Below are 110,117 nucleotides of genomic sequence, written 5' to 3'. Positions count from 1 at the left end.
TCCCCTGCCCGCCAAGCTGCTGGAGCACCGCAGCCTCTCCAAGCTCAAGGGCACCTACACCGACAAGCTCGCCCAGCTGGCCGACCCGCGCACCGGCCGCGTGCACACGCACTACGCCCAGGCCGTGGCCGTGACCGGGCGCCTGTCGAGCAACGACCCCAACCTGCAGAACATCCCCATCCGCACGCCCGAGGGCCGGCGCGTGCGCGAGGCCTTCGTCGCCCCGCCGGGCCGCGTGATCGCGAGCTGCGACTACAGCCAGATCGAGCTGCGCATCATGGCCCACATCAGCGGCGACGAGGCCCTGCTGCGCGCCTTCCACGAGGGACTGGACGTGCACCGCGCCACGGCGGCCGAGGTGTTCGGCGTGGCGCTCGGCCAGGTCACGAGCGAGCAGCGCCGCTACGCCAAGGTCATCAACTTCGGCCTGATCTACGGCATGAGCAGCTACGGCCTGGCGAAGAACCTCGGCATCGACAACACGGCCGCCAAGAACTACATCGACCGCTACTTCCAGCGCTACCCCGGGGTGTGGCAGTACATGCAGGACACCAAGGCACAGGCCAAGGCGCGCGGCTACGTCGAGACCGTGTTCGGCCGGCGTCTGTACCTGCCCGAGATCAACTCCCCCAACGGCCCGCGCCGCAGCGCGGCCGAGCGCGCCGCCATCAACGCGCCCATGCAGGGCACGGCGGCCGACCTGATCAAGAAGGCCATGGTCCAGGTGCAGGACGCGCTGGATGCAGCCAAGCCCGAAGTGCTCATGATCATGCAGGTGCACGACGAACTCGTCTTCGAGCTGCCCGAGGGCGACGTGAACTGGCTGCGCGCCGAGGTGCCGCGCATCATGGCGGGCGTGGCCGAGCTCAAGGTGCCGCTGCTGGCCGAGGTGGGCGTGGGGCCGGACTGGGACAAGGCGCATTGAGGGCCGCCGACTGCCCTCAAGACGGCGGAAGAATCCAGCCCGGATGCTTGTTCATCAGCCCCTGCGTGGTGGCCTTGACCTCTTCCATCGCCGCCAGGGCCACGGAGGTCGGCGCGCCCACCCTGCGCGTCACGATGCCCACGGAGCGCACGGGCCCGTCGGCGATCTCCGATAGCCGCAGCCCGCGCAGGCTGAGCATGGGCATCATGCCCAGGTAGGGTAGCACGGCGATGCCCAGCCCTTTCTTCACGAAGCCCGCGATCGTGCCCACTTGGTCGAACTGCATCTTGGGGCGGAACTCCACGCCGCGCTGCAGGTAGGCGGCGCTGATGTAGCGCATGGCCGTGCTGGCGTCGGTCATGCTGATGAGGGGCAGGTCCACCAGGTCGTCCAGGTGCATCGTCGGCTTCAGGCGCTGCCGCCAGGGGCCGCACGACAGCAGCACGAAGCGGTCGCGCAGCACTTCCTCGTATTTCAGGTCGGGGTGCGACGGCGCAACGGACGCCAGCGCGAAGTCTGCCTGGTAGTTCAGCAGGCGCTGGATGCACGCATCGTTGGAGCAGTCGTGCACGGTGATCTGGGGCAGGTGGTAGCGCCGCTCCAGCGCCGCGCACACCTGCGGCAGGATCACGTGGGCCAGCGAGGGCAGCGAGGCGATGCCGATGTGGCGCGCCTCGCGCTCGGCGGACGACAGCATGCGCTGCAGGCCAGCGTCGTACTCGCCCACCACCGCGCGCGCGATGGCGGCAAGCCGGCTGCCGCTGGCCGTGAGCTGCACGCTGCGCGTGGTGCGCTCGAACAGCGGCAGGCCCAGGGCTTCCTCCAGGTCGCGGATCGCCTTGCTCAGGGAGGGCTGGGTCATGAACAGCTGCTCCGCCGTCTTGCTGAAGTTCAGGGACTCCGCCAGCGCAAGGAACATGCGGAGTTGCCGGGGCGCGATATTCATTCCTTGATTTTATAAATGGATAGATAGAAAGAATTTCAAAAATATATGACCGCTGCCTAGCATTCGCACCGTCGTGATGACCGATGAGGAGGCGGATGTGCTGGATCTGACGGGAAAGGTGGCCCTGGTGATGGGCTGCGGGGCGGTGGCCGACGGCTGGGGCAATGGGCGGGCCACGGCGGTGCTGCTCGCGCGGCAGGGTGCGCGGGTGTTCGGCACCGATCTGGCGCTGCCGCACGCGCAGGAGACGGCGCGCCTGGTCCGCAGCGAGGGCGGCACGTGCGAGGTGATGGCATGCGACGCCACGCGATCCGATCAGGTGGCCGACGCCGTGGCGCAGTGCGTCGAGCGTTTCGGCCGCATCGACATCCTGGTGAACAACGTGGGCGTGTCGCAGCCCGGCGGCCCGGTGGATATGGACGAGGACGTGTGGGACGCGCAGATCCAGGTCAACCTCAAGAGCGCGTACCTCTCGTGCAAGCACGTCATTGCGCACATGCGCAGCCAGGGCGGCGGGGCGATCGTGAACGTGGCCTCGGTGGCCGGGCTGCGCTACATCGGCAAGCCGCAGGTGGCCTACGCGGCGGCCAAGGCGGGGCTGCTGCACTTCACGCACACCACGGCGGTGATCCACGCGGCCGAGGGCATCCGCCTGAACTGCGTGGTGCCCGGCCTGATGCACACGCCGCTGATCGAGGGGCTGGCCGCGAAGTACGCCAAGGGCGACACGCAGGGCTTCATCGACCACCGCAACAACCAGGTGCCCATGAAGCGCATGGGCACGGGCTGGGATACCGCCCACGCCGTGCTGTTCCTCGTGGCGGACGAGAGCCGCTACGTGACGGGCACGGAGATCGTGGTGGACGGCGGCCTCATCGCCGCCACGCGCTAGTTTTCAAAAGAACCATGAAAGGAGACAACACCATGATCCATCGCCGTATCTGGCTGGCCTGCGCTGGCGCGGCCCTTGCCTGCAGCGTGCTGCCCTCTGCCTGGGCGCAGGGGTATCCGAGCCAGTCCATCCGCCTGATCGTTCCGTTCGCGCCCGGCGGCGCGGTGGACCAGACGGCGCGCATCATCGGCAACCGGCTGGGCGAGGCGCTCGGGCAGCCCATCGTGATCGACAACAAGCCCGGCGCCAGCGGATCGGTGGGCGCGGGCGAACTGCACCGCGCCAGGCCCGACGGCTACACGCTGATGCTGGCGCTGGACTCGCAGGCGGTGAACCACCACATCGTCAAGAACCTGCCGTTCGACACCTTCAAGAGCTTCGACTACCTGAGCCTGCTGGTCACCACGCCGCAGATCCTGGTCACGCGCAACGACGTGCCGGCGAAGAACTTCGGCGAACTGGTGGCGTACCTCCAGGCTCACCCCAAGAGCTCCTACGGCTCGGCGGGCACGGCCTCGGCGGGCCATGTGAACAGTGCGCAGCTGTCCCTCGCCAAGGGCCTCAAGACCGAGCATGTGCCCTACAAGGGCGCCGCGCCGCTGCTCACCGACCTGCTGGGCGGGCACATCGACTACGCCTTCGCGGGCCTGTCGGTCATGCTGCCGCACATCAAGTCCGGCAAGATCCGTGCGATCGCGGTGAGCTCGCCCAGGCGCTCGGCGCAACTGCCCGACGTGCCGGCGGTCAATGAGTTCATCCCCGGCTTCGAGTTTCCCACCTGGATCGGCCTGGTGGCGCCGCCCGGCATGCCCGCGGATGTGCGCGGCAAGATCATCAAGGCCGTGCACGACGTGATGCATGATCCGCAGGTCGCCAGGCGCTTCGGCGACAGCGCGTTCGACATCGTGAATGGCAGCCCCGAGGACTTTGCCGCGCGCGTGCGCAAGGATTCGGACGTGATGGCGGATCTGGTGGCACGAAAAATCGTCACCGCCGACTGATTTCCAACCAAGGAGCACCATGGCCCGTATTCCCTACGCCGACTGCACCAGCGCCGCCGTGCGTCCGCTGGCCGACCGCATCGTCGCCGAGCGCGGCAGCATCCTGCACCTCTACCAGATGCTGCTGCACAGCGCGCCGGTGGCCGAGGGCTGGCTCAACTACCTTACGGCCATCCGGCAGAAGTCCAGCCTGCCGGGCGACGTGCGTGAGCTGGTCATCATGCGCGTGGCGCTGCTCAACCATGCGCCCTACGAAGCGGACCAGCACGCGCCCATCGCGCTGCGCGAGGGCGTGTCGCAGGACAAGCTGGACGCTCTTAAGGAGTGGCAGGGCTGTCCCCTGTTCGACGCGCGCGAGCGCGCCGTGCTGGCCTACACCGACGCGATGACGCGGCAGGTGCAGGTGAGCGACGAGGTCTTCGCCTCTGTCGCCGCGCACTTCGAGCCGCCGCGCCTGGTGGAGCTGACGGCCACGGTGGCGGCCTACAACATGGTCTCGCGCTTCCTGGAGGCGCTGCAGATCCACTCGCACGACGCGCGCTGACCCTGTTTCAGCCCGATGGCGCGACGCGGCCGTCGCCTTGCGACAGGGCCGCAATCACCGTGGACCGCGGCCAGCGCTGGCTGGACGAGAGCGAGACGATGGTGGCGAGCAGTTGCTCGTGCACCTTGGTCGCCGCGATCGACATGGGCAGGGTGGCCGAGCGGCAGGCATAGATGGAGCGGGACATCGCCGGGCGGCCGACGGGCAACGCCAGCAGCTGCCGGGCGGCCAGCATGTCGTGGACGGCGGCGAACGACAGGATCGTCGAGCCGATGCCCGCGGCCACCAGGGCCAGAATTTCGTGGATGGTGTTCACCTCCACCACGATGCGGGGCGCGACGCCGGCCTTGGCCATGTAGGCGTCGAGCACGCGGCGCAGGCTTTGCGTCGTGGTGGGCAGCACCATCGGAAACCGCGCCGCGTCGTGCAGGGTCATGTGGGTCGCGTCGCCGTCCGGGCCGCCGCGGTGCCGCGCCAGCTGCTGCGCCGTGGTGACGAACGCCAGCTCCTCCTGCAGCACATGCATGAAGCGCATGCGCGCGTCGTCTTCCGTGCCGAAGGTCATGCCGATGTCGACCAGGCCGTGCAGCAGCTGCTGCGGGATGTAGCCCGAGCTCATTTCCACCATTTGCAGGTGGATCTGGGGCCACTGGCGCACCACGGCCTGGACCAGCGGCACCGTCACGAACTTGGCCACCGACTGCGGCAGCGCGATGGCGACCCGGCCGCTGGGCTGATCGACCGCCTGGCGCACGTCGTCGTAGGCCACGTCCACCCGCCGCAGGATTTCCACCGCATGGCCCAGCAGGCGCTCGCCGACGGCCGTCAGCACCACGCCGCGCGGATGGCGGTCGAACAGCGCCGCGCCCAGCTGCTCTTCCAGTTGCTTGATCTGCACGCTCAGCGCGGGCTGGGCGATGTGCAGGCTGTGCGCCGCCGACGAAATCGATCCGGCCGACGCGACCGCGACAAAGCTGCGCAGGGCGCGAAGGTCAAGTCGCATGGCTGTCGGGAAAGAGCGTGCTACCCATATTTTTTCATTATGCGCGGGATACGAAACTGGTCTTTGTCAAATACCTGCCGGCATCACAGACTGCCGCCATCGCGATTCGCGAGATATTTTTCAAGGAGATGGCTATGCATCAGTTGACGCGCAGGGCTTGGGTGGCCGCAGTCCTGGCCGCAACCCTGCCTTTGCAGGCGGCAGCGCAATCGGGCGCAGGAAAAACAGCGACGCTGGTCGTGCCTTTTGCCGCAGGCGGGCCGTCGGACTTCATTGCCCGCCTGCTGGCCCGGCCGCTGGGGCGCGAGATGGGCGCGCAGGTCATCATCGACAACCGCCCGGGCGCCAGCGGCAATATCGGCGCCAAGCAGGTCATGGCGTCCAAGCCCGACGGCCTGACGCTGGTGCATACGACGATCGCCATGCAGGCCGTCAACCCGCTGATGTACCCGGACCAGGATTTCAACCCCTCGCGCGACCTGGTGCCGGTGGGCATCACGGGGGCGCTGCCCAACGTGCTGGTCGTCCACCCGTCGTCGGGCATCAAGACCATTGCTGAACTCGTCGCCAAGGGCAGGCAGAAGAACGTGCAGTTGAATTTCGCGACCTTCGGGCCGGGCAGCTCGCCGCATTTCTACGGCATGCTGTTCGAGAAGACGACCCAGGTCGCAGCCGAGCCCATTGCCTATAAGGGCAGCGGCGACGCGGCCAAGGACATGCTGGCCGGGCGCATTGATTTCATGTTCGACAGCATGACGACCGCGATCGCGAACGTGAAGGCCGGCAAGCTGGTGGCGCTGGCGATCACCTCGCCCCAGCGCTCGGCGCTGCTGCCCGACGTGCCCACGCTCAAGGAGCTCGGCCATGGCGGGGTGGACGTGAACTTCTGGCTGGCGCTGCAGGTTCCGGCCAGGACGCCGCCCGAGATCGTCTCCGCGCTGCGCCAGGCGATATCCAGGGCGGTGCAGGACCCCGAATACAAACAAGGCGTGGCGGCGCGCGGCGTGGAGAACCTGCACGTCGCGCCCGAGCAGCTCGATGCCTTTTTTGCCAGCGAGACCAAGAGGTGGCGCGATGCCGCGCTGTCCATCGGCATCAAGGCGGAATGATCCAGGCGCGCAGTGCAGGAGAAACACATGCAGCCGCTGCAGGGGATGAAGGTGGTCGATCTGACCAAGGTGCTGGCCGGGCCGCTGTGCGGCCAGTACCTGGGCGAGTACGGTGCCGATGTGGTCAAGGTGGAGACCGTGGGCGGCGACGACACGCGCCGCTGGCTGCCGCAGGCGCAGGGGCAGTCGGCGGTCTTCGTCGCCGTCAACCACAACAAGCGCAGCATCGCGGTGGACCTGAAGTCGCAGGAGGGCCGGGAAATCGTCCACCGCCTGGTCGAGGGCGCCGACATCGTGCTGCAGGGCTTTGGCGGCGGCACGGCGAAAAAGCTGGGGGTGGACCATGAGACCCTGTCCGCCCTGAACGACCGGCTGATCTACTGCGAAATATCGGGCTACGGGCGCAACGGCCCCCTGGGCAACGCCCCCGGCTACGACGTGATGCTGCAGGCCTTCAGCGGCATGCTCAGCACCATGGGCCAGCCCGGGGGGGAGTATGCGCGCGCGAGTTTTTCGCCCGTGGACATCGGCACGGCGATGAACGCGCTCAGCGGGGTGCTGGCGGCGGTGGTCGAGCGCGGCCGCACGGGCAAGGGCGTGTACCTGGAGGTGTCGCTGCTCGACACCGCCCTGGGCTTCATGACCTATATGGCGCAAAGCTATTGGCAGACCGGCGCCAACCCCAGGCCCATGGGCACGGCCCACCCCTCGATGGTGCCCTATCAGGCGTTCGACGCAGCGGATGGCGCCATCATGCTGGGCGCGGGCAACGACGCGCAGTGGCGGCGCTTTTGCGCCGTGGCGGGGCTGCAGGACTGGGTCGATCATCCGGATTTCGCGACCAACGCCCTGCGCGTGGCCAACCACGGGAAGGTGGTTGCGCTGCTCGAACCCGTGATGAAGCGCAGGACGGTGGCGCAGTGGCTGGTCTGCCTGGAGCAGGCCAGCGTCCCCTGCTCGCCCATCCATACGCTGGGCCAGGCCCTGGCCCACCCGCAGGTGCAGGCCCGCGCCATCATGGCCGAGACGGAGCATCCCGTGCTCGGGCGGGTGCGAAACATCGGCCATCCGGCACAGTTCCGGCACCAGCCGCGCACCGCCTCGCGCCCGGCGCCCCTGCTGGGCGAGCACACGCGAGAGATCCTGCGCGAGCTCGGCTATGACGCGCAGCGGATTGCACGGCTGCAGCAGCAGGGCGCGGTCGCGGCCGTGTCCCATTGATATGACGAAATGGAGGAAGTGAAATGTCTTTGTTCAGCTACGAAGTGAATGACCGGGTTGCGGAAATCCTGTTCAACAACCCGCCGGTCAATGCCTTGACGCAAGCCCTGCTGGGCGATTTCCTGGAGGCGTTGGAGCGCGCGTCGCATGATCCCGAGGTGCGTGCCGTCATCATCGGCAGCCAGGTGCCGGGCCGCTTCTCGGCGGGCCTGGACCTGACCGCCGTGCACACCGGCGCGCACCAGAAGGTGCGCGCGCTGCTCGACCTGCTGTACGTGCGCATGACCGAGGTGCAGTTCCGGATGGGCAAGCCCACGATCGCTGCCGTGGGGGGCACCGCGCGCGGCGGCGGCATGACGATTGCCATTTCCTGCGATATGGTCGTCGCGTCGTCGGACGCGACTTTCGGCTACCCCGAGATCGATGCCGGCGTGCTGCCTTCCATCCACTTCACCCATCTGCCGCGCATCGTCGGCAGGCACCGCGCGTTCGAGCTGCTGTTCACCGGGCGCGCGTTCGACGCGCAGGAGGCGCAGTCGCTGGGCCTGATCTCGCGCCTCACCGAGCCCGGCAAGGCGCTCGAAGGCGCGCGCGCGCTGGCACAGACGCTGTGCGGCAAGTCGCCCGATGTGGTGCGCTTCGGCCGCAACGCCTTCATGCTGGCCAATGACAACGGCTATCGCCAGGCGGTGGCGGCCGCGGCCGACAGCTTTTGCAACGTGGCGCTGACCGACGCCGCCAGGGAGGGCATCGCGGCCTTCGTCGAGAAGCGCAAGCCCATGTGGTGAGAGGCGGCAGCCCGCGCCCCGGGGCATGCGGCGCGGGAAGGAACACTACACTTGCCGGCCCCAACCCCGTTACAGGAGCACTTCCATGCTGCATGGCGACCTCCGGCAAGACTTCGACGCCCTCGTGCCTGTCCAGGGCGCCAGCCGGCGTTCCGCCCTGCAACTGATGCTGGGCGCAGGCTACGCCGCAGCCGCCGCGCCCGTGATGGCGCAGCAGGCGATCGCCACGCCCGCCGACGGGCTCTCGGCGGGGGCGGTGAGTTTCACCGTCGATGGCGCCCGGGTGCATGCCTACCGGGCCGCGCCGCAGGGCAGGTCGGGCCTGCCCGTGGTGCTGGTGGTCTCTGAGATCTTCGGGGTGCACGCGTACATCGCCGACATCTGCCGGCGCCTGGCGCACGCGGGCTATCTGGCGATTGCGCCCGAGCTGTTTGCGCGCCAGGGCGACCCCGGGGCCTACGGCGAGGTGGCCAAGCTCATGAGCGAGATCATCGCCAAGGTGCCCGACGCCCAGGTCATAGCCGACCTGGACGGCGCTGTGCAATGGGCGGGGGCCCATGGCGGCGACCTGCGGAAGATCGCCATCACCGGCTTCTGCTGGGGCGGGCGCATCACCTGGCTGTACGCGGAGCATGGGCCGGTGAAGGCGGGCGTGGCCTGGTACGGGCGGCTGGTGGGGCAGGCCAGCGCGCTGACCCCGAAGCAGCCGGCGGATGTCGCGCCCATCCTCAAGGCGCCGGTGCTGGGCCTGTATGGTGAAAAAGATGGCGGCATACCGCTTGACACGGTTGATAAGATGAAAGCCGCTCTTGGTGCGGGGTCGCCCGCCGCGAAGGCGTCGGAGTTCGTTGTCTACCCGGACGCGCCGCACGCCTTCCACGCCGACTACCGCCCGAGCTACCGCAAGGAGGCCGCGCAGGATGGCTGGAGCCGCATGCTGGCCTGGTTCAAGCGGCATGGCGTGGCGTGAGCCAGTCGCCGCGGCAGCGCAAGCCCTTCGGGGCTTTTTTTGATGACGTCCGGTTTCTGTTTTTTATGAAAAAAGTGGCGTTTTGGCAGGTTGGATAAGCGCAAGTAGCTATGACATTGATAGCAATCATTCTGGCCACCCTGGCCGCAGGCATCGGCAGTGTGTGGATCGCGGCGGCCTTGCTGCGCGCGGGGCTGGGGGGGCGCTGGCGCGTGGGCCCGCAGCATCTGCTGAGCCTGGCGGCCGGCGCGCTGCTGGCCACGGCCTTCATGCATCTGCTGCCCGAGGCCTTCGAGGGGCCGGCCGATGCCCACGACCTGTTCACCGTCCTGCTGCTGGGGCTGGTGTTCTTCTTCCTGCTGGACAAGGCCGAGCTGTGGCACCACGGCCACGAGCACAGCGCGGCCGAGCGGCACATCCATGGCCCCGCCCATGGCCATGCGGCGCACGACCACCACCACGGCCACCATCACCATGGGCATGGCGGCTGGTCCCTGCTCACGGGCGACAGCGTGCACTGCTTTGGCGACGGGGTGCTGATCGCCTCGGCCTTCGTCGCGGACATGCGCCTGGGCGTGGTGGCCGCGCTGTCGGTGCTGGCGCACGAGGTGCCGCACCACATCGGCGACCTGGTGGTGCTGCGCAACAGCAGCCGCCACCGCAGCGCGGCCCTGCTCAAGGTGTCGCTGGCCGGGGCCGTGACGGCGCTGGGTGGTCTGGTGGGCTACTACCTGGTGGGGCTGTGGGAGGGGGCGCTGCCGTATTTTCTGGCCATTGCCTCCAGCAGCTTCGTCTACGTGGCCCTGGCCGACCTGATTCCGCAGCTGCAAAAGCGCCTCTCGGCCGCGCAGACGCTGGCCCAGATCGCCTGGCTGGCGGCAGGCATCGTGGCCGTGACCCTGGTCAGCGGCCTTGCCCATACGCATTAGCGTGAAACGGCCCTCGCGCGGCGTCGGCTCGCTTGGGGCGCGCCAGTTGCATGTGCCGCGGGCAGGTGCCAAGCGGCGCGAAGGCGGGCTTGATCCGCTTTACCCGGCCAGCGCTTCGCGCACCGCGGCCACCTGGCGGCGCGAGACGGGCAGGGGCTCGGTGAGCCCGTGCAGGCGCACGGCCCAGCCTTCACCCTCGTCCGCGTCGTAATGCCTCTCCAGCGCGCGCATGGCGCGGCGGGCCACGAGCGTGCTGCGATGCACGCGCAGGAAATGCGCGGCGTGGCGGGCCTCCAGCTCCGACAGCGCGTCGTCCACGACGAAGCTGCGCGTGGCGGTGCGCACGGTCACGTACTTTTGCTCGGCGCGCAGGTACAGCACCTCGGCCAGCGGCACGCGCTCGGTGCGGCCGCGCTCCTGGATCAGCAGCGCCTCGCCCTCGGCCGGCTGCACCGCCTGCGCGGGCGCGCCCTGGCCCAGGGTGCGCTGGACCTTCGCCAGCGCCTGCTGCAGGCGCTGCAGGCGCACGGGCTTGGTGAGGTAGTCCACCGCGTCGAGCTCGAAGGCGGACAGCGCGTGGTCCGCATGCGCGGTGACGAACACGATGGCCGGCGGGTGCGGTAGGCCCTGGATCTGGTGCGCCAGGGCCAGGCCGTCCTGGCCCGGCATGTGGATGTCGAGCAGCACCAGGTCCACGGCGCGGCCGCCGCTGATGCCGAGCCGGGCCAGCGCCTCGCCGGCGTGCGCGGCCTCCATCACCTGGTGGCGCGCATCGCAGTCGCCCAGCAGGGTGCGCAGGCGGCTGCGCGCCAGGGCTTCGTCGTCCACGATGAGGATGCGCATGCGTATCGGCGGCTATCTGCGGTGCCTGAGGCCGTGGCGGCCCGGCCCCGCCTGCCTCATTTCAATACTTCCAGCAGGCGGTCCAATCCACCCTGGTTGATGGCCACCTGGGCCTGGGCGCGCACGGCGGGCTTGGCGTGGTAGGCCACGGACAGGCCGGCCGCGCCCATCATGGGCAGGTCGTTGGCGCCGTCGCCCATGGCGATGCACTGCTCGGGCTCTATGCCCAGCAGCGAGGCGACTTCGAGCATGGTGCGGCGCTTTTCAAGGCCGTCGCAGATGTCGCCCCAGGCCTGGTCCACCATGCGGCCCGTGAGCTCGCCGCAGTTGGTGCTGCTGCGCACCTCCAGCACGTTGGCGCGCACGAAGTCGATGCCGAGCTGCTCGCGCACGCGGTGCGCAAAGAAGGTGAAGCCGCCCGAGACCAGCAGGGTCTTGAGCCCCGCCGCCTGGCAGGAGCGCACCAGCTCGGCGGCGCCGGGGTTGATGCGCAGGCGTTCGCTGTAGACGCGTTCCAGGTCGGCCATGGTCACGCCCTTGAGCAGCGCCACGCGTCGGCGCAGGCTTTCCTTGAAATCGGTGATCACGCCCTGCATGGCGGCCTCGGTGATGGCAGCCACCTCGGCCTTGCAGCCGACGAAGTCGGCGATCTCGTCCACGCACTCGATGTTGATCAGCGTGGAGTCCATGTCGAAGGCGATCAACTTGTAGTCGGCCAGGCGGGTGGATGGCAGCGTGCCCTGGACGTTGATGCCGGGTGCAAGGGAGGTGGTCATAAAAGGCGTGTCAGGAAAGGGGTGGGGCGCCAGCGAGGGCCCCGCCGCGTGGGCGGGACGCTATGGGAGTGGTTGCAAAGGGATTCTACGGGCGGGGCCGCGCGGGCCGCGTGCTGCGGGTCATGTGCCGCGCTGCGGTGGCGCGGGCAGGGCGTGGCCCCGCCGAATGGCGCCAGGCCGTATGCGCCGGGCCTCGGCGCCAGGGGGTGGCTCCAAATACAGCATTTTCCAGATGCATGCAAATGCTGCAAATAGCCAGATAAATTATGAAAAAAGCCAACTTTTGCTACGTCGACCGCTAAAATTTTTTTGCGATGCAGCAAATTTGACAAAGGAACTCGATGCTTCAATTCCAGGGTAAGACGATCGATACCGCCATCTTTGACATGGATGGAACCATGTTCGACACCGAACGCCTGCGGTTCCAGACCCTGTCCCAAGCCTCTGAAGAACTGTTTGGCAAGCCTTTCACCGAGCCCGTGCTCCTGGGTTCACTGGGTCTGAGCGCGACCAAGGCCGAAGCGCTTGCCAAACAGCACTACGGGCAGGACTTTCCGTATGCCGCCATCCGTCGCCGGGCCGACGAGCTGGAGCTGGCGCATGTGCGCACGCAGGGCGTGCCCATCAAGCCGGGCCTGCTGCCCGTGCTGGAGCGGCTGCGCAAGTCGGGCCTGAAGATGGCCGTGGCCACGTCCAGCCGCCGCGCCATTGCCGAGGAATACCTGATCAACGCCAACATCTACAAGTACTTCGACCTGTGCGTGTGCGGCGACGAGGTGGTGCAGGGCAAGCCGCACCCCGAGATTTTCGTGCGCGCGGCCGAGGCGCTGAACAGCCAGCCCGCGCAATGCCTGATGTTCGAGGACTCGGAAAACGGCGTGCGCTCGGCCGCCGATGCGGGCGGTGTGGTGATCCTGGTCGAAGACATCCAGATGCCGCCGCCTGCCGTGGCGCGGCGCGCCTTCGGGGTCTACGGCGGCCTGAGCGAGTTTCTGCAGGATCTGGCGGCCTGCACGCCCAAGATGTCCATGCCCGCCGTGACCGAGCCGTTTCCGCAGGCCGTGAACCTGCTCAAGGCCGGCATCCACGGCTTCGGGGCCATGGGCGGCGGGTATCTGGCGCAGGTGTTCTCGCACTGGGACGGCTATACGCGGCCCTGCGAAATCATCGCCTCCACGGGCAATGCGCTGCTGCGCGAGGCCATCGACGCGTTCGGCAAGTTCAGCGTGCGCTACGGCAGCCTGGCGTTCGACCAGACCATCGAGCAGCTGCGCGTGATCGACGCCGCCGACACGGATGCCGTGGCCGGCATGTACCGCGACTGCGAGATCGTCGCGCTGTGCGTGCCAGAGCAGGCCGTGGCCGCGCAGGCGGGCGTGATCGCGCAGGGGCTGGCCGAGCGCTTTGCCGCGCACGGGCGGGAGCTGACGGTGCTGGTCGTGCTCAACAAGGTGGGCGGTGCCGAGTTCGTGCGCGCGCAGGTGGAGGCGGCGCTTTTGCAGCGGGTGGCGTCCAAGGTCTGCCAGCGGATCCTGGAGCGCACGAGTTTCAGCGAGACCGTAGTCACGCGCATCGTCTCCAAGCTGACGGAGGACGCGCTGGTGCGCCAGCTGCGCATCAAGAGCGAGCTGTACAAGAAGAACGTGGTGGCCGTGCGTGAATCGTCGCCCCATGTCGGCGACTGGGCCGAGGCGCTGCCGGGCGACACGGCCGAGGTGGTAGCCCCGCATGTGAGCACGCTGCGCGATGCGGGCGAGCCTGCCAGCGCGCTGGCGCCGCTGCACCTGATCCTGTTCAATAGCGAGACCGACATGCCGCTGTACGTGCAGCAGGGCAGCGACCTGCTGGAGCACCTGCGCCAGATCGACACGGTGGCCGACATCGCGGTCATCCAGCTGCTGAAGAACCGGCTGTGGAATGGCACGCACGCCATCGTGGCCTGGTATGCGGCGCTGCTGGGCTATCCCAGCATCGGCCACGCCATGGGCGATGCGCGCGTGCAGGCGCTGATGGACCAGTTGCTCGACGCGGAGCTGGCACCCGCGCTGGCGGCGCAGTTCCCGGAGCTGCGCACGCGGCTGGCCGAGTTCATCGCCACCTTCCGCAACCGCTGCGCACATGCCTTCAAGGACCCGTGCGAGCGCGTGGGGCGCGACCCGCTGCGCAAGCTGCAGCGCGGCGAGCGCGTGCTGGGCAGCCTGGCCATGGCCGCCGCGCAGGGCGTGGCCGCGCCGGCACTGGCCTTTGGCGCGGCGCTGGCCGTGCACTACGCGCTGCACCACCCGCCGGCGGCCGAGGAGGACGAATGCCGGACGATTCGCGCGCTGTACGCCCGGCGCGAGGCGCTGCAGGATGTGCTGGCCTGGCGCGGTGAATACCATGGCGCGCCGTTCGACGGTCTGGACCCTGTGGCCGACGCCGCGCTGTTGGCCGCCGTGCAGTTGCCTTTCGACGGGCTGCAGGCCGGGGGGCTGGACTACTGCTGGGAGTCGGCCGCCGAGGCCGGCGTGGGCTGAGCGCCATGCGCGGCCCCTGTTTCCCTCGGGCCGCGCTCACTCCATTCGCACCGGTTGGCGAATGCAATTTGCACGGGGAGAGCCTTGAGGCAGAAAGCGCCACTGATATCCCATATGCAGAAATAGCTATAAAAATAGTAGCTTTATACGCTTTGTGGGCGGCGCTTCAAGGCTTTTTGTCATGCAAATACAGCCTGTCCGACCAGGTGGCCAGCCACTCGGGCTTGAAGGCCACGAACACCGCGCACAGCATGCCGGTGACCACGGCGTCGCCCCAGGCCATGAGCCAGCGCGCCACGAGCGACAGCTGCTCGCCCACGCCCGGCAGCGTATGGCCGGCCCATTGCGACAGTGAGCCGGCCACGAACACGCATGCCGCCGTGCCCAGGAAGGCCCGGCCCAGCACGTAGACGAAGGGGCGCACGCCGCCCAGCGCGTGCGTGCCGGCGCCGCGCCGCAGCAGCGCGCCCAGCAGCAGCGCCAGCGTGGCCGGCACCACGCCCTGCCACACGGCCAGGCCCAGGGCGTCGGCCCAGGACAGTCCGGGCGAGACCAGCGCGGCGATCGCCCCCACGGCCAGCAGCACGGGCACGGCCAGGGGCCAGCCCAGCATGAGCAGCACCAGGCAGGCGCCCGACCATTGCAGTTGCAGCGGCATGCGGTGCAGCGTGGGCAGCGCCCAGGCCCAGGGCAGGATGGCCAGGGTGGCCAGCAGCGGCGTCCACAGCGCGGAGGGCGCGCCGTGCGCCTCGTGCGCCAGCGGCTTGCGGCTGGCCAGCAGGCGCCAGGGCCGCGCGGCCATGGCGGCGGCGAGGGCCAGCAGGGCGAGGGCGGCTTCGAGGAGCATGGCGCGTCAGGCCGGCACGGTTGCCGTTTCGGCCAGCGGCTGGCCCAGGCTGCGCAGCACGTCGCGCACCATCTGCGCGCGCGCCGCCGGATCGGGCAGCGCGCGTTCTATGCGCAGTTTTTCGTTGCCCGCGAGCTTGATGTGCTTGTTCTTCTGGATGAGCCCGATGATGGCCATCGGGTCCACGGGGGGCCGGGGCTTGAAGGTGATGTTGATGATGCCCGGGGCCGCATCCACCTTGATCACGCCGTAGGGCGCGGAGAGCACGCGCAGGCGGTGCACGTCGATGAGGGTCTGCGCCTGGGGCGGCAGCTTGCCGAAGCGGTCCACGATCTCTTCGAGCAGCGTGTCGATCTGGTCGCTGGTGCGCGCTGTGGCCAGCTTCTTGTAGAACGACAGGCGCAGGTGCACGTCGCCGCAGTAGTCGTCGGGCAGCAGCGCGGGCGCATGCAGGTTGATGTCGGTGGCGGCCTGCATGGGCGCGAGCAGGTCGGGCTCCTTGCCGGCCTTGAGGCAGCGCACGGCCTCGGCCAGCATCTCGTTGTAGAGCTGGAAGCCCACCTCCAGCATGTTGCCGCTCTGGTTCTCGCCCAACACCTCGCCTGCGCCGCGGATCTCCAGGTCGTGCATGGCGAGGTAGAAGCCGCTGCCCAACTCCTCCATCTGCTGGATGGCGTCCAGGCGCTGCTGGGCCTGCTTGGTCAGGCCGTCCAGGTCGGGCACCATCAGGTAGGCGTAGGCTTGGTGGTGGCTGCGGCCCACGCGCCCGCGCAACTGGTGCAGCTGGGCCAGGCCGAACTTGTCGGCGCGGCTGATGAGGATGGTGTTGGCGCTGGGCACGTCGATGCCGGTCTCGATGATGGTCGAGCACAGCAGGATGTTGTAGCGCTGGGCCACGAAGTCGCGCATCACCTTCTCCAGCTCGCGCTCGGGCATCTGGCCGTGGGCCACGGCGATGCGCGCCTCGGGCAGTATTTCCTCCAGCTTCTGCCGGCGGTTCTCTATGGTCTCGACCTCGTTGTGCAGGAAGTAGCACTGGCCGCCGCGCTTCAATTCGCGCAGTACGGCCTCGCGGATCACGCCCGTGCCCTCGCTCCTCACGAAGGTCTTGATGGCCAGGCGGCGCTGCGGCGCGGTGGCGATCACGGACAGGTCGCGCAGGCCCTCCAGCGCCATGCCCATGGTGCGCGGAATGGGCGTGGCCGTGAGCGTGAGCACGTCAACCTCGGCGCGTAGCTGCTTCATGGCCTCCTTGTGGCGCACGCCGAAGCGGTGTTCCTCGTCGATGATGAGCAGGCCCAGGTTCTTGAACTTGGTCGATTCGGAAAGCAGCTTGTGCGTGCCTACGACGATGTCCACCGTGCCGTCGGCGATGCCTTTGACTGCCGCGGTGATCTCCTTGCCCGAGCGGAAGCGTGAGACCTCGGCCACCTTCACGGGCCATTTGGCGAAGCGGTCGCACAGCGTGCGGTAGTGCTGCTCGGCCAGCAGCGTGGTGGGCGCGAGGAAGGCCACCTGCTTGCCGCCCGTCACGGCGACGAAGCAGGCGCGCAGGGCGACCTCGGTCTTGCCGAAGCCCACGTCGCCGCAGACCAGGCGGTCCATGGGGCGCGGGCTGATCATGTCCTGCACCACGGCGTGGATGGCGGCGTTCTGGTCGGCCGTTTCCTCGAAGCCGAAGTCGGCGACGAACTGTTCGTAGTCCTGCGGCGAGTAGCGGAAGGCGTGGCCCTGGCGCGCCGCGCGCCGGGCGTAGATGTTGAGCAGCTCGGCCGCCGCGTCGCGCACCTGCTCGGCGGCCTTGCGCTTGGCCTTCTCCCACTGGCCGCTGCCCAGCTTGTGCAGCGGCGCCTCGTCGGCCGACACGCCCGTGTAGCGGCCGATGAGCTGCAGCTGGCTCACGGGCACGTAGAGCACGGCCTTGTCGGCGTATTCCAGATGCAAAAACTCTTGCAGGGCCGGCGTGCCGTCGGGGTTCTTGCTTCCTAAGTCCATGTGGACCAGGCCGCGGTAGCGGCCTATGCCGTGCTGGTTGTGCACCACGGGATCGCCCACCTTGAGCTCCGACAGGTCCTTGATCAGCGCCTCCACGTCGCTGGCCTGCTCCTGCTTCTTGCGCCGGCGCGTGGTGGGGGCGGCGGCGAAGAGCTCGGTCTCGGTGACGAGGTCCAGGCCTTCCTCGACCCAGGCGAAGCCCGTGGCCAGCGCCGCCGTGGCGATGCCCACGCGCTCCTCGGGCGTGGACTGGAACTCGGCCAGCGAGTCGAACGCGGGCGGGTTCAGCCCCGAGGCGCGCAGGAAATCCAGCAGGCTCTCGCGCCTGCCGTCGCTCTCGGCCAGCAGCAGCACGCGCTGCGGCGTGGCGCGTATGTGGGCCTGGAGCCTGGCGAGCGGGTCGTCGGCGCCGCGCACCACGGACAGGTCGGGCAGCTTCTGGAACTGGGCGTTGTCCTGCACGTCCTCCACGCCCGGGCGCAGCGACAACTGGGCGTGGGGCTTGGCCTGGCCGTAGAACTGGTCGGCCGAGAGGAACAGCGCCTCGGGCGGCAGCACGGGGTGGTCCGGGTCGCCCTGGATCAGGCGGTAGCGCTCGCGCGTGTCCTGCCAGAAGCGCTGGAACACACCCTCCAGGTCGCCGTGCAGCACCACGGTGGCATCGGCGCCGAGGTAGTCGAACACGGTGGCCGTCTCGTCGAAGAACAGCGGCAGGTAGTACTCGATGCCGGCGGTGGCCACGCCGTTGCCCATGTCCTTGTAGATGCGGCTGCGCGTGGGGTCGCCCTCCAGCAGCTCGCGCCAGCGCTGGCGGAACTTGGCGCGCGCCGCCTCGTCCATGGGGAACTCGCGCCCGGGCAGCAGGCGCACCTCGGGCACGGGGTACAGGCTGCGCTGGCTGTCGGGGTCGAAGGTGCGTATCGAGTCGATCTCGTCGTCGAACAGGTCCACCCGGTAGGGCTGCGGCGAGCCCATGGGGAACAGATCGATGAGGCCGCCGCGCACCGCGTACTCGCCATGGCTGACGACCTGCGACACATGCTGGTAGCCCGCGAGCGTGAGCTGGGCGCGCAGCCTGGCCTCGTCGAGCCGCTGCCCGGTCTTGAAGTGGAAGGTGTAGCCCGCCAGGAACGAGGGCGGGGCCAGGCGGTACAGGGCCGTGGTGGCGGGCACCAGCACCACGTCGGCGCCCGTGTCCCTGTCCTTCTGGGAGATGCGCCACAGCGTCGCCAGGCGCTCGCTGATCAGGTCCTGGTGCGGCGAGAAGCTGTCGTAGGGCAGGGTCTCCCAGTCGGGGAACAGGGCGCAGCGCAGATCGGGGGCAAAGAAGGCGATCTCGTCGATGAGCCGCTGCGCGTCGCCGGCATCGGCCGTGACGATGGCCGTGGTGCGGCCCTCGGCCTTCTGCTGCAGCCCCAGGCGGGCCAGCAGCAGTGCGTCGCTGCTGCCCACGGGGCGGGGCAAGGTGAATCGTTTGGCGGGGGAGAGTTTGGGGAGCTGCATGCGGGTGGTGCCGAGAGGCGGGGGCGCGGCGCGCGCGGGCTGCTCGGGCGGTGGTGGGCGATTTTAGAATGCCGCCCCATGAGCGACCTGCCTCCCGCCTTCAACCCCGTTCGCCATGTGCCCGGGCGGTTCTGGGCCCTGGTGCCCTGCGCGGGCACGGGCACGCGCGCCGTGCGCGTGCAGCCGGGCGCCGCGGCCGTCCTGCCCAAGCAGTACCAGGTGGTGGCGGGCCACCCTATGGTGCTGCACACGCTGGCGGCCTTTGCCGGGGTGGCAAGGCTCGCGGGCACGCTGGTGGCCGTGGCGCCGGGCGATGCCTTCTTCGACGGCCATGCGCACCCCGCCTTCTTCGCCGTGCCCTGCGGCGGCGCCACGCGGGCCGATACGGTGCTGGGCGGCATCAAGGCCCTGCAGGCGCGCGGCGCATCGGACGACGACTGGGTGCTGGTGCACGACGCGGCGCGCTGCCTGGTGACCACGGCACAGATCGACGCGCTGATCGACGCCTGCCAGCACGACAGCGTGGGCGGGCTGCTCGCGCACAAGTTGGCCGACACGCTCAAGACCGCCACCGACGGGCCCGGCGGCGTGCGCGTCGCCTCCACCGTGGACCGCAGCGACAAGTGGCTCGCGCAGACGCCGCAGATGTTCCGCATCGGCGCACTGCGCCGCGCGCTGGAGCACGTGGGCGCGGCCGCCACCGACGAGGCCAGCGCCATGGAGGCCATGGGCCTGCGCCCGCGCCTGGTGCCCGGCGGCGCGCAGAACTTCAAGGTCACCTATCCGGACGACTTCGCCCTTGCCGAGGCCGTGCTGGCCCAGCGCATGCACGGCGCCACGCTGGAGCGCTTCGGCGGCGCGCGCGGCGCGGCGGCCAGCGAGCCGGTACAGACTTTTTTCTCATCCACGACACCGCGCCAGCGGTGACGGCAGTGAACGGAACGAACATGGATTTCAGGATTGGCGAGGGTTGGGACGTGCATGCGCTGGTACCCGGGCGGCGCCTGGTCATCGGCGGCGTGGACATTCCCCACACCATGGGACTGCTGGGCCACTCGGATGCCGACGTGCTGCTGCACGCCATCACCGACGCGCTGCTGGGCGCGGCGGCGCTGGGCGACATCGGCAGCCATTTCCCCGACACCGATGCGCGGTTCCGTGGCGCCGATTCCGTGGTGCTGCTCACCGAGGCGGCGCGCCGCGTGCGGGACAAGGGCTACGCGATCGGCAACGTCGACAGCACCGTGGTGGCGCAGGCGCCGCGCCTGGCGGCCCACATACCGGCCATGCGCGAGCGCATTGCCGGCGCTTTAAGCCTGCAGGGCGGCCAGGTGAACGTGAAGGCCAAGACGGCCGAGCGCCTGGGCCCCGTGGGGCAGGGCCTGGCCATCGAGGCGCGCGCCGCCGTGCTGCTATTCAAAGAATAGCTCATAGCGCTTGGTATATGGTGGTTTCAGGTAGATTTGTGTATGAAGCCGCCATCTGGCAAGCGCTGGCAGCTATTGTTTTTGCTGCGGCGCGGGTGCGCCACTGCGGGGCGGCAGGTGGCGCTTGACCTGCGGGCGCTGCAGGCGCTGCTGCGGGTCCTGCCCCTCGGGCAGGTCGGTGGCGCGCTGCAGCTGGATATGGGCGACGAGCCCGCCCGAGGCCGAGTTCGCCAGCGCGAAGATGCCGCCCATGCGCTGCACGGTCTTGTCCACGATGGACAGGCCCAGGCCCGCGCCCGCGGCCGCCGTGCGCGCCGAGTCGCCGCGGAAGAACGGCTTGGTCAGGTTGGCCAGCTGCTCCGGCGGCGCGCCGGGGCCGTGGTCGCGCAGCTTGATCAGCACCCATTTCTCGCGCGCCTTGGCGGCGATGTCCACGGTGGTGATGCCGGTCTCGCGGTTCTTGCCGTAGCGGCGCGCGTTCTCCAGCAGGTTGGAGATCACGCGCGCCAGCTCCACCTCGTCCGCCATCGCCATCAGGTCCTCGGGCACGTTCATGGTGATCTGCAGTTCTCGGTGGTCCTGCACCGCGTACACGCAGGAGGACACCACGCCATGCAGGTTGACGGGGCTGAGCGCCACGGTGTCGGGGCGCGCGTAGTCGAGGAACTTGTCGATGGTGGCGTCGAGCTGCACGATGTCGGCCACCATGTGCTCGCGCGCCACCTCGTCGGTCACGCTCATCTCGGTCTCCAGGCGCAGGCGCGCCAGGGGCGTGCGCAGGTCGTGCGAGATGCCGGCCAGCATCACGGCGCGGTCCTGCTCCAGCTTGGCGAGTTTCTGCGCCATGCGGTTGAAGCCGATGTTCACCTCGCGGATCTCGCTGGTCACGGCCTCCTCGTCGAGCTGGCCGGCGGCGAAGTCGCCGTCGCGCACGCGGTTGGCGGCGTCGCTGAGCTGCTTGAGCGGGCGGTTGATGAGCCGCGCGATGATGGCGGCGCCCGCCAGCGACAGCGCGCCCACGATGGTGAGCCAGATGAGCCAGGTCTTGCCGCCGGCCGCGGACAGGCGCGAGCGGTCCATGAGCAGCCAGTTTGGGTCGCCGTTGATGGTGAAGCCCACCCACAGGCCGTTCTCGCCATTGACGCTGCTGGCCACGATGGTGCCCGGCCCCAGCCGCTGCGTGAGTTCCTCGGTCAGGCGCAGGCCCAGGGCCGAGGGCGGGAGCAGCTCGAACTTGTCCTTGGGCTCGCGCGGCAGGATGCGCACGCCCTCCTGGTCCGCCATGGTCTTGAGCAGGGACACGCGGGCGATGGCGTCGGAGTGCACGAGCGCCGCGCGGCTCAGGTTGACCATGGAGGCAATCTGCTGCGCCGTCTGCAGCGTGCGCGGCTCGAACTCCAGCGCGCGCAGCGTCTGCACCCAGGCCAGGATGCAGCCCACCAGCAGCAGCGCCAGCAGGAAGAAGGTGCGCCAGAACAGGTTCAGCCCCACGCGCGAACGCTGAGGCCGGCGGCTGGCCGAGGCCTCCAGCGGCGCCGGGCTGGTGGCGTCCGTGGGCATGTCTTGGGTGGCGTTCATGGCTTTGCGGCGTGCTCTGGCGCGGCGCCCGCAGGGCGGGCGCGCCCTCTCAGTGTGCGGAGGCCCGCGGGATCAGTTCGTGCCGTCCGGTACGAACACGTAGCCCACGCCCCAGACGGTCTGGATGTAGCGCGGCGCGGCGGCATCCACCTCCACGAGCTTGCGCAGGCGCGAGATCTGCACGTCCAGGCTGCGGTCGAAGGGCTCGAATTCGCGCCCGCGCGCCAGCAGCGCGAGCTTCTCGCGCGACAGCGGCTGGCGCGGGTGGCGCACCAGGGCCTTGAGCATGGCGAACTCGCCCGTGGTCAGCGGCAGCTCCTCGCCGTTCTTCTGCAGCGCGCGCGTGCCCAGGTCGAAGGTGAAGGGGCCGAAGGTCACGACCTCGTTGTCGCCCGAGGGGGCGCCCGGCGCCTCCTGCGGCGGGCGGCGGCGCAGCACGGCGTGTATGCGCGCCAGCAGCTCGCGCGGGTTGAAGGGCTTGCCCAGGTAGTCGTCTGCGCCCACCTCCAGGCCCACGATGCGGTCCACGTCCTCGCCCTTGGCGGTGAGCATGATGATGGGCGTGCGGTCGCTGGCCGCGCGCAGGCGGCGGCAGATCGACAGGCCGTCCTCGCCGGGCATCATCAGGTCGAGCACGATCAGGTCCACGGTCTCGCGCAGCAGGATGCGGTTGAGCGCCTTGCCGTCTTCCGCCACCATGACTTCGAAGCCTTCCTGTGTGAGGTAGCGGCGCAGCAGGTCGCGGATGCGCGCATCGTCGTCCACCACGAGGACCTTGTCGGTGCGATTGGTTGTTGAAGCCATGCTGTCTTTCCCCAGTCCAATTTGTAACAGAGCCGATTTTGACCAGCTTGTGACCGGAAATTCGCGTTTCCCCCTAGGGTCTGACCAACTGTTACAGGTTTTGCGCTGCAGCGCAACGGCGGTGGCCGGTGTTCAATGACGATGCCAGGCAGGGGCGGCCGGCATGTGCCGGCGGCCCCTGCATACCGAGGAAGGAATGAAAGAGGATATGAAGAATGCTTTTAAAGTCATAGCTTCCAGCGCTTTATTGGTGGGCGCTACAGCCGTTTTTGCTCAAAACGGACCGGTAGCGGTGCTGCAGAACGTGTTGCAGCTGTCGGCCTCCGGGACGGTCGAGGTACAGCAGGACCTGCTGGTCCTGACGCTGGCCGCCACGAAGGAAGCGCCGGAGGCGGCCATCGTGCAGGCCCAGCTGCAGCAGGTGCTGGATGCTGCGCTCGCCGAGGCGCGTCGCGCCGCGCAGCCGCAGCAGATGGACGTGCGCACGGGCGCCTTCGGCATGTACCCGCGCCATGGCAAGGACGGCAAGATCGCCGGCTGGCAGGGACGCGCGGAACTGGTGCTGCAGGGGCGCGACTTCGCGCGCATCACGGGCACGGCCGGAAGGATCCAGGGCATGACGATCAGCCAGATCGCCTTCGACCTCTCGCGCGAGGCGCGCGCCAAGGTCGAAGGCGAGGCGCAGGCCAAGGCCATCGAGGCCTTCAAGGCGCGCGCCGCGGAGCTGGCGCGCGGCTTCGGCTTCGCCGGCTACACCCTGCGCGAGGTGGCCGTGCACAGCAACGAGATGGCGCCCGGCCCGCGCCCGCGCATCATGGCCATGGAGGCCAAGGCCGCGTCCCTGGCCGCCGATGCGCCGGTGCCGGTCGAGGCCGGCAAGGCCCAGGTGGCGGTGACCATCTCGGGCTCGGTGCAGTTGCGGTGATATTTGCCTGCAGCGCTTGATTGGCAAGCGCTACCAGCTGCATTAACCGTAGCGTTACTGCGCAGCCCAGCCGCCATCCATGTTCCAGGCCACGCCGCGCACGTTGTTGGCGGCGGGCGAGCAGAAGAATACCGCCAGCTCGCCCAGCTCCTCGGGCGTGGTGAACTGCATGGAGGGCTCCTTCTCGCCCAGCAGCACCTTCTTGGCCTCGTCGTTCGAGATGCCCAGCGCCGCGGCCTTGGCGTCCACCTGCTTTTGCACCAGCGGGGTCAGCACCCAGCCCGGGCAGATGGCGTTGCAGGTCACGCCCGTGGTGGCGTTCTCCAGCGCCGTCACCTTGGTCAGGCCGACGATGCCGTGCTTGGCCGCCACGTAGGCCGACTTCTGCGCCGAGGCCACCAGGCCGTGCACCGAGGCCACGTTGATGATGCGCCCCCAGTCGTTCGCCAGCATGCCCGGCAGGGCCAGGCGCGTGGTGTGGAAGGCGCTCGTGAGGTTGATGGCGATGATGGCGTCCCAACGCTCGGGCGGGAAGTCCTGCACGCTGGCCACGTGCTGGATGCCGGCGTTGTTCACCAGGATGTCCACGCGGCCGAACTGGGTGGCGGCGTACTTGAGCATGTCCTCGATGTCGGCGGGGCGGCTCATGTCCGCGCCGTGGTAGGCCACGCGGGCCCCCGCGGCTTGGCCAGCGGCCAGCACCTCGGCGCGCGGCCCGTCCACGTCGCCGAAGCCGTTGAGCACGATGTTTGCCCCCTGGCGCGCCAGGGCTTTGGCGATCCCAAGGCCGATGCCGCTGGTGGAGCCGGTGACGAGGGCGGTTTTGCCGTTCAGCATGAGAGTCTCTCCGAATGAATTAGGATGCAGCCGAGGCATTATCGAGTGCTGCATGACGGTACCGTTTCCATGATTGAACCTACGCTGAAATACGTACCGTGCCCGGGCCCCGCGGCCGCCGGCGCCACCGCACAGGAAGGCCATCGCATGGCCTACTGGGAGTGGAACGACACGGGCGATCCCCGCCACCCCCACGTGATCGTGTGCGCGCATGGCCTGTCGCGACAGGGGCGCGATTTCGACACGCTGGCGCGCAGGCTGTGCCGCCACGCGCGCGTGGTCTGCCCCGACGTGGCCGGGCGCGGCCGCAGCGACTGGCTGACGGACCCCATGGATTACCAGCTGCCCGTGTATGTGGCCGACATGCTGGCGCTGCTGGCACAGCTGCACCAGCAGGCCCCCATCGTCGCGCTGGACTGGGTGGGCACGAGCATGGGAGGGCTGCTGGGCATGGGCATCTGCGGCGTGCCCGACCTGCCGCTGCCCGCGCCCGTGCGGCGCCTGGTGCTCAACGACGTGGGGCCATGCCTCGAATGGCAGGCGCTGCAGCGCATCGGCCAGTACCTGGGCCAGCCCGCGCATTTCGATTCGCTGCAGCAGGCGGCCGACGCGCTGTGGGTCGTGTCCAGCACCTTCGGGCCGCACACGTCGCAGGAGTGGCTGGAACTGTCGCGCGCCATGGTGCGCCCCGCGCCCCAGGGCGGCTTCGTGCTGCATTACGACCCGGCGATCGCCGTGGCCTTTCGCGCGCTGACGCCGGAGGCCGCGAGCGCGGGCGAGCAGCAGATGTGGCAGCTCTACGACCGGATCGCGGCGCAGGTCCTGCTGCTGCGCGGCACGCAATCGGACCTGCTGTCGCCGCAGACGGCGCAGCAGATGACCGCGCGCGGGCCCCGCGCGCGCCTGGTGGAGTTCGCCGGCGTGGGCCACGCGCCCACGCTGCTCCATGACGACCAGGTCGATGTGGTCGCCCGCTTCCTGCTGGACGGGCAGGGGGAGCCGGCAGCATGAAGAGCAGCTTCATCGGCCAGACGCTGCCCATGGCGCAGGCGGGCGCCGCTGCGGCGCGTCCCGACGGCGTGCCGCAGCTCATCGCGGCCACGTCGCAGGCCGATACGGAGCATGCCGACGCCCTGGTGCGCGCCCGTGCGTTCGCCGAGCCCCTGCTCATCGGCGAAACGCTGGAGACCGGGGAGAACACGCTGGCCCATGCGGACGCGGTGGCCGCCATCCTCAAGAACCTGGGCGGCTCCGAGACCATGCAGGCGGCGGCCTACCTGGTCTACACCTGCGAGCACCTGAACAAGCCCGAGGAGGTGATCGGCAAGGCCTTCGGCAGCAATTTCGCGGCTCTGGCCGTGGAGACCACCAAGCTCATGCGCGTGCAGCTGCAGGCGCGCGAGGCGCAGGTGGCCGGCCTGCAGGTGGACGATGCGGCCACGCAGACCGAGAACGTGCGCAAGATGCTGCTGGCCTTCTCGCGCGACCTGCGCGTGGTCATGCTGCGCCTGGCCTCGCGCCTGCAGACGTTGCGCTACTACGCGGCCGCCAAGCGCCCGGTGTCGCCGGCCATCGCGCGCGAGGCGCTGCAGGTGTTCGCACCCCTGGCCAACCGCCTGGGCATCTGGCAGATGAAATGGGAGCTGGAAGACCTGGCCTTCCGCTTCCTGGAGCCCGACACCTACCGCGAGGTGGCGCGCCTGCTCGACGAGAAGCGCGTGGAGCGCGAGCTGTACATGGAGCAGCTGCGCGGCCGGCTCGAATCCGAGCTGCGCGCGCACAGCATCAGCGCCAGCGTGTCGGGCAGGCCCAAGCACATCTACAGCATCGTCAAGAAGATGCGCGGCAAGTCGCTCGACTTCGACCAGGTGTTCGACATCCGCGCGCTGCGCGTGATCGTGCCCAGCGTCAAGGACTGCTATGCCGCGCTGAGCTGGGTGCACAGCCAGTTCACCTCCATCGAGGCCGAGTTCGACGACTACATCGCCCGCCCCAAGCCCAACGGCTACCAGTCGCTGCACACGGTGGTGCGCGACGAGGCCGGCAGGGCCATCGAGATCCAGATCCGCACCCAGGCCATGCACGACCATGCCGAGCACGGCGTGGCTGCGCACTGGGCCTATAAGGAGGCGGGCACCAAGGGCTATGCCGGCGTGTCGGCCAGCAGCGACTACGACGCCAAGATCGCCGTGCTGCGCCAGCTGCTGGCCTGGGAGCGCGACTTGGTCGGCTCGGCCAGCCGCAGCGGCCTGTTCGAGGACCGCATCTACGTGCTGACGCCCGACGCCGCGGTGGTGGAGCTGCCCCAGGGCGCCACGCCCGTCGACTTCGCCTATGCGGTCCACACCAACGTAGGCCACCGCTGCCGCGGCGCGCGCGTGGACGGTGCCATGGTGCCGCTGAACACGCCGCTGCAGAACGGCCAGACGGTGGAGATCAGCACCGTGAAGGAGGGCCGTCCCTCGCGCGACTGGCTCAACCCCGAGCTGGGCTACCTCATCAGCAGCCGCGCCAAGGCCAAGGTGCGCGCCTGGTTCAATGCCCAGGCAACCCACGCGACGGTCGCGCGCGGGCGCGAACTGGTGGAAAAGCTGCTGCAGCGCGAGGGCAAGACGGCCATCAAGCACGACGACCTGGCCATGCAGCTGGGATTCAAGTCGGCGGACGCGCTGTTCGAGATGGTGGGCAAGGACGAGCTGTCGCTGCGCTCCATAGAAGCCCTGCTGCGCCCGCCCGAGCCGGTGGCGCAGGAGCCCGACCTGCTGGTCAGGAAGGCGCGCACGGCCGATGGCGCGCACAAGGGCGGCGTGCTCGTGGTCGGCGTGGATTCGCTCATGACGCAGCTGGCCAAATGCTGCAAGCCCGCGCCGCCCGACGACATCCGCGGTTTCGTCACGCGCGGCAAGGGCGTGAGCGTGCACCGCTCCGACTGCCGCAACTTCCACGAAATGGCCGCGCGCAACGCCGAGCGCGTGATCGACGTGCAGTGGGGCCGGCCGCGGCGCTCGACGGCGGAGGCGGCCGTCTATCCCGTGGACGTGGCGGTGGAGGCATCGGACCGCCAGGGCCTGCTGCGCGACATCTCCGAGGTGTTCGCGCGCGAGAAGACCAACGTGATCGGCGTGCAGACCCAGTCCGTGAAAGGCACGGCCTGGATGACCTTCACCGTGGAGGTGTCCGACGCCGGGCGGCTGAACAAGGTCCTGGGCATCGTCGCCGGCGTGCAGGGGGTGCGCTCGGCGCGCAGGCGCTGAGCCGCTTTCTTTCTGGGCGGGTTTTTACTGCTATACTTTCGCTTTCTCGAACGATCACAGGCGCGTAGCTCAGCTGGTTAGAGCACCACCTTGACATGGTGGGGGTCGTTGGTTCGAGTCCAATCGCGCCTACCAATGGAATCAACGGGTTGCAGCGGCTTCGCTGTGACCCGTTTTTCTTTCCGGGCCAAAGGGATAGACCTCGAAGAGTCCCGGGCCGGCTCCGTCAACGGGCAATATGCTTTCTTTTGAATAAAAGTTTGCATGTTTCGATTTGCGGTGCATAATGCACCGATGCGCTGCCCACTGCTTGCCTTGGCGGCGCCTGACTGACAGCACTCCCATCGCCTGTTCTGCCGCACTTCCAGCGAAGTCTGTCGGCTGTCATCCTCCTTTCGCGGCGAGCTCATTGCGGATCCCCACATCCTTTTCCGGATCTGCCCGAGCACCTCTGCGCCATGGCGCTGCAGGGATTTTTCTTTCCCCCCTTTGACTCCTGACGGGACGCCCTGCCGGCGAAGATCTCCGTCAGTCCGCAATGCTTGAAAAACAGAACGCAGAGTGCGTCGGCAACTACGTTGTCACGCCGCTCATCAAATCCACCAATGCCGGCGTCGCGGCCTCGGTTTCCATCCGCCGGGGGATGTACGACCGAATCTTCCGGTTCGCCCCCCACTTTGCCTGCGATGCGCAGGCGGTGCAGTACGCCTTGGCCCAGGGCCGCAGCATGGTGCTGCAGGGCCAACTGGGCTGACTTCCATTTCCTCTCCGTGGCTGGCCCCGAGTGGCCGGCCCTTCACTCCGAAAGAAAGACATTTATGAACAATCGACTCTATGTGGGCAACCTGGCCTATTCTGTCCGCGACGAATCGCTGGTCCAGCAGTTCTCCCAATTCGGCGCCGTCACCTCCGCGAAAGTCATGATGGAGCGCGACACGGGCCGCTCCAAGGGCTTCGGCTTCGTCGAGATGGCCAGCGGTGCCGAGGCGCAGGAAGCCATCAATGGCCTGCATGGCAAATCGGTCGATGGCCGCGCCTTGACGGTGAACGTCGCACGGCCCATGGAAGCCCGGCCGAGCTTTGGCGGTGGCGCCGACCGCGGCGGCTATCGCGGCAGCCGCTACTGACATCATTGAGCCGGGCGTAAAGCCCTCGAACGCATCAAGCCGCCCCGGACGGGCGGCTTTTTCGTTGATGCATGTCGTGCAAGGGCGGTGTGGATGGTGCGATCAGGGTATTCCTGCGCGTGGTGCGGACATGGCCTGCCTAGAATCTGTTGCACTGCAATACGAGCCGGACCACGACCGGAGGAGCCACCCGTGCCAGACCAGAACCCCGCACCTGACGCCAAGCCCGCGCAGCGCGTCATCAAGAAGTACCCCAATCGCCGCCTGTACGACACCTCCACCTCCACCTACGTCACGCTGGCCGAGGTCAGGCAGCTGGTGATGAACGGGGAGACGGTCGCCGTGCGCGACGCCAAGAGCGGCGAGGACCTGACGCGCAGCATCCTGCTGCAGATCATCCTGGAGGAGGAGGCCGGCGGCGCGCCCATGTTCAGCGAGGCGGCGCTGGCCAACATCATCCGCTTCTACGGCCACGCCATGCAGGGCTTCATGGGCGCCTACCTCGAGAAGAACGTGCAGATGTTCACCGAGATCCAGGCCAAGCTGGCCGAGCAGTCCCAGGGGCTCACGCCCGAGATGTGGTCGCAGTTCATGAACCTGCAGTCGCCCATGATGAAGGGGCTGATGGGCAACTACGTCGAGCAGTCGCAGAACATGTTCCAGCAGATGCAGGAGCAGATGCAGAAGCAGACCGAGCAGATGCTCGGCGCGTTCGGCCTCAAGAAACGCTAGGGCCCAGGCCCTAGGGCCAAACAGGGACAATACGGGGATGAGCGAAGCACTCTCCCCCACGAAAACCCCGAAGATCGGCTTCGTCAGCCTGGGCTGCCCCAAGAACCTGACGGATTCCGAACTCATCCTCACGCAGCTCTCGGCCGAGGGCTACGAAACCTCCAAGACTTTCCAGGGCGCCGATCTCGTCATCGTCAACACCTGCGGTTTCATCGACGATGCCGTGCGCGAGAGCCTGGACACCATCGGCGAGGCGCTGGCCGACAACGGCAAGGTGATCGTCACCGGCTGCCTGGGCGCGCGCGCGGACGACGGCGGCGGCAACCTCGTCAAGGGCGTGCACCCCAACGTGCTCGCCGTCACCGGCCCGCATGCCGCGCAGGAGGTGATGGAGCACGTGCACCAGCATTTGCCCAAGCCGCACGACCCCTTCCTGGACCTGGTGCCCGGCACGTTCGGCGAGGCCGGCATCAAGCTCACGCCGCGCCATTACGCGTACCTGAAGATCTCGGAGGGCTGCAACCACCGCTGCACCTTCTGCATCATTCCCTCGATGCGCGGCGACCTCGTGTCGCGCCCCATCGGCGACGTGCTCAACGAGGCCAGGGCCTTGTTCGAGGGCGGCGTGAAGGAGCTGCTCGTCGTGAGCCAGGACACCTCGGCCTACGGCGTGGACGTGAAGTACCGCACGGGTTTCTGGGACGGCAAGCCGGTCAGGACGCGACTGCTGGAGCTCGTGCAGACCCTGGGCGCGATCGCCAGACCCTACGGCGCCTGGGTGCGCCTGCACTACGTCTACCCCTATCCGAGCGTGGACGACATCATCCCGCTGATGCAGGAGGGGCTGGTGCTGCCCTACCTGGACGTGCCGTTCCAGCACAGCCACCCCGATGTCTTGAAGCGCATGAAGCGCCCGGCCAGCGGCGAGAAGAACCTGGAGCGCATCCAGCGCTGGCGCGAGATGTGCCCCGAGCTGGTGGTCCGCAGCACCTTCATCGCGGGCTTTCCGGGCGAAACGGAGGAAGAGTTCGAGCACCTGCTGCAGTTCCTGCGCGAGGCGCAGATCGACCGCGCCGGCTGCTTCGCGTACAGCAACGTGCGGGGCGCCGCCGCCAACGACCTGCCGGGCATGCTGCCCATGGAGCTGCGCGAGGAGCGCCGCGCGCGCTTCATGGCCGTGGCCGAGGAAGTCTCCACCGCCCGGCTGCAGCGGCGCGTGGGCCAGACCCTGCAGGTGCTGGTGGACAAGGCCGTGGGCCTGGGCAAGAAGGGCGGCGTGGGCCGCAGCTGGGCCGACGCGCCCGAGATCGACGGCCTGGTCCACCTGCTGCCGCCCGAGAAGATCAGCAAGACCTACAAGGTGGGCGACTTCGTCAAGGCGCGCATCGTGGGCACGCAGGGGCACGACCTGGTGGGCGTGCCGGTCTGATGAAAAAAGGAGCGTGGGTGCACCACGCTCCTTTTTGTGGATGAGGGCAGGGCGCCGTCAGCCGCGCACGGCCAGCAGTTCCACGTCGAACTTGAGCGTGGCGTTGGGCGGGATCACGCCGCCCGCGCCGCGCGCGCCGTAGCCCAGCTCGGCCGGGATGATGAGCGTGCGCTGGCCGCCGATCTGCATGCCCTGCACGCCCTCGTCCCAGCCCTTGATGACCATGCCGGCGCCGAGAGGGAATTCGAAGGGGTCGTTGCGGTCGCGGCTGGAATCGAACTTGGCGCCCTGCTGGCCGTTCTGGTAGAGCCAGCCCGTGTAGTGCACGCGCACCGACTGGCCGCGCGCGGCCTGCGCGCCCGTACCCACGACGGTGTCTTCGTACTGCAGGCCGGAGGCGGTGGTGATGAATGCCATGGTGATTCCTTCGTTTGCTTCAAAAATCAGAGCTATCAGCGCTTGTCCAGCAAGCGCTTGAGCCCAAAAAGACCAAAACCCGCGCGGGGCGGGCCGGTGCGGGGTGTCGTGCGCCTTATTTCTTCACGCGGGCCGCGGCCCAGCGGTTGGCGAAGGCCTGAACGTCGGACACGCGCTTGAGCAGGTCCTGCCCCACGGGGGTGACGACGTAGCCGTCGCTGCCATGGTCCAGGAAGCCGGCCTCGCGCAGTTCCTTGATGCGGGTGTTGAGGGTGTTGGGCGTGATGCCGCCCACGCTGTCCTGCAGCAGGCGGAAGGTCTGCGGATGGCCGTCGCGCAGGGCCCACAGCACGCGCAGCGCATAGCGGCATTCGAGTTTCTCGAACAGCTGAAAGACGGCGGCGTTTTCCTTGGAGCTCATGAACGCTTCTCCTTGCGCTTGGGTTTGGTGATGGACGCCGCACCGCGGACGGCGGGGCGGCGGGGGCTGGAAAAAACGATAGCAATATAGCGCGGAAATGGGGTTGCTACAAGTTTGGTAGCTCAAGGCGTATGTCTGACCTGCGCGAGTGTCAGAAAGTTGCCGGCTCCATTCTTGCATGTTGCCGTGCGCGGCCGGCCAGATGCTGCACCAGCAGCCGGGCCGCGGGCGACAGGCCCGCCTCGCCGCGGTGGCAGATGGCGAAGCGCCGCCGCGCCCAGTCGTCGGCCAGGGGAATCACGCGCACGCCGGTGCTGGCGGCGAACGGCTGCGCCACCTCCTGCGGGATCACGCTGATGGCCAGGTTGGCGCGCACCACGCGCAGCGCGGCGTCGAAGTTGGACACCTGCACGCGGTGCTCCAGCGTCTTGCCCTCCACGGCCGCGGCGCGCACCAGCAGCTGCTGCACGGCGCTGAGCGCGGGCATGCTCACGAACTGGTGCTCCAGCACGTCGGCGAAGCGCACGCTCGCCGCGCGCGCCACCGGGTGCGCGGGGTGAGCCACGATGGCCAGGTGGTCGTGGCGGTAGCTGCGCGTGTGCAGGCCCGAGAGGTCGGCCGCGTCCCAGCAGATGCCCAGCGATGCGCTGCCCTCGCGCACGCCGCGCACCACCTCGGGGCTCACGCGCTCCTCCATGCTCACCTGGATGTCGCGGTGCGCCGGGTCCTGCAGGAAGGCGGCCACGTCGTCCGCCAGCGACTCGGCCATGACCGAGGCCGTGACCAGCATGCGCACGTGCCCGCGGATGCCCGCGCCGAAGGCCGCCATGTCGCGCTCGATGCGGCCCACGCTCGCCAGCATCTCGCGCGCATGCTCCAGCAGCGTTTCGCCCGCCGGCGTGGGCGCCACGCCGTGGCGCCGGCGCACCAGCAGGGGCGTGCCCACCGTGTCCTCCAGCTGCGCGAGGCGCTTGCTCACGGCCGAGCCGACGATGGCCTCCCGCTCCGCCGCGCGGGCGATGCTGCGGTGCTCGCACACGGCGACGAAGAGCTTGAGCGATTGCAGGTCGGGCAGGCGCATGAGGTATTCCGGTTGGGAAATTCAGGGCTTCCAAAATAGACGATCCATAGTGTGACGGAATTTCTAGAATCCTGATCCAGCACAACACCCGTCCCGGAGAACCGCCCCATGCCCCCGAATCCCGACACCCCCCGCGCAACCGTGCGCGAGGTGGGGCTGCGCGACGGCCTGCAGAGCATCGCCACCATCGTCTCCACGGCGCGCAAGATCGAGTGGCTCGATGCGGCCCACGCCGCCGGCCTGCGGGAGGTCGAGGTCGGCTCCTTCGTGCCTGTGCGCCTGCTGCCGCAGCTGGCCGATACGGCCGAGGTGCTGGCGCATGCGCTCACGCTGCCGGGCCTCATGCCCTCGGTGCTGGTGCCCAACCTCAAGGGGGCCGAGCGCGCCATCGCATGCGGTGCGCCATGGATGATCGTGCCGCTGTCGGCCAGCCACGCGCACAGCCTGGCCAACCTGCGCAAGACGCCCGACGAGGTGGTGGCCGATGTCGCCCGCATGCGCGCCGCGCGCGACGCCGCCGGCAGCCGCACGCGCATCGAGGGCGGCGTGGGCACGGCTTTCGGCTGCACTATCCAGGGCGAGGTGCCCGAGGCCGAGGTGCTGCGCCTGCTGCAGGCGCTGATCGATGCCGGCGCCGACCGCGTGAGCCTGGCCGACACCGTGGGCTATGCCGACCCGGCCGGCGTGCAGCGCCTGTTCGAGAAGGCGCGCGCCCTCGTGGGCGAGCATCTTGCGGGCGCGCACTTCCACGACACGCGCGGCCTGGGCCTGGCCAACTGCTACGCCGCGTGGCAGACGGGCGTGCGCCGCTTCGACGCCTGCCTGGCCGGCATCGGCGGCTGCCCGCACGCGCCGGGTGCGAGCGGCAACGTGACCACGGAGGACCTGGCCTTCATGCTGGAACGCATGGGCGCCGCCACCGGCCTCAACGTCCCCGCGCTGCTGGCGCTGCGCCGGCGCGTGGAAGGCTGGCTGGCCGGCGAGACGCTGCACGGCACGCTTTGGCGCGCCGGCCTGCCCAGGCTGGCCGCCGCCTGATTCTTTCTCCTGCTGTTTTTCGTACCGCACATGAATACATCCTCCCTGCCGCTCGCCGGCATCCGCGTGGTGGAATTCACCCACATGGTCATGGGCCCCACCTGCGGCATGGTGCTGGCCGACCTGGGAGCCGAGGTCATCAAGGTCGAGCCCGTGGAGGGCGACCGCACGCGTCACCTGCTGGGCGCGGGCGCGGGCTTCTTCCCCATGTTCAACCGCAACAAGAAGAGCATCGCCATCGACCTGCGCAGCCCCCAGGGGCTGGAGGTGGCGATCCGCCTGGCCAGCAGCGCCGACGTGGTGGCGCAGAACTTCAAGCCCGGCGTGATGGCCAAGTACGGCCTGGACTACGCCGCGCTCTCGCGCCTGAACCAGCGCCTGGTCTACGTGAACCACACGGGCTTCCTGCACGGGCCGTATGAGCACCGCACGGCGCTCGACGAGGTGGTGCAGATGATGGGGGGCCTGGCCTACATGACCGGCCGCCCCGGCGACCCGCTGCGCGCGGGCACCAGCGTGAACGACATCATGGGCGGCATGTTCGGCGCCATCGGCGCCATGGCCGCGCTGATGCAGCGCGTGCAGACCGGGCGCGGGCAGGAGGTGGACTCGGCCCTGTTCGAGAACAACGTGTTCCTCGTCGGCCAGCACATGATGCAGTACGCCGTGACGGGCGAGCCCGCCGCGCCCATGCCCGAGCGCATCTCGTCCTGGGCCGTGTACGACGTGTTCAGCGTGAAGGACGGCGGGCAGATCTTCCTGGCCGCCGTGAGCGACGCGCAGTGGCAGACCTTCTGCGACGCCATGGGCTACGCCGACCTGAAGGCCGACCCGCGCTATGCCACCAACAACGACCGCGTACGCGCGCGCCCCACGCTGCTGCCCATGCTGCGCGAGCGCCTGGCCGCGCACACGGCCGACGCGCTGGCGGCCGTCTTCGAGCGCCACGGCCTACCGTTCGCACCCATCCGCCGGCCCGAGGAGCTGTTCGACGACCCGCACCTCAATGCCACCGGCGGCCTGGCCGACGTTACCCTGCCCGACGGCGAGCGCGCCGGCGCCACGGCGCGCACCACGCTGCTGCCGCTGCGTCTGGACGGCCAGCGCATGGGCGTGCGCATGGACCCGCCGCGCCTGGGCCAGCACACGCCGGAGCTGCTTGCCGGCCTGGGCTACACCGCGGAGCAGGTGGAAGCGCTGCGCGGCGCAGCAGCCGTGGCCTGACCACGCCAACAGATAGAACAACCGGAGACACGCATGCACACCTTCCATTCCATTGCGCGCCACGGAGCGCTCGTCAGCCGCCGCAGCGCCCTGGCCTGGGGCGTCGCCGCCCTGGGTGCGCCCGCGCTGGCGCTGGCCCAGGGCGAGGGCAGGCCGCTGCGCATGATCCTGCCGGTGTCGGCAGGCTCGGGCGCCGACGGCGCCATGCGCGCCATTAGCAACAGCCTGGCCAAGGCGCTGGGCCAGCCCGTGGTGATCGAGAACCTGCCCGGCGCGGGCGGCATCACGGGCACGGCGCAGATCGTGCGCGCGCCCAGGGACGGCAGCGTCATCGGCGTGGTCTCCAACAACCACGTGGTGAACCCGGCCGTGTACCGCAACATCCCGTTCGACTCGCTGGCCGACATCACGCCCATCACCGTGGTCGGCACCACGCCCTTCGTGCTCGTGGCCCACCCCTCGGTGCCCGCCAGGACGGTGCAGGAGCTGGTGGCCTACGCCAAGGCGCACCCGGGCGTGCTCAACTACGGCTCGTCGGGCAACGGCACCATCCTGCACCTGGGCGCGGCCATGTTCGTGGACCAGGCGGGGCTGGACATACGCCACATCCCCTACCGCGGCATGGGCCCGCTCATGAACGACATCCTGGGCGGCCAGGTGCAACTGGGCGTGGTGGCCGTGGCGCCGGCAGCCGGCCATATCAAGAGCGGCGCGCTGCGCGCGCTGGGCGTGACCTCGGCGGCGCGCGTGGCGTCGCTGCCGCAGGTGCCCACGATCGCCGAGCAGGGCCTGCCCGGCTACGAGCTCGACGGCTGGATCGCCGCCATCGGCCCCGCGGGCCTGCCCCGGGCCGAGGTGTATCGCATCTACCAGGGCTTCCAGCGCGCGCTGCAGATGCCCGAGGCGCGCGACGCGCTCGTGGCCCAGGGCTACGTGATCCGCCTGCCGCCGCCCGAGGAGGCGGCCGCCTTCTTCCGCTCCGAGACCGCGCGCATGGCCCAGGCCGTGAAAAGCGCCAACGTGAAGATGGACTGAGCGGCCCGCCGCCGCGCGGGGGCGGGGAGGGCGCCTGCACGGAGTGGTTCCGGGTGTTGAGGCCGATTTTTCCTCAAACTTCCGTGCGAGCCGCCTCGGCCATGCGCACCAGCACCAGCAGCGCGTGGTTCACGGGCGTGGCCACGCCCAGGGCCTTGCCGCGCTGCACCACGTAGCCGTTCAGGTGCTCGATCTCCGTGGGCCTGCCGCGCGCCAGATCCTGCGCGGTGGACGAGCGCTGGCCCGGCATGCTCTGCACGATGCCGCGCACGGCGGCGTGGATGTCGCCGGCGATGCGCACGCCGTCCGCCTGCGCCACGGCAAGGCATTCGGCCACCAGGTCGGCGATCACCTCGGTCGCGCCGTCCTGCCGCGCCAGCCAGCCGTAGGGCCGCTGCACGATGGCCGACAGCGCGTTGTAGGCGCAGTTGATGACCAGCTTGGACCACAGCGCGCCGCGCACGTTGTCCGACACCTGCGCGGGAATGCCCGCCGCGCCCAGCTCGCGGACCAGGCGCTCGGCGATGAGCGAGGGCGCCAGCACCAGCTCGCCGCGCCCGAAGTGGCGCACGTGGCCCGGCCCCGCCATGGCCGTGGCCACGTAGACCACGGCCGCCGCCACGGGCTGCGCCGGGCCGAGCACGGCGCGCACGCGCTCGTCGTTGTCCACGCCGTTCTGCAGCGTGAGCACCAGCGCGCCGGGCGCGAGGTGGGGCTGGATCTGCCGCGCCGCGGCCTCGGTGTCGGTGGACTTCACGCACAGCAGCACCACGTCGGCGCCCGCCACGGCGCCGGCATCGGTGCTGGCGCCCATGGCCACGTGTTCATCCTGCGCGGCGGTCTGCAGGCGCAGGCCGCGGGCCTGGATGGCCTGCACGTGCGCCGGGCGGCCGATCAGCGTGACGGCATGCCCCGCCCGCGCCAGCAGCGCGCCGAAATAGCAGCCCACCGCGCCCGCGCCCATGACGGCAAAGCGCAGGCGGCCGGGGTGGGGCGGGGTATGGGGCTCGGTGGTCGGGTGCATGGCGGATCGGTGGGTTGGGTGGCGGGGCACGGCGTCCAGTCCTTGGCTAGAACCCCGGATTGATGCTCAGGGACAGCATGGCCGACAGCTGGCACAGCAGTCTTCCAGAGTCCTGCTGCAGCCTATTGAACGCATCCTGCACGATCTGCATGTCGCGCTGGCTGGTGGGGGCATGGTCAATGATGCCTGCGGCCATCAGGCGTGCAACCACGTCGCTGGTCAATAGAAAAGTGTCCTTTCCGGCCAGGCGCAGAAACCCGGCGGCCGAGCGCCCGCCCAGGCGGGCGCCGCGCTGGGCCAGCAGGCGCCACAGGCCAACGGTGTCGGCACCCGGCCAACCGGCGATGAACTCGCCAAAACCGCAGCCCCGCTCCTGGCGGATATCCAGAATGAACCGGGCGTTCTTGGGAATGGTCTGCAGCTTGGTGCGGTCGCGGATGATCCGGTCGTTCTTCATGTGGTCTTCTATCTGCTGCGGACCGAGCAAGGCCATCTGCCCGGGCGCGAACCCCGAGAAGGCCTTTTCGAACTCGGGCCATTTGGCATCGACCATCGAATGCTGCATGCCGGCCTGGAATACCCGCTGGCTCATGGCGGAGAGATAGCGGTCGTCGCCTTTCTGCTTCAACTCTTGGGGAGTCAGCGCCGTGGGCAGAAAGGCCTCCATGGCCTCGTCGGATTCGAAACGCTTGCGGACCGTGTCGTAGAGCCAGCGATATTCAAGAGTCATGATTTTCGTACCGGCGGGCCTGCGACTCCCATCAAGGCCCCGCCATCCTGGAATTTGCATGGGCGGCATTCCGAAGCGGCTCTGGTGTGAGGTCATAGCCTTCCTGGTCGCCGTAGCCTATGGTGATGAACTTCGGCATTCGCATCTCCTTCAGCCAGTGGGAGAGCCGATTGTGCAGCCTGGCTGGATCGTATCCGCTGGAAAAGAAACAGGCCCGCCCCGCAGCGCGGGAACGGGCCTGGGGCACGAGGTGCCGGGTTGCGCTTACAGCGAGTCGATGAAGCTGCGCAGCTTGTCCGAGCGGCTGGGGTGCTTGAGTTTCCTCAGTGCCTTGGCCTCGATCTGGCGGATGCGCTCGCGCGTCACGTCGAACTGCTTGCCCACTTCCTCCAGCGTGTGGTCGGTGCTCATCTCGATGCCGAAGCGCATGCGCAGCACCTTGGCCTCGCGCGGGGTCAGGCCATCGAGGATGTCCTTGACCACGTCGCGCAGGCCTGCCTGCATGGCGGCGTCGATAGGCGCGGTGTTGTTGCTGTCCTCGATGAAGTCGCCCAGATGGCTGTCGTCGTCGTCGCCGATGGGGGTTTCCATCGAGATCGGCTCCTTGGCGATCTTCATGATCTTTCGGATCTTGTCTTCGGGGATCTCCATCTTGGCTGCCAGGATGGATGCATCGGGCTCGAAGCCGAACTCCTGCAGGTGCTGGCGGCTGATGCGGTTCATCTTGTTGATGGTCTCGATCATGTGCACCGGGATGCGGATGGTGCGCGCCTGGTCGGCGATCGAGCGCGTGATGGCCTGGCGGATCCACCACGTGGCGTAGGTCGAGAACTTGTAGCCGCGGCGGTATTCGAACTTGTCCACGGCCTTCATCAGGCCGATGTTGCCCTCCTGGATCAGGTCCAGGAACTGCAGGCCGCGGTTGGTGTACTTCTTGGCGATGGAGATCACCAGGCGCAGGTTGGCCTCGATCATCTCCTTCTTGGCGTCGCGCGAATTGGCCTCGCCCTGGTTCATGCGCTTGTTGATCGCCTTGAGCTCGGCGAGCGGCACCACCACGCGCGACTGCAGGTCGATCAGGTGCTGCTGCAGCTCCTGGATCGGCGGGATGTTGCGCTGCATCACGGCGCTCCAGGGCTTGCCGGCGGCGGCCTGCTTCTCCACCCACTGCAGGTTCAGCAGGTTGGGCGGGAATTCCTTGATGAAGGTCTCCTGCGGCATGCCGCACTTGTCCACGATGATGCGGCGCAGCTCGCGCTCCTTCTTGCGCACGTCGTCCACCTGGGCGCGCACCATGTCGCAGAGCTTCTCGATGGTCTTGGCGGTGAAGCGGATGGTCATCAGCTTGGCCGAGATCTCGTGCTGCACCTTCATGTACGCCGGGCTGCCGTAGCCCTCCTTGTCGTAGATCTTGTGCATCTTCTCGAACAGCGAGCGCAGCTCGTCGAAGCGGTCCAGGGCCTCGGTCTTGAGCTTTTCCAGCAGCCGGGTCATGGCCTTGGAGCCGCCCTTGCCGTCGTCGTCGTCCTCTTCGTCGTATTCGTCGAAGTCTTCCTCGGCCACGTAGTCGTCGGCCTCCTCGGGGTTGGAGAAGCCGTCGACCACGGTGGAGATGACCACTTTGCCCTCACGGATTTCCTCGCCCATGTTGAGGATCTCGGCGATCGTGGCGGGCGATGCGCTGATGGCCTCCATCATGTCCATCAGGCCGCCCTCGATGCGCTTGGCGATCTCGATCTCGCCCTCGCGCGTGAGCAGTTCCACCGTGCCCATCTCGCGCATGTACATGCGCACGGGGTCGGTGGTGCGGCCGAACTCGCTGTCCACGGTGGACAGGGCCGCCTCGGCCTCTTCCTCGGCCTCTTCCACGGTGGTGGCCGTGGGCGCCACGTTGTTCTGGAACAGGGTCTCGGCGTCGGGCGTCTGCTCGTACACCGCCACGCCCATGTCGCCCAGCATGGCGACCACGACTTCCATGGTCTCGGCGTCCACCAGCTTGTCGGGCAGGTGGTCGGAGATTTCCACCTGCGTCAGGTAGCCGCGGGTCTTGCCCAGGGTGATCAGCTTCTTGAGCTGCGAGCGGCGCTTGGCCATGTCCTCCTCGGACAGAACCGTCTCGTCCAGGCCGAACTCCTTCATCAAGGCGCGTTCCTTGGCCTTGCTGATCTTCATGCGCAGGGGCTTGGCCTTCTCGGCGGTCGCGGCCTCGGCCTCGGCCTCGGGTGCCTCGGGTTCGCCTTCGAGCTCCGCTTCGATGTCGGACAGGTCGGCATCGTCCTCCAGGCCTTCTTCCTTGGCCTTGGGCTTGCGGCCGCGCTTGGCGGGGGCCTTGGCAGCGGCCGTGGCGCTGCCGGCGGCCTTGGCGGGGCGGCCGGGCTTCTTCTTGGGCGCATCCTCGGAGGCTTCGGCCTGCGCGGCGGCGGCCTTGGGCGCGCGCGCGGGCTTTTTCTTCAACAGTTCATCGGCGGCTTTTGTCAGCTCGGCAGTGGTTTTTGGCGTTGGCACGGTCTTGACTTTCGTCGCGGCCTGAAGCGCGGCGTCAGCGGCCTTGGCGGTGGCTGCTTTTGCGGGCGCCTTGGCGGCGGTTTTCACAGGGGTTGCGGCTTTTGAGGCGGCCTTCGCAGCGGTGCCAGAGGCAGGCTTGGGCGACTTCGCGGACTTTTGAACGGGCATGGACAACCTCAGGGTCAAAAACGGACACACAAAGAAAACACAAGCGCCAAGGAACCCGGCGCGGGCAGGCACGGCGAAGGCAGGGGCCTTCGCGGTTCGAGGGGCAAATCCTCAGGGGCAAGATGTCTGGGCGAACATTTGGTGTGCAGTCCTTGCGGTGGGGGAAGGCGGTGGTGCGCGTTTGTCACGGTTGCCTGGTCCGGAGGTGCTGCTGTCGCTCTTGCCGACAAACCCTAAATTATAGCGGCGGTGCGTATTTCAAGTAGGCCTGGGAGAAATACCGAGCAATCCCTTGAGCCGCTGCTCCAGCGCCTGGTACTGCGCGAGCGCGGCGGGGTCGCGCGTCACGCGGGGCACCAGCTCCTGCTGCTGGCGCTTGAATTCCTCGATCAGCATGCGGTCGAGCAGGCCGCGCAGCTCGGCGTGCAGCTCGGCCTCGTCGCCCTCGGTCTGGGCGTGCGAGCCGGTCATCACGCGCTCGGCGAGCGGCTCGCAGTCGTGGCCGCGCAGCGCCTCGCGCAGCACGGCCCAGGGCTGGGGGCCGTGCTCGTGGAGCTGGCCTTCGAGCCACGCGAACAGCGGGCCGTGCGGCTCGGGCTGGGCGCACAGCGCGGCGTGGTCCTCGTGCGAGAGGCCTTCGAGGAACTGCATGTGCGACAGCAGCAGCCGCGCCGCGTGGTCGATGCGGCTGGCGGCGGGCCTGCGCGGCAGCGGGGGCTGGGCCGGGCGCGCGGGCTCGCGGCGCCAGCGGCCGCCGGCGTCCTTGCGCCAGGGGCGGCGCGCTGGTTCGCCCTGCCACGGGCCGGGCGGCTGCGGGTGCCAGGGCGGCTCGTCCGCGAACGGGTCGCCGCCCTCCGGCGCTGCCGCGGGCGCGGCGCGCGGGCCCTCCTGAGCCCAGAGCTCGGCCAGGTCCTTGGCCGGCAACTGGCCCAGTTCGCCCAGCTCGGCCAGCATCTGGCGCTTGAGGGCGCCGTCGGGCAGCTGGCTCCAGAGCGGGCGGGCGTTGGCCAGCATGTGGGCGCGGCCCTCGGCCGTGCCGAGATCGCAGCCCTCCCGCGCGGATTCGAGCAGGAAGCGCGACAGCGGCATGGCGTCGCCCACGTGGCGCGCGAACGCCTCGGGGCCGTGGGCGCGGATGAAGCTGTCGGGGTCGTGCTCGGGCGGCAGGAACAGGAACTTGATGCTGCGTGTGTCGCTCGCGTAGGGCAGGGCGCCGTCGAGCGCCTTGCGCGCCGCGCGGCGGCCGGCCGCGTCGCCGTCGAAGCTGAAGACCACCACGTCGGTGAAGCGGAACAGCTTGTGCACGTGGTCGGGCGTGCAGGCCGTGCCCAGCGTGGCCACGGCGTTGGGAAAGCCGAGCTGGGCGAGGGCGACCACGTCCATGTAGCCCTCGGCCACCAGCACGTAGCCCATCTCGCGGATCGCGCCGCGCGCCTCGTACAGGCCGTAGAGCTCGCGGCCCTTGTGGAAGACCGGCGTCTCGGGCGAGTTGAGGTACTTGGGCTTATCGTCGCCCAGCACGCGCCCGCCGTAGCCGATGCATTCGCCCTTGACGTTGCGGATGGGGAACATGACGCGGTCGCGGAAGCGGTCGTAGCGCTTGCCGTCGTCCTCGCCCACGATCACGAGGCCGCTTTCCTCCAGCAGCGGGCTGTCGTACTCGGGGAACACGCTGGCCAGATTGCGCCAGCCCTCGGGCGCGTAGCCCAGGCCGTAGCGCTTGGCGACCTGGCCCGAGACGCCCCGGCCCTTGAAGTACTGGATGGCGCGCGGGGATTCGCGCAGGTGGCGACGCCAGGATTCGCCGGCCTTCTCCAGCACTTCGGTCAGCGTGGCCTGCTTCTGGCGCTGGGCGGCGGCGCGCTCGCGGTCCTGGGGCGAGGTGTTCTCGTCGTCGGGCACCTGCATGCCGACCTGCTGGGCCAGGTCCTGCACGGCCTCGCGAAAGCCCATGCCCGCGTGGTCCATGAGGAAGCCGATGGCGTTGCCGTTCTTGCCGCAGCCGAAGCAGTGGAAGAACTGCTTGGAGGGGCTGACGCTGAACGAGGGCGATTTCTCCCCGTGGAAGGGGCACAGCCCCATGAAGTTGGCGCCGCTCTTCTTGAGCTGCACGTAGCGGCCTACTATGTCGACCACGTCGACGCGCGCGAGCAGCTCCTGGATGAACGACTGGGGGATGGACACCGGGCTATTTTCTCTTAGAGCCTGCTCAATATCTTTTCATGGAGTCCGCAAGGCAGCAAAAGGCCGCAATCTAGGCGCGCGCCGCAGGCCATGCTGGCGGCCTGGGCAAGGCGGGCAACGACGAGTCTTGCCCGAAGGGTTGCTCCGCAAAGGCGGCATCTGCGGCGTTGCAAATCCTCGCCGGGCCACCAGCCCGTCTGCGGTTTGCGCCTTGCATCCACCGCCTTGCGGGGCAAGGGACTCCATGAAAAGATATTGGGCAGGTTCTCAGCCAGGCGTCAGCCGGCCTTGCTCTAATGGCCGCGTTTTTTTGCATTCCCTGAAACAAAGGAGCCTGCCGTGACCAGCATGTACGACCAGAACCTGCCCCGCAACGAGGCCAACCACGCGCCGCTGTCGCCCCTGTCCTTCATCGAGCGCACGGCCGAGGTCTACCCGGACCGCCTGGCCATCGTGCACGGCGGCCTGCGCCAGACCTGGGGCCAGACCTACGCGCGCTGCCGCCGTCTGGCGAGCAGCCTGCGCGCGGCGGGCATCGGCAAGAATGACACCGTGGCCGTGATGCTGCCCAACACCCCGCCTATGGTGGAGGCGCATTTCGGCGTGCCCATGGCGGGCGCGGTGCTCAACGCGCTGAACACGCGCCTGGACCCCGAGACCATCGCCTTCATGCTCGACCACGGCGAGGCCAGGGCGGTGATCGTGGACCCCGAGTTCGCCCCCGTTATGGCCAGGGCGCTGGCGCTGCGCCAATCCAAGGCGCCGCTCCTGCTCATCGACGTGGAGGATGCCGTCTATGGTGCCGCCGCCGAGCGCCTGGGCACGCAGACCTACGAGGAGTTCCTGGCCGCGGGCGACCCGCAGTTCGCCTGGGAGCTGCCCGGCGACGAGTGGGACGCGATCGCGCTCAACTACACCTCGGGCACCACGGGCAACCCCAAGGGCGTGGTCTACCACCACCGGGGCGCGGCCATCAACGCCATCAGCAATGTGCTGGAGTGGGACATGCCTAAGCACAGCGTCTATCTGTGGACGCTGCCCATGTTCCACTGCAACGGCTGGTGCTTCCCCTGGACGGTGGCGGCGCGCGCGGGCGTGAACGTGTGCCTGCGTCGCGTCGAGGCGCAGGCGATCTTCGACGCCATGCGCAGCCACGGCGTCACGCACTACTGCGGCGCGCCCATCGTGCACGGCCTGCTGGTCAACGCCCCGGCGGCCATGAAGGAGGGCGTGCCCGCAGGCGTGAAGGCCATGGTGGCAGGCGCCGCGCCGCCGGCCTCGATGATCGAGGGCATGGAGAAGCTCGGCTTCGACCTCACCCACGTCTACGGCCTGACCGAGGTCTACGGCCCGGCCACGGTGTGTGCCAAGCATGACGCCTGGAACGCGCTGGACGTCGGCGAGCGCGCGCGCCTGAACGCGCGCCAGGGCGTGCGCTACCACCTGCAGCGCGCGGCCGCCGTGCTCGACCCCGAGACCATGCAGCCCGTGCCGCGCGACGGCGAGACCATGGGCGAGATCATGTTCCGCGGCAACATCGCCATGAAGGGCTACCTGAAGAACCCCGCCGCCACCGGGGACGCCTTCCGCGGCGGCTGGTTCCACAGCGGCGACTTGGCCGTGCAGTACCCCGACGGCTACATCAAGATCAAGGACCGCAGCAAGGACATCATCATCTCGGGCGGCGAGAACATCTCCTCCATCGAGGTCGAGGACGTGCTCTACCGCCACCCCGACGTGCTCGCCGCCGCCGTGGTCGCCAAGCCCGACCCGAAGTGGGGCGAGACGCCCTGCGCCTTCGTGGAGCTGAAGGCCGGCGCCCAGGCCACGCCCGAGGACATCGTGGCGCACTGCAAGAAGCACCTGGCCGGCTTCAAGGTGCCGCGCGCCGTGGTCTTCGGCGAGCTGCCCAAAACCAGCACCGGCAAGATCCAGAAGTTCGAGCTGCGCCGCCAGGCCGGGTCGGCGGCGGCGATCAATGTCTGATGACTATCAAAAACATAGCTTATGGCGCTTTCTGGGTAAGCGATGGAGCCGTTTTTTCATAGAAACCACTCGATCGGCAGGCGCATCAGCAGCCACACCAGGGACCGGCTCCACCAGGTGGTGTGGGGCTCGGTGCCGTAGACCGGCGCCGGGTTGCCCACGCCGCCGTGCCATCGCAGGGTGCCGTCCTCGGCCAGGGCCACGCGGTAGGACTGCAGGGGGATCTCGCGGTCGAAGGCCAGCGCGACCTGCTGCGCCAGCGCCGGGCTGTCGATCAGAAACCCGAGCTCGGTGTTGAACAGCGCCGAGCGCGGGTCGAAGTTGAGCGAGCCCACGAACACGCGCTCGCCGTCCACCGCGAAGGTCTTGGCGTGCAGGCTGGAGCCCGAGCTGCCCAGGCGCTGCAGCAGCGGCCGGCCCTTGTCTGCGGCGTACTCCGGCACCAGGCTGCGCATCTCGTAGAGCGCGACCCCCTGCTCCAGCAGGCGCTTGCGGTACTTGGCGTAGCCGGCATGCACGGCGGGCACGTCCGTGGCCTCGAAGGCGTTGGTGAGCACGCGCACGCGCACGCCGGCCTGCCGCAGCCGCGCGAAGGCCTCCACGCCGTGGGCCGTGGGCACGAAGTAGGGCGAGACCAGGTCCACGCTGCGCCGGGGCGCGCCCAGCACGGCGCCGAGCCGGGGCAGCAGCAGGTCGGCGCGCCGCGCCTGGCCCATGCCCTTGGCCGGGTCGTCGCTGAGCATCTGCACCCGCGCCCAGTGCAGCGGCAGGCTGTGGCCAAGCAGCTGGCGGATGAAGGGGCTGCCGGCGATGGCGCGGGCATAGTCCCGCGCGCGGGGCGATTCCTGCAGGGCGTGGGCCTGCGCGGCGAGCTTGGCCACGGCCTGCGGCGCCACGGCGGGCAGGATGCGCTCCGCGGGGTAGGCGCTGGCGCTGGCCCAGTAGCGGTCGAAGTCGTCCGACACGTCCTGCACCACCGGGCCCACGGCCAGCACGTCCAGGTCGGCGAACAGCACGCCCGAGGTGGCGCCGAAGTACTCGTCGCCCACGTTGCGCCCGCCCACGATGCTGGCCTGGTTGTCCACCGTGAACGACTTGTTGTGCATGCGCCGGTTGGCGCGGCGCAGGTCGGCCAGGTAGCCCAGCGGCTTGGGGTTGCGCCAGGTGAAGGGGTTGAACAGGCGCACTTCGATCCGCGGGTGGCCGTTCATGGCGGCCAGCGGCCCGTCCAGCCCCGCCGTGCCCAGGTCGTCCAGCAGCAGGCGCACGCGCACGCCGCGCTCGGCCGCGGCCAGCAGCTCGGCCAGCAGCAGTGTGCCGGTGGTGTCGCCGCGCCAGATGTAGTACTGCACGTCCAGCGTGCGCTCGGCCGCGCGCGCCAGCAGCACGCGGGCCGCGAAGGCGTCGTGGGGGTGGTCCAGCGCGTGGATGCCACTCAGGCCCGGGTGCGCGGCCAGTTCGGGGCCGAGCGCGCGGCCCAGCTGCGTGTCCCGGGCCGCGGGCAGCTCCAGCGCCGCCGACGTGCTGCGGCCGGCCAGCGGCGGCAGGCTGCAGCCCGCCAGCATCAGCCCGGCCAGCAGCGCCGGCAGGCGGCGCGCGAGGGCGGCGGGGCGCGTCATGGGCTCGCGTGCTGGTGTGCGCCAGCACTCTTGCGGCGCGCGAAGCGCCACCAGGGCAGCACGCGGCTCATGGCCAGCACCTCGCCGCAGTGCATCGGGGCGTAGCCCGGCATGGCGGCCATGCGCCGCTGCCAGGCGGGCGTCTGCAGCAGGTCGCGCAGGGCGCGCGTGGCGGGCTGCTCCAGCGTGGACTTGAGGCAGGCCAGGTGGTAGCGCTCGTGCACCAGCGGCACGAAGTCCAGCCCGCGCGCGCGCGCCGCCAGCTCTATGCCCATGCCCACGTCGGCGCTGCCGGCCGCGATCGCCTGGGCCAGGGCGGCGTGCGAGGGCTCGTCGCGCCCGTAGCCATCGATGTCGCCGCTCTCCAGGCCGGCCTGGGCCATCAGATCGGCCAGCAGCACGCGCGTGCCCGTGCCCAGGGGGCGGTTGACGAAGCGCGCGCCGGTGCGCGCCACGTCGGCCAGCGACGCGAGGCCCAGCGGGTTGCCGCGCGCCACGATCAGGCCCTGCGTGCGCCGCGCGAAGCCGATCACCTTGTGCAGGCCCGGCTGCAGTAGCGGGCGGTAGGTCTGCGCCGCCAGCGAATCCATGGCGGGCTGCTCCAGCGTGTGGAAGCCCGCGATGGTGCAGCGCCCCTCGTTGAGCGCGCGGATCGCGTCCACGCTGCCGGTGAAGCGTATGTCCAGGTGCAGCGCCCTGCCTTGGCCCGCGTGGCCGGGCACGGCGGCGAACGCGCGCAGCACGGACAGCGCGTCGTCATGGCTGGCGTACAGCGTCAGCACATGGGCATGGTCGTCGAACGCGACGGCGAAGGCGCGCTCCAGGTCGGCGTGCAGCGCCTCGATCTGCGGCGCCAGCCGCGCCTGCGCCTGGCGCTCGGCCCATAGCAGCTTGGCGCCGAACTCGCTGAGCTGCGCCGACTGGCCCTTGCCCCAGACGATGAGCTCGCTGCCCAGCTGCTCCTCCCAGCGCTTGAGCGCGCCCCAGACATGGCGGTACGACAGGCCCAGCGCCCGCGCGGCGCCCGAGATGGAGCCCTGCTGGGCCACGGCCTGCAGCATGTCCAGCAGGGGGTTGCGGATCAGCGCGTCGCCCGCGTCGCGGTCGAGCGTGTAGTGGAGTTGAATCCTATGCACAAGATTTCATATGGGCTGGTAACGGATTGCTGCATACGATAGCCCAACCCATGTCCGCCATTTCGCAAAGCGTCGCGACGGCGCTGAACCTCGTCACCTCCGCCGATGCGGTCCTCTGGACCATCGTCGCCCGCTCCCTGTCCGTGAGCGCCACGGCCTGCGCGCTGGCCTGCGGCGCCGGCGTGGTGCTGGGCGCATGGCTGGGCGTGGCGCGCTTCGCCGGGCGCGACGGGGTGCTGACGGTGCTCAACACGCTGCTGGCCGTGCCATCGGTGGTGGTGGGGCTGGGCGTGTACCTGCTGCTGTCGCGCACCGGGCCGCTGGGCGGCCTGGGCTGGCTGTTCTCGTTCAAGGCCATGGTGCTGGCGCAGGCGCTGCTGGTGCTGCCCGTGGTCACGGCCCTCACGCGCCAGGTGGTCGAGGACGCCGAGCGCGTGCACGGCGAGCAACTGCGCTCGCTCGGCGCGGGCACGCTGCTGCGCGCGCTGCTGATCGCATGGGACGAGCGCTACGCGCTGCTCACGGTGCTGATAGCGGCGTTCGGCCGCGCCGTCTCGGAGGTGGGCGCGGTGATGATCGTGGGCGGCAACATCGACGGCTTCACGCGCGTCATGACCACCGCCATCGCGCTGGAGACCAGCAAGGGCGACCTGCCGCTGGCCCTGGGGCTGGGCCTGGTGCTGCTGGCTGTGGTGCTGCTGCTCAACGTGCTGATCGCCGTGCTGCGCCGCTGGCGCCAGCGCGTGGATGGCGCCGCCATCGGCGGCATGGCGGTGGCCGCATGAGCGTGGTGCCCGCACCCGCATGGCGCAGGGCCGCCCAGCCGCAGGACGTGCAGACCCTGGAGCCGCCGCTGTTCGCGCTGCGCGACCTGGGCGTGCGCTACGGCGCCGTGCAGGCGCTGGCCGGTGTGAACCTGCGCGTGCTGCCCGGCGAGCGCGTGGCCCTGGTGGGCGCCAACGGCAGCGGCAAGAGCACGCTGCTGCGCGTGCTGCACGGCCTGGTGCGCCCCAGCGCCGGCCAGATGCGCCGCGATGGCACGCCGCGCGTGGCCATGGTGTTCCAGCGCCCCTTCGTGCTGCGCGCCAGTGCCGTCAGCAACGTGGCCCTGGGCCTGTGGCTGCGCGGCGTGCGCTGGAAGCAGGCGCGCGCGCAGGCCGCGGCGGCGCTGCAGCGCGTGGGGCTGCAGGACGTCGTTCGGCGGAACGCGCGCACCCTCTCGGGCGGGCAGCAGCAGCGCCTGGCGTTCGCGGGCGCCTGGGCGTTGCGGCCCGACGTGCTGCTGCTCGACGAGCCCACCGCCAGCCTGGATCCGCATGCCAAGCGCGAGGTCGAGGCGCTGATGGCCGACTTCGCCGCCAGCCACGGCAGCGCCGGCCCCGCGCAGCCGCTGACCATGGTCTTCAGCAGCCACAACCTGGGCCAGGTCAAGCGCCTGGCCAGCCGCGTGGTCTACCTGGAGCACGGCCGCGTCCTGGCCGACCTGCCCGTGCACGATTTCTTCAACGGCCCGCTGCCCGAGGCCGCCCGTTTGTTCGTCAAAGGAGAGATGACATGATGCGTTTGAAGCGTTTTAGGCCTGTAGCGATTACCCAGACTGCGGTAGCAGCTATTTGTTTGATAGCTTCCTGGAGCGCGGCGGCGCAGGTCATCACCATGGCGTCCACCACGTCCACCGAACAGTCGGGCCTGTTCTCGCACCTGCTGCCCGCGTTCAAGCAGGCCACGGGCATCGACGTCAAGGTGGTGGCCGTGGGCACGGGCCAGGCGCTGGACATGGCGCGCCGCGGCGACGCCGACGTGCTCTTCGTGCACGACCAGGCGGCGGAGGAGAAATTCGTGGCCGACGGCTGGGGCGTCAAGCGCTACCCGGTCATGTACAACGACTTCATCCTCGTGGGCGGCAAGGGCGACCCGGCCGGCGTGCGGGGCAACGACATCGTCGCGGCGCTCAAGAAGATCGCCGCCGCCAACGCCGAGTTCATCTCGCGCGGCGACAAGAGCGGCACGCACGCGGCCGAGCTGCGCTACTGGAAGATCGCCAGCCCCGACGCCAAGGGCAGCGGCTACAAGGAATGCGGCTGCGGCATGGGCCCGGCGCTGAACATCGCCGCCGCCAGCGGCGCCTACGTGCTGTCGGACCGCGGCACCTGGCTCAACTTCAAGAACCGCGACAGCCTCGCCGTGCTGGTGGAGGGCGACAAGCGCCTGTTCAACCAGTACGGCGTGATGGTGGTGAACCCGGCCAAGCACCCGCACGTGAAGCAGGCCGAGGCGCAGAAGTTCGTCGACTGGGTGACGTCGCCCGCGGGCCAGGGCACGATCGCCGCCTACAAGATCAACGGCGAGCAGCTGTTCTTCCCGAACGCCGGCAGCAATTAGGCAAGGTCCGGGGCCGCGGCCTATCCCTTTGGCGAGCGGAAGGACAGCAGCGACTGCCCGGACGGCAGGGTGTCCGGCTCATAGGCCCAGGAACGGTCGAGCAGTTTCTCGATGATCGTTTTCTTGATCTCGTCCGCGCTCGTCATCGTCTCGGCGATGCGTTGCGACATCAATATGCTGTGGTTGTACAGCTGGCGGTTGTAGAAGTAGGTGAGTTGCCGGACCGAGCTGCGGTAGACCCAGAGGAAAAGTGCCGAGATGACCTCGATGATCGCGCCGGAAATGATGATGAGCGTGCTGATGTCGGTATCGAGGGGGCGCAGGCCGAACCGGTCCAGGTCCACCACGCGGATGATGATGCCGCCCAGGATCACAGCGAACCCGATCCACATCGCGATGATGCTGTACCGGAAGCTTCTCTGCGTCTGGGTGAGCCCTATCGCGTAGTAGGACTCCAGCTGCACCCTGCTGTACCGAAGAAGCGGCACGAGCCCGCTTTGGTCCTGCTTCGCAAGCTCGTCCTCGGCATTGGATTGCAGCGAGCTTCCGCGTTCCAGGACGAGCCTGACTTTCTTGGTGGCCTCGTCCGTGTAGACCTCCACGACATATGCCGTCGCGATGAATGCGCCGATGAGTGCATAAATGGGAAGAAAGGCAATAAAAAATACCCCGAAGAACCCGGGGACGCTTCTCAGCGTGAATTCCGCGAAAGACCAGTCCCAGACCTTCGGCAGCCAGAGAAACCATGCGAACCAGGTAAGGGCCATGGCCACGGGAAAAAGGCACACGCAAAATACCAGGGCCGCATTGCGCAGCACCGGTCTCGTCGCCAGCACCAGCTGGAATTTATCGAGCCCCGTGGTTTCCTGTGGCTTGGGCCGGCCCGGTTCCCCGCTTTCCTCGGCCGGTGCGGCCGGCTCGGCCGCCGCGCCATTCGTGGTGGTATTCATGGATCACCTCCTGTACGCAAATGCCAGGAAACCGGCCCGAAACGGGGGCGCAAGGAACGCCCACAGCCTACGCCAAAGACGCGGCGCTGAGAAGGACTGCGCAGGGGCGCAGCCTCAATCGACCAGCGCCACGCCCTTGACCTGCGCCCACACCGTCTGCCCCTCGGCCAGCGCCAGTTCGGTGCATGAGTGCCGGGTGATGCGCGCGAGCAGCACCGTGCCGCCCGCGTCCAGCCGCACCAGCACCTGGCCCGGGCTGTCGTCGGCCAGCGTGGTGATGCGCGCGGGCAGCAGGTTCAGGATGCTGCTGCCCTGGGCCTGGGCGAGCGCGATGCTCACGTCGCGCGCGGGAATGCGCAGGCGCACGCGCTCGCCCACGGCGCGCGCGCGGGAGCTGACGAGGCGCAGCAGGCCGCCCCCGAACTGCGCCGTGAGCAGGTGGTCGCGCGCATCGTGCGCCGTCACGCGCGCCTCGACCAGCGCGGCGGCCGCATCGCCATGCGCGAAGGGCAGGTCCAGCCGCGCCATCAGTGTGGCGGGCGTGCCCTGCTCGACCACGCGTCCGTTCTCGAGCAGCACCAAGTGCGAAGCCAGGCGCGCCACCTCGTCGGGCGAGTGGCTCACGTAGAGCACGGGAATGTCCAGGCCGCGCTGCAAGCGCTCCAGGTAGGGCATGACCTCGGCCTTGCGCGCGGCGTCCAGCGCGGCCAGGGGCTCGTCCATCAGCAGCACGCGCGGGCTGGCGGCCAGGGCGCGCGCAATGGCCACGCGCTGGCGCTCGCCGCCCGACAGCGTGTGCGGCATGCGCGAGAGCAGCGCGCCCAGGCCCAGCAGCTCCACGGCCTGCTCCAGCGACACGTGGCGGCGCGCGGGCGGCTGGCGGCGCAGGCCGTATTCCATGTTGCGCCGCACGTCCAGGTGCGGGAACAGGCTCGCTTCCTGGAACACGTAGCCCAGCGCGCGCCGGTGCGTGGGCAGCCACTGGCCGGCGGCGCTGTCCTGCCAGGTTTCGCCGTTGACCTGCACGCGGCCCTCGGTGCGCTCCAGCCCCGCCACGGCGCGCAGGCACGTGGTCTTGCCGCAGCCCGAGGGGCCGAACAGCGCCGTCACGCCGGTGCCGGGCAGCCGCAGGTCCACGTCGAGCGTGAAGTCCGGGCGCGAAACGAGCAGGCGGGCGTGGATGCCGCTCATCGCGCCCCCTTGGGCTGCAGCCAGTGCAGCAGCATGAGCACGACGAACGAGAACGCCACCATGCCGCCAGCCAGCCAGTGGGCCTGGGCGTACTCCATGGCCTCCACGTGGTCGTAGATCTGCACCGACACCACGCGCGTCACGCCGGGAATGTTGCCGCCGAGCATGAGCACCACGCCGAACTCGCCCACGGTGTGCGCGAAGCTCAGGATGGCGGCGGTGACGAAGCCCGGGCGCGCCAGCGGCAGGGCCACGGTGAAGAAGCGGTCCAGCGGGCCCGCGCCCAGCGTGGCCGCCACCTCCAGCGGGCGCCGGCCCAGGGCCTCGAAGGCGCGCTGCAGCGGCTGCACCGCGAAGGGCAGGGAATACACGATGGAGCCGATCACCAGCCCCGGAAAGGTGAACGGCAGCCGCCCCAGCCCCAGCGATTCGGTCAGGTGCCCGATGGGCCCGTTGGGCCCCATGGTCACCAGCAGGTAGAAGCCGATCACTGTGGGCGGCAGCACCAGCGGCAGCGCCACCACCGCGCCCACCGGCCCGCGCCAGCGCGAGCGCGTGTGCGCCAGCCACCAGGCCAGCGGCGTGCACAGCGCCAGCAGCAGCACGGTGGTGGTGCCGGCCAGCTCCAGCGTGAGGGTGATGGCGGCCCAGTCCTCGGGGCTCAGGAAAGAAGGGATCAATTGCTATTGAAGCGGGAGCTGCCAGCGCCTGCCATTCCTTGGTTTCAGGTACGAATCATAATGAAACCAAGAAAAGAAAGGCGTAAGGCGCTATCAAAATGAGTAGCCGTAGGACTTGATGACGGCGCGGGCCTTGGCGCCGCGCAGGTAGTCCATGAGCGCCGCGGCGGCCGCGTTGCCCTGGCCGGGCTTGAGCACGATGGCGTCCTGGCGGATGGGCCCGTGCAGGTTGCCGGGCACCACCCAGGCCGAGCCCTCGCGCAGCTTGCCGTCCTCCGTGACCTGCGAGAGCGCCACGAAGCCCAGCTGCGCGTTGCCCGATGCGGCGAACTGGTAGGTCTGGCCGATGTTCTCGCCGGTGACCACGCGCGGCTGCACCTGGGCCGTGAGGCCCAGCTTGTCCAGCGTCTGCATGGCCGCCAGGCCGTAGGGCGCCAGCTTGGGGTTGGCGATGGCGATGTGCTGCCAGTCGGTCTTCTGCAGCACCTTGCCCTCGGCGTCCACGTAGCCGGGCTGCTTGCTCCACAGCACCAGCTGGCCGATGGCGTAGGTGAAGCGCGTGGCGCCCTCGCCCAGGCCTTCCCTGGCGATCTTCTCGGGCGTGCTGTCGTCGGCTGCCAGCAGGATGCCGAACGGCGCGCCGTTCTTGATCTGCGCGTAGAACTTGCCCGTGGCGCCGAACGAGAGCACGGCCTTGTGGCCCGTGTCCTGCTCGAACTGCGCGGCGATCTTCTGCATGGGCGCGGTGAAGTTGGCGGCCACGGCCACCGAGACTTCGCCGGCATGGGCGCCGGGCAGCATCAGGGCGGCCAGGCCCAGGGCGGACAGCGTGCGGTGCAGGAGGGGGGGATGGTTCATGGGATCGGCCTCGCTATTACCAATGTGAATAGCGGACGAGTATAGGCGAGCGCCTGGCGGACGGGCATGATGCACCTCATGCAATCACCCGTTTCGTTCAAGGATGCGCTGGGCCACGGCATGGCTGACAAGCGCATCGACATCCTGCGCCAGATCGGGCAGGGCGGCTCCATCTCGCAGGCCGCGCGCGCCGTGGGCGTGAGCTACAAGGCCGCATGGCAGGCGCTGGACACGCTCACCAACCTGGCGGGCGTGGCGCTGGTGGAGCGCGTGGTGGGCGGCGTGGGCGGGGGCGGCGCGCGGCTCACGCCCGCGGGCCGGCAGCTGCTGGCCACGGCCGATGCCGTGCAGCAGGCGCGCTCCGCGGTGCTGGTGGGGCTGGGCGAGGGGGGCGATGCGGATGCGGCCGTGGCGCGCCTGTCGGTGCGCACCAGCATGCGCAACCAGTGGCCCTGCACCGTGCAGGCCATGGAGTCCCGCGGCCAGATCGTGCGCGTGCACCTGCGCGGCGCGGTCGGCGCGGTCGCGGGGCTGGCCGTGTGCTCGCGCATCACGCGCGAGAGCGCCGAGCTGCTGGGCCTGCGCCCGGGCCTACCCGTGCAGGCCCTGTGCAAGGCCACGGCGGTGCACGTCCTGCCACTCGCGGCGGCCGGGGCCGCGCAGGACGGCAACCGGTGGCCGGGGCGGGCCGTGCGCGTGTCGCGCGGGGAGCTTGGCGACGAGGTGGCCGCGCAGCTCGATGCCGGCGTGCAGATGGTGGGCTTCGCCGCCGCGGGCTCGGGCCTGCGCGCGCGCTCGCGCGTGGTGCTGGCGGCCGAGGAGTCGGCCATCGTGCTGGCCGTCGTCTGACTACCACAGTATGGGTGGCTCTTTCACGATCCGTAGCAGCTTAGGCGTTTGTACGTAGGCATTTCTCCCGTTCATGATGGCCGAATTCGCCTTTTACGATGCAGCGCAACATAAACATGGAGACGGGGCCTGCCGCGCGTGCGCGGCGCGTGTCCGGTGGCAATGAGCGACGTCATACTGAAAACTTCCCACCTCACCAAGGAGTTCAAGGGCTTCACGGCGGTCAGCGACGTGAATCTGTCCGTGCGCCGTGGCTCCATCCATGCCCTGATCGGGCCCAACGGCGCGGGCAAGACCACCTGCTTCAACCTGCTGACCAAGTTTCTGGTGCCGACCTCGGGCACGATCCATTTCAACGGCCACGACATCACGCACGAGCAGCCGGCGCAGATCGCGCGGCGCGGCGTGATCCGCTCGTTCCAGATCTCGGCCGTGTTCCCGCACCTCACGCTGATGGAGAACGTGCGCCTGGGCCTCCAGCGCAAGCTGGGTACGAGCTACCACTTCTGGCGCAGCCAGAGCAGCCTGAACCAGTTGAACGGGCGCGCCCTGGAGCTGCTGGCCGAGGTGGGCCTGGAGGACCTGGCCGACGAGGTCACGGTCAACCTGCCCTACGGCCGCAAGCGCGCTCTCGAGATCGCCACCACGCTGGCCATGGAGCCCGAGCTCATGCTGCTGGACGAGCCCACGCAGGGCATGGGCCACGAGGACGTGGACCGCGTCACGCAGCTCATCAAGAAGGTCTCGGCCGGGCGCACCATCCTCATGGTGGAGCACAACATGAAGGTCATCGCGACCATCGCCGATTGCATCACGGTGCTGCAGCGCGGCGCCGTGCTGGCCGAAGGGCCGTACGAAGAAGTCTCGAAGAACCCGCAAGTCATGGAAGCGTACATGGGCACGACCGACGGCCAACTGCAGGGGGCGCACTGACATGGCGACGCCCGCACTGGAAATCCGCAACCTACAGGCCTGGTACGGCGAGTCGCACGTGCTGCACGGCGTGGACATGCTCGTGCAGCCCGGCGAGGTCGTCACGCTGCTGGGGCGCAACGGCGCCGGGCGCACGTCCACGCTGCGCGCCATCATGGGCCTGACCGGCGCCCGCAAGGGCTCGATCAGGATCAACGGCCAGGAAACCATCGCCATGCCCACGCACCGCATCGCGCACCTGGGTGTGGGCTATTGCCCCGAGGAGCGCGGCATCTTCTCCAGCCTGTCGTGCGAGGAGAACCTGCTGCTGCCGCCCGTGCTCAAGACGGGCACGCAGGGCATGCCGATCGACGAGATCTACGCCATGTTCCCCAACTTGGCCGAACGCAAGAACAGCCAGGGCACGCGCCTGTCGGGCGGCGAGCAGCAGATGCTGGCCGTGGCGCGCATCCTGCGCACGGGCGCCAAGCTGCTGCTGCTCGACGAGATCTCGGAAGGGCTGGCCCCCGTGATCGTGCAGGCCCTGGCGCGCATGATCGTCATGCTGCGCGAGAAGGGCTACACCGTGGTCATGGTGGAACAGAACTTCCGCTTCGCCGCGCCGCTGGCCGACCGCTTCTACGTCATGGAGCACGGCCGCATCGCGCTGGAGTTCGGCGCGGCCGAGCTCGAAGCCAGGATGCCGGTGCTCAACCAACTGCTGGGCGTCTGAGCCGCGCCGGTTCCCCATGTTCCCATTTCTGACCCTGAAGGAGGCAACGATGCAAAAGACACTCAAGACCCTGGTGACGATGCTTGGGATGGCGGGCCTGGGCCTGTCGGCCATGCAGGCGCATGCGCAGGATAAGGTCAAGATCGGCTTCATTACCGACATGTCCAGCCTCTACGCCGACGTGGAGGGCAAGAACGGCGCCCTGGCCATCCAGATGGCCATCGACGACTTTGGCGGCAAGGTGCTCGGCAAGCCCATCGAGCTGCTCTCGGCTGACCACCAGAACAAGGCCGACATCGCCGCCAGCAAGGCGCGCGAGTGGATCGACACCCAGGGCCTGACCATGCTGTTCGGCGGCACCAACTCCGGCACGGCGTTGGCCATGGCCAAGATCGCGGACGAGAAAAAGCGCGTCTTCCTGGTCAACGGCGCGGGCTCCTCGGCGCTGACCAACGAGCAGTGCAGCCCCTACACCGTGCACTACGCCTACGACACCGTGGCCCTGGCCAAGGGCACGGGCAGCGCCGTGGTCAAGCAGGGCGGCAAGGACTGGTTCTTCCTGACGGCCGACTATGCCTTCGGCGCAGCGCTGGAGGCCGATACCGCCAAGGTGGTGAAGGAAAACGGCGGCCGCGTGCTGGGCAGCGTCAGGCATCCGCTGAACGCATCCGACTTCTCGTCCTTCCTGCTGCAGGCGCAGAACTCCAAGGCGCAGATCCTGGGCCTGGCCAACGCGGGCGGCGACACCATCAACGCCATCAAGGCGGCCAAGGAGTTCGGCATCACCAAGACCATGAAGATGGCCGGCCTGCTGGTGTTCATTACCGACATCCACAGCCTGGGCCTGAAGAACACCGAGGGCCTGCTGCTGACCACGAGCTGGGACTGGAACCTCAACGACCAGACGCGCGCGTTCGGCAAGAAGTTCTTCGCCAAGACCAAGCGCATGCCCACGGACATCCATGCCGCTGACTACTCGGCCACGATGAACTACCTCAAGGCCGTGCAGGCTGCCGGCACCACCGATGCAGACAAGGTGATGGCCAAGCTCAAGTCCACCCCGATCGACGACTTCTACGCCAAGGGCGTCATCCGCCCCGACGGCCGCTTCGTGCACGACATGTACCTGATGCAGGTGAAGTCGCCCGCCGAATCCAAGGAGCCCTGGGACTACTACAAGGTCGTGGCCAAGCTGCCAGGCGACCAGGTGTTCACCACCAAGGCCGAGAGCAAGTGCGCCTTGTGGAAGTGAACCGGGCCACGGCCCCCCGGGGCCGTACCCGGCGTTGAAGGCAAGAACATGAACGACACAGGAGACAGGACATGAAGGCGAAACTCACGACATTGGCGGCCGCCGTGCTCGGCGTCGCAGGGCTCATGGCGGCGCCGGCCCAGGCGCAGGACAAGGTCAAGATCGGCTACATCTCCGACATGTCCAGCCTCTACGCCGACCTCGAAGGCAAGTACGGGGCGACGGCCATCCAGATGGCCATCGACGACTTCGGCGGCAAGGTGCTCGGCATGCCCATCGAGCTCATGAGCGCGGACCACCAGAACAAGGCAGACATCGCCGCCAGCAAGGCGCGCGAGTGGATCGACACCCAGGGCCTGACGATGATCTTCAGCGGCACCAACTCCGGCACCGCCCTGGCGCTGGCCAAGGTCGCCGAGGAGAAGAAGCGCGTGATGATCAACAATGGCGCGGCGTCCTCGGCGCTGACCAACGAGCAGTGCACGCCCTACACCGTGCACTACGCTTACGACACCGTGGCGCTGTCCAAGGGCTCGGCCGGCGCCATGGTCGCCAACGGGGACAAGAGCTGGTTCTTCCTGACGGCCGACTACGCCTTCGGCCACGCGATGGAGGCCGATGCCTCCAAGGTGGTGAAGGACAAGGGCGGCACCGTGGTCGGAGCGGTGCGCCATCCGCTCAACGCGTCGGACTTCTCGTCCTTCCTGCTGCAGGCGCAGAACTCCAAGGCCCAGGTGCTGGCGCTGGCCAACGCGGGCGGCGACACCATCAACACCATCAAGGCGGCCAAGGAATTCGGCATCGGCAAGACCATGAAGGTGACGCCGCTGCTGGTCTTCTACAGCGACATCCACAGCCTGGGCCTGAAGAACACCGAGGGCATGCAGTTCGTCACCAGCTGGTACTGGGACATGGACGACGCCTCGCGCAAGTTCGCCGACAAGTTCATGGCGAAGACCAAGCGCCGCCCCACGGAGATCCAGGCGGCCGACTACTCGGCAACGATGAACTACCTCAAGGCCGTGCAGGCTGCCGGCACCACCGATGCCGACAAGGTCATGGCCGCATGGCGCGGCATGAAGATGGACGACTTCTTCGCCAAGGGCCAGATCCGCCCCGACGGCCGCTACGTGCACGACATGTACCTGGTGCAGGTCAAGGCGCCCAAGGAGTCCAAGGGCACCTGGGACTACTACAAGATCGTCAAGAAGCTGCCCGGCGAAGAGGTGTTCACCACCAAGGCCGAGAGCAAGTGCGCGCTGTGGAAGTAATGGCGCGCTGACCGACCCCACTCCTCCACCGTAGCGTTTGGTTCAAATGGAAATCTTTGGTGTCTCAATGCCGGCCATGTTGAGCCAGCTCCTTCTGGGGCTGGTCAATGGCTCGTTCTACGCGATCCTCAGTCTGGGGCTGGCCGTGATCTTCGGCTTGCTCAACGTGATCAATTTCGCGCATGGCGCGCTGTTCATGCTGGGGGCGCTGATCACCTGGATGGCCATGAACTACTTCGGCGTCAACTACTGGGTGATGCTGATTGCCGCGCCGCTGCTGGTGGGCGTGTTCGGCGTCGTCTTGGAGCGGCTGCTGCTGCGCTGGATCTACAAGCTCGACCACCTGTACGGCCTGCTGCTCACGCTCGGGCTGACCATGGTGATCGAGGGGGTCTTCCGCTCCATCTACGGCGTCTCGGGCCTGGGCTACGACACGCCCGAGCTGCTCGAGGGCGCGACCAACCTGGGCTTCATGATCCTGCCCAACTACCGCGCCTGGGTGGTGGTGGCCTCCATCGTGGTGTGCATCGCCACCTGGTACGTGATCGAGAAGACCAAGCTCGGCGCCTACCTGCGCGCCGGCACCGAGAACCCGCGCCTGGTCGAGGCCTTCGGCGTCAACGTGCCCGTGATGATCACGCTGACCTACGCCTTCGGCGCGGCGCTGGCGGCCTTCGCCGGCGTGCTGGCGGCGCCCGTGTACCAGGTCACGCCGCTCATGGGCCAGAACCTGATCATCGTGGTGTTCGCCGTGGTGGTGATCGGCGGCATGGGCTCCATCATGGGCTCCATTCTCACGGGCCTGGGCCTGGGCGTGATCGAGGGCTTCACCAAGGTCTTCTACCCCGAGGCGTCTTCCACCGTGGTGTTCGTCATCATGGCCATTGTTTTGCTCATCCGCCCCGCCGGCCTGTTCGGCAAAGAGAAATAAGCCGCAGGGGTGAACCACATGAACGTCAAGAAATTTGCCCCCGTCGGTTATGGCCTGCTGCTGCTCGCCCTGATCGCCGCGCCTTTCCTGGGCGCCTACCCCGTGTTCGTGATGAAGCTCCTGTGCTTCGCGCTGTTCGCCTCGGCCTTCAACCTGCTGCTGGGCTACACGGGCCTGCTGTCCTTCGGCCACGCGGCCTTCCTGGGCGGCGCGGCCTACGTGACGGGCCATGCGGTCAAGGTCTGGGGCGCCACGCCCGAGCTGGGGCTGCTCGCCGGCCTGCTGTCGGGCGCTGCCCTGGGCCTGGTGATGGGCTGGTTCACCATCCGCCGCCAGGGCATCTACGCCACCATGATCACGCTGGCCCTGGCGCAGATGCTGTTCTTCGCGGCGCTGCAGCTGCCCTTCACGGGCGGCGAGGACGGGCTGCAGGGCGTGCCGCGCGGTAAGCTCTTCGGCGTGCTGGACCTGTCCAGCGACATGACCATGTACTACGTGTGCCTGGTCATCGTGGTGCTGGCCTTCCTGCTCATCGTGCGCACCATCGACTCGCCGTTCGGCCAGGTGCTCAGGGGCATCAAGGAGAACGAGCCGCGCGCCACCTCGCTGGGCTACGACACCAACCGCTTCAAGCTGCTGGCCTTCGTGATCTCGGCCGCCATCGCGGGGCTGGCCGGCGCGCTCAAGACGCTGGTGCTGGGCTTCGCCACGCTGTCGGACGTGCACTGGAGCGCCTCGGGCCACGTGGTGCTGATGACGCTGGTGGGTGGCATGGGCACCCTGAGCGGCCCGCTGGTCGGCGCCGCCGTGGTGGTGGCGCTGGAGAACAAGATCGGCGAGCTGGGCAACCTGCTGGCCAGCCTGACGACGATCGACTGGTTCAACACCCTGGGCGAGTCGGTCACCATCGTCACGGGCCTGATCTTCGTGGTCTGCGTGCTGGCCTTCCGCCGCGGCATCATGGGCGAGATCATCGCCTGGCTGGAGCGGCGCGGCGCCGGGGGCGGCGGCTCTCATTGACCTGACTCGGCACATGACCTGGCCATGCCCTGCATGGCCTTTCTTTTTTTTCAGCGCTCAACCCAGCCGCAGCCGCTGCGCGTAGCCCGTCATCTCCAGGTAGCCGCGCCCCAGTTCGCGCCCGGCCTCGTCGCGCAGCAGGCTCAAGCCTTCCCAGTAGATCGCGCCCGTGGAGCCCCGGCTGTCGAGCTCCTGCGCGTCGAGCAGCGCCTGCACGCCGAAGCGCCCGGCGGGCGTGTCCACGCGCCACTCCACGGGGTAGAGCGCGCCGCTGCCCGGGCTGCGCCAGCGGCGCAGCGGCGTGAACAACACCGTCTGCGGGCCGAAGACCTCTGCGCGGGATTCGCCCGCGCGCCGCCAGGAGCCGCCGGCCCACAGCGCGCTGCCGTCGGCGCGCCGCAGCTGGAAGGCGGTGAGCGCGGCGCCGTCGCGCAGGTTCATGCCGATCCAGTCCCAGCCCACGGCATCGGGCGCCATCAGCGCCTCGCTCCACTCGTGGTCCATCCAGGCGCGGTTGTCGTGCGCGCCCGCGTCGGCCACGGCCATGCGGCGGCCGCCGAGCGTGATGGCGCCCGTCACCGCCAGCTGCGGCTGGCTGTAGTAGTAGCTGGCCTGCTCCGGCCCGGGCCCCTTGCGCGACAGGCCGGCATCGCCCTGCAGCAGGACGGGCTGGGTGCTGGCGCAGTCCAGCTCCAGCGCGAAGCCGTCGGCCTGGGCGCGGATCTCGTAGCGGCTCGCGCCGGGCAGGGGGGCGGGCCGGCGCAGCAGCGACCAGTCGCGCAGGCGGATGTCGGTGTCGCCCTCCAGCGCCTGCGCAATGCCGAAGCCCGCGCGCGCGATGCGCTGGTCGTGCAGTTGCCGCCCGCCCTGCACGTCGGTCAGCGCGGCATGGGCGAAGATGAGCTGGCGCGCCGCGAAGGCCGAACGCAGGCCCTGCGCGGCATCGACGCGCGAGCGGAAGAACGTGATCTGGAAGCCCCACAGCCGCCCGTCGGCGCGCGCCTGGCCGGTGATGTACCACCATTCGGTGCGCAGGTCGGGATGGCTGCCGTGGTCGCGCGGAAAGGCCAGGGTGCGCGCGGGCAGCGCGCGGGCACGCCCGCCCAGGGCGCCGAATGCGCCCAGCGCCAGCAGCGCGCGGCGGGCTATCAAGCCAGCAGCGCCCGCAGCCGCTGCTCGGCCGCCGCGCAGTCGCCCATGCAGCGCCGCACCCAGGCCGCGTCATGGTAGGTGGGCAGGTAGCGCTCGCCCGCGTCGCACAGCAGCGAGAGGATGGAGCCCTGCTCGCCGCGTGCGCGCATTTGCTGCGCCAGCGTCAGCATGGCGACGAAGTTGGTGCCGGTGGACGGCCCTACGCGCCGGCCCAGGAGCGTGGACAGCGCGCGCATGGCGGCGATGGAGTCCACGTCCTGCACCTCCTCCATGCGGTCGACCAGGGTGCGGATGAAGCTCGGCTCCACGCGCGGCCGGCCTATGCCCTCGATGCGCGAGCCGGGGGCGGTCAGCAGGGCGTCGCCCGTGCGGTGGTAGGCGCCGAACACCGAGCCGGCCGGGTCCGCCACGCACACCTGCGTGGCGTGCCGCTGGTAGCGCACGTAGCGGCCTATCGTCGCGCTCGTGCCGCCCGTGCCCGCGCCCACCACGATCCAGCGCGGGACGGGGTGGCGCTCGCGCTGCATCTGGCTGAACATGCTCTCGGCGATGTTGTTGTTGCCACGCCAGTCGGTGGCGCGCTCGGCGTAGGTGAACTGGTCCATGTAGTGGCCGCCCGTCTGCGCGGCCACGGCGTGCGCGGCCTCGTACACCTCGCCCGCGCTCTCCACGAAATGGCAGCGCCCGCCGTAGAACTCGATCAGCGCGATCTTCTCGGCCGAGGTGCTGCGCGGCATCACGGCCACGAAGGGCAGGCCCAGCAGGCGCGCGAAGTAGGCCTCGCTCACGGCGGTGGAGCCGCTCGACGCCTCGACGATGGTGGAGCCCTCGTCCACCCAGCCGTTGCACAGCGCGTACAGGAACAGCGAGCGCGCGAGGCGGTGCTTGAGGCTGCCCGTGGGGTGGGTGGACTCGTCCTTGAGGTACAGGTCGATGCCGGCCTCCGAGAACGTGGGCAGCGGCAAGGGGATCAGGTGCGTGTCGGCGCTGCGCTGGTAGTCGGCCTCGATGCGGGCGATGGCCCCGTGCAGCCAGCTGTCGTGGGCGGGAGTGGTGATGGTGGGCATGGTGCCTATTGTGCGGCCCTACCAGTCTTCCTTCACGGCCATCACCGCATCCCGCCCCGCGGCCTGGCGGCCCGCGAGCCAGGCCGTGAGCGTGCCCACCGCCACCACGGCGCCCGCCAGGGCCGCCAGGCGCGGCCAGGGCAGGGCCATGTCCATGGTCCAGTGGAAGCTCTGCGGGTTCACCACGTGCACCAGCACCGCGGCCACGGCCAGGCCCAGCAGCAGGCCGGCCAGCGCGCCCACGGCCGTCCAGGCCGCGCCCTCGCCGGCCACCACGGCCAGGATCTGCCGGCGCGTCAGGCCCAGGTGGACCAGCAGCCCGAACTCCTTGCGCCGCGCCAGCACCTGGGCGCTGAAGCTGGCCGCGACCCCGAACAGCCCGATCGCGATGGCCACGGCCTGCAGCCAATAGGTGACGGCGAAGCTGCGGTCGAAGATAGCGAGCGAGCGCGCGCGTATCGCCTCGGCCGAGGTGATCTCCAGCGCCGCGGCGGCCGCCTCGCCCAGGTTCAGGCGCGCCCGGGCCAGCACCTGGGCGCGCAGCGCATCGGCGTCCGTGCCCGGCGTGGGCCACAGCGCGAGGTCGCTGGCGCGCCGGTCGCCCGTCAGGCGCGCGAAGTCCTCGCTGTCGAGCGCGATGGCGCCGTGCTGGCGCACGTAGTCGCGCCACACGCCTGCTATGAAAAACGTAGCTTCCGGCGATTGTCCATCAAGCACTGGGGGCCTGAAAGTCTCTGAAAGAGCGGGCCAATCCGCGCCCGGCCTGGCGCCATACAGGTCGGCTGCCGCCTCGCTCACGTACACGCCCACGCGCCCCGGCGGCACGGGCAGGGCGGGGCCCACCAGTGGCAGGGCCCGGGCCGGGTCGCCTCCCAGGGGCCGCGCCAGCAGCGCCACGGCCGGGCGGCTGGCCTGCAGCTGCACGCTGCTGCTGCGCAGCGCCTGCACGCGCGCCACGCCGGGCAGCCGGGCCAGGACGTCGGTGAAGCCGGGCGGGAACACCGCGGCTTCGTCGCCGCCTGCCACGCCGGCGGCGCGCAGGTACAGCGGCGCGGGCAGCACGCTGTCGAGCCACTGGCCGACCGATCCGCGGAAGCTGGTCACCATCACCGTCAGGGCCACGGCCAGGCTCAGGGCCGCGACCACGCCGCCCACGGCCACGGCGGCGCCGGCGGGCATGCGGCGCGCGCGTTCCAGCGCCAATAAAGCCAGGGTGCTGCCCGCGGCCAGCGGCGCCAGCCGCGCGAGCAGGGCCTGCACCAGCCAGGGCAGCAGCGCCATGCCGCCGACCAGCAGCAGGCCCACCGCCACATAGGCCGCAAGCGGTATGCCGAAAATGGGTGGAACGCTTGCCAGCAAAGCGCTGGCAGCTATCAGGAAGATACCGGCCCAGGGATGGCCGGCGCGCCCGCCTTGGCTGCCCAGGCCCTTGAGCGTCTGCGCCGGCGGCAGGCGCTGCGCCTGGCGAGCCGGCCACCAGCCGCCCGCCAGGGCCGCGGCCACGCCCAGCAGGCCGTAGACCAGCGCGGCCGCCGTGCTCCACTGCAGCGTCGGCTGCACGCCCGCGAAGTAGCCCCCGCCCAGGTCGCCGCCGAGCAGCCTGAGCGCCAGTGCCGCCAGGGCCGCGCCCAGGGTGATGCCGGCCACGCTGCCCGCCAGGCCCAGGGCAGCGGACTCCAGCAGCACCAGTGCCAGCCGTTCGCGCGGCGTGGCGCCCAGCACGGCCAGCAGCGCCAACTGCGGCGCGCGCTGGGCCACGCTGAGCGCGAGCACCGAGAACACCAGGAAGGCGCCGGTGAACAGCGCCACCAGGGCCAGCACCGTGAGGTTGACGCGGTAGGCGCGCGAGAGGCTGTCCACGCGCTGCACGGCGTCCTGCGGCGCGGCGAACTGCACGCCCGCGCTCCAGCCGGGCAGGGCGGCCAGCGCGCGTTCGAGCACGGCGCGCGTACCGCCCGGGCGCAGCCGCAGGTCTATGCGTGTGAGCTCGCCCGCGCGGCCGAACAGGTCCTGTGCCGCGCCTATGTCCATCAGCACCAGCGGCGGGCCGCCCGCGGCCACCGTGCCGGCCACGCGCACGCTGTGCGTGGCCAGGCCCGCCTGTAGCGTGATCGGCGGCGTATGTGCGTCGATGGCGCCCAGGCCCAGCGCCTGCTGCGCCGCCGGGTTGAGGAACACCGTGGCCGGCGCCAGCATGGCCAGCCGGTCGCCGCCCTCGGACACGCGCGGCGCCAGGGCCGGGGCCATGGCGGGCAGCAGCAGCGTGTCGGCGCCCAGCACGCGCAGCGGCACGCCGGCGCGCGCCGCGCTGCTGCGCGCACGCACGGGCAGCTCCAGCCAGGGGCTGGCGATCTGCACCTGCGGCGCTTTCGCCACCAGGCCGTAGAGCGATTCGGGCAGCGTGCCGCGCGTGGCGCGCAGCTCCAGGTCGGGCTGGCCCTCCACCGCGCGCACGGCCTGGCTGAACTCCTCCAGCGCCGAGGCGTTGATCACGTGCACCGCGAAGCCCAGCGCCACGCCCAGCATGACCGCGGCCACGGCGGCCGCGCTGCGCCAGGGGTGGCGGCGCAGCTCGTGCCAGGAAAAGGTGCGCACAAGGGCGGGCAGCATGGGCCGATTGTGCGGCGCGATGGCGGCGCGCGCGGGTTTGCGCCACATCAAACTCCCCGGGCTCCGGGCCCTTGAACCCCCGGGGCTGGGGGCCTATATAGGGTGCAGCAGGCAGGATCCGCCTGCCCGATGGCCCGCAGAGGGTCTTTGTTTTCATCGTGTCAAGGAAGGAGCTACATCATGAATTCGCTGGTCAGCCGTGGCAGTCTGTTCGACGATTTCTTCAAGGATTTCGCACCCGGTTTCTATGTGCGTCCGCTGCATGGCGACGGCCTGCCCGCGCCGTCGCAGATCAAGATCGACGTGAAGGAGGACGATGCCGCCTACACCGTGCATGCCGAGGTGCCGGGCGTGCCCAAGGAGGACATCAACGTCTCCATCGACGGCAACGTGGTGAGCCTGCGTGCCGAGGTGCGCCAGCACGACGAGAAGAAGGAAGGCGAGAAGGTGCTGCGCAGCGAGCGCTACTTCGGCTCCGTGGCGCGCAGCTTCCAGCTGCCCGTGGACGTGGACGCCGCCCAGGCCAAGGCCAGGTACGACAACGGCGTGCTCACGCTCACGCTGCCCAAGCTGCAGGGCGCCAGGGCCCAGCGGCTGGCGATCGAGTAAGCCGGGGTCATGCCCCCGGGCGGATGCCCTGCGCCGTCAGGTGCAGCACCCGGTCCGCCCGGGCCGCCGCGGCCTGCGAGTGGGTGACGAGCACGAGCGCGGCGCCATGTTCGCGGGTCTGGGCGATGAGCAGGTCCATGATCCGCGCCGCCGTGCCGGGGTCCAGGTTGCCCGTGGGCTCGTCGGCCAGCAGCAGGGCGGGGCGGTGCACCAGGGCCCGCGCGATGGCCACGCGCTGCAGCTGGCCGCCGCTGAGCTGCTGCGGCAGCCGCCCGCCCAGGCCCTCCAGGCCCACGGCGGCCAGCATCTGCTGCACGCGCGCCCCGTCGTGGCGGTCCAGCAGCAGCAGCGGCAGGCCCACGTTCTGCGCCACGTCCAGGTGCGGCAGCACGTGGAACGCCTGGAACACGAAGCCCACGTGCGCGCGGCGCCACAGGGCGCGCTGCGCGTCGTCGAGCGCGGCGAGGTCGGTGCCGCCGGCGTGCACGATGCGGCCCGCGTCCCAGCCGTCCAGCCCCGCCAGGCAGTTGAGCAGCGTGGACTTGCCCACGCCCGACTCGCCCACGATGGCGAGGAACTCCCCCGCGCGCAGCGTGAACTCCACGTTCTCGAACACGGTGGCTGCGCCGTAGCGCCTGGCCAGGGCCTGCACGCGCAGCAGCTCGTCCATCGGATTCAGGCGCCCAGGTGGCGGCGCACGGCCTGCAGCAGCCGGGCGGTGGCGTCGGGCGCGTCGCAGGCGATGGCGTGGCGCTGCGGCATGCTGCGCAGCCAGGTGATCTGCCGCTTGGCGAGCTGGCGCGTGGCGGCGATGCCGCGCTCGGGCAGGCTGGCCAGCGGGTGCAGTCCGTCGAGCGATTCCCACGCCTGGCGGTAGCCCACGCAGCGCATGCTGGGCAGGTCGGCGTGCAGGTCGCCGCGCGCGCGCAGGCGCATCACTTCGTCGAGGAAGCCCGCGGCCAGCATGGCGTGGAAGCGCAGGGCGATGCGCTCGTGCAGCCAGGCGCGGTCCTGCGGTTCCAAGGAAAAAAGGCTTGCAGCGCCCATGGGGCGGGCGCTGGCAGCTCCTGTTTTGGTAGTGTGGAAGCTCGACAGCGGCCGGCCCGAGATGTGCCACACCTCCAGCGCGCGCTGTATGCGCTGGCTGTCGCCGGGCGCCAGGCGCGCGGCGGTGGCAGGGTCCACGCGCGCCAGCTCGGCGTGCATGGCGGGCCAGCCGATGGCGGCGGCCTGCGCGTCCAGGCGCGCGCGCACGGCGGCGTCGGCGGGGGGCATGTCGTCCATGCCGTCCAGCAGCGCCTTGAAGTACAGCATGGTGCCGCCCACGAGCAGCGGCAGCGCGCCGCGCGCGCGGATCTCGGCGATGAGCCGCGTGGCGTCCTGCACGAACTCGGCGGCGCTGTAGGGCTGAAGCGGGTCGCGGATGTCGATGAGGTGGTGCGGCACGTGGGCCAGCTCCTCGCGCGTGGGCTTGGCCGTGCCTATGTCCATGCCGCGGTACACCAGGGCCGAGTCCACGCTGACGATCTCCACCGGCAGCTGCGGCGCCAGCGCATCGGCAATGGCGAAGGCGGCGGCCGTCTTGCCCGAGGCCGTGGGGCCGGCCAGCGCGACGGCGGGAATGCGTTCAGCGGGCATGGGCGGGCTCCGGTTCGGCGTGGCGCTGCACCAGCGTCCAGGCAATGGCCGCCAGCAGCACCGACCACAGCGCCACGCCCTGCACCAGCGGCCAGACGGTGCCGAGCAGCCGCCGGCACAGCAGCGTGCCCAGCAGGTAGGCCACGGCCGTGGACAGCAGCACCAGCCCGTATTGCGTGCGCGTGGTGCCCAGCACGCCGATGTACACGAAGGACGAGGCCGCCAGGAAGGTGAACAGCCCGCCATAGGTGGCCGTGGTGAGCAGCGAGAACGCCCAGAACGTGGGCGAGCGCAGCACCAGCGCCCAGGTGCGCGCGAGCGTGCCCGGGCGCAGCGCCACCAGGGCCAGCATGGCCACGGCGTAGGCGGTGAGCACCAGCAGCGCCGCGCGCCAGCCCAGCCATTCGGTCAGCAGCCCGCCCAGCGGCGCGCACAGGCAGGCCACGATGCCAAGGCCGGTGAGCGCCTTGGACATGGCGCGCGCGCCCGCCAGCGGCGTGTACAGGTCGCGCACGATGGCGCGCGCGCACATCACCGCAGCGCCCATGGCCAGGCCCTGGGCCGTGCGCCAGGCCACGAGCAGTGCCATGGTGGGCGCCAGCGCCGCACCCACCGAGGCCAGCGTATATACCGCCAGCCCCGCGAGCAGCACGGGCCTGCGGCCGAAGCGGTCCGACAGCGGCCCCCAGGCCAGCTGCGAGCAGCCGATGGCCAGCAGCAGCGCCGACAGCGTGAGCTGCCCCACGGCCACGGGCGCGCCCAGGCTGCGCGTGAGCGCGGGCAGGGCGGGCAGGTACAGGTCGGTGGCGACGGGCTGGATGCTCAGCAGCAGGGCCAGCACCACGATGGCGAGGCCGGGGGACACGGGCACGGCGGGCGCCTCCTGCGTGCCGATGGCGGCGGACGGGACGGACATGATGCGCGCGAGGGTAGCAGAGTCGGCGGCGTGCGGCGCCGGGCTCCCATCCCCGCGCCAGGGCCTGCCGGGCCATGCGGTGCAGGAATGCCGAATTTGTATGAAAATAGCCTGCATCGCCCTACAGACAAGCGGAAGCAGCTATGAAAAACATAGTTTTCGTCTGCCATCTCCGTACGCCATGATCTCTACAGTCGTCCCCATTCCCCTTCTCGTCCTCAACGGCATGTCGCAGCGGCACCTGGACCAGATCGGCCAGCGCTTCGACGTCTGCCATGCCCCTACGCCCGCGCAGCGCGCCCAGGCCATCGCCGGACAGGGCGCGCGCTTTCGTGCCGTGCTGACCATCGGCTCCGTCGGCCTCACGGCGCAGGAGATCGGCGCCATGCCGGCGCTGGAGCTGGTGTGCGTCCTGGGCGCGGGCTACGAGAACCTGGCGCTGGACGCGGCCCGCGCGCGCGGCATCGCGCTGGCCAACGGCGCCGGCACCAACGACGACTGCGTGGCCGACCATGCCTTCGGCCTGCTCATCGCCATCGTGCGCGGTATGCGTGCGCTGGACCGGCAGTGCCGCGCGGGCGTGTGGCGCGACGCCATCGGCCTGCCGCCCAATGTGTCGGGCAAGCGGCTGGGCATCTTCGGGCTGGGCACCATAGGCCGCAAGATCGCGCGCCGCGCGGCGGGCTTCGACATGGAGATCGGCTACCACAACCGCAGCCCGCGCGCCGACGTGCCGCATCGCTACTTCGGCAGCCTGCACGACCTGGCCGCCTGGTGCGACGTGCTGGTGTGCGCCACGCCCGGCGGCCCGGCCACGCACCACCGCGTGGATGCCGCGGTGCTGCAGGCCCTGGGCCCGCAGGGCTACCTGGTGAACATCGCGCGCGGCAGCGTGGTGGACACGCAGGCCCTGGCCGCCGCGCTGCGCGAGCGGCGCATCGCCGGCGCGGGGCTGGATGTGTACGAGAGCGAGCCCGCGCCACCGCAGGAGCTGATCCACCTGGACAACGTGCTGCTCACCCCGCACGTGGCCGGCTGGTCGCCCGAGGCCGTGCAGGCCAGCGTGAACCGCTTCCTGGCGAACGCCGAGGGCTACTTCGCGGGCCGCGGCGTGGTGTCTCCGATCTAAAGCGCCGCGCGCAGGCGCTCGGCGTAGCCTGCGAGCACGGCCGCCGGCGGCTCCTTGCGCGGCCAGGTGAGGGCGATGCCGTCGGCCTCGTGGCGCGGCACCACGTGCATGTGAAAGTGCGCCACGGTTTGGCCGCCCAGCGTGCCGTTGGCCTGCAGCAGCGTGAGTCCGGGCGGGTCGAAGACGGCCTGCACGGCCAGCGCCACGCGGTGCGCGGTCTGCATCACGGCGGCGGCTTCCTCGGGCGTCGCGTCCAGCAGCGTGGCCGCATGGCGCCGCGTGGCCACGAGCACATGGCCGGGCGTGACCTGGCCTATGTCCATGAAGGCGATGGTGAGCGCGTCCTCGTACACCTTGGCGCTGGGAATCTCGCCGGCCACCAGGCGGCAGAAGATGCACTGGCCGGGCGGCGAGGTGTCGACGAACATGGGCACGGCGGGGCTCCTTTTCTCTCGGTCGATGGGATGGTGCAGCATACGGCAGGCAAAACAAAGGGCACGCGGCGCCCGGCCGCGTGCCCTGCACGAGAGGAGCGAAAGATGCTCAGAAGCGGTGGCGTATGCCCACGCCGAAGCTGTTGCCCGTGGACTGGTTCGTGATCTTGTCGTTCATGTACATGGCATACACGTCCGTGCGCTTGGACAGGTAGTAGTCGTAGCCCAGCGTGAAGGTCTTGCGGTCGAGGTCGGAGAACGACAGGTCGGTCTTGGCCCAGGACGCCAGCAGGCTGCCGCCGGCCAGGGGGGCCGATGCGCCCACCTGCAGGGTCTTGGCCTTGTCGGGGTTGTTGTCGGCCTTGGCCTGGCCATAGCTCAGGTAGGGCTTGACCACCTTGAAGTCGTAGGCCGCGGCCAGCATCCAGTCCTTCTTGGTGGTGCCCAGGTAGGTGCCCTGGCCGGGGTTGCTGATCTGGGCGCGCTCGTAGAAGCCGGTCAGCGTCAGCGGGCCGCCGAAGTAGAAGAAGTTGGCGCCGACGTTCTTCTTGCCGTTGTCGCCCGCCTGCTCGCCGAACTGGTACTGCAGGTTGGCCTTGAAGCCGCCGATGTCGGGCGTGCTGTAGGCGATCTGGTTGCTCCAGCCCGTGTCGGAGGGCACCGTGGCCTTCCAGCCCGAGGCGTTGAACAGCGGCACGTCCATGTGCAGGATCAGCGGCGAGAAGGCGAACGAGTCGCCCATGGGGTTGCCGACCACCGAGGGCAGGAAGTTGGGCGCCATCCAGCGGCCCAGCAGCACGGAGCCGAAGCTGCCCGACAGGCTCACGTTGGCGTCGCGCGAGAAGAAGGTGTCGCCACCGAAGCGGCCCTGCGTGCCGTTGTCCACCTGGATGAACGAGGTGAGCTGGAAGTTGGCCTTCAGCCCGCCGCCCAGGTCTTCCGTGCCCTTGAAGCCGAACCACGAGGTGGTCATGCCGCCGCTGTTGACGACGGATTTGCGGCTGGCATCGCCGGCCATCTTCATGGAACCGGCGTACACGTCGGCCAGGCCGGTGACCTGGACGGAGCTTTGGGCGTAGGCGCCGGTGCAGCACAGCGCTGCCGCGGCCAGGGCAATGAGTTTCTTGGGCATGTGTAATCCTTTGGTGTCGCCGACGAAAACCGGCATGGGGCGTGCAGTTTGTATGCAATATTTGCACACACCGCCATCATCCGGAAATTTGCGCCGGGCGCATAGGCGATACAGGGTTTTGCCGGATTTTTTTGCATCATCCAGGCCCCGGCTGTTGCACAAACCACTACAAATGGGGTAGCGGGGTAGTGGTGCGGATTTGATTTCCCTCAAAGCGCGGGCTGTGTGTGCACGGCACAGTTGTGCCATGTTCCCGACTCCTTCCTCCGACCAGTCCGTACAGATCGAGGTAGCCACCGCGGGCGAGGTGCTGCGTGAACGCCACCAGCAGCCGGCATCCGTGCTGTACTTGGACAGCGGCCGCGTGCTTCTGGGCGTGCGCGAGGACGGCGTGATGCGCCACCAGCTGGGCGTGGTCGAGGGGCCGTTCTGGCTCGATGCCGCCACGGCCCTGCTGGATCAGCCCTGCGCCGTGGACATGGTGGCCGACACGCGCGTGCAGCTGCGCCGCATGCCGGTGGAGGAGTTCAAGCGCAGCTTCGACGCCCTGCCGCAGGCGGCCCAGGTGCTGGTGCGCGACATGGCCATCGGCTACTGCCAGCAGACCGAGCTGGCCGTGAGCCGCCTGGCCCAGGACGCCGAGGCGCGCTGCGCCCAATGGCTGCTGCGCCATGCGCACAACAGCGAGGACGGCGGGCTGCGCGTGACCCTGCATCAGCGCAAGCGCCTCATCGCCGCCCAGCTCGGCATCGCGCCCGAGACGCTGTCGCGCGTGCTGCGTCACCTGCGCGAGCATGGCCTCATCGCCGGCACGGGCAACGTGCTGAGCCTGCCGCAGCCGCGTGCGTTGCAAATGGTGGCTGGATTTTAGATAGCTTTCCTCAATTGCCGCCTTTTGCGCGCAATTCGTAAACAGATTTGCCTGTTCTCAACAAAACGGGCGAATCTGCATCCGCCTGTTTCGATCTCGTCGTTTCCAGGACACGCTTCAGGGTTTTTCCTGCACGGTTTCCAGGGTTCCACCCAGGCTGGGGCATGAGGGTGCTGCTTATATTGGTCTGGATTCCGGTGCTGCGCCGGACCTCCAAGAACCAGTAGCGATGCCACGCGCCATACCCGATTTCTTCGCCAAGGGTGCTTCGACCGCGGAGCGCCCATGACCCGGCCCGAGCACGCCCCCGCACTGTGGGAGCAGGAGTCCGAGGATGCGGGTTCGCCGCCGTGGTTTCCCGGGCCGCTGGTGCGCAAGCTGCTGCTGGTGGCGGCGGCGGCCATCGTGCTGTCCGGCGCCCTGGCCGCCTGGTGGGTGTCGCACGCCATCGCCCAGGATTCCATGGACCGCCTGGTGAGCCAGCAGAACGACGAGGTGGAGCTGGTGGCGCGCCTGCTGGCCAGCAAGATCGAGCAAAGTCAGAAGGTGCTCTCCACGGTGGCCGACAGCATCACGCCCGAGATGCTGGACTCGCCCGCCTCGCTGGAATGGCTGCTGCAGCAGGGCCTGCCGGCCGTGCGCTTCTTCGATGCCATGCAGGTGGCGCGCAAGGATGGCGACCTGAGGGTCAACCTGCGCTACGGCAAGCTCGCCAAGGCCTCCGACCTCGACCCGGCCGAGCGCGACTACCTGGTGCGCACGCTGCTCAACGGCAAGCCCCTGGTCTCGGGCCTGATAGGCAGCACCGCGGCCGACGCCCGCGTGATGTTCACCATGCCGCTGCTGCGCGCCGAGGGGCGTGTGATGGGCGCCGTGGCCGGCGTGCTGCGGCTGCAGTCCCAGGGGCTGCTGCCGCACTCGCTGGCGCTGCCCGAGCGCAGCGAGTCGCGGCTCATCGTGTTCACGCGCGATGGGGTGATCCTCTCGCACCCCACCCTGGAGCGCGTGCTGGGCAAGGTGAGCGACGAGCCCGGCCTGGGCGAGGTCTACGCGCAATGGCGCAGTGCCGACCAGCCGCTGGCCGCGGGCGCCACGACGCAGCTGCAGGGGACCCATGTGGTGAGCCTGGCCAGCGTGCCCATGCCCCAGTGGCTGGTGGCTCGCGTGAGCGATGCGCAGGCTATGCTGGAGCCGCTGCACGGCGCGCAGCGCCGCGCCTGGTGGCTGGCGGCCGAGGCCACTGGGGCGGTCTGCGTGCTGGCCGTGCTGGCCATGGTCTGGTTGGCGCGGCCGCTGGCCCTGCTGCGCCAGCGCGCCAGGGCGGTGCTGGAGGCCGAAGACAGGGAGGAAGAAGGCGCGGGAGAGGCCGGCGCAGACGGGCCCTGGCCGCGCTCGTCGGGCGAGGTGGACGACGTGGTGCGCGTATGCGCCCGGCTGCTGGAGAGCAGGCGCCTGGGCTGGCGCGGCGCGCAGGTGGTGGAGCGCCAATTGCAGGCGGTGCTCGATCATGTGCCGCTGGGCATTGCGCTCACGCGCGCCGAGCATGTGGAGGTCGTGAGTCTGCAGGCTTGCCGCCTGCTGGGCTACACGCCGGCGCAGCTGCAGGGGCACAGCCTGCTCGCGCTGCTGGCCCCGCAGGAGGGTGGGGTGGATGTGGCGCAGCGGGTGCATGCGGAGTTCGCCGCGCATGGCGTTTTCGATGGCGAGCTGCCCTTGCTGCGCCAGGACGGCGGCACGCTGTGGGTGCGCGCGCAGGGCCAGCCGGTGCAGCCCGGCGATCCCGCGCGTGGACAGGTGTGGACGCTGGAAGACTGCACCGCCGAGCGCGAGGCGCGGCTGCAGCAGGCCTGGGAGCGCACGCACGACCCGCTGACCCAGCTACTCGACCGCACCGAGTTCAAGCGGCGCCTGCAGGTGCTGCTGGCCGAGCGCGCGCAGCGCGGGCCGCAGCAGCAGCCCGACGATGGCGGCGGCGTGCTGCTGTTCCTGGACCTGGACCATTTCACGGTGGTCAACGACGTGGCCGGCCGCGACGTGGGCGACGCCGTGCTGAGCCACCTAGTACAACATCCCTGAAATACATTTATGTATTTCAGGATTCAAGATAGGACGCCAGGAGAGTGGCGACGAGCTCGGCGGTCTGCTTCAGGTCGGCAGCGGGGGCCGGCAAAGGCTCCCAGCGGCCGGTGTGGCTGCGAAACGCTGCCGTGTACTTGTTGCGAGCGACCTCGCTCAAGCGTGCCACGGTATCGACGTCGTCGTCGCGGTGCATCTGGATCAGCAGGTGCTTGCCATAGGGACGCACATGGGCCGCGGTGCGGCCGGTGAATTCGGCGAGATGGCGCTGCAGCTCAGCGGCGCTTGCTTGGGCGAGGGGTGTGGGCATGGCGGGTGAACCTCCTGGGTTCGCCAGTTTGCAGCTCGAAGCCGGCGAACGTCCACTTGAACGGCTTGGGCGAGACGTTGCGCTGTGCGATGAAGGCCTCGGTGCGCTGGCGCAGATGCTGGGTGGAGGTATGGCTGGCGTGGCGCAGGACGCGGCGCGAGTAGATGCCGAACAGCAGTTCGATCTGGTTGACCCAACTGGCATGCAGCGGCGTGAAGTGAAAGACGAAGCGCTCACCGTGCCGGCTGTTGAAATCAGCCCACACCGCCTGCGCGCGGTGCGTGTTCAGGTTGTCCCAGATGACGTGCACGGTGCCCTGGGGATAGGCGCATGCCACCTCCTCCATGAAGGCCACCAGATCGTCCTGGGTGCGTCTGTCGGTGCAGCGGCCCAGCACCCGGCCGGAATGCACGTCCAGCGCGGCCGTCAGCGCCTGCGTGCCATGCCGGATGTACTCGAATTCGCGGCGGCGTGCGCGCCCAGGCTGCGGGGCGCGGTCGGCATGCTTGCGCTCGATCGCCTGGATGCCGGTCTTCTCGTCGATGCTCAGCACCACCGAACCCAAGGGCTGCTGGCGGTACAACTCACAGATGGCGTTGACCTTCTCGCGAAACTGCGGGTCAGGACTGTGCAGCCACTGCCGCACGCGGTGCGGGCGCACATCGCCGGCTTGCAAGATGCGCTGCAGGTGACTGCGGCTGATGTGCGGCACGACCCCGCGCTGCACGGCGCGCTCGCACAACTCATTCAGCGTCGGCGTGGCCCGGCCAAGACCTTCGGCCGGCTCGCACGCCAGGGCCAGCAGTTGCAGCCGCTGCGCGTCAGCGATGCGCCGCGGTCGCCCGGGACGCTGGACCTCACGCAGCCCCGCCATGCCTTGGCTCGCCACGCGGCTGCGCCACTTCGACACGCTGGGCAGCGACAGGCCCAGCGACGCAGCGATCGCCGCCGTCGTCAGACCCTCGTCGGCCATCAGCGCGATCTTGGCTCGCACGACGTCGCGCTGGGCTGCCGTGCTCTGGCGCACCAACGCTTCGAGCGCCTCGCGCTCCTTCTTTGACAGCTTGACAACTTGTGCTCGACGGCCTCGCCTCATGAGGCGTCGAGCTTACATCAAAAACCCCTTATAGAAAACATATTTACGGGATGTTGTACTAGCGCGCCTGCTCGAATCCGAGGTGCGCCAGACCGGCTGGGCCGCGCGCCTGGGGGGGGACGAATTCGCCGTGCTCCTGCCCGGCGCCACCCTGGCGCGCGGCGAGGCCGTGGCCGAGCGGCTGCGTGCCGCCGTGCAGGCCTGGGAACCCGCCTTCCAGGGGCGCAGCTTCACGCTGGGCCTGAGCATAGGCTTGGTGCCCCTGGTGCCGGGGCTGCGCGAGGTGTCGGCCGTGCTCCACGCGGCCGACATGGCCTGCTACGAGGCCAAGCGTGCGGGGCGCAACCGCATCCACCTGGGCGAGGTGCGCGCGCTGGCGTGACGGCGGCGGCGTGCGGGGCGCGCCGGACCAGGATCGCGTCGCTACCAAAAGGCTAGCTGCTGGCGCGCATCGGGTCGGCGCCACATCTGGTTTTGATTCAAGGGAGCGCAGCAAAAAACTAGGAGACAATCGCGCCATGAATCCCATCCCCCACTCTGCCTCCGCCGCCCCGGCCGCGGGCGAGCCGCCGCGGCTGCAGTTGACGGGCATCACCAAGAGGTATCCGGCCGTGGTGGCCAACGATGGCGTGTCGCTCACGGTGCGGCCCGGCGAGGTGCACGCGGTGCTGGGCGAGAACGGCGCCGGCAAGTCCACGCTGATGAAGATCATCTACGGCGCCGTCAAGCCCGATGCCGGGCAGATGCTGTTCGACGGCCGGCCCGTGCAGGTGCGCAATCCGCAGGAGGCGCGCCAGCTCGGCATCGCCATGGTGTTCCAGCATTTCAGCCTGTTCGACACGCTCACCGTGGCCGAGAACGTCTGGCTGGGCCAGGACAAGAGCGTGCCGCTGGCCGAGGTGGCGCGGCGCATCAGCGCCACGGCGGCCGAGTACGGGCTCGACATAGACCCGCAGCGCCCCGTGCACACCCTGAGCGTGGGCGAGATGCAGCGCGTGGAGATCATCCGGGCGCTGCTCACTGCGCCCAGGCTGCTGATCCTGGACGAGCCCACCTCGGTGCTCACGCCGCAGGCGGTGGACAAGCTCTTCGTGGTGCTGCGCAAACTGGCCAGCGAGGGCTGCAGCATCCTTTACATCAGCCACAAGCTGCACGAGATACGCGCGCTGTGCACCGCCTGCACGGTGATGCGCGGGGGCAAGGTCACGGGGGTGTGCGACCCGTCGCAGGAGTCCAACGCCTCGCTGTCGCGCATGATGATCGGCGCCGAGCCGCCGCAGCTCGCGCACCGCGCGCAGGTCCCGGGCGAGGTGGTGCTGCGCACCCGCGCGCTGAGCCTGCCGGTGGCCGACCCGTTCGGCGTGGCGCTCATCGACATCGAGCTGGCCGTGCGCGCCGGCGAGGTGGTGGGCATTGCTGGCATCTCGGGCAACGGGCAGAAGGAGCTGCTCCAGGCCCTGTCGGGCGAGGACCGGCGCGCCGAGGCCGCCATGGTGCAGCTGTCGGGCAGGAACGCCGGGCGCCTGGGCCCGCGCCGCAGGCGCGCCCTGGGCCTGCACTTCGTGCCCGAGGAGCGCTTGGGCCGCGGCGCCGTGCCCACCATGGGCCTGGCGCACAACCTGTTGCTCACGCGCGGCGATGCCGTGGGGGCGGGCGGCTGGCTGCGCATGGGGCGGCTGCGGGAGCAGGCGCGCGGCATCATCGCGCGCTTCCAGGTCAAAGCGGGCGGGCCCGACGCGGCGGCCCAGTCGCTGTCGGGCGGTAACCTGCAGAAATTCATCGTGGGCCGCGAGATCGACGCCGGCCCGAAGCTGCTCATCGTCGCGCAGCCCACCTGGGGCGTGGACGTGGGTGCGGCCGCGCAGATCCGCGGCGAGATATTGCGGCTGCGCGACCAGGGCTGCGCGGTGCTGGTGCTGAGCGAGGAGCTGGACGAATTGTTCGAGATCTGTGACCGGCTGCACGTGCTGGCCAAGGGGCGGCTGTCGCCCAGCGTTCCGCGCGCCGAGGCGACGGTTGCGCGCATCGGCGAATGGATGAGCGGGCTGTGGCACGCCGAGGTGCAGGCACATCTGGGCGCGGGGGAGGTCGGCCATGCTCAAGCTTGAGGCGCGCCCCCAGGCCTCGCGCCTGTGGTCCTACGGCTCGCCGCTGCTGGCGCTGGCGATCACGGTGCTGATCGGCGTGGCGCTGTTCGCGGCCCTGGGCAAGGACCCGGTGCGCGGCCTGCAGGTGTTCTTCTGGGAGCCCGTCAAGTCGCCGTACGCGCTGGGCGAGCTGGCCCTGAAGGCCACGCCGCTCCTGCTCGTCGCCCTGGGGCTGGCCGTGTGCTTCCGCTCGAACATCTGGAACATCGGGGCCGAGGGGCAGTTCGTAATCGGCGCCGTGGCCGCCGGCGGCATCGCCCTGCTGGCCGACAAGACCACGGGGCCGTGGATCGTGCCGGCCATCCTGGTGGCCGGCGTGCTCGGCGGCATGGCGTGGGCGGGCATCACGGCGCTGCTGCGCGACCGCTTCAACGCCAACGAGATCCTGGTCAGCCTGATGCTGGTCTACGTGGCCACGCTGCTGTTGGGCTACCTGGTGTATGGGCCCTGGAAGGACCCCATGGGCTACAACTTCCCGCAGACGCGCATGTTTGAGCGCGTCACGCAGATGCCCAAGCTGTTCGTGGGCTCGCGCGTGACCATAGGCCTGCCGCTGGCGCTCGTGGGCAGTGCGCTGCTGTGGGTGTTCCTGTTTCGCACGCGCGCGGGCTTTGCGCTGCAGGTGGGCGGGCTGGCGCCGGCCGCGGCGCGCTACGCGGGCTTTTCGTCGCGCCGTGCGCTGTGGGCGGCGCTGCTGATCTCCGGCGCCACGGCGGGCCTGGCCGGCGCGCTGGAGGTGGCGGGGCCCATAGGCCAGCTCACGCCCTACGTGCCGGCGGGCTATGGCTTCGCGGCCATCATCGTGGCCTTCGTGGGGCGCCTGCACCCGGTTGGCATGGTGTTCTCGGCGCTGCTCATGAGCATGTTCTACATCGGCGGCGAGCTCGCGCAGTCGCGCCTGGGTTTGCCGAAATCGCTCACGGGGGTGTTCCAGGGCCTGCTGTTGTTCACGCTGCTGGCCTGTGACACGCTGATCGCCTACCGCGTGCGCTGGGTGGGTGCGCGGGGAGGGCTGCGCTGATGGAATCGTACGCATTGCTGCTGGGCAGCACGCTGAGTGCCGGCACCGTGCTGGCCATTGCCGCGCTGGGCCTCCTGATCAACGAGAAGGCGGGCATCGTCAACCTGGGGGCCGAGGGCATGATGCTGTGCGCGGCCATCGCCGCCTTTGCGACCGTGGTCCACACGGGCAGCTTCGCGCTGGGCCTGCTCGCAGGCATGGCCGCGGGCGCGGTGCTGGCGGCGCTGTTCGGCGTGCTGGTGATCTGGTTCAACACCAACCAGTACGCCACGGGGCTGGCGCTGTCGCTGTTCGGCGTGGGCTTCTCGGCCTTCGTGGGCATCGGCTACGTGCAGGCCAAGCTGCCCGACACGCCCAAGTTCTCGTGGCCCCTGCTGGGTGACCTGCCCGTGGTGGGGCAGGCCCTGTTCAGGCACCACCCGCTGGTCTACCTGACCATGGTGCTGGTGGCGCTGATGGTGTGGTTCCTGTACCGCACGCGTGCCGGCCTGGTGCTGCGCTCGGTCGGCGAGTCGCCCGAGTCGGCCCATGCGCTGGGCTACCCGGTGCGCCGCATACGCCTGGGCGCAGTGATGGCCGGCGGCGCGCTGTGCGGGCTGGCCGGGGCCTACATCTCCACCGTCTACACGCCGCTATGGGTGGAGGGCATGGTGGCCGGGCGCGGCTGGATCGCGCTGGCGCTGACCACCTTCGCCACCTGGCGGCCCGCGCGCGTGCTGCTGGGCGCCTATCTGTTCGGCGGCGTGACCATGCTGCAGTTCCACCTGCAAGCCACGGGGGTGCAGGTGGCCAGCCAGCTCCTGTCCATGCTGCCCTACCTGGCCACCATCGTGGTGCTGGCGCTCATCTCGCGCAATCCGGCCTGGATACGTGCCAATATGCCGGCCTCGCTGGGCAAGCCCTTTCACCCCGGAAGCTGATTTCTATCCGTTGACCATCGCAATGAATTCCCTGAACAAACGCACCCTGCTCAAGACGGCGGCCCTGTCGGCCATGGCACTCGCGGCCCTGGCCGGCTGCGGCCGGAAGGAAGAGGCGGCCCCCGCCGCGGCGCCGGCACCGGCCCCAGCGGCCGACAAGCTCAAGATCGCCTTCATGTACGTGAGTCCCATAGGCGATGGCGGCTGGACTTACCAGCACGACCTGGGGCGCAAGGCCATCCAGGAAAAATACGGCGACAGGATCGAGACCTCGTTCGTCGAGAGCGTGCCTGAGAGCGCCGACGCCGAGCGCGTGCTGCGCGACATGGCGGCCCAGGGCAACAAGCTGGTCTTTGCCACGAGCTTCGGCTACCAGGAGTTCGTGCAGAAGGCGGCAGCCGACCTCAAGGACGTGAAGTTCGAGCACGCCACCGGCTACAAGCAGGCCGACAACGTGGCCACCTACGACACCAAGACCTTCGAGGGTGCCTACCTCGCGGGCATCGTCGCCGGCGGCATGACCAAGACCAAAACGGTGGGCGTGGTGGCCTCGGTGCCCATTCCCGAGGTGGTGCGCAACATCAACAGCTTCGTGCTCGGCGCACAGAGCGTGGACCCTGGCATCAAGGCCAAGGTGGTCTGGGTCAACGAATGGTTCAACCCCCCGAAGGAGGCCGAGGCGGCCAGCACGCTGATCAACGGCGGCGTGGACGTGATGTACCAGAACACTAACTCGCCCGCCGTGCTCAAGACCGCCGAGGAACGCGGCGCCCGCGCCTTCGGCAAGGACGGCGACATGAGCTCCTTCGCGCCCAAGGCCCACCTGGGCTCGGCCGTCATCGACTGGACGCCGTACTACTCCAAGGTGGTCGACGACACGCTGGCGGGCCAATGGAAGGGCGGCGCCTTCTGGTGGGGCGTGAAGGAGGGCGCCATCGACCTCAGGAAGATCGCCGACGATGTGCCGCAAGAAATCAAGGACCGCGTCGAGAAGGCCCGCGCGGGCCTGAAGGACGGCAGCTTCGCCGTCTGGACCGGCCCCATCAAGGACAACACCGGTAAGGAGCTGCTGGCGGCCGGCCAGGCGGCCGACCTGAAGTTCCTCACCGGCATCAACTTCTACGTCGCCGGCGTGGAAGGCAAGGTGCCCGGCACCGAGGGCAAGTGAGAGCGTTTCCTCCCCGTCAATACTCTGAAAGACTGGCCATATGACTGACCTGCACAAGCGTTCCCTGTTCAAGCTGGCGGCTCTGTCCGCCGTCGCCGCTGCGGCCCTGGCGGGCTGCGGCAAGAAAGAAGAGCCCGCGCCTGCCGCCCCCGCGCCGGCGGCGGCGCCCGCGGAAAAGCCCGCGGAAAAGCCCGCGCCTCTGAAGATCGGCTTCGCCTACGTCGGCCCCGTGGGCGACGGCGGCTGGTCGTATGCCCACGATCAGGCGCGCAAGAAGCTGCAGGCCGAGTTCGGCGACCGCATCCAGACCAGCTACGTGGAGAGCGTGCCCGAGGGCCCGGACGCCGAGCGCGTGCTGCGCGACATGATCACGCAGGGCGACAAGCTGATCTTCGGCACCACCTTCGGCTACATGGACGTGATGCAGAAGCTGGGCGCCGAATTCCCTGACGTGAAGTTCGAGCACGCCACGGGCTACAAGACCAGCGCCAACGTGCGCACCTACGACAGCCGCACCTACGAGGGCGCCTACCTCGCGGGCATCATCGCGGGCGCCATGACCAAGACCGGCACGCTGGGCGTGGTGGGGTCGGTGCCCATTCCCGAGGTGCTGCGCAACCTGAACAGCTTCACCCTGGGCGCGCAGAGCGTGAACCCCAATGTCAAGACCAAGGTGGTCTGGGTCAACGAATGGTTCAGCCCCCCGAAAGAGACCGAGGCCGCCACCAGCCTGATCAACGGCGGGGCCGACGTGTTGTTCCAGAACACCGACTCGCCCGCCGTGCTCAAGACCGCGCAGGAGAAAGGCAAGCGCGCCTTCGGCTGGGACAGCGACATGACCGCCTACGGCCCCAAGGCCCACCTGGCATCCGCCGTGATCAACTGGGCGCCGTACTACATCAAGGCGACCAAGGACGTGCTCGACGGCACCTGGAGCACGGGCCAGAGCTGGTGGGGCGTGAAGGAGGGCGCGATCGACCTCGTCTCCATCGCCGAGGACGTGCCCGCCGAGATCAAGGCCAAGGTCGATGAGGCCAAGAACGGCCTGAAGAACGGCAGCTTCGCGATTTGGAAGGGCCCCATCATGGACAACACCGGCAAGACCGTGCTGGAAAAGGATGCCGTGGCCGACGACAAGTTCCTCACGGGCATCAACTTCTACGTCAAGGGCGTGGAGGGGCAGGTGCCGGGGGGCGAGAAGAAGTAGGCCGCAGGGCTTCCAGCGCCGAAAGGGCCGCCCGGATGGGCGGCCCTTTTTCATGCGCCCAGCCGATCCAGCAGGCTGTACCAGGCCACGCCGGCCGCGATGTAGAAACGCTGCAGTCCATGCAGGGGAATAGGCTGCACGGGCGTGACCGGGAACGGGCAGGCCGCCGCACTGCTGCCGGCCACCAGCGCCGCTGCGTGCCTGCCCAGGCTCGTGGCCATGGCGATGCCGCGGCCGTTGTAGCCCAGCGCCATGGTGATACCCGGCGCGGGCCGGTGCAGGTGGGGCATGAAGTCGCGCGTGACGGCGATGCGGCCGGCCCAGCGGTATTCGTACTGCAGGGGGCCGAGTTGCGGGAACATCAGCGCGACCGCGCGTTCGAGGTGCGAGAAGTCCTGCGGGCCCTGCGGGTCGGCGAAATGGCCGCGCCCGCCCATGAGCAGCCGGCCCTGTGCGTCCTTGCGGAAGTACAGCAGCAACCGCTGCGAGGTCGAGCCCGTCTCGCCGCCGGGCAGGATGCCGTCGCCCGCCGGGCCGAGCGGGCGCGTGGCCACGATGAAGCTGTTGGCCGCGAGCACCGTGCGCGCCAGCCCGGGCCACAGGCCGTCGGTATAGCCGTTGGTGCCCAGCACCACTTGCTGCGCCTGCACGCGGTGGCCCTGCGCCGTGGTGGCGATCCAGTGCATGCCCTGGCGCTCCAGCGCCACCACGGGCGAGCCGCCGTGCACCTGCACGCCCAGCCCCTGGGCCGCGCGAGCGAGGCCGCGCGCATAGGCCAGCGGCTGGACGCCGCCCGCGCGGCCGTCGAGCCAGCCGCCCGCGAAGGCCGGCGTGCCGATGCGCGCGGCCACGGCGGCACGGTCGAGCATCTCCACGCGCACGCCGCGCCGCTCCCACTGGCGCGCGCGCGCATGCATGCCGTCGACGGCATGCTGCGTGTAGCCCACCTGCAGCCAGCCCGCGCGCACCGGGGCGCAGTCGATGGCGTGGCGCGCGATGAGGCCGTACACCAGGTCTGCCGAGCGGGAAACGGTGTCGATCAGCGGCTCGGCGCGCTCGGCGCCGTAGATGCGCACCAGGTCGTCGGGGTCGTACTTGAGCGTGGGGTTGACCTGCCCGCCGTTGCGCCCCGAGGCGCCCCAGCCGGGCGCGTGCGCGTCGAGCACGCACACGCGGGCGCCGCTCTCTGCCAGGTGCAGCGCGGTGGACAGGCCCGTATAGCCCGCGCCGACGACGAGCACGTCGGTGGAGACCGATGCGCCGAGCGCGGGGGTGTCGGGCGCCGCGGGCGCCGTGGCGGCCCACAGCGATGGAGCCGCGGGGTGCGATGCAATGGAGCGGGTGTTCATGCCGCACCTCCTGCGGGCGCATGCAGCACTCGGCGCAGAAAGTCCTGCGTGCGCGCATGGCGCGGCGCGCCGAGCACCTGCGCGGCGGGCCCTTCCTCGACGATGCTGCCGCTGTGCAGGAAGCACACGCGGTCGGCCACTTCGCGCGCGAAGCCCATTTCGTGCGTCACCACGATCATGGTCATGCCTTCGCCAGCGAGCTGGCGCATGACTTCGAGCACGTCGCCCACGAGCTCGGGGTCGAGCGCCGAGGTGGGTTCGTCGAACAGCATGGCCTCGGGCTTCATGGCGAGAGCCCGTGCGATGGCCACGCGCTGCTGCTGGCCGCCCGAGAGCTGCGCGGGCCAGGCCTGGGCCTTGTCGGCCAGGCCCACCTTGCGCAGCAACTCCAGCGCCTCGGCGCGGGCCTTGGCGGGCGCCTCGCCCTTCACGTACACGGGGCCTTCCATGACGTTCTCGATCACCGTGCGGTGCGGAAACAGATTGAAGCGCTGGAACACCATGCCCATGCGGCTGCGCAGCCTGTGGATGGAAGGTGCGCGGTTATCCACGCGCTCGCCGAAGGCGCGCACCTCGCCGCCCTGGTACGACTCCAGGCCGTTGATGCAGCGCAGCACCGTGGACTTGCCCGAGCCCGAAGGGCCGATGAGGCACACGACCTCGCCGCGCTCCACACGCAGGCTCACGCCCTGCAGCACGCGGTGCTCGCCGTAGGCCTTCTCGAGGCGGTCGATCTCGATCATGGCGCTTTCCTTCCCGCGCCGAAGCGGCGCTCCAGCCGCCGCAGGCTCCAGACCAGCGGCAGGCTCATGGCAAGGTAGAGCAGGGCGACCAGGGTGTACACGGTCATGTTCTGGAAGGTGGACGAGGCGATGAGCTGGCCCGCGCGCGTCATCTCGGCCACGGTGATGGTGGAGATCAGCGACGAGTCCTTGAGCATCATCACCAGCGTGTTGCCGTAGGGCGGCAGCGCGATGCGGAAGGCCTGCGGCAGGATCACGCGGCGCATGAGCAGCGCGGGGCGCATGCCCATGGCGAGCGCGGCCTCGCGCTGGCCCGGGTCCACGGCCTCGATGCCGGCGCGGAAGTTCTCGGCCTGGTAGGCCGAGTAGGCGATGCCCAGCCCGATCACGCCGGCCTGGAAGGCGGAGAGCTGGATGCCGATGTCTGGCAGCACGAAGTAGATGTAGAAAAGCTGCACGATGATGGGCAGCCCGCGGATCACGTTGATGACGGTGGAGGCGCACACCGAGACGGCGCGCACGGGCGAGAGCTTGCCGAGCGCGAGCACCAGCCCGATCGCGCTGGACAGCAGGAACGACAGCACGGTGACCTGCACCGTGACCACCGCTCCCTGCAGCAGGATGGGCAGGAACTCGCGCGCATGCTGCAGGAAGGCTTGCATGGCGTGTTAAGGGACGGTGGCGGGGCTCAGATGCCCCATTTCTTGACGATCTGCGCGAGCGTGCCGTCGGCCTTGATCGCGGCGATGGCCTTGTTCAGGCGTTCGAGCGTGGCCGTGTCGCCCTTGCGCACCACGAGGCACACGTCGCCCACGTTCGAGGGCTTGTAGCCCTCGGCCAGCTTCACGCCCTGGAAGGTGTTCTGGCGGATCTGGTAGGCGATGATGGGCTGGTCGCCCAGGCCCGCCTTGATGCGGCCGAGCGCGAGGTCGCGCGTCATGTCGGCCACCGAGTCGTAGCTGCGCACCTCCTTGAAGATGCCCTTCTTCTGCAGCATGTCGAGGAACACCGTGCCCACCTGGGCGCCGACGATCTCGCCCTTGAGGTCGTCGAGCGTGGCGTAGGCCTTGGCATCGTCGGCCTTGACGATCAGGCCCTCGCCGTAGGAATAGACGGGATCGCTGAAATCCACCACCTGCTGGCGCGTCGGCGTCTTGAGCATGGCGGCCGAGACGATGTCGATCTTGTTCGACGTGAGCGAGGGAATCAGCGCCGAGAACACGGTCTGCTGCACGTTCACCTGGAAGCCGCCGGCCTTGGCCACGGCCTGGATGGTGTCCACCATCATGCCCTGGATGCTGTTGGTCTTCACGTCCAGGAAGGTGAACGGAATACCCGTGGCCGTGGCCCCCACGTTATAGGTGGCGGGCGCGGCGCCTTGCGCCGCGGCGAGCGTGACGGCGCCGGCGGCACAGAAGCCCAGGGCGATGTGATGAAGGCGGCGGATGAAGCGGTGCATGGTGTTGACTCCTGTGACGACCAAGGGGGAAGGCCTTCCGGGGCGCCGGGGATCGGTCCCGGTGCGTTTCCGTGGGGCAAGGTGCTGCAAGAAAGCGGCAATGATCAATTCAAATAAATCTTTAATGAATAGATGAAAACCACTAAAAGATTTAATTGAATCGATATTCGATATTTAAAGGTGCAAAAGCTATACTCCGGCCCATGAATACCTCTGCGCTGCCCGATGAAGAGACGAACCCCCTGTTCAACCAGTCGCTGGAAAAGGGGCTGGCGGTGCTCTGCTCCTTCAGTGCGCAGCGGCGCAGCATGACGCTGGCCGACGTGGCGTCGGCGGCGGGCATCAGCAAGAGCTCGGCGCAGCGCATGGTGTTCACGCTCGAGCAGCTCGGCTTCGTGCGCAAGCACCCGCAGACGCGGCGCTACCAGCTCACGCCGCGCGTGATGCGCATCGGCTACAACTACCTCGCGGCCAATCCGGTCATCGACCTGGCCAACCCCTATCTCTCGGAGCTCACCAACGCGACGACCGAGACCAGCTGCCTCACCGAGGCCGACGGGCTGGAGATGGTCTACGTGGCGCGATTCATCAGCGCGCAGTTCGTGCCGGTGCACATGCCCATCGGCAGCCGCATCCCCATGTACTGCACGGCCTCGGGCCGTGCCTGGCTCAGCGCATTGCCGGACGGCGAGGCGCTGGAGCTGCTGCGCGCGAGCGAGCGCGTGGCCCATACCCGCCACACCATCACCGACGAGGCCGCCATCCTGGCTGAGCTGAACCAGGCGCGCCAGCGCGGCTTTGCCGTGAACCGCGAGGAACTGTTCCTGGGCGACATGACGCTGGGCGCGCCCGTGATCGGCAGCCACGGCCGTCCGGTGGCCGCCGTGCACATCGTTGCCCCCACGAGCCGATGGACGCCCGAGGAAGCGGAGCGGCGCCTGGGCCCCGCGCTGCTGGCCTGCGCGCGGTCGCTGAGCAACTCGGTGCGCGCGCTCTGAGCGCGCCGCACTTTCATCCCTGTTGAAGGAGTCACGCCATGGGAATCCAGGTCATCGCGCAGAGCGCCACCACGCCGCAGTTGCAGGACTGGGGGCCGGTCACGGTGCCGTTGAGCACGCCCGCCTGCGCACTGCGGGGGCTGGAGGTGCGCTTGGACGGCCGGCCCGATAGCGACATGGGGCTGTGGGAATGCTCGCCGGGTCGCTTCCAGCGGCAGGTGGCCTCGGGCGAGGTGATGCACATCCTCGCGGGGGCGGGGCGCTTCATGCCCGAGGCCGAGGGCGCCGCGCCGGTGGAGTTCCGCGCGGGCGACACGCTGTTCTTTCCGCCCGACACGCGCGGCGTGTGGGAAATCCGCGAAACGGTACGCAAGCTCTACGTGATGGTCTGAACCCATCGGGAGTTGCGCGCCGCCGCGATGAAGGCATCATCGGCCTGCCGCCGCCGTCGTCTGGCCGGCGGCATCACCTTCGGAGTCCGCTGATGGTCAAGCTGCCCCCCATTCCCCCCGAACGCCTGCCCGGCCTGCTGGCCGCTAGCCCCAAGGCCGAGCTGCACATCCACATCGAAGGTTCGCTCGAACCCGAGATGATCTTCGCCCTGGCCCGGCGCAACGGTGTCGCGCTGCCCTATGCCGGCGTGGAGGAACTGCGCCGCGCCTACGCCTTCACCGACCTGCAGAGTTTCCTGGACATCTACTACGCGGGCGCCAGCGTGTTGCTGCACGAGCAGGATTTCTACGACATGGCCCGCGCCTACCTTGCCCGGGCAGCCGGGGATAACGTGGTGCACGCGGAGATCTTCTTCGACCCGCAGACGCACACCGCGCGCGGCGTGGCGATGGAGGCGGTGATCAACGGCCTGTACCGCGCCTGCGCCGATGCGCGTGCCGAGCAGGGCATCTCGGCATCGCTGATCCTGAGCTTTCTGCGCCACCTGAGCGAGGACGACGCCTTTGCCACGCTGGAGCAGGCCATGCCGCTGCTGGACCGCATCGTCGGCGTGGGCCTGGACAGCAGCGAGCTGGGCCACCCGCCCGAGAAGTTCGCGCGCGTGTTCGCGCGTTGCCGCGAACTGGGCCTGCACGTGGTCGCCCATGCGGGCGAGGAGGGGCCGCCGGCCTACATTTGGGGCGCGCTCGACGTGCTCAAGGCCGAACGCATAGACCACGGCGTGCAGGCTGTGCACGACCCGGCGCTCATGCTCCGGCTGGCCCAGGAGCGCATACCGCTCACTGTGTGCCCGCTGTCCAACCAGAAGCTGTGCGTGTTCCCCGACCTGTCCCGGCACAACCTCAAGCAGTTGCTCGATGCCGGGCTCGTGGCAACGGTGAATTCCGACGACCCGGCCTATTTCGGCGGCTACGTCAACGACAACTTCACCCAGACCTTCGCCGCGCTGCCCGCGCTCACGGCGCGCGACGCCTGGCAGCTCGCCGGCAACAGCTTCGAGGCCAGCTTTGCCGCGGCGGCCGACAAGCGCGCCTGGCAGCACCGGCTGGAGGAATGCTTCGCGCGCCATGCCGGGCGCGGCTGACTGGATTACGACGGCTGCGATGCCCCCCGCGCAGCCACGGCGTCGCGCAGGAACTGCAGCACGCCGGCCCACGATTGCTCGTCGGCCCGGGCGTTGTCCGCCGGGTTGCCGCCGCCGGTGCTGACTTTGCCCGAGACCGGGTGCGCATAGACGAGCTGTGTGGTCGGCACGCAGGGGAAAAGAATCGCGTGTCCGGCGTTCTCGAAATCGAGCCATTGCACGTCGTGCGGATGCCGCACTTCGGCGAGCTTGTCGCGCACCATGCGCGAGAAGACGCTGGAGGGCCAGGAGCCATCGTCCGTCCCCGAGAGCAGCATGACGGGGCCCTCGATCGCCTCCACCGGGATGCGCGCACGCGCCAGCGCCCCTGGGTCTTGCAGCGCCGTGCGGATCGCGCGCTCATGGCGGTGCGGCTCGGGGCCTTCATCGAACGGGGCCCAGCTGGCGGTGCGGTTGTTCTCCCACAGGTGCGCGAGCGGCTTGCCGTTCAGCAGCCAGGTCGGGCCTTCGCGGCCGATCTTCGGGTCGCAGGCGTTCTGGCCGCTGTGCACGAAGGCGCTGGGCACATAGGCGACCACGGCGGAGACCTGCCTTGCGAAGGTCGCGCCCAGCAGCAGCACCAGCTCGCCGCCGCGCGACTGGCCGCTCACCGCGACGAAGTCGTGCAGCGGCCGCACCTCGCGGCGGATCCATTGCAGGCCCTTCTGGAAATATTCCAGCGGCGTGTTCGAGATGTAGTCGGACAGGCCCGGCGCCTTGAAGTACGCGAGCGCCAGCGCCGCGAAGCCCCGCGACGCATACAGCGCCGCGCGCGGCTCGTTGATGCCGCCGCCCGAGCCGTTCAGGACCATCACCGCCGGGTGCGGGCCCGGCCCCGGCGGCAGGTACAGCGTGCCGACCAGGCCGTCCTCGCGCAGCTCGCGGCGGGTCACGCCGTCGGCGGCCAGGCGCTGCACCAGCGTGGCCCTGGCCTGCGCGCCGCCCGCGCTGGCGGTGATCTCGGTCACCAGCGGCTCGGCCACCGGCTGGTTGAAGAGCTCGCGGCTCTTCGAGCCCACCGGCGCCTGCGACCAGACGAGGCCCATGCCGCTCGCGCCCGAATAGCTGCCGGACACGGGTGCGTCGCGCGCCGTGTCCACCACGCCGTCGGCGCCGGCCTCGAAGCTGGCTTCGCTGCGCCATTGCACGCCGCTGCGCCGCGTGCTGGCGGCAACCGTCACGGGCTGCCCCGGCGCCAGGCGCTCCACGCGGATGCTGCGCGGCACGTCGATCAGCGCATCCGCCGGGGTGACGCAGAGGACATGCGCGGCCATTACTTGCCGTCCCTGGTGACCATCATCGCGGCGGTGCGGTCGCTGGTCATCGGGGTCACCTTCAGGCCCTTCTTCGCGGCCCATACGTTGCGGTAGTGGAACAGCGGAATGATGCCCGCGTCGTCCGACACCACCTTGGCCGATGCGCGCAGGATGGCCTCGCGCCTGGCCGTGTCGAACTCGGCCGTCGATTCGGCCAGCGCCTTGTCCACCGCCGGGTTGCTGTAGTGGCCCCAGTTCGATGCGCCCAGGCCCTTGGCCTTGTCCACCGTGGCGAGCACGTTCACCAGCGCGTAGCTGGCCTCGCCGGTGCCGTTGCCCCAGGCCAGCATGCTCATCGCGTATTCGTTCTTGTTGGCCCGGCCGGAGTACACCGACCAAGGCACCACCTCCACCTGGGTCTTGACGCCGATGCGCGTCCAGAACTGCGCCACGGCCTGCGCGGTCTCGGGGCCCTGCGGGTAGCGGTCGTTGGGCACGTGCATGGTCAGCTTGAAGCCTTCGGGAAAGCCGGCGTCGGCCAGCAGCTTCTTGGCCTGGGCGGCGTCGAAGGCGATGTTCTTGATCTCGGGGTTGTAGCCGTAGGTGCCCTTGGGCATCCACTGGTTGGCCTCGGTGGCGGTGTCCTGCAGGATGCGGTCGGTGATGGCCTTGCGGTTGATGGCGATGCTCAGCGCCTGGCGCACGCGCTGGTCCAGCAGCGGGTTCTTCGGCAAAGGGTTGCCGGCGTTGTCGGTGAGGTAGGGGCTCTGCGCCGGGTTGAAGCTGGGCTGCAGCAGCATCACGCGCAGGCCGTCGTACGGGAATACGGTGATGTTGGATGACTGCTTGAGCCTGGCGAGGTCGGACACGGACACCTTGTCGATCACGTCCACGTCGCCCGCCAGCAGCGCGGCGGTGCGCGCGGCGGCGTTGTTGATGTAGCGGTAGTTCACCTTCTCCCAATACGGCTTGCCATCCCAGTAGGCGTCGTTGCGCGTCATCACCACGCGGTCGCCCGGCGTGTACGAGACGAACTTGTACGGCCCGGTGCCGATCACGGCCCTGCCGGCGTTGTAGTCGTCCGTCGCGGCCTTCTCGCCCACATGCTTGCTGACGATGTGCACCGAGGCCAGGTTCAGCGGCAGGTCGGGGTTGGGGATGTTGGTCTTGATGACGAGGGTGTGCGGGTCCTTGGCGGTGACCGACTCCACCGTGCGCAGGTAGCCGGCGAAGGTGGCCACGCTGCCCGGCACGTTGCGCGCGCGCTGGTACGAGAAGATCACGTCATCGGCGGTGAAGGGCTTGCCGTCGTGCCACTTGACGTCCTTGCGCAGCTTGAACTCCCAGGTCCTGGGGTCCAGGTTCTTCCAGCTCTCGGCCAGGCCGGGCTGCAGCCGGTTGGCCTTGTTCTCCACCAGCAGGTCCCAGAAATGCAGGTCCACCGAGCGGTCGCCCGCGTGGTTGTTGAGCTGCGGGTCCAGCGACGACAGCGGGTCGGCGAAGCCGATGCTCAGCGTCTGCGCGTGGGCGGCCGCGCCGGCGGCGAGCAGCGAGGCGGTCAGGGCGGAAAGAATCAAGCGCTTCATGGCGATCTCCTGGTCAGAATGCGGTCACATCAAAAAACATAGCTGCTGGCGCTTGCCATACAATAATTTCAATATAAAAACAGCCTGAAATCCTTTATTGGCGTGCCGTAGCAGCTCACTTTTTCAGGAGCCATCGTTCAAATGGCACGCGCTGAGATGGCGGATGGCGATGCCCTTGAGCTGCGGCGCCTCCACCTTGCAGCGTGGCATGGCATGCGGGCAGCGCGGGTGGAAGTGGCAGCCCGGCGGCGGGTGCAGCGGGCTCGGTATCTCGCCCTGGATGGCGCTGTAGGTCTTGTGGCGCGCGCCCATCCTGGGCACCTCGGCCAGCAGCGCCTGGGTGTAGGGGTGGTTGGGGCGGCCGAACAGTTCCTCCACCGGCGCGGTCTCGATCACGCGGCCCAGGTACATCACCACCACGCGGTCGGACAGGTGTTCGACCACGCCCAGGTCGTGGCTGATGAACAGGTAGGTCAGGCCCAGCGCCTGGCGCAGGTCCATGAACAGGTTCAGGATCTGCGCCTGGATCGACACGTCCAGCGCCGCCACCGCCTCGTCGCAGACCAGCACCTGCGGTTGCACCGCCAGCGCGCGCGCAATGCCGATGCGCTGGCGCTGGCCGCCGCTGAACTGGTGCGGGTAGCGGTGGCGCAAGGCCGGGTCGAGCCCGGCGCGGCGCATCTGCGCGCACACGTAGTCGTCGAAGCCGGCCGCATCGACCAGGCCGTGGATGCGCGCCGCCTCGCCGACGATCTCGTCGACCCGCATGCGCGGGTTCAGGCTGGCGTACGGGTCCTGGAAGATCATCTGCACGCGCATGCGCGCCGCGTGGCGCTGGCGCGCGTCCATGTCGGCCATGCGCCGGCCGCCGACCAGCACCTCGCCGTCCGATGGCGCGAGCAGCCCCGCGGCCAGGCGCCCCAGCGTGGACTTGCCGCAGCCCGACTCGCCCACCAGGCCCACGACCTCGCCTTCGGCCACGTGCAGGTCAACGTGGTCGACGGCGCGCGTCACCGCGGGTGGCCTGGCCAGGCCCAGCCTGTCCAGCAGGCCGGGCTTGCGTTCGCCAAAGCGCTTGCTGACCTGGCGCAGTTCGATGGCGGCGGGGGTCTCGGTCATGCGGCCTCCATCGGGTAGAAGCAGCGCACCAGGCGCTGCGGCCTGGGCTCCGTCAGGCCGGGCTGCTGCGCGCAGGACTCGCCCGCGCGCGGGCAGCGCGCGGCGAAGGCGCAGCCCGCGGGCAGGTCCAGCAGGTTGGGCGTCATGCCCGGAATCTGCCTGAGGCGCTGGCCCCGGCGGTTGTTGCTCGGCAGGCTGCCGATCAGCCCCGTCGTGTAGGGGTGCAGCGGCGCGTCGAGCACCGCGTCCACCGGGCCGTGCTCGACGATGCGGCCGGCGTACATCACCGCCACCTCGTCGGCCAGGCCCGCGACCACCGACAGGTCGTGCGTGATCCAGATCAGCGCCGTGCCCTGCTGGCGCGCGAGCTTCTGCACCTCGGACAGGATCTGCGCCTGGATGGTCACGTCCAGCGCCGTCGTGGGCTCGTCGGCAATGATCAGGTCGGGCCGGTGCAGCATGGCGATGGCGATGGCCACGCGCTGGCGCATGCCGCCCGAGAGCTGGTGCGGGTAGGCCAGCAGCCGCTCGTCGGGACTGGGGATGCCCATCAGGCCCAGCGTGTCGCGGGCGCGCTCGCGGGCCTGGGCGTGGCTGACCCGCTCGTGCGCGCGCACCGCCTCGATCATCTGCGTGTCGACGCGCAGCACGGGGTTGAGCGTCATCATCGGGTCCTGGAAGATCATCGCGATGCGGCTACCCTGCAGCGCGCGCATCTCGCGCGGCGGCAGCTTCGTCAGGTCGCGCCCCTGGAACAGCACCTCGCCGCCCACCACGCGGCCCGGCGGATCGACCAGCCCCATGATGGAAAAGCCCGTGACCGACTTGCCCGAGCCGGACTCGCCCACCAGCCCGAGGATGCGGCCGCGCGCCAGCGTGAACGACACGCCGTCCACCGCGCGCAGCACGCCGGCGCGGGTGTGGAAATGGGTTTGCAGGTTGCGCACCTGCAGCGTGGGGACGATCGTCATTGTCGGCGCGTCCTCGGGTTCAGCACGTCGCGCAGCCGGTCGCCCACCAGGTTGATGGCCACGATGGTGACGAGCAGCGCGATGCCGGGGTAGAAGCTGATCCAGTACTCGCCCGAGAGCATGTACTGGTAGCCGTTGGCGATCAGCAGGCCCAGCGAGGGCTCGGTCACCGGCACGCCCAGGCCCAGGAAGCTCAGCGTCGCCTCCAGCGTGATAGCGCGCGCGATCTGCAGCGTGCCGATCACGATCAGCGGCGGCAGGCAGTTGGGCAGGATGTGGCGCAGCATGATGCGCCAGCCCGGGATGTCGAGGCAGCGCGCCGCCTCCACGTACTCGCGCCGGCGCTCCACCAGCGCCTGGCCGCGCGCGGTACGCGCGTAGTAAGCCCATTCGAGCAGCACCAGCGTCAGCACCACGTTGCCCACGCCCTTGCCCAGGTAGGCCAGGATCATCATCGCCACCAGGATCGAGGGGAAGGACAGCAGCAGATCGACCACGCGCATGATGAGCGCGTCGGTCTTGCCGCCCGCATACGCGGCCAGGAGGCCCAGCAGCGTGCCCAGCACGCCAGCGATCAGCGCCGAGCCCACGCCCACCAGCAGACTGATGCGCAGGCCGTACAGGATGCCCGAGTACAGGTCGCGCCCTTGTCCGTCCGAGCCCAGCCAGTAGTGAAACGTGCCCTCGCCATTGAGCGCACCCGGCGCCAGACGCGCGTCCATCACGTCGAGCTGGTTCAGGTCGTAAGGGTTCTGCGGCGTGATCCACGGCGCCAGCAGCGCCGCCGCGATCAGCAGCACCGCGACGCCCAGGCCCAGCACCGCGGTCTTCGACGCGAAGAACTCGCCGGCGTTGCGCCGCCAGGGCGATTCGTGCTTCAGGGCCACCGTGTTCATGCCGCGCCCTCCAGCCGCACGCGCGGATCCAGCACCTTGTACAGGATGTCCACGATCAGGTTCAGCGTGACGAACAGGCACACCACCACGACGAGGTAGGCGACGATGACGGGCCTGTCCAGCGCGTTGATGCTGTCCAGGATCAGCTTGCCCGCGCCGGGCCAGGCGAAGATGCTCTCGGTGACCACGGCGAACGCGATGGTCGAGCCCAGCTCCAGCCCCAGCACCGTCACCAGCGGTATCAGCGTGTTGCGCAGTACGTGCACCAGCACCACGCGCATCGGCGACAGGCCCTTGGCGCGCGCGAACTTGACGAACTCCATGGGCATCACCTCGCGCACGTTGGCGCGCGTGAGCCGCATCACCAGCGAGGTCTTGAACAGCGACAGGTTGATGGCCGGCAGCAGCAGGTGCCGCAGACCGTCGAGCGTGGGCCACGACCACTGCGCGCCCAGCAGCTGCACCGTTTCGCCGCGGCCGCTGGCCGGCAGCCAGCCCAGGCCCACGCTGAAGGCCATGATCAGCATCAGCCCCACCCAGAACGTGGGCAGCGAGAAGCCGACGATGCTGCCCGCCATCAGCAGCTTGGACAGCGGATGCTCTGGGAACAGCCCCGCGAACAGCCCCAGCGGCACGCCGACGGCCACCGCGATGAGCAGCGCGGCGATGGCCAGCTCCAGCGTGGCCGGCAGGCGCTGCAGTATCAGCGTGACGGCCGGCACGTTGTAGACGAAGCTCGTTCCCAGGTTGCCGTGCAGCGCGCCGTTCACGAACGCCAGGTACTGGCGCCACAGCGGCTGGTCCAGGCCCAGCTCGGCGATGATGCGCGCGCGCTCCACCTGGTCCACGTCCTGCCCGATCAGGATGTCCACCGGGTTGCCGATGGCGTGCAGGCCCGCGAAGACGATGATGGTCATCAGCACGACGACCACCGCGGCCTGGGCCAGGCGGCGCAGGAGCCAGCCGGTCATGCCGCGCCTCCGGTCTGCACGGGCTCGGCCGGCCCCGACCTGGCAAGGTCCTGTGCCGCCTGCTGCAGCAGCGCGCCATGCGCGGCGGCGTCGTGCAGCATGAAGCCGGGCAGCAGCGCCGCGGCCGCATCGGCCAGCGCCGCCATCAGCGCATCCATGGAAGGCTGGGCCGGCGCGGCCTGCCGCGTGACCACGCCGAACAGAAAGGGAATATCGGTGTCGAGCGCGCGGGTGACCACGCCGGCGAGCGGTACGCCATGGGCCGTCACCGGCTCCAGCACGGCCACGCCCAGGCCCGCCCGCACCATCATCATCGCGTTCAACGACGAGTTGGTCTCGATCAGCCGCGGCGTCGCGCCGCCGGCCTCGGCGAACTCGGCATCGAGCCGGTGGCGCAGCCGGTAGGGATTGGTCATGGTCACGATCTGCCGCTGCGCCAGCGCCGCCAGCGGCACCCGCTCCAGTCGCGCCAGCGGATCGGATGCGGGCAGCACCGCCACGCAGGCGGCCTGGCCTATCCAGTGCACCTGCAGGCCCCGGTGCTCCAGCGGCAGGCTGGTCACGCCCAGGTGCGCGGCGCCGCACAGCACGTCATGCACCACACGTTCGGGCGCCGCGCTGCGCAGCTGTATGGCGCCCATGGCGCCGCCGTCCTCGATACGGGCCAGCGCCTGCGGTACCAGCCCCGCGGCCAGGGCGGTCGTGGCCACCACGCGCACCGGCCGGCGCAGCCCCTGTTCGATCTCCTTGGCGCGGCGGCGTATTTGCTGCAGCCCGGTGAGCGCATGCTCCACGTCCTCGTACAGCAGAAACCCCTGCTCGGTGGGCGTGACGCGTGGCCCGTTGCGCGCAAAGAGCTCGTAGCCGATCTCGGCCTCCAGCTCCTGCACCAGCCGGCTGACGGCCGGCTGCGAACGCCCGAGCAGCAGCCCGGCAGCGGTGACGCTGCCCGTGGACATCACGGCGGCAAAGGCTTCGAGCTGGCGCAATTCCATGGCGGTCTATGCAAAGTAGGCATTCTTCGCCAGGGATCATATGTTTTATAAATATTAAGTGGGCATAAGTTCATACCCTTACCCGGGCCCATGGCTGGCAGCCAGCCGCGGTGCGACGACTATTTTTTTGATAGCTGCCAGCGCTTTATGGGTGCGCGTTATGTGCCAGTTTTGCTTGAAACTTATGCCAGCGCGCGCAGCACGGCGCGCACGGGCGAGGCATCGGCCGTGACGAGCCTGAGCGGCAGGGCGATGAGCTCGTAGTCGCCCTCGGGCACGGCGTCCAGCACCAGGTTCTCCAGCACGCGCAGGCCGCGCCGGCGCAGCACCTGGTGGCTGGGCAGCCGCCGGCTGTCGGCGGGATCGACGCTGGCCGTGTCGATGCCCACGAGCACCACGCCGGCGTCGGCCAGGCGCTCCAGGGTCTCGGGGGCGCAGGCGGTCAGGCTGGCATCCCAGCGGTCCACGGGCATGCGCGCGTAGGTGCGCAGCAGCACGCGCGGCGGCAGGTCGGCGGTCATCGCATGGGCGATGTGGCGCCATTGCACCAGCGGGCCGCAGCCCATGGCGTGGACCACGCGGCAGGGGCCAATGAAGGCGTCCAGCGGCACGGCGCCTATGGCCGCGCCGTCGTTGTCGTAGTGCAGCGGCGCGTCCGCATGCGTGCCCACGTGCGGCGACAGCATGAGGCAGCTCACGTTCACGGTGCTGTCCGGGCCGATGGTCGCGCTCCACTGCTGGCGGTAGGGCGCGTCGCCCGGATACACCGGGCTGGCCGCATGCACGGGCGCGGAGATGTCCCACAGCCGGGGCGGGTTTGCACGGGTCATGTCAGAGCACCGGGCCGTCGAGCGGCGGCAGTTGGTAGCGCCGGCGCGCGCGGTTGCAGGCCTCGCTGCCGGCCTCGAACTCGCGGCAGGGCGAGGGGCGCCATTCGTAGATGCCGCAGGCCGCGCGCTGGCCCACCTGGCCCGTGAGCGCGGCGCAGCGCGGCCGGGCATGGTCAGTGCCGCGCATGCGGGCGGTGTGCTCGGTCACCTCCACCGCCAGGCCCCGGGGCACGCTGCCGCCCAGATCCTCGGTCTCGTGCACCGAGAAATCGACGCGGAAACTGGTGCAGCAGGCGCCGCAGCTCAGGCAGGGATGGAGTGTCATGGTGGCAGGGCAGGCCAAAGGCAGCGATTGTGCAGGGTCGTGGGCACCGTGACGAACCGGACCCTGGGGATGGTGTTGCATTAAAATGAGAATTACTTTTATTCGTTCAGTCCGTAAACATGCAACAGATAGGCAAGGGCATTGCCCACGGACAGCCGCAAGGGCTGGACACCCTGCCGCGCGGCGTGGCGGCCACCGTGGCCGGGCTGCGGCAGGCGCAGGATGCGCCTACGCGTGCCATGGTCCTGCGCCTGATGGAGATCGGCTTTCTGCCCGGCGAGCCGGTCAGCGTGATCGCCAAGGGCTTTCCCACGGCCGACCCGCTGGCCGTGCGCGTGGGGCAGGCCACCTTCGCGCTGCGCCGCCACGAGGCGGCGCAGATCCTGGTGCATGTGGGCGCCGCGGAGGGGGCGGCATGAGCAGGACCCAGGCGGCAGCGGCTGCATCGTTCACCCACATCGCGCTGCTGGGCAACCCTAACTGCGGCAAGACGGCGCTGTTCAACGTGCTCACGGGTGCGCGCCAGAAGGTGGCGAACTACGCCGGCGTGACGGTGGAGCGCAAGGAGGGCGTGTGCACCACCGCCGGCGGGCGGCGCGTGCGCGTGCTGGACCTGCCCGGCGCCTACAGCCTGCATGCCCAGAGCCTGGACGAGGCCGTCACGCGCGACGTGGTCACCGGCCGGCGCCCCGGCGAGAGCGTGCCCGAGCTGCTGGTGTGCGTGACCGATGCCACCCACCTGCGCCTGAACCTGCGCCTGGTGCTGGAGGCGCGCGAACTGGGCCTGCCCATGGTGCTGGTGCTGAACATGAGCGACATGGCCCGGCGCCAGGGCATAGAGATCGACCGCGAGGTGCTGGCGCGCGAACTGGCCATGCCCGTGGTGGCCACCGTGGGCGTGCGCTCCGACGGGGCCGACGAGTTGCTGCGCTGGCTGGACCAGGCCGAGCCGCCGCGCGCCGCGCCGCAGCCGGCCGCCGCGGCCGCGCTATCCGCTGGACTGCCCCCCGTCAACGCCCTGGAGGACGACCAGCCCCAGCGCGTGCAGCGGCTGCACCAGGAGGTGCGCCGCATCATGGGCCTTGCCGTGCGCGAGCCAGCGCTGCGCCTGCAGCGCGACGACCGCATCGACGCCGTGGTGCTGCATCCGCTGTGGGGCATGCTGCTGCTGGCGGCGACGCTGTTCCTGATGTTCCAGGCCGTGTTCAGCTGGGCCGAGGTGCCCAAGGGCTGGATCGAGGGCGCCACCGGCGCTCTGGCCGAATGGCTCAAGGCCCACATGGCCGAGGGGCCGCTGCGCAGCCTGCTGGCCGATGGCGTGATCGCCGGTGCCGGCGGCGTGGTGGTGTTCCTGCCGCAGATCCTGATCCTGTTCTTCTTCATCCTGGCGCTGGAGGAGTCCGGCTACCTGCCGCGCGCTGCTTTCCTGCTGGACCGCGTGATGGGCGTGGTGGGCCTGTCGGGGCGCTCGTTCATCCCGCTGCTGTCGAGCTTCGCCTGCGCCGTGCCCGGCATCATGGCCACGCGCTCCATCCCCGACTGGCGCGACCGGCTCGTCACCATCCTGATCGCGCCGCTCATGACCTGTTCGGCGCGCCTGCCGGTGTATGCGCTGCTGATCGCGGCCTTCATCCCCGAGCGCACCGTGGCCGGCCTGTTCAACCTGCAGGGCCTGGTGCTGTTCGGCCTGTACCTGGGCGGCATCGTGAGCGCCATGCTGGTCGCCGCCGTGGCGCGGCTGGCCCGCAACTGGGATGGGGGTGGCGGCGGAGCCACGCCGCTGCTCATGGAGCTGCCGGCCTACCGCTGGCCCAGCGTGCGCAACCTGGCCCTGGGCCTGTGGGAGCGCGCGGGCATCTTCCTGCGCCGCGTGGGCGGCATCATCCTGGCCGTCACCGTGCTGCTGTGGTTCCTCTCGACCTACCCGGCTCCGCCCGAGGGCGCCGCGGGCCCGGCCATCGAATACAGCCTTGCGGGGCGCCTGGGCAGCATGCTGGAGACGATCTTCGCGCCCATAGGCTTCAACTGGCAGATCAGCGTCGCCCTGGTGCCCGGCATGGCCGCGCGCGAGGTGGCGGTGAGCGCTCTGGGCACGGTCTACGCCATCGCCGCCACGGCCGACGACACGGCCGCGCAGCTCGCGCCCATGCTGGCCAGCCAATGGTCGCTGGCCACGGCGCTGTCGCTGCTCGTGTGGTTCATCTTCGCGCCGCAGTGCGTCTCGACGATAGCGGCCGTGCGGCGCGAGACCAACGGCTGGCGCTGGCCGCTGGTGATGACGGTCTACCTGTTCGCGCTGGCCTACGGCGCCAGCTTCATCACCTACCGCATCGCGCTGGCATTCCACGGAGGTTGACATGCTGCAGGAACTCATCGTCGTGCTGATCGTCGCCGCCGCCGTGGCCTACGTGGCTTGGCGCTACCTGCCCGCCGCCTGGCGCCAGCGCCTGGGCCGCGTGCACCCAAGCTTGGCGCAGGGGCCGGGCGGCTGCGGTAGCGGCGATGGCTGCAGCAGCTGTGGCGGGTGCTCCGCGGCGCAGGGGCCGACGGCGGAGCCGCCCGTGCAAGGCCGGGCTGAGCGCCGCTTTCATGCTTCCAAATAAATAGCTGAAAGCGCTTTCCAGGTGAGTCCTGGAGCCCGTTTTTCTTCAAATTTCAGGTGTCACGCCGCCAGCGGGAACTCGTCCCAGGGCGTATCCAGCGGTGGCAGGCCATGGCGCTGGCGTGCCTCGTTGCAGCGCTGTGAACCCATCTCGAAGTTGCGGCAGGTGGACGAGCGCTGCGCGTAGATGCTGCAGACCGACTGCTCGCCGCAGCGCCCGACGAGCGCCACGCAGCGCACCGGGCGCTGGCCCGTGCCGTTCATGCGCCAGCGGTTGCCGTTGACCTCGTGCGCCAGCGCGTCGGGCACGCTGCCGCCCATGGATTGCAGTTCGTAGACGGGGAATTCGACGCGGTACTCGTGGCAGCAGGCGCCGCAGGTCAGGCAGGGATGTAGGGGTTCTGGCATGGTGCAAGGGCTGATGGGCGGCCCGTGGCCCCATCGGTATAGTGCCGAGGGGCGGGGCGGCCTTGTGAGCAACGCATGAATGCCCCAGGAGGTGCACAAATGAGCGAACGATTCAAGGTGGGCGACCACGTGAGCTGGAACTCGGAGGCCGGGCGCGTGTCCGGGCGCATCATCGCGGTGCACACCAGCGACTTCGACTACAAGGGCCACCCCCGCCGCGCCACGCCGGACGACCCGCAGTACGAGATCCGCAGCGACAAGACGGAACACATCGCAGCCCACCGCGGCAGCGTGCTCCAGCGGCTGTGACGCACCGTGGCGCAGCCGTTCTTCACCATAGGCCACTCGAACCGCAGCCTGGAGGACTTCATCGCCCTGTTGCGCGAGGCTCGGGTGGCATGCCTCGTCGACATCCGCAAGATGCCGCGCTCACGCGCGCAGCCGCAATTCGATGGCGACGGCCTGGGCGCGGCGCTCGCGGGGCATGGCATCTCCTACCTGCACCTGGCCGCGCTGGGCGGGCTGCGCGGCAGGACGGCTGGCGTGCCGCCCGGGCGCAACGGCCTGTGGCGCAACCCGAGCTTCCACCGCTATGCCGACCATGCGGGCACGCCAGCGTTCCACGAGGGGCTCGAGCAGCTGTTGGCGCTGGGGCAGGACCGGCGCTGCGCCCTCATGTGCGCCGAGGCCTTGTGGTGGCGCTGCCACCGGCGCATCGTGGCCGACCATCTGCTGGCCCGGGGGCGGGCCGTGTTCCACATCATGGCGCCAGGGCGGGTGGAGCCGGCGCGGCTGACGCCGGGGGCCGTGGTCGCGGAGGATGGGACGGTGAGCTATCCCCTGCCTTAGCGTCGTAGCGCCTTACGCAATCCGGCCGAGCAAAAGGTACTCCATGAGTGCCTTTTGCACGTGCATCCTGTTTTCCGCCTCGTCCCAGACGACGGATTGGGGGCCGTCGATCACGTCAGCCATCACCTCCTCGCCGCGGTGGGCGGGCAGGCAGTGCATGAACAGCGCGTCGGGCTTGGCCACGGCCATCATCTCGGCGTCCACGCACCAGTCGGCGAAGGCCTTGCGGCGCGCCTCGTTCTCGGCCTCGTAGCCCATGCTGGTCCACACGTCGGTTGTCACCAGATCGGCGTCGCGGCAAGCGTCCATGGGGTTGGCGAAGACCTTGTAGCAGCCGGGGCGGTGGGGCTTGCCGCCGAAGGCGAGCTTCTCGTCAACCTCGTAGCCGCCGGGCGTGCTCACGTGCACCGTGAAGCCCAGCAGGTCGGCCGCCTGCAGCCAGGTGTTGGCCATGTTGTTGCCGTCGCCCACCCAGGCCACGGTCTTGCCGGTGATGCTGCCGCGGTGCTCTATGTAGGTGAAGATGTCCGCCATGATCTGGCAGGGGTGGAACTCGTTGGTCAGGCCGTTGATGACGGGCACGCGCGAGAACTCGGCGAAGCGCGCGATCTTGTCCTGCCCGAAGGTGCGGATCATGACCAGGTCGGTCATGCGGCTGATGACGCGTGCGCTGTCCTCGATGGGCTCGGCGCGGCCGAGCTGGCTGTCGCCCGTGGTCAGGTGCACCACGCTGCCGCCCATCTGGTACATGCCCGCCTCGAAGCTCACGCGCGTGCGCGTGCTGGCCTTCTCGAAGATCATGGCCAGCGTGCGGTCGGCCAGCGGGTGGTACTTCTCGTAGCTCTTGAACTTGCCCTTGATGATGGCGGCGCGCGAGAACAGGTAGTTGTATTCGTCTGCGCCGAGGTCGGCAAACTGCAGGTAGTGCTTCATATGCGGTGGCTCTCTGTCATTCGGCCAGGAAGGCCTGCACCAGCGGAGTGAGCAGGGCGACGATTTCGTCCGCCTCGGCGCGCGTCAGCGTGAGGGCGGGCACCAGGCGGATCACGCGGTCGGCCGTCACCGACAGCAGCAGGCCGGCCTGCGCCGCGCGGTCGATGAGCACGCCGCAGGGGCGGTCCAGCTCCACGCCGATGATCAGGCCCTGCCCGCGCACCTCGTTCACGCCGGGGACGGAGCCCAGCGCCTGCTGCAGCCCCGCCTTCAGGTGCGCGCCCACGTCGGCCGCGTTCTGCAGCAGCCCTTCCTCCTCCATGATGCGGATGGTCTCCACGCCGGCGCGCATGGCCAGCGGGTTGCCGCCGAAGGTGGAGCCGTGGTTGCCGGGCTTGAGGACTTCGGAGGCGGCGCCGTGCGCCAGCACCGCGCCCACGGGCACGCCCGAGCCCAGGCCCTTGGCCAGCGTCATCACGTCGGGCACGATGCCGGCCCACTGGTGGGCGAACCACTTGCCGGTGCGGCCCATGCCGGCCTGCACCTCGTCGAGCATCAGCAGCCAGCCGTTCGCGTCGCAGAGCTTGCGCACCTGCTGCAGGTATTCCACGCGCATCGGGTGCAGGCCGCCCTCGCCCTGGATGGGCTCCATCAGCACGGCGACGACGTTGGGGTTGCCCTCGGTGGCCTCCTGCAGCGCCTCGATGTCGTTGGGCGCCACGCGGATGAAGCCCTCCAGCAGCGGGCCGAAGCCGTTGCGCACCTTGGGGTTGCCCGTGGCCGTCATGGTGGCGATGGAGCGGCCGTGGAAGGCATGGTCATAGACCACGATCTCGGGCTTCTCTATCCCCTTGTCCACGCCGTACTTGCGCGCGATCTTGATGGCGCACTCGTTGGCCTCCAGCCCCGTGTTGCAGAAGAACGCGTTGGTCATGCGGGCGCGCCCGGTCAGCAGCCGGGCGAGCTCCTCCTGCCCGGGCACGTGGTAGTAGTTGGAGGTGTGGATCAGCTTGGCGATCTGCTCCTGCAGTGCGGGCACCAGCCTGGGGTGGTTGTGGCCCAGCGTGTTCACGGCGATGCCGCCCAGGCCGTCGAGGTACTGCTTGCCGTTCACGTCCCACACGCGCACGCCCTGGCCTCGTTCGAGCGCGATGGGCACGCGGCCATAGGTGTTCATCACGTGGGGCGAGGCAGCCTCGATCAATGCGGTCATGCGGACTTCTCCTGACAAGAGCGGAACAATCACGTGCCCTGGCGGGCCGGAAAAGGAAGACCCGATTCTAGGGGGTGGCCCCGCGCCCACCATTGAAGAATGCGCATCACAGTCATGCGCGCGCGGGCCGATGGGGGCAGGGCGGGCGGGGGCTTGGAGGGCCAGCTCTTATATAAGAGTTAGAATCGGCCCCACGCGAGCGCACAAGGCCCGCGCCCCCTTCACGACCCGAACCCGATGGTTGCTCCCACCTCCAAAGAAGTCTTCATCCAAGGCATTACCCACGATGGGAGAACCTTCCGACCCAGCGACTGGGCCGAGCGGCTGGCCGGGGTCATGAGCCAGTTCCGCCCGGGCGGCGCGCGGCCCGGCAGCCACCTGAGCTATTCCCCCTGGTGCGTTCCCACGGCGATGAATGGCGTGAAATGCGTGGTGGTCAACCGCGAACTGCAGGCCTATGAGCCCATGGCATGGGACTTCGTGCTCAACTTCGCCAAGGACAACAACCTGCAGGTCGTCGAGGCCTGCCTGCTCCCCGATCCCAAAGCCTGACCCTTCAGGCTTTTCTTTTGGCCCATGGCCGGGACGCAGGGCGTCAGCGCCCGCAGGCCTGGCGCCAGGCGGCGAAGTCGGTGCGCGTCCGCTCGTCGATGGGCGGGTACAGGCCGAGGATGGAACGGCCCTCCATCACCTTTTCCTGCACGAAGTCCTCGAACACGGTCATCTCGGTGGCCTCGGCGGCGATCCCGTCGGCCATGTGGGCGGGGATCACGACCACGCCCTCGGCATCGCCCACGATCACGTCGCCCGGGAACACGGGTGCGTCGCCGCAGCCGATGGGTCCGTTGATCTCGATGGCCTCGTGCAGCGTCAGGTTTGTGGGGGCGCTGGGGCGGCTGTGGTAGGCGGGCATGCTGTAGCGGGCGATGTCCGGGCTGTCGCGGAAGCCCCCGTCGGTGACCACGCCGGCCACGCCGCGCTTCATGAGGCGCGCGACGAGGATGCCGCCGGCCGAGGCGGCGCGCCGCCGTGACATCCGCGCAGGACGTGGGGTTCGAGGTGATTGCGCGGGCCAGCACGGCCCTCTCGGCGCCCTTGCGATCCTGACCGCGCAAAAGGGTGTTAATAAGCAGATGACCAAACGCCCGCACGAAAGGCTCCTTGAGGGTCTTTTTGCTTAATTTTTGAGCAGCAGCTCTTGCTTCACGAAGGTATCGTTTCCTGATGCCTTACCTTCGTGCCCAATTCAACACCCGATTGCAGCCGTACCTCGCCACACCTGAAGTGGCTGCTCAACGAGCGCGCCATGCTCTGTGGTGAGCTCGACCGCCGCCAGCGGTCTATCCAAGCGCTCCAGGTCGAGATGACCACGCTGCACGCCCGCATAAGTGCGCTGGACCAAACGATGGCGCTGTTTTCTCCCGCCCTGAACCCTGCGGCAGCGGGAACGGTTCACGCGCATGCCGGTAAGTATGGTTCTTTTGGCGGGCTCACCGCCTTTATTCGTGAGCAACTGCAGTCCGCCGGAGAAAGCGGCGTCGATACCCTGACCTTGATGGACCGTGCCGCATTGCACTTCGATATCGACTTGCATCCGCCCGGCGCACGAAAGCGCTTCAGAGACACCATTACCTGGTCGCTTCGTCATCTGCAGCGCAATCGGTTGGTCGAAGTGGCCAGGGACTCGCGCGGAGGCCGTCGCCCGAAGGTCTGGCGCGCCGTGGACGAGCCCACACTTCAAGACCTGATAGCTCAGGCAGGGTTCTACGATGTCCGTGACACGCACTCCTCCTGAACAAAAGTGGCTACTCAATGAGCGCGCCGTGGTGACGGGAGAGCTGCAGGCTCTCGAGGACGAGCTGGGTCGCCTGCTGGCCCGAAAGGCTCATTTGGTCAATCTGCTTGCGGCTTTGGAGAACGTCTACAGCCAAGTCGCGCCTGCCGTTCCAGAAGCGCCTGTGCTGGCCGTACACGGGCACACCCGGTATGGCGGACGCGGCAACTGCATCAAGTGGGTTCGGAAGGTCCTGCAGGAGGCGTACCCCGCGGCGCTGGACACGGCGGCGCTGACGCTAGCGGCCGAAGAGGCCTTTGGCTTGGTGCACGCGACCCCCGCGCAGCGTGGCAAGTTCCGGAACAACAGCCTCCGTACAGCGCTGCGCACGCTGCTGGCCCAGGGGGAGGCAGAGCGGCTGCACGACTACAAGGGTGTGCCGCATAGAGCGGGGGTGTGGCGGTGGGTGCCGCCAGAGCCGGCGTACGCCGATGTCGTTGCGCAAGCAGAACACGCGCGGGAGCACGCATGGCCTTGACGTTGACGCGCACTCGGACGCAGACCACGTTGACCAAGCTCGCCCAGAAGCTGGGTGAGGTCAAGGGAGAGCTGGCTTTTGTGGACGAGTGGCTGGCCGAGGCGGGAGCTCCGGTTGAGCTGGCGCGCCGGCGGACGCTGCTGGAACAACAGGCGACAGCGCTCACGACGACTTTGCACCTGTTCGACCCGGAGCTGGACGTCGACCAGGTGGCGGCGTTGGACGGATGGCGGAAGCTGTATCGGGCAAGGACCGATAAAGCGTTACGCAACAAGTATGCGCAATCACACGTGGTTGGGCGTACCCATTAAGGCACCCATATCCACTTCCAGGGGGTCGCTGTTGATTTCCACGCAGAAGTGACCCACTAACCCCCGGGATTTCCATCCAAACCTGACCCACGTACTAACCCTAACCTGCTGCTTTGCTGAGCAGCAGGAGACCAGGAGTGATAGACGTGGCAACACTGAGTGTCATCAGGCGCTGGGCCCTGCGAGAGCAGCTGTCCATCCGGGAGATAGCCCGCCGCACGGGCCTCTCGCGCAACACCATCCGCAAGTACCTGCGCGTAGGCGAGGCCGAGCCGCACTATGCCAAGCGGGTCAGTCCATCCAAGCTCGATCCCTTCGCCTTGAAGCTCGCTGGCTGGCTCAAGACGGAAGCTGGCCGATCCCGCAAGCAGCGCCGCACCGTCAAGCAGATGTACGTGGATCTGCAGGCGCTCGGTTATGGCGGCTCCTACAACCGCGTAGCGGCCTTTGCCCGCCTCTGGCACGAGCAGCGCCTTGTGGCCCAGCAGACCACTGGCCGCGGCACCTTCGTTCCCCTGGCCTTCGGTCCGGGTGAGGCCTTCCAGTTCGACTGGAGCGAGGACTGGGCTGTTCTCGCCGGCGTGCGCACCAAGCTGCAGGTAGCCCACTTCAAGCTCAGCCACAGCCGAGCGTTCTACCTGCGCGCCTATCCGCTGCAAACGCACGAGATGCTGTTCGATGCCCACAACCATGCATTCGCAGTCCTGGGCGGTGTGCCCCGCCGTGGCATCTACGACAACATGCGCACCGCCGTAGACCGGGTGCGCCGTGGCAAGGAGCGCGACGTCAATGCGCGCTTTGCGGCCATGGTCAGCCACTTCCTGTTCGAGGCCGAGTTCTGCAATCCTGCTTCGGGCTGGGAGAAGGGCCAGGTGGAGAAGAACGTGCGCGATGCCCGCCATCGCCTGTGGCAGGTAGTGCCGCCATTCCCAAGCCTGCCCGATCTCAATGCATGGCTTGAAGAGCGCTGCGTGGCGCTGTGGCACGAGATCGAGCACGGCAAGCTGCCGGGCACCGTCGCGGACATCTGGACCGAGGAGAAGAACGACTTGATGCCAATGCCCCGGCCCTTCGATGGCTTTGTGGAGCACACCAAACGCGTCTCACCCACCTGCCTCGTCCACTTCGAGCGCAACCGCTACAGCGTGCCGGCGCCTTATGCCAATCGGCCGGTGAGCCTGCGGGTCTACGCCGATCGCCTGGTGGTCGCCGCCGAAGGCCAGATCGTGTGCGAGCATCAGCGCCTGATCGAGCGTAACCACCATGGTGCGGGACAGACCGTGTACGACTGGCGCCACTACCTGGCAGTGCTGCAGCGCAAGCCCGGGGCCTTGCGCAATGGTGCTCCATTCCTGGAACTGCCAGCAGCCTTCAAGCGCCTGCAGGCCGCCCTCTTGAAGCAGCCAGGCGGCGACCGAGAGATGGTGGAGGTTCTGGCTCTGGTGCTGCACCACGATGAACAAGCTGTGCTCGCTGCAGTGGAGTTGGCACTGGAGTCAGGGGCTGCCAGCAAGACCCACATCCTGAACGTGCTGCACCGCCTGCTGGACGGTAAGCCCGCCCCAGCACCGGTCACCTCGCCCCAGGCCCTCAAGCTGTCTGTGGAACCCCAGGCCAACGTGCTGCGCTATGACCAATTGAGGGAGGTGCGCTATGCGTCATGACCCTGCCATCGCTTCCATCGTGATCATGCTGCGCGAGCTCAAGATGCACGGCATGGCCCAGGCGGTTGCGGAACTGGCTGAGCAAGGTGCGCCGGCCTTCGACGCAGCGCAGCCCATCCTGTCCCAACTGCTCAAGGCCGAGACCGCCGAGCGGGAGGTGCGCTCTGTGGCCTACCAACTCAAGGTGGCCAGGTTCCCTGCGTACCGGGACCTGGCTGGGTTTGACTTCAGCCACAGCGAGGTGAACGAGGCATTGGTACGCCAGTTGCACCGCTGCGAATTCTTGGAGAACGCCAACAACGTGGTGCTGGTGGGTGGACCGGGTACGGGCAAGACCCACATCGCCACAGCCCTCGGGGTGCAAGCCATTGAGCACCATCACCGCAGGGTGCGGTTCTTCTCCACGGTGGAGCTGGTCAATGCACTGGAAGAGGAGAAGGCCCAGGGCAAGCCGGGGCAGATCGCGCACCGCCTAGCCTATGCCGATCTGGTGATCCTGGATGAACTGGGCTACCTGCCATTCAGCACGTCAGGAGGAGCCTTGCTGTTCCACCTGCTGTCCAAGCTGTACGAGCGCACGAGCGTCGTGATCACCACCAACCTGAGCTTTAGCGAGTGGGCCAATGTGTTCGGAGATGCCAAGATGACCACGGCGCTGCTGGACCGGCTCACGCATCACTGCCATATTCTTGAGACCGGCAATGACAGCTACCGGTTCAAGAATAGCTCCGCACAGCAACCACCACAGACCACCAAGAAGGAGAAGGCGACCAAGAACTTATCCACAACGTGAGCGTGAAGCTCACGAACCAGGGTGGGTCAAGATTCGATGGAAATGGTGGGTCAGCTTTGCGTGGAAATCAACACGTAAGCGCTTGATTGAACTGGGCCTAGTTCCTATGGACCTGCCTCAAGAACGTCTTGCAAACTTCGTCCAATCAGAGTCTGCAAAATGGAAGCGGCTTGTTGAGATCTCCGGGGCATCAAAGAGCGAGCAATAGTATGAAGAGGTCGCCATAGCCCGAGCAACTTCGCTTGGCAAACGCCCGAAGCAATCGGTGCAGATCATGGGATTTCTGACGTATTGCCGCAGCACCTCCGGCAGTTGATTCTCGCCTTCGATCACAAGCCGGTCGGGGCGTGCTATTAGGACGTCCATAGACGGGGCGCCTTCGCGCCGCTGGCTGCGCTACAACGAAGGCAGAGGCGCTCAAACCTCCCTTTGCTGCAGCGTGAGGGCCGGTATGCCCGAAAAACTGAGCATTCAGCTCGCAATCGCAATCTGATCATCACCTGCACCGCGGCCGCCCGGTGATGCGACGCCACCACGTCGAGCCCGGGTTCTCAGCAAAGCAGGAAGGAGTGTCACGCCTCTCCGGGGGCGAAGCAACGACGCTCCAACGTGCCATCAAATTGACTTATAGATCAGCCCACTCAATTGATTTGTTTAGTTTGCTGCTGCACCGAACAATTGCGTATCAGGCAGTTTCATAAGTAATTTTGCGATGGCGCCTTGAGAGTAGCAAACGGAGGGTTGACAACATATTCGATAGGACGCCCGACTGTGCGCGGCAGGCGCTAAAGCTGAGAGTCTATTGAAGCGCCCTCGCCGCATATGAAAGGAAATCTTATCGAGTAGCCATCCGAAAACCACACCCTTCGTGACGGTCCTCAAATTCCGCCGACCTTTCGCATCGGCATGGAAGGGAGACGGCCGCGCCATCGACACCATGCACCTGAAGCGAGCGCTCGAAACCCGCCGATTTGGAGCGCGAACCCGAGACCTCTTATCAGAGCAGCACATGAAGAACATTTTAACGGAGCAACTCATGAAAAAAATCGCCCTATCGTCAGCGCTGCTGGCCATCTCTGGCCTTGCAAGCGCCCAATCGTCGGTCACGCTGTTCGGCATTATCGATGCAGCTTTGCAGCGTGGCTCGGGTAGCGTCGCGGATCGTACGCAACTCGGCTCAGGCGCCAATTCATCCTCGCGGCTGGGATTTCGCGGTGTCGAAGACCTCGGCGGCGGGATGTCCGCATCGTTCTGGTTAGAGGCTGCTGTGCTCGTCGATACTGGCGCCGGAGGCCCAACAAGCACGAACAATCAACCTAGCGGAACTCCTGCGACCTTGGGCGGCACCCAGGGCTTGACGTTCGCCCGTCGCTCCACGGTGAGCCTGACCAGCAGCTTGGGCGAATTGCGCCTTGGCCGGGACTACTCCGCTCATTACTACCGCTACATCTACGACCCCTTTGGCAACAACGGCGTGGGTGCTTCACAGACGTTTCTGGGGGCACCGACGACCGGGATCAATCGAGTGTCGAACCAGATCGCCTACCACTTGCCTAGCAATCTGGGCGGCATCTATGGATTGGTTGAGTACCACTTGGGCGAAAACGCAAGCAATGCGGGCGCCACCAAGAACGATGGCAATGGCGGCGGCGTTCGCCTAGGGTGGAATGGCGGCCCGTTCGACGTGTCTCTGACGCAGGCCCGAACGAGTTACGCAAGTACCGCCACACTCGGCGACATTACCTCCACCACCATCGGTGCACGCTACGACTTCAGCGTCTTCAGCGTGATGGGCCAATACGTCCGCGACAAAGTGGACACAGCTGCGGCTTTCACGGGACGGGGCGGGAACATCGCCGGGGTCTGGCGTGTCGGGGCGGGCGAGGTCAAAGCGATGTGGTCCCAGTATGGAACCACTGCGGCGGCGCAACCGGAAA

General features: G+C 68.9%; 104 protein-coding genes, 1 tRNA gene and 3 pseudogenes (2 of these 108 running past the window's edge). 59 read left to right on the top strand and 49 right to left on the bottom strand.

Annotated features, from left to right (window positions below; translation table 11 throughout):
- Positions 1–925, top strand: the end of a protein-coding gene (gene polA, locus ALIDE2_RS18045) for a DNA polymerase I (RefSeq protein WP_013722815.1). 1,841 nt of this gene lie to the left of the window's left edge; 925 of the gene's 2,766 nt are visible here — the last part of the coding sequence; the start codon falls outside the window, past its left edge; its stop codon occupies positions 923–925.
- A 16-nt stretch (positions 926–941) separates the two neighbouring features.
- Here the strand turns inward: polA and ALIDE2_RS18040 are convergent, their stop codons facing one another.
- Positions 942–1,871 (bottom strand): LysR family transcriptional regulator, encoded by a 930-nt coding sequence (locus ALIDE2_RS18040; RefSeq protein ID WP_013722814.1) that lies wholly within the window; start codon positions 1,869–1,871, stop codon positions 942–944.
- Between the two features lie 76 nt (positions 1,872–1,947).
- Here ALIDE2_RS18040 and ALIDE2_RS18035 point away from each other — a divergent pair, with 76 nt between their 5' ends.
- From ALIDE2_RS18035 to ALIDE2_RS18025, 3 genes are read left to right on the top strand one after another with little or no spacing between them, the layout of a single operon-like run.
- Positions 1,948–2,763, top strand: coding sequence for an SDR family NAD(P)-dependent oxidoreductase (locus ALIDE2_RS18035; RefSeq protein WP_013518176.1), 816 nt, complete (start codon positions 1,948–1,950; stop codon positions 2,761–2,763).
- Between the two features lie 32 nt (positions 2,764–2,795).
- Positions 2,796–3,764 (top strand): Bug family tripartite tricarboxylate transporter substrate binding protein, encoded by a 969-nt coding sequence (locus ALIDE2_RS18030; protein ID WP_013518177.1) that lies wholly within the window; start codon positions 2,796–2,798, stop codon positions 3,762–3,764.
- 19 nt (positions 3,765–3,783) lie between these two features.
- Complete coding sequence (locus ALIDE2_RS18025) at positions 3,784–4,308, top strand: carboxymuconolactone decarboxylase family protein (RefSeq protein ID WP_013518178.1); 525 nt, start codon at positions 3,784–3,786, stop codon at positions 4,306–4,308.
- Positions 4,309–4,315: 7 nt separating this feature from the next.
- Here ALIDE2_RS18025 and ALIDE2_RS18020 read toward each other — a convergent pair whose 3' ends face one another.
- Positions 4,316–5,311 (bottom strand): LysR substrate-binding domain-containing protein, encoded by a 996-nt coding sequence (locus ALIDE2_RS18020; protein WP_013722813.1) that lies wholly within the window; start codon positions 5,309–5,311, stop codon positions 4,316–4,318.
- A 134-nt stretch (positions 5,312–5,445) separates the two neighbouring features.
- On the opposite strand from ALIDE2_RS18020, the gene ALIDE2_RS18015 reads away from it, so the two are divergent.
- From ALIDE2_RS18015 to ALIDE2_RS17995, 5 genes are all read left to right on the top strand, one after another.
- Complete coding sequence (locus tag ALIDE2_RS18015) at positions 5,446–6,420, top strand: Bug family tripartite tricarboxylate transporter substrate binding protein (protein WP_013722812.1); 975 nt, start codon at positions 5,446–5,448, stop codon at positions 6,418–6,420.
- Between the two features lie 27 nt (positions 6,421–6,447).
- Positions 6,448–7,641, top strand: coding sequence for a CaiB/BaiF CoA transferase family protein (locus ALIDE2_RS18010; RefSeq protein WP_013518181.1), 1,194 nt, complete (start codon positions 6,448–6,450; stop codon positions 7,639–7,641).
- 23 nt (positions 7,642–7,664) lie between these two features.
- Positions 7,665–8,429: an enoyl-CoA hydratase/isomerase family protein gene (locus ALIDE2_RS18005; RefSeq protein WP_013722811.1), complete on the top strand. Its 765-nt coding sequence runs from the start codon at positions 7,665–7,667 to the stop codon at positions 8,427–8,429.
- Between the two features lie 85 nt (positions 8,430–8,514).
- Entirely contained in the window at positions 8,515–9,399 is an 885-nt protein-coding gene (locus ALIDE2_RS18000) for a dienelactone hydrolase family protein (RefSeq protein WP_013722810.1), read from the top strand.
- A gap of 110 nt (positions 9,400–9,509) precedes the next feature.
- Entirely contained in the window at positions 9,510–10,328 is an 819-nt protein-coding gene (locus tag ALIDE2_RS17995) for a ZIP family metal transporter (RefSeq protein WP_013518184.1), read from the top strand.
- A 99-nt stretch (positions 10,329–10,427) separates the two neighbouring features.
- Here the strand turns inward: ALIDE2_RS17995 and ALIDE2_RS17990 are convergent, their stop codons facing one another.
- A complete protein-coding gene (locus ALIDE2_RS17990; protein ID WP_013518185.1) occupies positions 10,428–11,171 on the bottom strand; it encodes a LytR/AlgR family response regulator transcription factor in 744 nt (247 codons plus the stop codon).
- Between the two features lie 56 nt (positions 11,172–11,227).
- Positions 11,228–11,947: a phosphoserine phosphatase SerB gene (serB, locus tag ALIDE2_RS17985; protein ID WP_013518186.1), complete on the bottom strand. Its 720-nt coding sequence runs from the start codon at positions 11,945–11,947 to the stop codon at positions 11,228–11,230.
- A gap of 341 nt (positions 11,948–12,288) precedes the next feature.
- Between serB and mtlD the strand changes: the two genes are divergently transcribed.
- Positions 12,289–14,463: a bifunctional mannitol-1-phosphate dehydrogenase/phosphatase gene (mtlD, locus tag ALIDE2_RS17980; RefSeq protein WP_013722809.1), complete on the top strand. Its 2,175-nt coding sequence runs from the start codon at positions 12,289–12,291 to the stop codon at positions 14,461–14,463.
- Positions 14,464–14,629: 166 nt separating this feature from the next.
- Here mtlD and ALIDE2_RS17975 read toward each other — a convergent pair whose 3' ends face one another.
- Complete coding sequence (locus tag ALIDE2_RS17975; RefSeq protein ID WP_013722808.1) at positions 14,630–15,310, bottom strand: hypothetical protein; 681 nt, start codon at positions 15,308–15,310, stop codon at positions 14,630–14,632.
- A gap of 6 nt (positions 15,311–15,316) precedes the next feature.
- Entirely contained in the window at positions 15,317–18,808 is a 3,492-nt protein-coding gene (mfd, locus tag ALIDE2_RS17970) for a transcription-repair coupling factor (RefSeq protein WP_013722807.1), read from the bottom strand.
- Positions 18,809–18,886: 78 nt separating this feature from the next.
- Between mfd and ispD the strand changes: the two genes are divergently transcribed.
- A complete protein-coding gene (ispD, locus tag ALIDE2_RS17965) occupies positions 18,887–19,735 on the top strand; it encodes a 2-C-methyl-D-erythritol 4-phosphate cytidylyltransferase (RefSeq protein WP_013722806.1) in 849 nt (282 codons plus the stop codon).
- Positions 19,736–19,755: 20 nt separating this feature from the next.
- On the top strand, positions 19,756–20,235 hold the full coding sequence (ispF, locus tag ALIDE2_RS17960) for a 2-C-methyl-D-erythritol 2,4-cyclodiphosphate synthase (protein ID WP_013518191.1): 480 nt from the start codon (positions 19,756–19,758) through the stop codon (positions 20,233–20,235).
- A gap of 72 nt (positions 20,236–20,307) precedes the next feature.
- Here ispF and ALIDE2_RS17955 read toward each other — a convergent pair whose 3' ends face one another.
- On the bottom strand, positions 20,308–21,813 hold the full coding sequence (locus tag ALIDE2_RS17955; RefSeq protein ID WP_013518192.1) for a sensor histidine kinase: 1,506 nt from the start codon (positions 21,811–21,813) through the stop codon (positions 20,308–20,310).
- A 72-nt stretch (positions 21,814–21,885) separates the two neighbouring features.
- The gene (ompR, locus tag ALIDE2_RS17950) at positions 21,886–22,617 is read right to left on the bottom strand and encodes an osmolarity response regulator transcription factor OmpR (RefSeq protein WP_013518193.1); all 732 of its coding nucleotides are present in this window, start codon (positions 22,615–22,617) and stop codon (positions 21,886–21,888) included.
- A 196-nt stretch (positions 22,618–22,813) separates the two neighbouring features.
- Here ompR and ALIDE2_RS17945 point away from each other — a divergent pair, with 196 nt between their 5' ends.
- On the top strand, positions 22,814–23,542 hold the full coding sequence (locus ALIDE2_RS17945; RefSeq protein WP_013722805.1) for an SIMPL domain-containing protein: 729 nt from the start codon (positions 22,814–22,816) through the stop codon (positions 23,540–23,542).
- Between the two features lie 54 nt (positions 23,543–23,596).
- Here the strand turns inward: ALIDE2_RS17945 and ALIDE2_RS17940 are convergent, their stop codons facing one another.
- Positions 23,597–24,379 (bottom strand): 3-hydroxybutyrate dehydrogenase, encoded by a 783-nt coding sequence (locus ALIDE2_RS17940; protein ID WP_013518195.1) that lies wholly within the window; start codon positions 24,377–24,379, stop codon positions 23,597–23,599.
- Positions 24,380–24,448: 69 nt separating this feature from the next.
- On the opposite strand from ALIDE2_RS17940, the gene ALIDE2_RS17935 reads away from it, so the two are divergent.
- From ALIDE2_RS17935 to rimO, 7 genes and pseudogenes are all read left to right on the top strand, one after another.
- A complete protein-coding gene (locus tag ALIDE2_RS17935; RefSeq protein WP_013722804.1) occupies positions 24,449–25,390 on the top strand; it encodes an alpha/beta fold hydrolase in 942 nt (313 codons plus the stop codon).
- Entirely contained in the window at positions 25,387–27,633 is a 2,247-nt protein-coding gene (locus tag ALIDE2_RS17930; protein WP_013722803.1) for a RelA/SpoT family protein, read from the top strand. The genes ALIDE2_RS17935 and ALIDE2_RS17930 overlap by 4 nt, the downstream gene beginning before the upstream one ends.
- Positions 27,634–27,691: 58 nt before the next feature.
- Positions 27,692–27,768: transfer RNA gene (locus ALIDE2_RS17925), tRNA-Val, on the top strand.
- Between the two features lie 403 nt (positions 27,769–28,171).
- A complete protein-coding gene (locus tag ALIDE2_RS17920; protein ID WP_013518198.1) occupies positions 28,172–28,387 on the top strand; it encodes a hypothetical protein in 216 nt (71 codons plus the stop codon).
- 64 nt (positions 28,388–28,451) lie between these two features.
- A pseudogene (locus ALIDE2_RS17915) lies at positions 28,452–28,748 on the top strand (RNA recognition motif domain-containing protein); the annotation flags it as partial.
- 204 nt (positions 28,749–28,952) lie between these two features.
- Positions 28,953–29,492: a polyhydroxyalkanoate synthesis repressor PhaR gene (gene phaR / locus ALIDE2_RS17910; RefSeq protein ID WP_013518200.1), complete on the top strand. Its 540-nt coding sequence runs from the start codon at positions 28,953–28,955 to the stop codon at positions 29,490–29,492.
- Between the two features lie 37 nt (positions 29,493–29,529).
- Positions 29,530–30,921: a 30S ribosomal protein S12 methylthiotransferase RimO gene (gene rimO / locus ALIDE2_RS17905; RefSeq protein ID WP_013722802.1), complete on the top strand. Its 1,392-nt coding sequence runs from the start codon at positions 29,530–29,532 to the stop codon at positions 30,919–30,921.
- A gap of 57 nt (positions 30,922–30,978) precedes the next feature.
- Here rimO and ALIDE2_RS17900 read toward each other — a convergent pair whose 3' ends face one another.
- The 3 genes from ALIDE2_RS17900 to ALIDE2_RS17890 form a co-directional block, all read right to left on the bottom strand.
- On the bottom strand, positions 30,979–31,338 hold the full coding sequence (locus tag ALIDE2_RS17900; protein ID WP_013722801.1) for an FKBP-type peptidyl-prolyl cis-trans isomerase: 360 nt from the start codon (positions 31,336–31,338) through the stop codon (positions 30,979–30,981).
- A gap of 115 nt (positions 31,339–31,453) precedes the next feature.
- A complete protein-coding gene (locus ALIDE2_RS17895; RefSeq protein WP_013518203.1) occupies positions 31,454–31,759 on the bottom strand; it encodes a winged helix-turn-helix transcriptional regulator in 306 nt (101 codons plus the stop codon).
- Positions 31,760–31,910: 151 nt separating this feature from the next.
- Complete coding sequence (locus tag ALIDE2_RS17890; RefSeq protein ID WP_013518204.1) at positions 31,911–32,840, bottom strand: LysR family transcriptional regulator; 930 nt, start codon at positions 32,838–32,840, stop codon at positions 31,911–31,913.
- A 108-nt stretch (positions 32,841–32,948) separates the two neighbouring features.
- On the opposite strand from ALIDE2_RS17890, the gene ALIDE2_RS17885 reads away from it, so the two are divergent.
- From ALIDE2_RS17885 to ALIDE2_RS17875, 3 genes are read left to right on the top strand one after another with little or no spacing between them, the layout of a single operon-like run.
- Positions 32,949–33,878, top strand: a complete 930-nt coding sequence (locus ALIDE2_RS17885; protein WP_013722800.1) for a hydroxymethylglutaryl-CoA lyase — start codon at positions 32,949–32,951, stop codon at positions 33,876–33,878.
- Between the two features lie 30 nt (positions 33,879–33,908).
- Positions 33,909–35,102 carry a CaiB/BaiF CoA transferase family protein gene (locus ALIDE2_RS17880; RefSeq protein WP_013722799.1) on the top strand — a complete coding sequence of 398 codons (1,194 nt, stop codon included), beginning with the start codon at positions 33,909–33,911 and terminating at the stop codon, positions 35,100–35,102.
- A gap of 33 nt (positions 35,103–35,135) precedes the next feature.
- Positions 35,136–36,137, top strand: coding sequence for a tripartite tricarboxylate transporter substrate binding protein (locus ALIDE2_RS17875; RefSeq protein WP_013518207.1), 1,002 nt, complete (start codon positions 35,136–35,138; stop codon positions 36,135–36,137).
- A gap of 73 nt (positions 36,138–36,210) precedes the next feature.
- Here ALIDE2_RS17875 and ALIDE2_RS17870 read toward each other — a convergent pair whose 3' ends face one another.
- The 4 genes from ALIDE2_RS17870 to dnaG all read right to left on the bottom strand — a co-directional run bounded on the left by ALIDE2_RS17870 (position 36,211) and on the right by dnaG (position 42,748).
- A complete protein-coding gene (locus ALIDE2_RS17870) occupies positions 36,211–37,161 on the bottom strand; it encodes a ketopantoate reductase family protein (RefSeq protein WP_013518208.1) in 951 nt (316 codons plus the stop codon).
- Positions 37,162–37,207: 46 nt separating this feature from the next.
- Complete coding sequence (locus ALIDE2_RS17865; protein WP_238530047.1) at positions 37,208–37,987, bottom strand: DNA-3-methyladenine glycosylase I; 780 nt, start codon at positions 37,985–37,987, stop codon at positions 37,208–37,210.
- A gap of 168 nt (positions 37,988–38,155) precedes the next feature.
- Positions 38,156–40,564 carry an RNA polymerase sigma factor RpoD gene (gene rpoD / locus ALIDE2_RS17860; protein ID WP_013722798.1) on the bottom strand — a complete coding sequence of 803 codons (2,409 nt, stop codon included), beginning with the start codon at positions 40,562–40,564 and terminating at the stop codon, positions 38,156–38,158.
- Positions 40,565–40,822: 258 nt separating this feature from the next.
- Positions 40,823–42,748, bottom strand: coding sequence for a DNA primase (gene dnaG, locus ALIDE2_RS17855; protein WP_013518212.1), 1,926 nt, complete (start codon positions 42,746–42,748; stop codon positions 40,823–40,825).
- 339 nt (positions 42,749–43,087) lie between these two features.
- Here dnaG and ALIDE2_RS17850 point away from each other — a divergent pair, with 339 nt between their 5' ends.
- On the top strand, positions 43,088–44,734 hold the full coding sequence (locus tag ALIDE2_RS17850; RefSeq protein WP_013722797.1) for an acyl-CoA synthetase: 1,647 nt from the start codon (positions 43,088–43,090) through the stop codon (positions 44,732–44,734).
- Between the two features lie 56 nt (positions 44,735–44,790).
- Here ALIDE2_RS17850 and ALIDE2_RS17845 read toward each other — a convergent pair whose 3' ends face one another.
- Both ALIDE2_RS17845 and ALIDE2_RS17840 read right to left on the bottom strand, forming a co-directional pair.
- On the bottom strand, positions 44,791–46,353 hold the full coding sequence (locus ALIDE2_RS17845) for a phospholipase D family protein (protein ID WP_013722796.1): 1,563 nt from the start codon (positions 46,351–46,353) through the stop codon (positions 44,791–44,793).
- Positions 46,350–47,489, bottom strand: coding sequence for a substrate-binding domain-containing protein (locus ALIDE2_RS17840; protein WP_013518215.1), 1,140 nt, complete (start codon positions 47,487–47,489; stop codon positions 46,350–46,352). The genes ALIDE2_RS17845 and ALIDE2_RS17840 overlap by 4 nt, the downstream gene beginning before the upstream one ends.
- A 50-nt stretch (positions 47,490–47,539) precedes the next feature.
- On the opposite strand from ALIDE2_RS17840, the gene ALIDE2_RS17835 reads away from it, so the two are divergent.
- Genes ALIDE2_RS17835 through ALIDE2_RS17825 form a run of 3 tightly spaced genes read left to right on the top strand, consistent with a single transcriptional unit; the run spans position 47,540 to position 49,871 of the window.
- Positions 47,540–48,274, top strand: a complete 735-nt coding sequence (locus tag ALIDE2_RS17835) for an ABC transporter permease (RefSeq protein WP_013518216.1) — start codon at positions 47,540–47,542, stop codon at positions 48,272–48,274.
- The gene (locus ALIDE2_RS17830) at positions 48,271–49,047 is read left to right on the top strand and encodes an ABC transporter ATP-binding protein (RefSeq protein WP_013722795.1); all 777 of its coding nucleotides are present in this window, start codon (positions 48,271–48,273) and stop codon (positions 49,045–49,047) included. The genes ALIDE2_RS17835 and ALIDE2_RS17830 overlap by 4 nt, the downstream gene beginning before the upstream one ends.
- A complete protein-coding gene (locus ALIDE2_RS17825) occupies positions 49,044–49,871 on the top strand; it encodes an ABC transporter substrate-binding protein (RefSeq protein ID WP_013722794.1) in 828 nt (275 codons plus the stop codon). The genes ALIDE2_RS17830 and ALIDE2_RS17825 overlap by 4 nt, the downstream gene beginning before the upstream one ends.
- A 20-nt stretch (positions 49,872–49,891) precedes the next feature.
- On the opposite strand, the gene ALIDE2_RS17820 is transcribed toward ALIDE2_RS17825, so the two are convergent.
- The 4 genes from ALIDE2_RS17820 to modA form a co-directional block, all read right to left on the bottom strand.
- Positions 49,892–50,821 (bottom strand): TRADD-N-associated membrane domain-containing protein, encoded by a 930-nt coding sequence (locus ALIDE2_RS17820; RefSeq protein ID WP_013518219.1) that lies wholly within the window; start codon positions 50,819–50,821, stop codon positions 49,892–49,894.
- Positions 50,822–50,935: 114 nt separating this feature from the next.
- Positions 50,936–52,012 carry a molybdenum ABC transporter ATP-binding protein gene (gene modC, locus ALIDE2_RS17815; RefSeq protein WP_013722793.1) on the bottom strand — a complete coding sequence of 359 codons (1,077 nt, stop codon included), beginning with the start codon at positions 52,010–52,012 and terminating at the stop codon, positions 50,936–50,938.
- Complete coding sequence (gene modB, locus ALIDE2_RS17810) at positions 52,009–52,692, bottom strand: molybdate ABC transporter permease subunit (RefSeq protein ID WP_013518221.1); 684 nt, start codon at positions 52,690–52,692, stop codon at positions 52,009–52,011. The genes modC and modB overlap by 4 nt, the downstream gene beginning before the upstream one ends.
- Positions 52,693–52,785: 93 nt before the next feature.
- The gene (modA, locus tag ALIDE2_RS17805) at positions 52,786–53,550 is read right to left on the bottom strand and encodes a molybdate ABC transporter substrate-binding protein (RefSeq protein ID WP_013722792.1); all 765 of its coding nucleotides are present in this window, start codon (positions 53,548–53,550) and stop codon (positions 52,786–52,788) included.
- Positions 53,551–53,616: 66 nt separating this feature from the next.
- Here modA and ALIDE2_RS17800 point away from each other — a divergent pair, with 66 nt between their 5' ends.
- From ALIDE2_RS17800 to ALIDE2_RS17770, 7 genes are all read left to right on the top strand, one after another.
- Positions 53,617–54,399: a TOBE domain-containing protein gene (locus tag ALIDE2_RS17800; RefSeq protein WP_013722791.1), complete on the top strand. Its 783-nt coding sequence runs from the start codon at positions 53,617–53,619 to the stop codon at positions 54,397–54,399.
- Between the two features lie 162 nt (positions 54,400–54,561).
- Positions 54,562–55,332 carry an ABC transporter ATP-binding protein gene (locus ALIDE2_RS17795; protein ID WP_013518224.1) on the top strand — a complete coding sequence of 257 codons (771 nt, stop codon included), beginning with the start codon at positions 54,562–54,564 and terminating at the stop codon, positions 55,330–55,332.
- A gap of 1 nt (position 55,333) precedes the next feature.
- Positions 55,334–56,044, top strand: coding sequence for an ABC transporter ATP-binding protein (locus tag ALIDE2_RS17790; protein ID WP_013518225.1), 711 nt, complete (start codon positions 55,334–55,336; stop codon positions 56,042–56,044).
- A gap of 49 nt (positions 56,045–56,093) precedes the next feature.
- A complete protein-coding gene (locus tag ALIDE2_RS17785) occupies positions 56,094–57,296 on the top strand; it encodes an ABC transporter substrate-binding protein (protein ID WP_013518226.1) in 1,203 nt (400 codons plus the stop codon).
- A 71-nt stretch (positions 57,297–57,367) separates the two neighbouring features.
- The gene (locus ALIDE2_RS17780; protein WP_013518227.1) at positions 57,368–58,567 is read left to right on the top strand and encodes an ABC transporter substrate-binding protein; all 1,200 of its coding nucleotides are present in this window, start codon (positions 57,368–57,370) and stop codon (positions 58,565–58,567) included.
- 46 nt (positions 58,568–58,613) lie between these two features.
- Positions 58,614–59,498: a branched-chain amino acid ABC transporter permease gene (locus ALIDE2_RS17775; RefSeq protein ID WP_013518228.1), complete on the top strand. Its 885-nt coding sequence runs from the start codon at positions 58,614–58,616 to the stop codon at positions 59,496–59,498.
- A gap of 18 nt (positions 59,499–59,516) precedes the next feature.
- Positions 59,517–60,518 (top strand): branched-chain amino acid ABC transporter permease, encoded by a 1,002-nt coding sequence (locus tag ALIDE2_RS17770; protein ID WP_013518229.1) that lies wholly within the window; start codon positions 59,517–59,519, stop codon positions 60,516–60,518.
- Between the two features lie 57 nt (positions 60,519–60,575).
- Here the strand turns inward: ALIDE2_RS17770 and ALIDE2_RS17765 are convergent, their stop codons facing one another.
- The 3 genes from ALIDE2_RS17765 to ALIDE2_RS17755 are packed head-to-tail and all read right to left on the bottom strand — an operon-like array spanning position 60,576 to position 65,395.
- Positions 60,576–61,670 carry a lipocalin-like domain-containing protein gene (locus ALIDE2_RS17765; RefSeq protein ID WP_013518230.1) on the bottom strand — a complete coding sequence of 365 codons (1,095 nt, stop codon included), beginning with the start codon at positions 61,668–61,670 and terminating at the stop codon, positions 60,576–60,578.
- Positions 61,667–62,737, bottom strand: coding sequence for a PLP-dependent cysteine synthase family protein (locus ALIDE2_RS17760; RefSeq protein ID WP_013722790.1), 1,071 nt, complete (start codon positions 62,735–62,737; stop codon positions 61,667–61,669). Before ALIDE2_RS17760 ends, ALIDE2_RS17765 begins: the two co-directional genes overlap by 4 nt.
- An 18-nt stretch (positions 62,738–62,755) precedes the next feature.
- The gene (locus ALIDE2_RS17755; RefSeq protein WP_013722789.1) at positions 62,756–65,395 is read right to left on the bottom strand and encodes an ABC transporter permease; all 2,640 of its coding nucleotides are present in this window, start codon (positions 65,393–65,395) and stop codon (positions 62,756–62,758) included.
- A 132-nt stretch (positions 65,396–65,527) separates the two neighbouring features.
- On the opposite strand from ALIDE2_RS17755, the gene ALIDE2_RS17750 reads away from it, so the two are divergent.
- On the top strand, positions 65,528–65,956 hold the full coding sequence (locus tag ALIDE2_RS17750) for an Hsp20/alpha crystallin family protein (RefSeq protein WP_013722788.1): 429 nt from the start codon (positions 65,528–65,530) through the stop codon (positions 65,954–65,956).
- A 7-nt stretch (positions 65,957–65,963) separates the two neighbouring features.
- On the opposite strand, the gene ALIDE2_RS17745 is transcribed toward ALIDE2_RS17750, so the two are convergent.
- Genes ALIDE2_RS17745 through ALIDE2_RS17735 form a run of 3 tightly spaced genes read right to left on the bottom strand, consistent with a single transcriptional unit; the run spans position 65,964 to position 68,510 of the window.
- Positions 65,964–66,626 carry an ABC transporter ATP-binding protein gene (locus tag ALIDE2_RS17745; protein ID WP_013722787.1) on the bottom strand — a complete coding sequence of 221 codons (663 nt, stop codon included), beginning with the start codon at positions 66,624–66,626 and terminating at the stop codon, positions 65,964–65,966.
- A gap of 5 nt (positions 66,627–66,631) precedes the next feature.
- A complete protein-coding gene (miaA, locus tag ALIDE2_RS17740; protein ID WP_013722786.1) occupies positions 66,632–67,594 on the bottom strand; it encodes a tRNA (adenosine(37)-N6)-dimethylallyltransferase MiaA in 963 nt (320 codons plus the stop codon).
- Entirely contained in the window at positions 67,584–68,510 is a 927-nt protein-coding gene (locus ALIDE2_RS17735; RefSeq protein ID WP_013722785.1) for an MFS transporter, read from the bottom strand. The genes miaA and ALIDE2_RS17735 overlap by 11 nt, the downstream gene beginning before the upstream one ends.
- 181 nt (positions 68,511–68,691) lie before the next feature.
- On the opposite strand from ALIDE2_RS17735, the gene ALIDE2_RS17730 reads away from it, so the two are divergent.
- The gene (locus tag ALIDE2_RS17730) at positions 68,692–69,639 is read left to right on the top strand and encodes a 2-hydroxyacid dehydrogenase (protein ID WP_013722784.1); all 948 of its coding nucleotides are present in this window, start codon (positions 68,692–68,694) and stop codon (positions 69,637–69,639) included.
- On the opposite strand, the gene ALIDE2_RS17725 is transcribed toward ALIDE2_RS17730, so the two are convergent.
- A complete protein-coding gene (locus tag ALIDE2_RS17725) occupies positions 69,636–70,073 on the bottom strand; it encodes an HIT family protein (RefSeq protein ID WP_013722783.1) in 438 nt (145 codons plus the stop codon). The genes ALIDE2_RS17730 and ALIDE2_RS17725 overlap by 4 nt on opposite strands.
- A gap of 109 nt (positions 70,074–70,182) precedes the next feature.
- Positions 70,183–71,205 (bottom strand): porin, encoded by a 1,023-nt coding sequence (locus ALIDE2_RS17720; RefSeq protein WP_013518239.1) that lies wholly within the window; start codon positions 71,203–71,205, stop codon positions 70,183–70,185.
- Between the two features lie 247 nt (positions 71,206–71,452).
- Here ALIDE2_RS17720 and ALIDE2_RS17715 point away from each other — a divergent pair, with 247 nt between their 5' ends.
- The gene (locus ALIDE2_RS17715; RefSeq protein ID WP_013518240.1) at positions 71,453–72,076 is read left to right on the top strand and encodes a Crp/Fnr family transcriptional regulator; all 624 of its coding nucleotides are present in this window, start codon (positions 71,453–71,455) and stop codon (positions 72,074–72,076) included.
- Positions 72,077–72,361: 285 nt separating this feature from the next.
- Positions 72,362–74,152, top strand: coding sequence for a cache domain-containing protein (locus tag ALIDE2_RS17710; RefSeq protein WP_085945351.1), 1,791 nt, complete (start codon positions 72,362–72,364; stop codon positions 74,150–74,152).
- A 16-nt stretch (positions 74,153–74,168) separates the two neighbouring features.
- On the opposite strand, the gene ALIDE2_RS17705 is transcribed toward ALIDE2_RS17710, so the two are convergent.
- Both ALIDE2_RS17705 and ALIDE2_RS17700 read right to left on the bottom strand, forming a co-directional pair.
- Positions 74,169–74,462, bottom strand: a complete 294-nt coding sequence (locus tag ALIDE2_RS17705) for a hypothetical protein (RefSeq protein ID WP_013721274.1) — start codon at positions 74,460–74,462, stop codon at positions 74,169–74,171.
- Positions 74,428–75,558 (bottom strand): IS630 family transposase, encoded by a 1,131-nt coding sequence (locus ALIDE2_RS17700; protein WP_013721273.1) that lies wholly within the window; start codon positions 75,556–75,558, stop codon positions 74,428–74,430. Before ALIDE2_RS17700 ends, ALIDE2_RS17705 begins: the two co-directional genes overlap by 35 nt.
- Before the next feature lie 58 nt (positions 75,559–75,616).
- On the opposite strand from ALIDE2_RS17700, the pseudogene ALIDE2_RS17695 reads away from it, so the two are divergent.
- From ALIDE2_RS17695 to ALIDE2_RS17670, 6 genes and pseudogenes are all read left to right on the top strand, one after another.
- Positions 75,617–75,940 (top strand): annotated as a pseudogene (locus ALIDE2_RS17695) (GGDEF domain-containing protein); the annotation flags it as partial.
- Positions 75,941–76,076: 136 nt separating this feature from the next.
- The gene (locus tag ALIDE2_RS17690; RefSeq protein WP_013518242.1) at positions 76,077–77,666 is read left to right on the top strand and encodes an ABC transporter ATP-binding protein; all 1,590 of its coding nucleotides are present in this window, start codon (positions 76,077–76,079) and stop codon (positions 77,664–77,666) included.
- Positions 77,653–78,726 (top strand): ABC transporter permease, encoded by a 1,074-nt coding sequence (locus tag ALIDE2_RS17685; protein ID WP_013518243.1) that lies wholly within the window; start codon positions 77,653–77,655, stop codon positions 78,724–78,726. Before ALIDE2_RS17690 ends, ALIDE2_RS17685 begins: the two co-directional genes overlap by 14 nt.
- The gene (locus ALIDE2_RS17680) at positions 78,726–79,646 is read left to right on the top strand and encodes an ABC transporter permease (protein ID WP_013518244.1); all 921 of its coding nucleotides are present in this window, start codon (positions 78,726–78,728) and stop codon (positions 79,644–79,646) included. Before ALIDE2_RS17685 ends, ALIDE2_RS17680 begins: the two co-directional genes overlap by 1 nt.
- Before the next feature lie 22 nt (positions 79,647–79,668).
- Complete coding sequence (locus tag ALIDE2_RS17675) at positions 79,669–80,814, top strand: BMP family ABC transporter substrate-binding protein (RefSeq protein ID WP_013518245.1); 1,146 nt, start codon at positions 79,669–79,671, stop codon at positions 80,812–80,814.
- Positions 80,815–80,854: 40 nt separating this feature from the next.
- Positions 80,855–82,021 (top strand): BMP family ABC transporter substrate-binding protein, encoded by a 1,167-nt coding sequence (locus tag ALIDE2_RS17670; RefSeq protein ID WP_013518246.1) that lies wholly within the window; start codon positions 80,855–80,857, stop codon positions 82,019–82,021.
- A gap of 50 nt (positions 82,022–82,071) precedes the next feature.
- Here ALIDE2_RS17670 and ALIDE2_RS17665 read toward each other — a convergent pair whose 3' ends face one another.
- From ALIDE2_RS17665 to ALIDE2_RS17650, 4 genes are read right to left on the bottom strand one after another with little or no spacing between them, the layout of a single operon-like run.
- Positions 82,072–83,370: an NAD(P)/FAD-dependent oxidoreductase gene (locus tag ALIDE2_RS17665; RefSeq protein WP_013518247.1), complete on the bottom strand. Its 1,299-nt coding sequence runs from the start codon at positions 83,368–83,370 to the stop codon at positions 82,072–82,074.
- The gene (locus tag ALIDE2_RS17660) at positions 83,367–84,113 is read right to left on the bottom strand and encodes an amino acid ABC transporter ATP-binding protein (RefSeq protein ID WP_013518248.1); all 747 of its coding nucleotides are present in this window, start codon (positions 84,111–84,113) and stop codon (positions 83,367–83,369) included. Before ALIDE2_RS17660 ends, ALIDE2_RS17665 begins: the two co-directional genes overlap by 4 nt.
- Complete coding sequence (gene ehuD / locus ALIDE2_RS17655; RefSeq protein ID WP_013722781.1) at positions 84,110–84,775, bottom strand: ectoine/hydroxyectoine ABC transporter permease subunit EhuD; 666 nt, start codon at positions 84,773–84,775, stop codon at positions 84,110–84,112. The genes ALIDE2_RS17660 and ehuD overlap by 4 nt, the downstream gene beginning before the upstream one ends.
- 26 nt (positions 84,776–84,801) lie before the next feature.
- Complete coding sequence (locus ALIDE2_RS17650) at positions 84,802–85,572, bottom strand: ABC transporter substrate-binding protein (RefSeq protein WP_013518250.1); 771 nt, start codon at positions 85,570–85,572, stop codon at positions 84,802–84,804.
- A 203-nt stretch (positions 85,573–85,775) separates the two neighbouring features.
- Between ALIDE2_RS17650 and ALIDE2_RS17645 the strand changes: the two genes are divergently transcribed.
- The 3 genes from ALIDE2_RS17645 to ALIDE2_RS17635 all read left to right on the top strand — a co-directional run bounded on the left by ALIDE2_RS17645 (position 85,776) and on the right by ALIDE2_RS17635 (position 88,107).
- Complete coding sequence (locus ALIDE2_RS17645) at positions 85,776–86,570, top strand: IclR family transcriptional regulator (protein ID WP_013518251.1); 795 nt, start codon at positions 85,776–85,778, stop codon at positions 86,568–86,570.
- 38 nt (positions 86,571–86,608) lie between these two features.
- Entirely contained in the window at positions 86,609–86,962 is a 354-nt protein-coding gene (locus ALIDE2_RS17640) for a cupin domain-containing protein (protein ID WP_013518252.1), read from the top strand.
- A 92-nt stretch (positions 86,963–87,054) separates the two neighbouring features.
- Entirely contained in the window at positions 87,055–88,107 is a 1,053-nt protein-coding gene (locus ALIDE2_RS17635; RefSeq protein ID WP_013722780.1) for an adenosine deaminase, read from the top strand.
- A gap of 5 nt (positions 88,108–88,112) precedes the next feature.
- Here ALIDE2_RS17635 and ALIDE2_RS17630 read toward each other — a convergent pair whose 3' ends face one another.
- From ALIDE2_RS17630 to ALIDE2_RS17590, 9 genes are all read right to left on the bottom strand, one after another.
- Positions 88,113–89,420: an acyl-CoA thioesterase/bile acid-CoA:amino acid N-acyltransferase family protein gene (locus tag ALIDE2_RS17630; RefSeq protein WP_013518254.1), complete on the bottom strand. Its 1,308-nt coding sequence runs from the start codon at positions 89,418–89,420 to the stop codon at positions 88,113–88,115.
- Positions 89,420–90,988, bottom strand: a complete 1,569-nt coding sequence (locus ALIDE2_RS17625) for an ABC transporter substrate-binding protein (protein WP_013722779.1) — start codon at positions 90,986–90,988, stop codon at positions 89,420–89,422. The genes ALIDE2_RS17630 and ALIDE2_RS17625 overlap by 1 nt, the downstream gene beginning before the upstream one ends.
- A gap of 123 nt (positions 90,989–91,111) precedes the next feature.
- Positions 91,112–92,107 carry an ABC transporter ATP-binding protein gene (locus tag ALIDE2_RS17620; protein ID WP_013722778.1) on the bottom strand — a complete coding sequence of 332 codons (996 nt, stop codon included), beginning with the start codon at positions 92,105–92,107 and terminating at the stop codon, positions 91,112–91,114.
- On the bottom strand, positions 92,104–93,078 hold the full coding sequence (locus ALIDE2_RS17615; RefSeq protein WP_013722777.1) for an ABC transporter ATP-binding protein: 975 nt from the start codon (positions 93,076–93,078) through the stop codon (positions 92,104–92,106). The genes ALIDE2_RS17620 and ALIDE2_RS17615 overlap by 4 nt, the downstream gene beginning before the upstream one ends.
- A complete protein-coding gene (locus ALIDE2_RS17610; protein ID WP_013518258.1) occupies positions 93,075–93,974 on the bottom strand; it encodes an ABC transporter permease in 900 nt (299 codons plus the stop codon). The genes ALIDE2_RS17615 and ALIDE2_RS17610 overlap by 4 nt, the downstream gene beginning before the upstream one ends.
- Positions 93,971–94,945: an ABC transporter permease gene (locus ALIDE2_RS17605; RefSeq protein ID WP_013722776.1), complete on the bottom strand. Its 975-nt coding sequence runs from the start codon at positions 94,943–94,945 to the stop codon at positions 93,971–93,973. Before ALIDE2_RS17605 ends, ALIDE2_RS17610 begins: the two co-directional genes overlap by 4 nt.
- Positions 94,942–95,940, bottom strand: a complete 999-nt coding sequence (locus tag ALIDE2_RS17600; protein ID WP_013518260.1) for a LysR family transcriptional regulator — start codon at positions 95,938–95,940, stop codon at positions 94,942–94,944. The genes ALIDE2_RS17605 and ALIDE2_RS17600 overlap by 4 nt, the downstream gene beginning before the upstream one ends.
- Before the next feature lie 182 nt (positions 95,941–96,122).
- Entirely contained in the window at positions 96,123–96,770 is a 648-nt protein-coding gene (gene kynB, locus ALIDE2_RS17595; protein WP_013722775.1) for an arylformamidase, read from the bottom strand.
- Between the two features lies 1 nt (position 96,771).
- A complete protein-coding gene (locus tag ALIDE2_RS17590) occupies positions 96,772–97,095 on the bottom strand; it encodes a YkgJ family cysteine cluster protein (protein WP_013722774.1) in 324 nt (107 codons plus the stop codon).
- Positions 97,096–97,214: 119 nt separating this feature from the next.
- Between ALIDE2_RS17590 and ALIDE2_RS17585 the strand changes: the two genes are divergently transcribed.
- From ALIDE2_RS17585 to ALIDE2_RS17575, 3 genes are read left to right on the top strand one after another with little or no spacing between them, the layout of a single operon-like run.
- Positions 97,215–97,514 carry a FeoA family protein gene (locus tag ALIDE2_RS17585; RefSeq protein ID WP_013518263.1) on the top strand — a complete coding sequence of 100 codons (300 nt, stop codon included), beginning with the start codon at positions 97,215–97,217 and terminating at the stop codon, positions 97,512–97,514.
- Positions 97,511–99,451, top strand: a complete 1,941-nt coding sequence (gene feoB, locus ALIDE2_RS17580; protein WP_013722773.1) for a ferrous iron transport protein B — start codon at positions 97,511–97,513, stop codon at positions 99,449–99,451. Before ALIDE2_RS17585 ends, feoB begins: the two co-directional genes overlap by 4 nt.
- Before the next feature lies 1 nt (position 99,452).
- Entirely contained in the window at positions 99,453–99,698 is a 246-nt protein-coding gene (locus ALIDE2_RS17575) for a hypothetical protein (protein WP_013518265.1), read from the top strand.
- Positions 99,699–99,757: 59 nt separating this feature from the next.
- On the opposite strand, the gene ALIDE2_RS17570 is transcribed toward ALIDE2_RS17575, so the two are convergent.
- Positions 99,758–100,105 carry a YkgJ family cysteine cluster protein gene (locus tag ALIDE2_RS17570; RefSeq protein ID WP_013518266.1) on the bottom strand — a complete coding sequence of 116 codons (348 nt, stop codon included), beginning with the start codon at positions 100,103–100,105 and terminating at the stop codon, positions 99,758–99,760.
- 99 nt (positions 100,106–100,204) lie between these two features.
- Here ALIDE2_RS17570 and ALIDE2_RS17565 point away from each other — a divergent pair, with 99 nt between their 5' ends.
- Positions 100,205–100,414 carry a hypervirulence associated TUDOR domain-containing protein gene (locus ALIDE2_RS17565; RefSeq protein ID WP_013518267.1) on the top strand — a complete coding sequence of 70 codons (210 nt, stop codon included), beginning with the start codon at positions 100,205–100,207 and terminating at the stop codon, positions 100,412–100,414.
- 6 nt (positions 100,415–100,420) lie between these two features.
- A complete protein-coding gene (locus tag ALIDE2_RS17560; RefSeq protein WP_013722772.1) occupies positions 100,421–100,954 on the top strand; it encodes a DUF488 domain-containing protein in 534 nt (177 codons plus the stop codon).
- 12 nt (positions 100,955–100,966) lie between these two features.
- Here ALIDE2_RS17560 and argF read toward each other — a convergent pair whose 3' ends face one another.
- Both argF and ALIDE2_RS17550 read right to left on the bottom strand, forming a co-directional pair.
- Positions 100,967–101,887: an ornithine carbamoyltransferase gene (argF, locus tag ALIDE2_RS17555; RefSeq protein ID WP_013518269.1), complete on the bottom strand. Its 921-nt coding sequence runs from the start codon at positions 101,885–101,887 to the stop codon at positions 100,967–100,969.
- A gap of 16 nt (positions 101,888–101,903) precedes the next feature.
- Entirely contained in the window at positions 101,904–103,100 is a 1,197-nt protein-coding gene (locus ALIDE2_RS17550) for an aspartate aminotransferase family protein (RefSeq protein ID WP_013518270.1), read from the bottom strand.
- A 237-nt stretch (positions 103,101–103,337) separates the two neighbouring features.
- On the opposite strand from ALIDE2_RS17550, the gene ALIDE2_RS17545 reads away from it, so the two are divergent.
- A complete protein-coding gene (locus ALIDE2_RS17545; protein WP_013518271.1) occupies positions 103,338–103,652 on the top strand; it encodes a DUF3579 domain-containing protein in 315 nt (104 codons plus the stop codon).
- Between the two features lie 43 nt (positions 103,653–103,695).
- Here ALIDE2_RS17545 and ALIDE2_RS17540 read toward each other — a convergent pair.
- Positions 103,696–104,124, bottom strand: a pseudogene (locus ALIDE2_RS17540) (RraA family protein); the annotation flags it as partial.
- 339 nt (positions 104,125–104,463) lie between these two features.
- Between ALIDE2_RS17540 and ALIDE2_RS17535 the strand changes: the two are divergent.
- From ALIDE2_RS17535 to ALIDE2_RS17510, 6 genes are all read left to right on the top strand, one after another.
- Entirely contained in the window at positions 104,464–104,895 is a 432-nt protein-coding gene (locus ALIDE2_RS17535; protein ID WP_148262983.1) for a hypothetical protein, read from the top strand.
- Positions 104,870–105,412 carry a hypothetical protein gene (locus ALIDE2_RS17530; RefSeq protein ID WP_013722769.1) on the top strand — a complete coding sequence of 181 codons (543 nt, stop codon included), beginning with the start codon at positions 104,870–104,872 and terminating at the stop codon, positions 105,410–105,412. The genes ALIDE2_RS17535 and ALIDE2_RS17530 overlap by 26 nt, the downstream gene beginning before the upstream one ends.
- Before the next feature lie 29 nt (positions 105,413–105,441).
- Complete coding sequence (locus ALIDE2_RS17525) at positions 105,442–105,723, top strand: hypothetical protein (protein ID WP_238530046.1); 282 nt, start codon at positions 105,442–105,444, stop codon at positions 105,721–105,723.
- A 137-nt stretch (positions 105,724–105,860) separates the two neighbouring features.
- Complete coding sequence (istA, locus tag ALIDE2_RS17520) at positions 105,861–107,387, top strand: IS21 family transposase (protein ID WP_013721393.1); 1,527 nt, start codon at positions 105,861–105,863, stop codon at positions 107,385–107,387.
- Positions 107,377–108,180 (top strand): IS21-like element ISThsp10 family helper ATPase IstB, encoded by an 804-nt coding sequence (gene istB / locus ALIDE2_RS17515; protein WP_005800888.1) that lies wholly within the window; start codon positions 107,377–107,379, stop codon positions 108,178–108,180. The genes istA and istB overlap by 11 nt, the downstream gene beginning before the upstream one ends.
- 1,036 nt (positions 108,181–109,216) lie before the next feature.
- Positions 109,217–110,117 carry the 5' portion of a porin gene (locus ALIDE2_RS17510; RefSeq protein WP_013722767.1) on the top strand. The gene runs 173 nt beyond the window's last position, so 901 of the gene's 1,074 nt are visible here — the first part of the coding sequence; it begins with the start codon at positions 109,217–109,219; its stop codon lies beyond the right edge, outside the window.

Origin of the sequence: Alicycliphilus denitrificans K601 (genome assembly GCF_000204645.1) — a bacterium.
GTDB lineage: Bacteria > Pseudomonadota > Gammaproteobacteria > Burkholderiales > Burkholderiaceae_C > Alicycliphilus > Alicycliphilus denitrificans.
The sequence above is the reverse complement of the archived record's forward strand: the minus strand, read 5'-3'. Positions and strand labels throughout refer to the sequence as shown.

Bases quoted from the DNA above. Each gene is read 5' to 3' on its own strand.
- ALIDE2_RS18040 (WP_013722814.1), bottom strand. From the start codon at position 1,871: ATGAATATCGCGCCCCGGCAACTCCGCATGTTCCTTGCGCTGGCGGAG.
- ALIDE2_RS18035 (WP_013518176.1), top strand. From the start codon at position 1,948: ATGACCGATGAGGAGGCGGATGTGCTGGATCTGACGGGAAAGGTGGCC.
- ALIDE2_RS18030 (WP_013518177.1), top strand. From the start codon at position 2,796: ATGATCCATCGCCGTATCTGGCTGGCCTGCGCTGGCGCGGCCCTTGCC.
- ALIDE2_RS18025 (WP_013518178.1), top strand. From the start codon at position 3,784: ATGGCCCGTATTCCCTACGCCGACTGCACCAGCGCCGCCGTGCGTCCG.
- ALIDE2_RS18020 (WP_013722813.1), bottom strand. From the start codon at position 5,311: ATGCGACTTGACCTTCGCGCCCTGCGCAGCTTTGTCGCGGTCGCGTCG.
- ALIDE2_RS18015 (WP_013722812.1), top strand. From the start codon at position 5,446: ATGCATCAGTTGACGCGCAGGGCTTGGGTGGCCGCAGTCCTGGCCGCA.
- ALIDE2_RS18010 (WP_013518181.1), top strand. From the start codon at position 6,448: ATGCAGCCGCTGCAGGGGATGAAGGTGGTCGATCTGACCAAGGTGCTG.
- ALIDE2_RS18005 (WP_013722811.1), top strand. From the start codon at position 7,665: ATGTCTTTGTTCAGCTACGAAGTGAATGACCGGGTTGCGGAAATCCTG.
- ALIDE2_RS18000 (WP_013722810.1), top strand. From the start codon at position 8,515: ATGCTGCATGGCGACCTCCGGCAAGACTTCGACGCCCTCGTGCCTGTC.
- ALIDE2_RS17995 (WP_013518184.1), top strand. From the start codon at position 9,510: ATGACATTGATAGCAATCATTCTGGCCACCCTGGCCGCAGGCATCGGC.
- ALIDE2_RS17990 (WP_013518185.1), bottom strand. From the start codon at position 11,171: ATGCGCATCCTCATCGTGGACGACGAAGCCCTGGCGCGCAGCCGCCTG.
- serB (WP_013518186.1), bottom strand. From the start codon at position 11,947: ATGACCACCTCCCTTGCACCCGGCATCAACGTCCAGGGCACGCTGCCA.
- mtlD (WP_013722809.1), top strand. From the start codon at position 12,289: ATGCTTCAATTCCAGGGTAAGACGATCGATACCGCCATCTTTGACATG.
- ALIDE2_RS17975 (WP_013722808.1), bottom strand. From the start codon at position 15,310: ATGCTCCTCGAAGCCGCCCTCGCCCTGCTGGCCCTCGCCGCCGCCATG.
- mfd (WP_013722807.1), bottom strand. From the start codon at position 18,808: ATGCAGCTCCCCAAACTCTCCCCCGCCAAACGATTCACCTTGCCCCGC.
- ispD (WP_013722806.1), top strand. From the start codon at position 18,887: ATGAGCGACCTGCCTCCCGCCTTCAACCCCGTTCGCCATGTGCCCGGG.
- ispF (WP_013518191.1), top strand. From the start codon at position 19,756: ATGGATTTCAGGATTGGCGAGGGTTGGGACGTGCATGCGCTGGTACCC.
- ALIDE2_RS17955 (WP_013518192.1), bottom strand. From the start codon at position 21,813: ATGAACGCCACCCAAGACATGCCCACGGACGCCACCAGCCCGGCGCCG.
- ompR (WP_013518193.1), bottom strand. From the start codon at position 22,617: ATGGCTTCAACAACCAATCGCACCGACAAGGTCCTCGTGGTGGACGAC.
- ALIDE2_RS17945 (WP_013722805.1), top strand. From the start codon at position 22,814: ATGAAAGAGGATATGAAGAATGCTTTTAAAGTCATAGCTTCCAGCGCT.
- ALIDE2_RS17940 (WP_013518195.1), bottom strand. From the start codon at position 24,379: ATGCTGAACGGCAAAACCGCCCTCGTCACCGGCTCCACCAGCGGCATC.
- ALIDE2_RS17935 (WP_013722804.1), top strand. From the start codon at position 24,449: ATGATTGAACCTACGCTGAAATACGTACCGTGCCCGGGCCCCGCGGCC.
- ALIDE2_RS17930 (WP_013722803.1), top strand. From the start codon at position 25,387: ATGAAGAGCAGCTTCATCGGCCAGACGCTGCCCATGGCGCAGGCGGGC.
- ALIDE2_RS17920 (WP_013518198.1), top strand. From the start codon at position 28,172: ATGCTTGAAAAACAGAACGCAGAGTGCGTCGGCAACTACGTTGTCACG.
- rimO (WP_013722802.1), top strand. From the start codon at position 29,530: ATGAGCGAAGCACTCTCCCCCACGAAAACCCCGAAGATCGGCTTCGTC.
- ALIDE2_RS17900 (WP_013722801.1), bottom strand. From the start codon at position 31,338: ATGGCATTCATCACCACCGCCTCCGGCCTGCAGTACGAAGACACCGTC.
- ALIDE2_RS17895 (WP_013518203.1), bottom strand. From the start codon at position 31,759: ATGAGCTCCAAGGAAAACGCCGCCGTCTTTCAGCTGTTCGAGAAACTC.
- ALIDE2_RS17890 (WP_013518204.1), bottom strand. From the start codon at position 32,840: ATGCGCCTGCCCGACCTGCAATCGCTCAAGCTCTTCGTCGCCGTGTGC.
- ALIDE2_RS17885 (WP_013722800.1), top strand. From the start codon at position 32,949: ATGCCCCCGAATCCCGACACCCCCCGCGCAACCGTGCGCGAGGTGGGG.
- ALIDE2_RS17880 (WP_013722799.1), top strand. From the start codon at position 33,909: ATGAATACATCCTCCCTGCCGCTCGCCGGCATCCGCGTGGTGGAATTC.
- ALIDE2_RS17875 (WP_013518207.1), top strand. From the start codon at position 35,136: ATGCACACCTTCCATTCCATTGCGCGCCACGGAGCGCTCGTCAGCCGC.
- ALIDE2_RS17870 (WP_013518208.1), bottom strand. From the start codon at position 37,161: ATGCACCCGACCACCGAGCCCCATACCCCGCCCCACCCCGGCCGCCTG.
- ALIDE2_RS17865 (WP_238530047.1), bottom strand. From the start codon at position 37,987: ATGACCTCACACCAGAGCCGCTTCGGAATGCCGCCCATGCAAATTCCA.
- rpoD (WP_013722798.1), bottom strand. From the start codon at position 40,564: ATGCCCGTTCAAAAGTCCGCGAAGTCGCCCAAGCCTGCCTCTGGCACC.
- ALIDE2_RS17845 (WP_013722796.1), bottom strand. From the start codon at position 46,353: ATGACGCGCCCCGCCGCCCTCGCGCGCCGCCTGCCGGCGCTGCTGGCC.
- ALIDE2_RS17835 (WP_013518216.1), top strand. From the start codon at position 47,540: ATGTCCGCCATTTCGCAAAGCGTCGCGACGGCGCTGAACCTCGTCACC.
- ALIDE2_RS17830 (WP_013722795.1), top strand. From the start codon at position 48,271: ATGAGCGTGGTGCCCGCACCCGCATGGCGCAGGGCCGCCCAGCCGCAG.
- ALIDE2_RS17825 (WP_013722794.1), top strand. From the start codon at position 49,044: ATGATGCGTTTGAAGCGTTTTAGGCCTGTAGCGATTACCCAGACTGCG.
- ALIDE2_RS17820 (WP_013518219.1), bottom strand. From the start codon at position 50,821: ATGAATACCACCACGAATGGCGCGGCGGCCGAGCCGGCCGCACCGGCC.
- modC (WP_013722793.1), bottom strand. From the start codon at position 52,012: ATGAGCGGCATCCACGCCCGCCTGCTCGTTTCGCGCCCGGACTTCACG.
- modA (WP_013722792.1), bottom strand. From the start codon at position 53,550: ATGAACCATCCCCCCCTCCTGCACCGCACGCTGTCCGCCCTGGGCCTG.
- ALIDE2_RS17800 (WP_013722791.1), top strand. From the start codon at position 53,617: ATGATGCACCTCATGCAATCACCCGTTTCGTTCAAGGATGCGCTGGGC.
- ALIDE2_RS17795 (WP_013518224.1), top strand. From the start codon at position 54,562: ATGAGCGACGTCATACTGAAAACTTCCCACCTCACCAAGGAGTTCAAG.
- ALIDE2_RS17790 (WP_013518225.1), top strand. From the start codon at position 55,334: ATGGCGACGCCCGCACTGGAAATCCGCAACCTACAGGCCTGGTACGGC.
- ALIDE2_RS17785 (WP_013518226.1), top strand. From the start codon at position 56,094: ATGCAAAAGACACTCAAGACCCTGGTGACGATGCTTGGGATGGCGGGC.
- ALIDE2_RS17780 (WP_013518227.1), top strand. From the start codon at position 57,368: ATGAAGGCGAAACTCACGACATTGGCGGCCGCCGTGCTCGGCGTCGCA.
- ALIDE2_RS17775 (WP_013518228.1), top strand. From the start codon at position 58,614: ATGGAAATCTTTGGTGTCTCAATGCCGGCCATGTTGAGCCAGCTCCTT.
- ALIDE2_RS17770 (WP_013518229.1), top strand. From the start codon at position 59,517: ATGAACGTCAAGAAATTTGCCCCCGTCGGTTATGGCCTGCTGCTGCTC.
- ALIDE2_RS17760 (WP_013722790.1), bottom strand. From the start codon at position 62,737: ATGCCCACCATCACCACTCCCGCCCACGACAGCTGGCTGCACGGGGCC.
- ALIDE2_RS17755 (WP_013722789.1), bottom strand. From the start codon at position 65,395: ATGTGGCGCAAACCCGCGCGCGCCGCCATCGCGCCGCACAATCGGCCC.
- ALIDE2_RS17750 (WP_013722788.1), top strand. From the start codon at position 65,528: ATGAATTCGCTGGTCAGCCGTGGCAGTCTGTTCGACGATTTCTTCAAG.
- ALIDE2_RS17745 (WP_013722787.1), bottom strand. From the start codon at position 66,626: ATGGACGAGCTGCTGCGCGTGCAGGCCCTGGCCAGGCGCTACGGCGCA.
- miaA (WP_013722786.1), bottom strand. From the start codon at position 67,594: ATGCCCGCTGAACGCATTCCCGCCGTCGCGCTGGCCGGCCCCACGGCC.
- ALIDE2_RS17735 (WP_013722785.1), bottom strand. From the start codon at position 68,510: ATGTCCGTCCCGTCCGCCGCCATCGGCACGCAGGAGGCGCCCGCCGTG.
- ALIDE2_RS17730 (WP_013722784.1), top strand. From the start codon at position 68,692: ATGATCTCTACAGTCGTCCCCATTCCCCTTCTCGTCCTCAACGGCATG.
- ALIDE2_RS17720 (WP_013518239.1), bottom strand. From the start codon at position 71,205: ATGCCCAAGAAACTCATTGCCCTGGCCGCGGCAGCGCTGTGCTGCACC.
- ALIDE2_RS17715 (WP_013518240.1), top strand. From the start codon at position 71,453: ATGTTCCCGACTCCTTCCTCCGACCAGTCCGTACAGATCGAGGTAGCC.
- ALIDE2_RS17710 (WP_085945351.1), top strand. From the start codon at position 72,362: ATGACCCGGCCCGAGCACGCCCCCGCACTGTGGGAGCAGGAGTCCGAG.
- ALIDE2_RS17705 (WP_013721274.1), bottom strand. From the start codon at position 74,462: ATGCCCACACCCCTCGCCCAAGCAAGCGCCGCTGAGCTGCAGCGCCAT.
- ALIDE2_RS17700 (WP_013721273.1), bottom strand. From the start codon at position 75,558: ATGAGGCGAGGCCGTCGAGCACAAGTTGTCAAGCTGTCAAAGAAGGAG.
- ALIDE2_RS17690 (WP_013518242.1), top strand. From the start codon at position 76,077: ATGAATCCCATCCCCCACTCTGCCTCCGCCGCCCCGGCCGCGGGCGAG.
- ALIDE2_RS17685 (WP_013518243.1), top strand. From the start codon at position 77,653: ATGCTCAAGCTTGAGGCGCGCCCCCAGGCCTCGCGCCTGTGGTCCTAC.
- ALIDE2_RS17680 (WP_013518244.1), top strand. From the start codon at position 78,726: ATGGAATCGTACGCATTGCTGCTGGGCAGCACGCTGAGTGCCGGCACC.
- ALIDE2_RS17675 (WP_013518245.1), top strand. From the start codon at position 79,669: ATGAATTCCCTGAACAAACGCACCCTGCTCAAGACGGCGGCCCTGTCG.
- ALIDE2_RS17670 (WP_013518246.1), top strand. From the start codon at position 80,855: ATGACTGACCTGCACAAGCGTTCCCTGTTCAAGCTGGCGGCTCTGTCC.
- ALIDE2_RS17665 (WP_013518247.1), bottom strand. From the start codon at position 83,370: ATGAACACCCGCTCCATTGCATCGCACCCCGCGGCTCCATCGCTGTGG.
- ALIDE2_RS17660 (WP_013518248.1), bottom strand. From the start codon at position 84,113: ATGATCGAGATCGACCGCCTCGAGAAGGCCTACGGCGAGCACCGCGTG.
- ehuD (WP_013722781.1), bottom strand. From the start codon at position 84,775: ATGCAAGCCTTCCTGCAGCATGCGCGCGAGTTCCTGCCCATCCTGCTG.
- ALIDE2_RS17650 (WP_013518250.1), bottom strand. From the start codon at position 85,572: ATGCACCGCTTCATCCGCCGCCTTCATCACATCGCCCTGGGCTTCTGT.
- ALIDE2_RS17645 (WP_013518251.1), top strand. From the start codon at position 85,776: ATGAATACCTCTGCGCTGCCCGATGAAGAGACGAACCCCCTGTTCAAC.
- ALIDE2_RS17640 (WP_013518252.1), top strand. From the start codon at position 86,609: ATGGGAATCCAGGTCATCGCGCAGAGCGCCACCACGCCGCAGTTGCAG.
- ALIDE2_RS17635 (WP_013722780.1), top strand. From the start codon at position 87,055: ATGGTCAAGCTGCCCCCCATTCCCCCCGAACGCCTGCCCGGCCTGCTG.
- ALIDE2_RS17630 (WP_013518254.1), bottom strand. From the start codon at position 89,420: ATGGCCGCGCATGTCCTCTGCGTCACCCCGGCGGATGCGCTGATCGAC.
- ALIDE2_RS17625 (WP_013722779.1), bottom strand. From the start codon at position 90,988: ATGAAGCGCTTGATTCTTTCCGCCCTGACCGCCTCGCTGCTCGCCGCC.
- ALIDE2_RS17620 (WP_013722778.1), bottom strand. From the start codon at position 92,107: ATGACCGAGACCCCCGCCGCCATCGAACTGCGCCAGGTCAGCAAGCGC.
- ALIDE2_RS17615 (WP_013722777.1), bottom strand. From the start codon at position 93,078: ATGACGATCGTCCCCACGCTGCAGGTGCGCAACCTGCAAACCCATTTC.
- ALIDE2_RS17610 (WP_013518258.1), bottom strand. From the start codon at position 93,974: ATGAACACGGTGGCCCTGAAGCACGAATCGCCCTGGCGGCGCAACGCC.
- ALIDE2_RS17605 (WP_013722776.1), bottom strand. From the start codon at position 94,945: ATGACCGGCTGGCTCCTGCGCCGCCTGGCCCAGGCCGCGGTGGTCGTC.
- ALIDE2_RS17600 (WP_013518260.1), bottom strand. From the start codon at position 95,940: ATGGAATTGCGCCAGCTCGAAGCCTTTGCCGCCGTGATGTCCACGGGC.
- kynB (WP_013722775.1), bottom strand. From the start codon at position 96,770: ATGACCCGTGCAAACCCGCCCCGGCTGTGGGACATCTCCGCGCCCGTG.
- ALIDE2_RS17590 (WP_013722774.1), bottom strand. From the start codon at position 97,095: ATGACACTCCATCCCTGCCTGAGCTGCGGCGCCTGCTGCACCAGTTTC.
- ALIDE2_RS17585 (WP_013518263.1), top strand. From the start codon at position 97,215: ATGCAACAGATAGGCAAGGGCATTGCCCACGGACAGCCGCAAGGGCTG.
- feoB (WP_013722773.1), top strand. From the start codon at position 97,511: ATGAGCAGGACCCAGGCGGCAGCGGCTGCATCGTTCACCCACATCGCG.
- ALIDE2_RS17575 (WP_013518265.1), top strand. From the start codon at position 99,453: ATGCTGCAGGAACTCATCGTCGTGCTGATCGTCGCCGCCGCCGTGGCC.
- ALIDE2_RS17570 (WP_013518266.1), bottom strand. From the start codon at position 100,105: ATGCCAGAACCCCTACATCCCTGCCTGACCTGCGGCGCCTGCTGCCAC.
- ALIDE2_RS17565 (WP_013518267.1), top strand. From the start codon at position 100,205: ATGAGCGAACGATTCAAGGTGGGCGACCACGTGAGCTGGAACTCGGAG.
- argF (WP_013518269.1), bottom strand. From the start codon at position 101,887: ATGAAGCACTACCTGCAGTTTGCCGACCTCGGCGCAGACGAATACAAC.
- ALIDE2_RS17550 (WP_013518270.1), bottom strand. From the start codon at position 103,100: ATGACCGCATTGATCGAGGCTGCCTCGCCCCACGTGATGAACACCTAT.
- ALIDE2_RS17545 (WP_013518271.1), top strand. From the start codon at position 103,338: ATGGTTGCTCCCACCTCCAAAGAAGTCTTCATCCAAGGCATTACCCAC.
- ALIDE2_RS17535 (WP_148262983.1), top strand. From the start codon at position 104,464: ATGACCACGCTGCACGCCCGCATAAGTGCGCTGGACCAAACGATGGCG.
- ALIDE2_RS17530 (WP_013722769.1), top strand. From the start codon at position 104,870: ATGTCCGTGACACGCACTCCTCCTGAACAAAAGTGGCTACTCAATGAG.
- istB (WP_005800888.1), top strand. From the start codon at position 107,377: ATGCGTCATGACCCTGCCATCGCTTCCATCGTGATCATGCTGCGCGAG.